Source organism: Rhodococcus sp. NPDC049939 (genome assembly GCF_040656415.1).
In the GTDB taxonomy this organism is placed as follows: Bacteria; Actinomycetota; Actinomycetes; order Mycobacteriales; family Mycobacteriaceae; genus Rhodococcus_F.
Map to the genome: position 1 here is coordinate 702,412 of NZ_JBFAMC010000001.1, position 115,343 is coordinate 817,754.

General features: G+C 63.5%; 107 protein-coding genes (2 of these 107 only partly in view). 79 read left to right on the forward strand and 28 right to left on the reverse strand.

The features are described 5' to 3' along the window. Positions 1-822 carry the 3' portion of a 4-hydroxy-3-methylbut-2-enyl diphosphate reductase gene (locus AB0I57_RS03090; protein WP_358329666.1) on the forward strand. The gene continues 189 nt to the left of window position 1, outside the view, so only the last 822 of its 1,011 coding nucleotides appear in the window; its start codon lies beyond the left edge, outside the window; it ends in the stop codon at positions 820-822. A gap of 30 nt (positions 823-852) precedes the next feature. On the opposite strand, the gene AB0I57_RS03095 is transcribed toward AB0I57_RS03090, so the two are convergent. Further along, positions 853-1,755, reverse strand: coding sequence for a DUF6542 domain-containing protein (locus AB0I57_RS03095; RefSeq protein ID WP_358329669.1), 903 nt, complete (start codon positions 1,753-1,755; stop codon positions 853-855). Positions 1,756-1,778: 23 nt separating this feature from the next. Next, complete coding sequence (locus AB0I57_RS03100; protein ID WP_358329672.1) at positions 1,779-2,942, reverse strand: DNA recombination protein RmuC; 1,164 nt, start codon at positions 2,940-2,942, stop codon at positions 1,779-1,781. A gap of 102 nt (positions 2,943-3,044) precedes the next feature. Here AB0I57_RS03100 and AB0I57_RS03105 point away from each other — a divergent pair, with 102 nt between their 5' ends. Together AB0I57_RS03105 and AB0I57_RS03110 are read left to right on the forward strand one after the other, a co-directional pair. Then, positions 3,045-4,217, forward strand: coding sequence for an exonuclease SbcCD subunit D (locus AB0I57_RS03105; protein WP_358329675.1), 1,173 nt, complete (start codon positions 3,045-3,047; stop codon positions 4,215-4,217). Further along, positions 4,214-7,195: an SMC family ATPase gene (locus tag AB0I57_RS03110; protein WP_358329678.1), complete on the forward strand. Its 2,982-nt coding sequence runs from the start codon at positions 4,214-4,216 to the stop codon at positions 7,193-7,195. Before AB0I57_RS03105 ends, AB0I57_RS03110 begins: the two co-directional genes overlap by 4 nt. Positions 7,196-7,201: 6 nt before the next feature. On the opposite strand, the gene AB0I57_RS03115 is transcribed toward AB0I57_RS03110, so the two are convergent. Both AB0I57_RS03115 and AB0I57_RS03120 read right to left on the reverse strand, forming a co-directional pair. After that, positions 7,202-8,332, reverse strand: a complete 1,131-nt coding sequence (locus AB0I57_RS03115; protein ID WP_358333087.1) for an AI-2E family transporter — start codon at positions 8,330-8,332, stop codon at positions 7,202-7,204. Between the two features lie 162 nt (positions 8,333-8,494). After that, positions 8,495-10,072, reverse strand: a complete 1,578-nt coding sequence (locus tag AB0I57_RS03120; protein WP_358329681.1) for an FMN-binding glutamate synthase family protein — start codon at positions 10,070-10,072, stop codon at positions 8,495-8,497. Positions 10,073-10,193: 121 nt separating this feature from the next. Here AB0I57_RS03120 and AB0I57_RS03125 point away from each other — a divergent pair, with 121 nt between their 5' ends. After that, a complete protein-coding gene (locus AB0I57_RS03125) occupies positions 10,194-10,598 on the forward strand; it encodes a CD225/dispanin family protein (RefSeq protein WP_358329684.1) in 405 nt (134 codons plus the stop codon). Between the two features lie 48 nt (positions 10,599-10,646). After that, positions 10,647-11,726, forward strand: coding sequence for a redox-regulated ATPase YchF (ychF, locus tag AB0I57_RS03130; RefSeq protein ID WP_358329687.1), 1,080 nt, complete (start codon positions 10,647-10,649; stop codon positions 11,724-11,726). A 17-nt stretch (positions 11,727-11,743) separates the two neighbouring features. Here the strand turns inward: ychF and AB0I57_RS03135 are convergent, their stop codons facing one another. Both AB0I57_RS03135 and AB0I57_RS03140 read right to left on the reverse strand, forming a co-directional pair. After that, on the reverse strand, positions 11,744-12,616 hold the full coding sequence (locus AB0I57_RS03135; RefSeq protein ID WP_358329690.1) for a site-specific integrase: 873 nt from the start codon (positions 12,614-12,616) through the stop codon (positions 11,744-11,746). Positions 12,617-12,677: 61 nt separating this feature from the next. Beyond that, a complete protein-coding gene (locus AB0I57_RS03140) occupies positions 12,678-13,007 on the reverse strand; it encodes a hypothetical protein (RefSeq protein WP_358329693.1) in 330 nt (109 codons plus the stop codon). A 156-nt stretch (positions 13,008-13,163) separates the two neighbouring features. Here AB0I57_RS03140 and AB0I57_RS03145 point away from each other — a divergent pair, with 156 nt between their 5' ends. The 5 genes from AB0I57_RS03145 to AB0I57_RS03165 all read left to right on the forward strand — a co-directional run bounded on the left by AB0I57_RS03145 (position 13,164) and on the right by AB0I57_RS03165 (position 16,768). Then, a complete protein-coding gene (locus tag AB0I57_RS03145; protein ID WP_358329696.1) occupies positions 13,164-13,466 on the forward strand; it encodes a hypothetical protein in 303 nt (100 codons plus the stop codon). 35 nt (positions 13,467-13,501) lie between these two features. Further along, positions 13,502-13,957: a hypothetical protein gene (locus AB0I57_RS03150; RefSeq protein ID WP_358329699.1), complete on the forward strand. Its 456-nt coding sequence runs from the start codon at positions 13,502-13,504 to the stop codon at positions 13,955-13,957. 541 nt (positions 13,958-14,498) lie between these two features. Beyond that, the gene (locus tag AB0I57_RS03155) at positions 14,499-14,759 is read left to right on the forward strand and encodes a hypothetical protein (RefSeq protein ID WP_358329702.1); all 261 of its coding nucleotides are present in this window, start codon (positions 14,499-14,501) and stop codon (positions 14,757-14,759) included. A 219-nt stretch (positions 14,760-14,978) separates the two neighbouring features. Further along, a complete protein-coding gene (locus tag AB0I57_RS03160; RefSeq protein WP_358329705.1) occupies positions 14,979-15,485 on the forward strand; it encodes a hypothetical protein in 507 nt (168 codons plus the stop codon). A 188-nt stretch (positions 15,486-15,673) separates the two neighbouring features. Then, positions 15,674-16,768: a hypothetical protein gene (locus tag AB0I57_RS03165; RefSeq protein ID WP_358329708.1), complete on the forward strand. Its 1,095-nt coding sequence runs from the start codon at positions 15,674-15,676 to the stop codon at positions 16,766-16,768. A gap of 1,025 nt (positions 16,769-17,793) precedes the next feature. On the opposite strand, the gene AB0I57_RS03170 is transcribed toward AB0I57_RS03165, so the two are convergent. Then, positions 17,794-18,261 carry a hypothetical protein gene (locus AB0I57_RS03170; protein WP_358329711.1) on the reverse strand — a complete coding sequence of 156 codons (468 nt, stop codon included), beginning with the start codon at positions 18,259-18,261 and terminating at the stop codon, positions 17,794-17,796. 479 nt (positions 18,262-18,740) lie between these two features. Here AB0I57_RS03170 and AB0I57_RS03175 point away from each other — a divergent pair, with 479 nt between their 5' ends. The 4 genes from AB0I57_RS03175 to AB0I57_RS03190 all read left to right on the forward strand — a co-directional run bounded on the left by AB0I57_RS03175 (position 18,741) and on the right by AB0I57_RS03190 (position 23,807). Continuing rightward, positions 18,741-20,333, forward strand: coding sequence for a serine hydrolase (locus AB0I57_RS03175; protein ID WP_358329714.1), 1,593 nt, complete (start codon positions 18,741-18,743; stop codon positions 20,331-20,333). A gap of 544 nt (positions 20,334-20,877) precedes the next feature. Next, positions 20,878-21,648, forward strand: a complete 771-nt coding sequence (locus AB0I57_RS03180) for an SDR family oxidoreductase (RefSeq protein ID WP_358329717.1) — start codon at positions 20,878-20,880, stop codon at positions 21,646-21,648. Positions 21,649-21,757: 109 nt separating this feature from the next. Further along, positions 21,758-22,768 carry an NAD(P)-dependent alcohol dehydrogenase gene (locus AB0I57_RS03185; RefSeq protein ID WP_358329720.1) on the forward strand — a complete coding sequence of 337 codons (1,011 nt, stop codon included), beginning with the start codon at positions 21,758-21,760 and terminating at the stop codon, positions 22,766-22,768. 304 nt (positions 22,769-23,072) lie between these two features. Beyond that, positions 23,073-23,807, forward strand: coding sequence for a CHRD domain-containing protein (locus tag AB0I57_RS03190; protein ID WP_358329723.1), 735 nt, complete (start codon positions 23,073-23,075; stop codon positions 23,805-23,807). Between the two features lie 62 nt (positions 23,808-23,869). Here the strand turns inward: AB0I57_RS03190 and AB0I57_RS03195 are convergent, their stop codons facing one another. Next, positions 23,870-24,727: a PE-PPE domain-containing protein gene (locus AB0I57_RS03195; RefSeq protein WP_358329726.1), complete on the reverse strand. Its 858-nt coding sequence runs from the start codon at positions 24,725-24,727 to the stop codon at positions 23,870-23,872. A gap of 253 nt (positions 24,728-24,980) precedes the next feature. Between AB0I57_RS03195 and AB0I57_RS03200 the strand changes: the two genes are divergently transcribed. Continuing rightward, positions 24,981-26,084: an FAD-dependent oxidoreductase gene (locus tag AB0I57_RS03200; RefSeq protein ID WP_358329729.1), complete on the forward strand. Its 1,104-nt coding sequence runs from the start codon at positions 24,981-24,983 to the stop codon at positions 26,082-26,084. Between the two features lie 19 nt (positions 26,085-26,103). Here AB0I57_RS03200 and AB0I57_RS03205 read toward each other — a convergent pair whose 3' ends face one another. Continuing rightward, positions 26,104-28,134 carry an elongation factor G gene (locus tag AB0I57_RS03205; RefSeq protein WP_358329732.1) on the reverse strand — a complete coding sequence of 677 codons (2,031 nt, stop codon included), beginning with the start codon at positions 28,132-28,134 and terminating at the stop codon, positions 26,104-26,106. A gap of 394 nt (positions 28,135-28,528) precedes the next feature. Here AB0I57_RS03205 and htpG point away from each other — a divergent pair, with 394 nt between their 5' ends. Both htpG and AB0I57_RS03215 read left to right on the forward strand, forming a co-directional pair. After that, a complete protein-coding gene (gene htpG / locus AB0I57_RS03210; protein WP_358333090.1) occupies positions 28,529-30,457 on the forward strand; it encodes a molecular chaperone HtpG in 1,929 nt (642 codons plus the stop codon). Positions 30,458-30,514: 57 nt separating this feature from the next. Continuing rightward, complete coding sequence (locus AB0I57_RS03215) at positions 30,515-31,084, forward strand: mismatch-specific DNA-glycosylase (protein WP_358329735.1); 570 nt, start codon at positions 30,515-30,517, stop codon at positions 31,082-31,084. A gap of 28 nt (positions 31,085-31,112) precedes the next feature. On the opposite strand, the gene AB0I57_RS03220 is transcribed toward AB0I57_RS03215, so the two are convergent. Next, on the reverse strand, positions 31,113-31,559 hold the full coding sequence (locus AB0I57_RS03220; protein ID WP_358329738.1) for an SRPBCC family protein: 447 nt from the start codon (positions 31,557-31,559) through the stop codon (positions 31,113-31,115). Between the two features lie 260 nt (positions 31,560-31,819). Between AB0I57_RS03220 and AB0I57_RS03225 the strand changes: the two genes are divergently transcribed. Both AB0I57_RS03225 and AB0I57_RS03230 read left to right on the forward strand, forming a co-directional pair. Further along, a complete protein-coding gene (locus AB0I57_RS03225) occupies positions 31,820-32,170 on the forward strand; it encodes a hypothetical protein (protein WP_358329741.1) in 351 nt (116 codons plus the stop codon). Positions 32,171-32,288: 118 nt separating this feature from the next. Continuing rightward, the gene (locus AB0I57_RS03230; protein WP_358329743.1) at positions 32,289-33,098 is read left to right on the forward strand and encodes a methyltransferase domain-containing protein; all 810 of its coding nucleotides are present in this window, start codon (positions 32,289-32,291) and stop codon (positions 33,096-33,098) included. Between the two features lie 38 nt (positions 33,099-33,136). On the opposite strand, the gene zapE is transcribed toward AB0I57_RS03230, so the two are convergent. Then, a complete protein-coding gene (gene zapE, locus AB0I57_RS03235; RefSeq protein WP_358329746.1) occupies positions 33,137-34,171 on the reverse strand; it encodes a cell division protein ZapE in 1,035 nt (344 codons plus the stop codon). A gap of 41 nt (positions 34,172-34,212) precedes the next feature. Between zapE and AB0I57_RS03240 the strand changes: the two genes are divergently transcribed. Further along, a complete protein-coding gene (locus AB0I57_RS03240; RefSeq protein WP_358329749.1) occupies positions 34,213-34,809 on the forward strand; it encodes a TetR family transcriptional regulator in 597 nt (198 codons plus the stop codon). A gap of 23 nt (positions 34,810-34,832) precedes the next feature. Then, positions 34,833-35,576 (forward strand): MBL fold metallo-hydrolase, encoded by a 744-nt coding sequence (locus AB0I57_RS03245; protein WP_358329752.1) that lies wholly within the window; start codon positions 34,833-34,835, stop codon positions 35,574-35,576. A gap of 36 nt (positions 35,577-35,612) precedes the next feature. Here AB0I57_RS03245 and AB0I57_RS03250 read toward each other — a convergent pair whose 3' ends face one another. After that, positions 35,613-37,310, reverse strand: a complete 1,698-nt coding sequence (locus tag AB0I57_RS03250) for a fumarate hydratase (protein ID WP_358329754.1) — start codon at positions 37,308-37,310, stop codon at positions 35,613-35,615. Between the two features lie 172 nt (positions 37,311-37,482). On the opposite strand from AB0I57_RS03250, the gene AB0I57_RS03255 reads away from it, so the two are divergent. From AB0I57_RS03255 to AB0I57_RS03360, 22 genes are all read left to right on the forward strand, one after another. After that, positions 37,483-38,253, forward strand: coding sequence for a type II CAAX endopeptidase family protein (locus AB0I57_RS03255; RefSeq protein ID WP_358329757.1), 771 nt, complete (start codon positions 37,483-37,485; stop codon positions 38,251-38,253). Positions 38,254-38,347: 94 nt separating this feature from the next. Continuing rightward, positions 38,348-38,866 carry an OmpA family protein gene (locus tag AB0I57_RS03260; RefSeq protein WP_358329759.1) on the forward strand — a complete coding sequence of 173 codons (519 nt, stop codon included), beginning with the start codon at positions 38,348-38,350 and terminating at the stop codon, positions 38,864-38,866. A 145-nt stretch (positions 38,867-39,011) separates the two neighbouring features. Then, on the forward strand, positions 39,012-40,643 hold the full coding sequence (locus AB0I57_RS03265; protein WP_358329762.1) for an amidohydrolase: 1,632 nt from the start codon (positions 39,012-39,014) through the stop codon (positions 40,641-40,643). After that, positions 40,640-42,052, forward strand: a complete 1,413-nt coding sequence (locus AB0I57_RS03270) for a chloride channel protein (RefSeq protein ID WP_358329765.1) — start codon at positions 40,640-40,642, stop codon at positions 42,050-42,052. The genes AB0I57_RS03265 and AB0I57_RS03270 overlap by 4 nt, the downstream gene beginning before the upstream one ends. A gap of 41 nt (positions 42,053-42,093) precedes the next feature. Continuing rightward, positions 42,094-42,993, forward strand: a complete 900-nt coding sequence (locus AB0I57_RS03275) for a restriction endonuclease (RefSeq protein WP_358333093.1) — start codon at positions 42,094-42,096, stop codon at positions 42,991-42,993. 165 nt (positions 42,994-43,158) lie between these two features. Further along, positions 43,159-44,367: a serine hydrolase domain-containing protein gene (locus AB0I57_RS03280; RefSeq protein ID WP_358329768.1), complete on the forward strand. Its 1,209-nt coding sequence runs from the start codon at positions 43,159-43,161 to the stop codon at positions 44,365-44,367. Positions 44,368-44,466: 99 nt separating this feature from the next. Then, a complete protein-coding gene (locus AB0I57_RS03285; RefSeq protein ID WP_358329771.1) occupies positions 44,467-44,889 on the forward strand; it encodes a hypothetical protein in 423 nt (140 codons plus the stop codon). Positions 44,890-45,131: 242 nt separating this feature from the next. Continuing rightward, positions 45,132-45,491, forward strand: coding sequence for an NADH-quinone oxidoreductase subunit A (locus AB0I57_RS03290; protein ID WP_358329774.1), 360 nt, complete (start codon positions 45,132-45,134; stop codon positions 45,489-45,491). 49 nt (positions 45,492-45,540) lie between these two features. After that, positions 45,541-46,095 carry an NADH-quinone oxidoreductase subunit B family protein gene (locus AB0I57_RS03295; protein ID WP_358329777.1) on the forward strand — a complete coding sequence of 185 codons (555 nt, stop codon included), beginning with the start codon at positions 45,541-45,543 and terminating at the stop codon, positions 46,093-46,095. A 38-nt stretch (positions 46,096-46,133) separates the two neighbouring features. Beyond that, positions 46,134-46,823: an NADH-quinone oxidoreductase subunit C gene (locus AB0I57_RS03300; RefSeq protein ID WP_358329780.1), complete on the forward strand. Its 690-nt coding sequence runs from the start codon at positions 46,134-46,136 to the stop codon at positions 46,821-46,823. Beyond that, positions 46,823-48,139 (forward strand): NADH dehydrogenase (quinone) subunit D, encoded by a 1,317-nt coding sequence (nuoD, locus tag AB0I57_RS03305; RefSeq protein WP_358329783.1) that lies wholly within the window; start codon positions 46,823-46,825, stop codon positions 48,137-48,139. The genes AB0I57_RS03300 and nuoD overlap by 1 nt, the downstream gene beginning before the upstream one ends. A 57-nt stretch (positions 48,140-48,196) precedes the next feature. Beyond that, positions 48,197-49,051 carry an NADH-quinone oxidoreductase subunit NuoE gene (gene nuoE, locus AB0I57_RS03310; RefSeq protein ID WP_358329786.1) on the forward strand — a complete coding sequence of 285 codons (855 nt, stop codon included), beginning with the start codon at positions 48,197-48,199 and terminating at the stop codon, positions 49,049-49,051. A gap of 1 nt (position 49,052) precedes the next feature. Then, the gene (nuoF, locus tag AB0I57_RS03315) at positions 49,053-50,351 is read left to right on the forward strand and encodes an NADH-quinone oxidoreductase subunit NuoF (protein ID WP_358329789.1); all 1,299 of its coding nucleotides are present in this window, start codon (positions 49,053-49,055) and stop codon (positions 50,349-50,351) included. Further along, entirely contained in the window at positions 50,348-52,777 is a 2,430-nt protein-coding gene (locus AB0I57_RS03320) for an NADH-quinone oxidoreductase subunit G (protein ID WP_358329792.1), read from the forward strand. Before nuoF ends, AB0I57_RS03320 begins: the two co-directional genes overlap by 4 nt. Then, positions 52,774-54,132 carry an NADH-quinone oxidoreductase subunit NuoH gene (gene nuoH, locus AB0I57_RS03325; RefSeq protein ID WP_358329795.1) on the forward strand — a complete coding sequence of 453 codons (1,359 nt, stop codon included), beginning with the start codon at positions 52,774-52,776 and terminating at the stop codon, positions 54,130-54,132. The genes AB0I57_RS03320 and nuoH overlap by 4 nt, the downstream gene beginning before the upstream one ends. After that, entirely contained in the window at positions 54,125-54,712 is a 588-nt protein-coding gene (nuoI, locus tag AB0I57_RS03330; RefSeq protein WP_358329798.1) for an NADH-quinone oxidoreductase subunit NuoI, read from the forward strand. Before nuoH ends, nuoI begins: the two co-directional genes overlap by 8 nt. 31 nt (positions 54,713-54,743) lie before the next feature. Further along, positions 54,744-55,547: an NADH-quinone oxidoreductase subunit J gene (locus AB0I57_RS03335; RefSeq protein ID WP_358333096.1), complete on the forward strand. Its 804-nt coding sequence runs from the start codon at positions 54,744-54,746 to the stop codon at positions 55,545-55,547. Beyond that, the gene (nuoK, locus tag AB0I57_RS03340) at positions 55,544-55,843 is read left to right on the forward strand and encodes an NADH-quinone oxidoreductase subunit NuoK (RefSeq protein WP_070377679.1); all 300 of its coding nucleotides are present in this window, start codon (positions 55,544-55,546) and stop codon (positions 55,841-55,843) included. The genes AB0I57_RS03335 and nuoK overlap by 4 nt, the downstream gene beginning before the upstream one ends. 71 nt (positions 55,844-55,914) lie before the next feature. Next, the gene (nuoL, locus tag AB0I57_RS03345) at positions 55,915-57,837 is read left to right on the forward strand and encodes an NADH-quinone oxidoreductase subunit L (protein WP_358329801.1); all 1,923 of its coding nucleotides are present in this window, start codon (positions 55,915-55,917) and stop codon (positions 57,835-57,837) included. Beyond that, positions 57,834-59,408, forward strand: coding sequence for an NADH-quinone oxidoreductase subunit M (locus AB0I57_RS03350; protein ID WP_358329804.1), 1,575 nt, complete (start codon positions 57,834-57,836; stop codon positions 59,406-59,408). The genes nuoL and AB0I57_RS03350 overlap by 4 nt, the downstream gene beginning before the upstream one ends. Continuing rightward, positions 59,405-61,027: an NADH-quinone oxidoreductase subunit NuoN gene (nuoN, locus tag AB0I57_RS03355; RefSeq protein WP_358329807.1), complete on the forward strand. Its 1,623-nt coding sequence runs from the start codon at positions 59,405-59,407 to the stop codon at positions 61,025-61,027. The genes AB0I57_RS03350 and nuoN overlap by 4 nt, the downstream gene beginning before the upstream one ends. 216 nt (positions 61,028-61,243) lie before the next feature. Further along, the gene (locus AB0I57_RS03360; RefSeq protein WP_358329810.1) at positions 61,244-61,966 is read left to right on the forward strand and encodes a DUF1906 domain-containing protein; all 723 of its coding nucleotides are present in this window, start codon (positions 61,244-61,246) and stop codon (positions 61,964-61,966) included. A 46-nt stretch (positions 61,967-62,012) separates the two neighbouring features. Here AB0I57_RS03360 and AB0I57_RS03365 read toward each other — a convergent pair whose 3' ends face one another. After that, positions 62,013-63,422, reverse strand: a complete 1,410-nt coding sequence (locus AB0I57_RS03365; RefSeq protein WP_358329813.1) for an amino acid permease — start codon at positions 63,420-63,422, stop codon at positions 62,013-62,015. A gap of 308 nt (positions 63,423-63,730) precedes the next feature. Then, positions 63,731-65,218 (reverse strand): MFS transporter, encoded by a 1,488-nt coding sequence (locus tag AB0I57_RS03370; RefSeq protein ID WP_358329816.1) that lies wholly within the window; start codon positions 65,216-65,218, stop codon positions 63,731-63,733. A 121-nt stretch (positions 65,219-65,339) separates the two neighbouring features. On the opposite strand from AB0I57_RS03370, the gene AB0I57_RS03375 reads away from it, so the two are divergent. Beyond that, positions 65,340-65,810 carry a MarR family winged helix-turn-helix transcriptional regulator gene (locus AB0I57_RS03375; RefSeq protein WP_358329819.1) on the forward strand — a complete coding sequence of 157 codons (471 nt, stop codon included), beginning with the start codon at positions 65,340-65,342 and terminating at the stop codon, positions 65,808-65,810. A gap of 22 nt (positions 65,811-65,832) precedes the next feature. On the opposite strand, the gene AB0I57_RS03380 is transcribed toward AB0I57_RS03375, so the two are convergent. Continuing rightward, positions 65,833-66,183, reverse strand: a complete 351-nt coding sequence (locus AB0I57_RS03380; RefSeq protein WP_358329821.1) for a hypothetical protein — start codon at positions 66,181-66,183, stop codon at positions 65,833-65,835. A gap of 118 nt (positions 66,184-66,301) precedes the next feature. Beyond that, on the reverse strand, positions 66,302-67,084 hold the full coding sequence (locus tag AB0I57_RS03385; protein ID WP_358329824.1) for a hypothetical protein: 783 nt from the start codon (positions 67,082-67,084) through the stop codon (positions 66,302-66,304). 309 nt (positions 67,085-67,393) lie between these two features. Between AB0I57_RS03385 and AB0I57_RS03390 the strand changes: the two genes are divergently transcribed. Continuing rightward, on the forward strand, positions 67,394-68,716 hold the full coding sequence (locus AB0I57_RS03390; protein ID WP_358329827.1) for a mannosyltransferase: 1,323 nt from the start codon (positions 67,394-67,396) through the stop codon (positions 68,714-68,716). On the opposite strand, the gene AB0I57_RS03395 is transcribed toward AB0I57_RS03390, so the two are convergent. Then, positions 68,664-68,948 carry a 4a-hydroxytetrahydrobiopterin dehydratase gene (locus AB0I57_RS03395; protein ID WP_358329829.1) on the reverse strand — a complete coding sequence of 95 codons (285 nt, stop codon included), beginning with the start codon at positions 68,946-68,948 and terminating at the stop codon, positions 68,664-68,666. The genes AB0I57_RS03390 and AB0I57_RS03395 overlap by 53 nt on opposite strands. A 16-nt stretch (positions 68,949-68,964) precedes the next feature. Here AB0I57_RS03395 and AB0I57_RS03400 point away from each other — a divergent pair, with 16 nt between their 5' ends. Next, a complete protein-coding gene (locus AB0I57_RS03400) occupies positions 68,965-69,387 on the forward strand; it encodes a (deoxy)nucleoside triphosphate pyrophosphohydrolase (RefSeq protein WP_358329832.1) in 423 nt (140 codons plus the stop codon). A 3-nt stretch (positions 69,388-69,390) separates the two neighbouring features. Here AB0I57_RS03400 and AB0I57_RS03405 read toward each other — a convergent pair whose 3' ends face one another. Beyond that, the gene (locus tag AB0I57_RS03405; protein WP_358333332.1) at positions 69,391-69,690 is read right to left on the reverse strand and encodes a hypothetical protein; all 300 of its coding nucleotides are present in this window, start codon (positions 69,688-69,690) and stop codon (positions 69,391-69,393) included. 208 nt (positions 69,691-69,898) lie between these two features. Between AB0I57_RS03405 and typA the strand changes: the two genes are divergently transcribed. From typA to AB0I57_RS03430, 5 genes are all read left to right on the forward strand, one after another. After that, positions 69,899-71,806, forward strand: a complete 1,908-nt coding sequence (typA, locus tag AB0I57_RS03410; protein ID WP_358329835.1) for a translational GTPase TypA — start codon at positions 69,899-69,901, stop codon at positions 71,804-71,806. Positions 71,807-72,041: 235 nt separating this feature from the next. Beyond that, positions 72,042-73,793 (forward strand): ABC transporter family substrate-binding protein, encoded by a 1,752-nt coding sequence (locus AB0I57_RS03415; RefSeq protein WP_358329838.1) that lies wholly within the window; start codon positions 72,042-72,044, stop codon positions 73,791-73,793. Then, complete coding sequence (gene mshB / locus AB0I57_RS03420) at positions 73,790-74,677, forward strand: N-acetyl-1-D-myo-inositol-2-amino-2-deoxy-alpha-D-glucopyranoside deacetylase (protein WP_358329841.1); 888 nt, start codon at positions 73,790-73,792, stop codon at positions 74,675-74,677. Before AB0I57_RS03415 ends, mshB begins: the two co-directional genes overlap by 4 nt. Before the next feature lie 63 nt (positions 74,678-74,740). Then, positions 74,741-75,169 (forward strand): hypothetical protein, encoded by a 429-nt coding sequence (locus tag AB0I57_RS03425; protein ID WP_358329844.1) that lies wholly within the window; start codon positions 74,741-74,743, stop codon positions 75,167-75,169. 109 nt (positions 75,170-75,278) lie between these two features. Next, the gene (locus AB0I57_RS03430) at positions 75,279-76,112 is read left to right on the forward strand and encodes a uroporphyrinogen-III synthase (protein WP_358329847.1); all 834 of its coding nucleotides are present in this window, start codon (positions 75,279-75,281) and stop codon (positions 76,110-76,112) included. A gap of 51 nt (positions 76,113-76,163) precedes the next feature. Here AB0I57_RS03430 and AB0I57_RS03435 read toward each other — a convergent pair whose 3' ends face one another. Genes AB0I57_RS03435 through AB0I57_RS03445 form a run of 3 tightly spaced genes read right to left on the reverse strand, consistent with a single transcriptional unit; the run spans position 76,164 to position 78,912 of the window. Further along, a complete protein-coding gene (locus AB0I57_RS03435) occupies positions 76,164-76,886 on the reverse strand; it encodes a uracil-DNA glycosylase (RefSeq protein WP_358329850.1) in 723 nt (240 codons plus the stop codon). Beyond that, positions 76,841-78,415 (reverse strand): PH domain-containing protein, encoded by a 1,575-nt coding sequence (locus tag AB0I57_RS03440; protein ID WP_358329853.1) that lies wholly within the window; start codon positions 78,413-78,415, stop codon positions 76,841-76,843. The genes AB0I57_RS03435 and AB0I57_RS03440 overlap by 46 nt, the downstream gene beginning before the upstream one ends. Continuing rightward, on the reverse strand, positions 78,412-78,912 hold the full coding sequence (locus AB0I57_RS03445; protein ID WP_358329856.1) for a PH domain-containing protein: 501 nt from the start codon (positions 78,910-78,912) through the stop codon (positions 78,412-78,414). Before AB0I57_RS03445 ends, AB0I57_RS03440 begins: the two co-directional genes overlap by 4 nt. Positions 78,913-78,995: 83 nt before the next feature. Here AB0I57_RS03445 and AB0I57_RS03450 point away from each other — a divergent pair, with 83 nt between their 5' ends. The 13 genes from AB0I57_RS03450 to AB0I57_RS03510 all read left to right on the forward strand — a co-directional run bounded on the left by AB0I57_RS03450 (position 78,996) and on the right by AB0I57_RS03510 (position 94,843). Beyond that, positions 78,996-79,181: a hypothetical protein gene (locus AB0I57_RS03450; RefSeq protein ID WP_358329859.1), complete on the forward strand. Its 186-nt coding sequence runs from the start codon at positions 78,996-78,998 to the stop codon at positions 79,179-79,181. A gap of 100 nt (positions 79,182-79,281) precedes the next feature. Beyond that, positions 79,282-81,855 carry a bifunctional FO biosynthesis protein CofGH gene (locus AB0I57_RS03455; protein ID WP_358333099.1) on the forward strand — a complete coding sequence of 858 codons (2,574 nt, stop codon included), beginning with the start codon at positions 79,282-79,284 and terminating at the stop codon, positions 81,853-81,855. A gap of 163 nt (positions 81,856-82,018) precedes the next feature. Continuing rightward, entirely contained in the window at positions 82,019-82,342 is a 324-nt protein-coding gene (fdxA, locus tag AB0I57_RS03460; RefSeq protein WP_358329862.1) for a ferredoxin, read from the forward strand. Positions 82,343-82,344: 2 nt separating this feature from the next. Further along, positions 82,345-83,445, forward strand: a complete 1,101-nt coding sequence (gene dapC, locus AB0I57_RS03465) for a succinyldiaminopimelate transaminase (protein WP_358329865.1) — start codon at positions 82,345-82,347, stop codon at positions 83,443-83,445. 181 nt (positions 83,446-83,626) lie between these two features. Beyond that, positions 83,627-85,267 carry an L-glutamate gamma-semialdehyde dehydrogenase gene (gene pruA / locus AB0I57_RS03470; RefSeq protein ID WP_358329868.1) on the forward strand — a complete coding sequence of 547 codons (1,641 nt, stop codon included), beginning with the start codon at positions 83,627-83,629 and terminating at the stop codon, positions 85,265-85,267. Continuing rightward, positions 85,264-86,238 (forward strand): proline dehydrogenase family protein, encoded by a 975-nt coding sequence (locus AB0I57_RS03475; protein WP_358329871.1) that lies wholly within the window; start codon positions 85,264-85,266, stop codon positions 86,236-86,238. The genes pruA and AB0I57_RS03475 overlap by 4 nt, the downstream gene beginning before the upstream one ends. 57 nt (positions 86,239-86,295) lie before the next feature. Continuing rightward, a complete protein-coding gene (locus AB0I57_RS03480) occupies positions 86,296-86,973 on the forward strand; it encodes a rhomboid family intramembrane serine protease (protein ID WP_358329873.1) in 678 nt (225 codons plus the stop codon). A 12-nt stretch (positions 86,974-86,985) separates the two neighbouring features. Next, positions 86,986-88,386 carry an acyl-CoA synthetase gene (locus AB0I57_RS03485; protein ID WP_358329876.1) on the forward strand — a complete coding sequence of 467 codons (1,401 nt, stop codon included), beginning with the start codon at positions 86,986-86,988 and terminating at the stop codon, positions 88,384-88,386. A gap of 52 nt (positions 88,387-88,438) precedes the next feature. Next, the gene (locus tag AB0I57_RS03490; RefSeq protein WP_358329879.1) at positions 88,439-89,479 is read left to right on the forward strand and encodes an NADP-dependent oxidoreductase; all 1,041 of its coding nucleotides are present in this window, start codon (positions 88,439-88,441) and stop codon (positions 89,477-89,479) included. A gap of 292 nt (positions 89,480-89,771) precedes the next feature. Continuing rightward, on the forward strand, positions 89,772-91,028 hold the full coding sequence (locus AB0I57_RS03495; protein ID WP_358329881.1) for a helix-turn-helix domain-containing protein: 1,257 nt from the start codon (positions 89,772-89,774) through the stop codon (positions 91,026-91,028). Positions 91,029-91,259: 231 nt separating this feature from the next. Continuing rightward, on the forward strand, positions 91,260-93,644 hold the full coding sequence (locus tag AB0I57_RS03500; protein ID WP_358329884.1) for an arylsulfatase: 2,385 nt from the start codon (positions 91,260-91,262) through the stop codon (positions 93,642-93,644). Positions 93,645-93,709: 65 nt separating this feature from the next. After that, positions 93,710-94,372: a hypothetical protein gene (locus AB0I57_RS03505; protein ID WP_358329886.1), complete on the forward strand. Its 663-nt coding sequence runs from the start codon at positions 93,710-93,712 to the stop codon at positions 94,370-94,372. Positions 94,373-94,429: 57 nt separating this feature from the next. Continuing rightward, on the forward strand, positions 94,430-94,843 hold the full coding sequence (locus tag AB0I57_RS03510) for a DUF1622 domain-containing protein (protein WP_358329889.1): 414 nt from the start codon (positions 94,430-94,432) through the stop codon (positions 94,841-94,843). Positions 94,844-94,883: 40 nt separating this feature from the next. Here the strand turns inward: AB0I57_RS03510 and AB0I57_RS03515 are convergent, their stop codons facing one another. Beyond that, positions 94,884-96,194, reverse strand: coding sequence for an amino acid permease (locus tag AB0I57_RS03515; RefSeq protein ID WP_358333102.1), 1,311 nt, complete (start codon positions 96,192-96,194; stop codon positions 94,884-94,886). A 100-nt stretch (positions 96,195-96,294) separates the two neighbouring features. Next, positions 96,295-97,248: a 2,3,4,5-tetrahydropyridine-2,6-dicarboxylate N-succinyltransferase gene (gene dapD / locus AB0I57_RS03520; protein ID WP_358329892.1), complete on the reverse strand. Its 954-nt coding sequence runs from the start codon at positions 97,246-97,248 to the stop codon at positions 96,295-96,297. 235 nt (positions 97,249-97,483) lie between these two features. Between dapD and dapE the strand changes: the two genes are divergently transcribed. The 10 genes from dapE to AB0I57_RS03570 all read left to right on the forward strand — a co-directional run bounded on the left by dapE (position 97,484) and on the right by AB0I57_RS03570 (position 105,920). Continuing rightward, the gene (gene dapE / locus AB0I57_RS03525; RefSeq protein WP_358329895.1) at positions 97,484-98,560 is read left to right on the forward strand and encodes a succinyl-diaminopimelate desuccinylase; all 1,077 of its coding nucleotides are present in this window, start codon (positions 97,484-97,486) and stop codon (positions 98,558-98,560) included. 26 nt (positions 98,561-98,586) lie between these two features. Next, positions 98,587-99,387, forward strand: coding sequence for a TIGR00730 family Rossman fold protein (locus AB0I57_RS03530; RefSeq protein WP_358329898.1), 801 nt, complete (start codon positions 98,587-98,589; stop codon positions 99,385-99,387). Then, positions 99,381-99,944 (forward strand): TIGR00730 family Rossman fold protein, encoded by a 564-nt coding sequence (locus AB0I57_RS03535; protein WP_358329901.1) that lies wholly within the window; start codon positions 99,381-99,383, stop codon positions 99,942-99,944. The genes AB0I57_RS03530 and AB0I57_RS03535 overlap by 7 nt, the downstream gene beginning before the upstream one ends. Before the next feature lie 83 nt (positions 99,945-100,027). Then, on the forward strand, positions 100,028-101,803 hold the full coding sequence (locus AB0I57_RS03540; RefSeq protein WP_358329904.1) for a long-chain-acyl-CoA synthetase: 1,776 nt from the start codon (positions 100,028-100,030) through the stop codon (positions 101,801-101,803). Positions 101,804-101,861: 58 nt separating this feature from the next. After that, positions 101,862-102,761 carry a dihydropteroate synthase gene (gene folP / locus AB0I57_RS03545; protein ID WP_358329907.1) on the forward strand — a complete coding sequence of 300 codons (900 nt, stop codon included), beginning with the start codon at positions 101,862-101,864 and terminating at the stop codon, positions 102,759-102,761. A gap of 29 nt (positions 102,762-102,790) precedes the next feature. After that, on the forward strand, positions 102,791-103,729 hold the full coding sequence (locus AB0I57_RS03550; RefSeq protein WP_358333104.1) for a glucosyl-3-phosphoglycerate synthase: 939 nt from the start codon (positions 102,791-102,793) through the stop codon (positions 103,727-103,729). Between the two features lie 64 nt (positions 103,730-103,793). Then, complete coding sequence (locus AB0I57_RS03555; RefSeq protein WP_358329909.1) at positions 103,794-104,105, forward strand: DivIVA domain-containing protein; 312 nt, start codon at positions 103,794-103,796, stop codon at positions 104,103-104,105. Beyond that, the gene (locus tag AB0I57_RS03560; RefSeq protein ID WP_358329912.1) at positions 104,102-104,677 is read left to right on the forward strand and encodes a DNA-3-methyladenine glycosylase I; all 576 of its coding nucleotides are present in this window, start codon (positions 104,102-104,104) and stop codon (positions 104,675-104,677) included. Before AB0I57_RS03555 ends, AB0I57_RS03560 begins: the two co-directional genes overlap by 4 nt. Positions 104,678-104,824: 147 nt before the next feature. Then, complete coding sequence (locus AB0I57_RS03565; protein ID WP_358333107.1) at positions 104,825-104,992, forward strand: DUF3117 domain-containing protein; 168 nt, start codon at positions 104,825-104,827, stop codon at positions 104,990-104,992. 85 nt (positions 104,993-105,077) lie between these two features. Beyond that, positions 105,078-105,920 (forward strand): putative RNA methyltransferase, encoded by an 843-nt coding sequence (locus AB0I57_RS03570; RefSeq protein WP_358329915.1) that lies wholly within the window; start codon positions 105,078-105,080, stop codon positions 105,918-105,920. An 18-nt stretch (positions 105,921-105,938) separates the two neighbouring features. Here AB0I57_RS03570 and glgA read toward each other — a convergent pair whose 3' ends face one another. Then, on the reverse strand, positions 105,939-107,108 hold the full coding sequence (gene glgA / locus AB0I57_RS03575) for a glycogen synthase (RefSeq protein ID WP_358329918.1): 1,170 nt from the start codon (positions 107,106-107,108) through the stop codon (positions 105,939-105,941). Positions 107,109-107,231: 123 nt separating this feature from the next. Here glgA and glgC point away from each other — a divergent pair, with 123 nt between their 5' ends. Further along, a complete protein-coding gene (gene glgC, locus AB0I57_RS03580; protein ID WP_358329921.1) occupies positions 107,232-108,446 on the forward strand; it encodes a glucose-1-phosphate adenylyltransferase in 1,215 nt (404 codons plus the stop codon). 22 nt (positions 108,447-108,468) lie between these two features. On the opposite strand, the gene AB0I57_RS03585 is transcribed toward glgC, so the two are convergent. Further along, positions 108,469-109,107, reverse strand: a complete 639-nt coding sequence (locus tag AB0I57_RS03585; protein WP_358329924.1) for an O-methyltransferase — start codon at positions 109,105-109,107, stop codon at positions 108,469-108,471. 299 nt (positions 109,108-109,406) lie between these two features. Between AB0I57_RS03585 and sigE the strand changes: the two genes are divergently transcribed. The 4 genes from sigE (at position 109,407) to tatB (ending at position 112,565) form a co-directional block, all read left to right on the forward strand. Further along, positions 109,407-110,039, forward strand: coding sequence for an RNA polymerase sigma factor SigE (sigE, locus tag AB0I57_RS03590; protein ID WP_358329927.1), 633 nt, complete (start codon positions 109,407-109,409; stop codon positions 110,037-110,039). Positions 110,040-110,055: 16 nt separating this feature from the next. Then, positions 110,056-110,418: a zf-HC2 domain-containing protein gene (locus AB0I57_RS03595; RefSeq protein ID WP_358329930.1), complete on the forward strand. Its 363-nt coding sequence runs from the start codon at positions 110,056-110,058 to the stop codon at positions 110,416-110,418. Between the two features lie 169 nt (positions 110,419-110,587). After that, on the forward strand, positions 110,588-112,063 hold the full coding sequence (locus AB0I57_RS03600; RefSeq protein WP_358333110.1) for a trypsin-like peptidase domain-containing protein: 1,476 nt from the start codon (positions 110,588-110,590) through the stop codon (positions 112,061-112,063). A 73-nt stretch (positions 112,064-112,136) separates the two neighbouring features. After that, positions 112,137-112,565, forward strand: coding sequence for a Sec-independent protein translocase protein TatB (gene tatB, locus AB0I57_RS03605; RefSeq protein ID WP_358329933.1), 429 nt, complete (start codon positions 112,137-112,139; stop codon positions 112,563-112,565). 51 nt (positions 112,566-112,616) lie between these two features. On the opposite strand, the gene AB0I57_RS03610 is transcribed toward tatB, so the two are convergent. The 3 genes from AB0I57_RS03610 to AB0I57_RS03620 all read right to left on the reverse strand — a co-directional run. Continuing rightward, a complete protein-coding gene (locus tag AB0I57_RS03610) occupies positions 112,617-113,753 on the reverse strand; it encodes an Mrp/NBP35 family ATP-binding protein (protein ID WP_358329937.1) in 1,137 nt (378 codons plus the stop codon). Between the two features lie 23 nt (positions 113,754-113,776). Then, complete coding sequence (locus tag AB0I57_RS03615; protein WP_358329940.1) at positions 113,777-114,640, reverse strand: lytic murein transglycosylase; 864 nt, start codon at positions 114,638-114,640, stop codon at positions 113,777-113,779. Positions 114,641-114,838: 198 nt separating this feature from the next. Continuing rightward, on the reverse strand, positions 114,839-115,343 hold the 3' end of the coding sequence (locus AB0I57_RS03620) for a lytic murein transglycosylase (protein ID WP_358329943.1). The gene runs 617 nt beyond the window's last position; only the last 505 of its 1,122 coding nucleotides appear in the window; its start codon lies beyond the right edge, outside the window — the gene reads right to left on this strand; the stop codon is at positions 114,839-114,841.

A 115,343-nucleotide genomic window follows, 5' to 3' on the forward strand; every position in this document is an offset into this window, starting at 1 on the left:
ATCGTGCACAACCGGCACGTTGTCGAGACACTTACCGACAAGGGCGTGATCTTCGTCGACGAAACCGATGAGGTGCCCGAGGGTGCCTTGCTCGTGTTCTCCGCGCACGGGGTGTCTCCTGCCGTGCACGAATCGGCCGCAGCGCGCAATCTCCGCACCATCGACGCCACGTGCCCGCTGGTCACCAAGGTTCATCAGGAAGCCAAGCGTTTCGCCCGCGACGACTACGACATTCTCCTCATCGGTCACGAAGGCCACGAGGAAGTGGAAGGCACCGCAGGCGAGGCCCCTGACCACGTCCAGCTGGTCGATGGTCCCGACTCGGTCGACAGCATCAGGGTTCGCGACGAATCGAAGGTCATCTGGCTGTCGCAGACCACCTTGAGCGTGGACGAGACGATGCAGACGGTCGCGCGACTGCGTGAGCGATTCCCGAATCTGCAGGATCCGCCGAGCGACGACATCTGCTATGCCACCCAGAACCGCCAAGTGGCGGTCAAGGCCATGGCGCCAGAATGCGACCTCGTGATTGTGGTCGGCTCTCGGAACTCCTCGAACTCGGTCCGCCTCGTCGAGGTCGCGCTGGGCGCCGGAGCGAAGGCGGCGCATCTCGTGGACTATGCACGCGAAATCGATCCGTCCTGGCTCGAAGGAGTCGGAACGGTCGGGATCACCTCGGGTGCCTCGGTTCCCGAGATCCTCGTGCGCGGTGTGATCGACCTGCTCGGCGAGCACGGATTCGACAACGTGCAATCGGTCACTACGGCCAACGAGACGCTGGTTTTCACCCTTCCTCGCGAGCTACGTCCAGCGCGAACCTGATATGGGGGTTTCTCGCCAACCAGCCGAGTGCTAGCGAGGATGCTTGGTCTCGAACGGCGGCTCGTCACTGCTGCGATAGCGCACTCGCGGAATCGGGTGCGCCGGCACCTCGGGATTGCCCTGAGGCCGCGGTGGAGTGCGAGGTTGGACCCGATGGGGTGAGTGTGCGGGACGGTCAGCGACCGGTGGCGGTGGAGGCGCGACACGACCGCCCGAATGTGCTGATCGGCGAGGTTGTCCCTGCCGCGGAGGTTGTCCCTGCCGCGGAGGCTGCGGCCGTCGCGGAGGTTGCTGCTGCCGTGGAGGCCGGGGTTGTCGCGAAGGCTGGGACTGAGAAGGCTGGGATTGATACGAGCGAGTTCGCTGCTGCGCTGAACTGGTGTTCCTTGCCCTGCGCGGCGGCTCCTGCCACGCTTCCTCGCGCGCGGCCCTTTGCTTGGTGGCCCGGTCCGGGCGTTCGGACCGCCGCCGCGTCGACGTGGGTGCGCGACCGGCACGGCGTTGCCTCAACAAGACGAGGCGGATTCCGCCGATCACGAGCGCCGCAATGGTGGTGCCGAGCATGATCGGGAATCGGTTGACCAGTGGATATACAACGTTGATGGCCAAATCCTTCAGCGCAGTGCTGGTCTCCTGCGTAATCAGGCTCTGACTGACCGGCACCGCGAAGAACAGAATCAGTGGCGGCTGAATGATCGCGGTGAACAGCGCGCGGTTCCCAGCGGCGAGCACGGCGAGAACGCAGCCGAGGAAATAGAACGCGGAGAACGTTCCTGTGAGCTCAGTCCCACGAGTTGCATCGACAGCGAGTCCGGCGAAGGTGACACCGACAGCCATGAGAACGACACCCCACCAGGGGAGTCCCGGGATCGTTGGGATGACCGACCGCCTATCGAGCGGCACCCCAGAGCGAGCGCGTTGCGTTGCAGACACACAACGACAGTAGCCGCAACATGTTAAATCGAGTCGTTGGCGTGACCGTTGGAGGCCGAGAGATCCTCGAGATTTGTTCGTCGCGGCCACGAGTCCACGGCCCTGACCTCGGTGATATCGCCGTCGAATACTTCGAGGTCGTGCAGCTTGCGGGCGGTGACTGTGACCCGGGACTCCATCGACGCGACGGTGAGATTGAACGAGTCGACGGCCTTGCCGAGCTGGGAGCCCAGCCGGTCGAGGTGCGAACCGACGATGCCCAATCTCGAGTACAGCTCGCGGCCGAGCTGCTGGATTTTCACGGCATCCTGTGACAACGACTCCTGGCGCCAGGTGTGCGCGATCGTCCTCAATAGCGCGACCAGGGTGGTGGGCGTGGCGAGGATCACGTTCTGTTCGAAGGCGTGTTCGAGCAGCTCCGAATCGGTTGTCAGTGCCGCGTCCAGGAACGGGTCGCCTGGAACGAACAGGACCACGAACTCCGGCGTCGGGTCGAAGGACGCCCAGTACGCCTTATCGGCCAACTGGTTGATATGGGTGCGCAGTTGCCGGGCGTGCCGGGTGAGATGGCGTGCTCGCTCATTCGGATCCTCGCTCTGCGCGGCGTCGAGGAAGGCCGCGAACGGGACCTTCGCATCGACGACGATCTGCTTCCCTCCCGCCAGGTACACGAGGAGGTCTGGGCGGACGCCCTCTTTGCTGACCTGGGTGTCGAAGTCGCAGTGCCGGACCATCCCGGCCAATTCGACTACGCGCTCGAGTTGGATCTCCCCCCATCTGCCCCTGATCTGCGGTGCCCTCAGCGCGGTGACGAGCTGGCTGGTCTGGGCGGACAGTGTCTGCGAGGCCCTATGCATGCCCTCGACCTGCTCGGTGAGCCCGGCATATGCGTGGACGCGGCTGCGCTCGACGTGATCGACCTGCTGAGCCAATGCTCCGACAGCCTCCTGCAGCGGTCCGACGAGACGGGAGATCTGATCGCCGATCGCGCCCGAATGGCGACGCGCGGAATCCTCGTTGACTGCGGTCAGCGACTGCCGCAGGAGAGCTTCGTTCTCGCGCAGGGCAGCCAGTTGGGCTTCGGCTCGCGCGGCGCGCTCACCGCTGCGCGCCGCGTGCAGCAACCACCCGAGGGCGGTGCCAGCGGCCAGTGCCAGAAGCATTCCCAGTGCGGCGAGTGCATTCATGGAAATCGATGGTGCACCACATCACCGACAAGTGAATTCGGTTCGACGGCAACTGGGCGAAGTATTCGGAGTTGTCGGCGCTGTGCTCTACCGTCTCCGGTCATGAGGATCCTGCACACGTCGGACTGGCACATCGGACGTACGTTCCACGGAGTGGACCTGCTCGCCGACCAGGCCCGTGTCCTGGACGCAATCGCTGCTCTCGTCGCCGAGTACGGCGTGGACGTCGTCGTCGTCCCTGGAGACGTCTACGACCGTTCGATCCCCAGTGCCGACGCCGTCACCGTGTGTAATCGTGGATTCGAGACGATCCGGGATGCCGGCGCCGTGATCGTAGCGACCTCCGGAAACCACGATTCGGCTGCCCGTCTCGGCGCGGGCGCCGCATTTTCCCGCTCAGGCGGACTGCATCTGATGACGACCGTCGCCGGTATCGACTCGCCCGTCGTTCTCCAGGACGAACACGGCGAAGTTGCTTTCTACGGGATTCCGTATCTCGAACCGGAGATCACTCGCGAGCAACTCGGCGTGCCGTCTGCCCGGTCCCACGCCGAGATCCTCGATGCCGCGATGGTCCGCGTACGTGCCGACCTCGATGCCCGTTCTCGAACAAGGTCAGTTCTTCTCGCCCATGCGTTCGTCGTGGGCGCTGAGTCCTCGGGATCGGAACGGTCCATCTCCGTCGGCGGCGTCGAGACGGTGTCGGCCTCGGCTTTCAACGGAGTCGACTACGTCGCGCTGGGCCATCTCCATTCGCCCCAGACTCTTGCCGAGAACATCCGGTACTCGGGGTCACCGCTGCCGTACTCGTTCGGTGAGCGCACCCACAGCAAGGCCGTGCTGCTGATCGACCTGGACGCGGACGGACTGCGGACCGTCGAGTGTGTCGAGTTGCCGGTAGTTCGCGGCTTACGGCAACTGACGGGCACCGTGCGCGAACTGCTCGAGGACGACGAGTACCAAGACGCGGAGGACTGCTACGTCTCGGCCGTTCTCACTGATGAACAGCGTCCGGTCGACGCCATGCGCGCGCTTCGGACTCGATTTCCTTTCGCTGTCCATCTCGAGTGGCAACGTCCTGAGGGCGGTGAGAATCTCCGGTACCGGGACAAGACTCGTGGGCGTAGTGATCTGCAGATCGCCCACAGCTTCCTTTGCGATGTTCGTAGCGAACCGTCGGCAGGTGAGACCAAGCTGGTGGAAGCCGCGCTTGGTTTCGCTGACCGAGCAGGTGAGGACACTGCCGAGATCGGTGCGCTGGGGCGGTCGGCATGAAACTACACCGACTCGAGGTCGAAGCCTTCGGGCCGTTCGGGGGATCGGTGGAAGTCGACTTCGACCGACTCGGCGCAGACGGTCTCTTCCTCCTGCACGGTCACACCGGCGCCGGTAAGACCACCATTCTCGACGCGGTGGCCTTCGCCCTCTACGGCACCGTGCCTGGGGCGCGGAAGGAAGGCAAACGGCACCTTTCCGACCACGCGCCCTCCGGTTCCGTTCCCACCGTGACGCTCGAGGCCACGATCGCAGGCCGTCATCTACGAATCGTGCGCAGCCCGGAGTTCGATCGCTTGAAGCGCCGAGGGGTCGGGACGGTCAGGGAGAACGCGAAGGCCACGCTCACGTGGCTCGACGGACATGGTGAGGGCCTCGCCCGGATCCCTGACATCGCCGACGAGATCGGGCGTCTGATGGGCATGAGCGCCGATCAGTTCTTCCAAGTGGTCCTCTTGCCGCAGGGTGAGTTCGCGAGGTTCCTGCGCGCCGACAACGAAGATCGCGGCCAGCTTCTCGAGAGATTGTTCGACACCACCCGCTTCGGGACCGTGGAGGAGTGGTTTCTCAACCGTAGGCGCGCCAGCGCCCAGGAGTTGGACGACCATCGCAGAGGCCTCGAAGTACTGATAGCGAAGGTCGGTACGGCAGCGGGGATCGAGGGGGGAGCCGATGCCGACCCGGTGACCTGGGCTCATAAACTCGAGGCCCAAGCCCGCGAGACTCACGAAGCCACCTTCGACGAACTGGTGAAAGCGAAGGCCGGAGCGAAGTCGGCTGGTGATGCGCTCGCCGAGGCTCGCCGAATACTCGACTTGCAGAACCGGCGGCGCCGGGCGGAAGCGGAGCTTGCTGCGCACGCAGCAGGTGCGAGCGAGCGCGCCGTTCTCGCTGCCGAGTTGGCGGATGCGCGCAGGGCCGAACCAGTCGCGGCCCTGGCGCAGGACGCCGAGTCCGCTCGCACCAAGGCGGCCGAGGCGCTACGCAACGTCGAGACGATCGCCGAGGATCTCGATTCGATAGTGGGCGGAACTGATCTTGTGTCCGAGTTACCCTGGCCACCTGCGGCTTCCGATCGAGAGAGCATCCGGAAGAGCATTCGGGAGTGGCGCGACGAGATCGTACGTCTCGACGCTGTGCTCATCGAATCAGCTGCAGCCGAACGACTCTCCGCCGAACTGGATCGACTGCGTGGCCGGAGGGCTGAACTCGCCGAGACCAGCGCGGACCTGTCTCGTGAGCGGGAACAGTTGCCGCTCGCCCGGCGGGAAGCGGAGGAGGCCCTCGCTTCGGCGGAAAAGGCTGCAGTCGGATTACCCGCGCTGGTGGACGCCCGAGACCGTGCGACGGACGCCGCCTCGGCTGCGGCGGAACTTCGACCGCGCCTGCTCGAGCGTGATCGGCTAGAGCGGTCGGTGCTCGACGCCCGGCAGGCACATCAGGACGCCCGCGGGCGTTGGCTCGACCTGCTGCAGCGTCGAATCGCCGGGATGGCGGGGGAACTGGCAGGCACCCTCGAGAACGGCGAGCCATGCATGGTGTGTGGGTCGCTCGAGCATCCACGCCCGGCCGAGTTGTCCGAGCTGTCGGTGACCAAGTCCGAAGAGGACGCGGCGCTCGCAGAGGAACAGCGTTCCGCGACAGCGCTGACTGCCACGCGCGACGAGTTGGCCGTGGTCGAACGTGCCATCGAAGTGCTGATCCAGCGTGGTGGCGACGGCAATGCGGACGAACTTGCACAGGCACGTTCCGAAGCCGACAGAAAAGTGCAGGAGGCGACCGCACTCGCCGAGAAGGTCGCGGTCTATGGAAAGTCCCTCGAGGAGCTCCGGGACCGTGAGAGTCGACTACAGGAACACCTGCGGGAACTGGGTGTAGATGCCGCCACCGTCGCTGAGAAGATCGCCGCCATCTCGGCGCAGCTCGAAGAAATTCGGATCCGAGTGAGCGCGGCAGCAGGCGAAGACCCGAGTGTGAAGGCTCGTCGCATGCGACTCGACGCGCTCGCCGAGGCGGCTTCCCATCTACTCGACGCGCGCGATGCGGGTGCGGCGGCCGAGTCGTCGGCCGGTGAACTCATCGAGAAGGCGAGAACGCGCTCTGAGAATGCCGGTTTCGAGGGCATCGACGATGCCTTGGTTGCAGTACGGAGCCCAGCCCGCCAGGCCGAGATCGAGGCAGTTCTGTCGGCCGCACGAGATGCGGAAGTCGGGGCCCGCAGTGTGCTCGACGATCCAGACGTGATAGCAGTCTCGGCTGTGGAGCCTGTGGAGTTGGAGTACGCCCAGCGCGGGTACGACACGGCGGCGGAGTCGGTGAATGTGGCAGCCGCGGCCGCATCCGATGCTCAGCGGCGGTTGCTCGACCTCGATAGGTTCGTTCGGCAGCTCGAGGCAACCGCTGAGGCGATGGCTCCGATGCAGGCCTCCCATGACGAATTGGCTGCGCTCGCCGAGGTGATCTCTGGTCGTGGTCAGAACTCGAGACGGATGTCTCTGCGGTCCTACGTGCTGGCTGCACGGTTGGAAGAGGTGGCGGTGTCAGCGTCCGCGCGTCTTGATCGGATGTCTACGGGGCGATACGAGTTCGTGCATTCGGATGATGCGGGTCCACGTGGCCGCCGGGGAGGCCTGGGGCTCGACATCCGTGACAACTACACCGGGGTGGTGCGATCGGCCAAGACGCTCTCCGGCGGGGAATCGTTCCTGGCGTCGTTGGCGCTGGCGCTCGGCCTCGCAGATGTGGTTGCGGCGGAGTCGGGAGGTGTCGTGCTCGACACCATGTTCATCGACGAGGGATTCGGAACGCTCGATTCCGACACTCTCGACTCGGTCATGGGCGTACTCGACGAGCTTCGTGCCGGTGGCCGAGTGGTCGGGATCGTGAGTCACGTCGACGAAATGCGTCAGCGAATCCCGAACCGACTACATGTGATTCGCGGGCGATCCGGCTCCACCCTGGAGGTGGTGGCCGGCTGAGGCTGCTCAGTCGGTAGTACGGGAGACAGCCGATTCGTCGACCGTGACGCCGTCCGCATCGTCCTCGTCGAGGTCTTCGTCATCTGGGGAGGTTTCATCGGCTGCAGCTTCTGAGCTGCGCAAGTCGATTTGTTCGCCGATGTAGCGAAGCATCACTGCGATAACGGCGGCTGTTGGGACCGCGAGGAAGGCACCGACGATTCCGAACACGGCACCGCCGGCCGCGACGGAGAGCAACACCACGACCGCATGCAGTTTCATGCTCTTGCTCTGCAGCACCGGTTGCAGCACGTTGCCCTCGATCTGTTGCACCGCGATGATGATGATCAGCACGATCACCGCCGTGGTCAGGCCGTTGGCTACCAGTGCAACGAGCACGGCGAGCGCGCCTGCGACAAACGCACCGACGATCGGTATGAAGCCACCGATGAATGTCAGGATCGCCAAGACCGGTGCGAGTGGCACACCGAGAATCAGTAGTCCGGCGCCGATGAACACGGCATCGATGAGGCTGACCAGGGCCTGTGTTCGGATGAACCCGCCTAGCGTGTCCCACATTCGGACAAGCACCGCTTCGAGGTGGTATCCCGCGCGTCCACCACTCACCGAGTGCAGCCACGGAATGAAGCGGGGGCCGTCCTTGATGAAGAAGAAGGACAGGACGAGCACGAGGCCGAGGGTGATGAGGAGCGACCCGGCGGTGCTGACTCCGGTGAAGACACCGGAAGCGATGGCCGTTCCGCTCTCCTGAACCTTGGTGATGATGATGTGGATGCCCTCGTTGATCTGCTCGTCTTGCAGGTTGATCGGGGGACCCCTCAACCAGTCCTGGATCGTGTTGATGCCCTCGGTGGCCCTGTTGGCCAGTTCCGGTGCCTGGTTGACGACAGATGGCACGATGCCCGCGACGATTCCGGCGACGACGGCGATGAAGAGCACGAGCGTCGTCGCGGCTGCCGCTGCCGGCGGAACGCGCCGTTTCGTCATCGCCCGGGTCGGCGGCCACAGCACGGTGCACACGACGATGGCCAGGAGTACGGGAAGGACGATGACCCACAGCTTTGCGATTACCCAACCGAGCAACACGGCGCCCAGCGCGATCGCGGCGAGAACCAGAGACCATTTGGCCAGCCACATCGCACCTACCCCGATGAAATGACCGCGGTCCGGTTTCGTGGTTCTCGACTCTGTCACAGATAGTCCTCCTCTATGTGCAGGCGGCGTCCGTCTGCTGCGCACACCGAGTCCGCACAGCTGATCGTACTGACACCAGCGTCCGTGATCGGGGATGTCGTGCGGTCAGAAGCGAGCCGAATCCGCCTCGATCCAGTCGCTCAGCCAGTCCGTGGGCGGGTCGTCGAGCAGTTCACCCGGCATCAGCCACTCGTAGAGTTCCGCATAGGTTCGGGTCGTGACGCCGTCGATACGTCGATTGAGCATCGCCGGCGTCAGTTGATCGAAGCTGTCGAGGCCCATCGATGCCACCATCTGCTGAGCGCTGGCCACCGTTGATTTCTGGAACCGGAATACACGCGCAGACTTGTCGCGGACGTTGAGCGCCCGACTCCGCGCCGGGTCTTGTGTAGTGACCCCGACTGGGCATCGGTTGGTGTGGCATATCTGCGCCTGAATACATCCGACGGCGAACATCATCGCCCGTGCGGACATCGTGAAATCGGCGCCCTGGATGATTCGTTTGACGACGTCGGCTCCGCTGGCAACTTTTCCGGACGCGCCGATCCTGATGCGATCTCGCAGCCCAGTTCCGGTCAGCGCGTTGTGCACGAGCATGAGCCCCTCGGTGAGGGGCATCCCCATGTTGTCCTCGAATTCCACTGGACCGGCCCCTGTTCCACCTTCGGACCCGTCGACGATGACGAAATCGGCGGTGACGTCACGCTCGAGCATCGCCTTGCAAATGCCGAGGAACTCGACGCGGGAACCGACGCACAGCTTGAATCCCACGGGCTTGCCGCCCGACAGCGTCCGAAGGGTGACGATGAAGTCGACCAACTCGTTCGGGTTGCTGAATGCAGTATGGGACGGCGGCGAGATCACCGTCTTTCCAACAGGTAACCCCCGTGTCTGCGCGATCTCAGCTGAGACCTTGGCGCCGGGCAGCACGCCTCCATGCCCTGGCTTGGCTCCCTGGGACAGCTTGATAGAGATGGCTTTCACCTGGTCGAGTGTGGCGCGTTCAGCGAATTTGGAGGCGTCGAAGCGACCTTCGTCGGTGCGGCACCCGAAGTAACCGGATCCGATCTCCCAGATCAAGTCTCCGCTGTGCTTGCGGTGGTAGGGGCTGATACCACCCTCGCCGGTGTCGTGGGCGAACCCGCCTCGTGCCGCTCCTGCATTTAGGGCTTCGATGGCGTTGCCTGATAGCGCTCCGAAACTCATCGCTGACACGTTGAGGAGAGCGATGTCATAGGGCCGCAGGCAGTCTCGTCCACCAAGTCGCACCGTTGGAGGTTCTGGCGGTGCCGTTTTCGCGCGTAGAGAGTGGGTCATGAACTCGTAGCCGATAGCTTGCACGTCCCGTTCGGTACCAAACGGTTCCTCGGCCAAGGTGCCTTTGGCGCGTTCGTAGACGAGGTCACGGGTATCGCGGTCGAAGGGGGTTCCGTCGGTGGATGATTCGATGAAGTACTGCTGGATTTCGGGCCGAATCTTCTCGAACATGAAGCGGGCATGTCCCAGCACCGGATAGTTCCGCAGGATACTGTGCCTGCGTTGCAGCAGATCCCACGTCCCTAGGGCAGCCATGGCGAGAAGGACGACTGCGGCGAACCACCAGGCACTCGAAAGCCCGATCGCCAAGGCGAGGGCGCAAAGTCCGAGGATCCAGGTCACAAGGACGATCAACCAGCGGGCCACTTCCTGAGCTTAGTGCTTCCAGTGAGTTTCGGTGCGTGTTGCGGCAGAGCCTCCTTTCATGGCCGCCCGGAGAGGGTGAGATAGTGAACGCGCAATTTCAGTCGTCATGGATGGGGGATCGATGTCCGAGTCAACGAGTAATCCGGAATGGCCGAGCGATCAGGGAACGCTGAAGCCCAGCGACGCGGGTTCTTACGGTCTCCAGTACCAGACCCAGCAGCAGCCGGGCCAGTTCAGCCCACCGCCGCTGCCGCGATCGAACGCAGGGTGGGCCGTGGCCGCAGTGATCTTCTTCTGGCCTCTCGCGTTCTCGGCCTTCAACCATGTTCACGACGTGTATCCCAAGTGGGCCATGGGTGACTACCAGGGCGCTCAATACGCATCGGATCGGGCGAAAGCGCTCGGCACGATCGCGCTGTGGATCTGGGTGGCCCTGATTGTCGTGTTCGTCGTCTTTTACGTGATCCTGATCGCCGTCATCATCGCAAACGCCGACGCTGCGATCTTGGATACAACGAGCTTGTGACGACCGACGGTCGGTGATTCGATCCCGACGCCGTAGAATCCAACAACCGTGAGCCTTACCCTCGGAATCGTCGGACTGCCCAACGTCGGCAAGTCCACCTTGTTCAACGCGCTGACCAACAACGACGTGTTGGCTGCGAACTACCCGTTCGCGACCATCGAACCCAACGTCGGACTGGTCGAACTGCCCGATCCGCGGCTGTCCGAGCTCGCTGAAATATTCAGCTCTCAGCGCATCCTTCCTGCAACGGTTTCGTTCGTCGACATCGCAGGGATCGTCAAGGGCGCTTCCGAGGGTGCAGGGTTGGGAAACAAATTCCTGGCCAACATTCGCGAGGCAGATGCGATCTGCCAGGTTGTTCGTGTCTTCGACGACGACGACGTCGTGCACGTGGACGGTCGCGTCGACCCGGCGTCCGATATCGAGGTGATCGAGACCGAGCTCGTGATCGCCGATATGCAGACGCTGGAGAAGGCGTTGCCGCGTTTGGAGAAGGAAGCGAAGAAGAACAAGGAGCTCAAGCCCACGCACGAGGAGGCGCTGAAGGCGCAAGATGTCCTCAACGAGGGCAAGACCCTGTTCAGCGCGAAGGACAAGCTGGATTTCGGTTTGCTCCGCGAGCTGAGTCTGCTCACAACCAAGCCGTTCCTGTACGTCTTCAACGCCGACGAGGCGGTGCTCACCGACGAGGCGAAGGTCGCCGAACTGCGTGCCTCCGTCGCCCCGGCGGATGCGGTGTTCCTCGACGCGAAGGTCGAGCAGGAGCTGTTGGAGCTCGACGAGGAGGACCGGCAGGAGATGCTCGACTCGATCGGGCAGAGTGAGCCCGGGCTGCACGCCCTCGCCCGTACCGGCTTCCACACCCTCGGGCTGCAGACCTACCTCACCGCAGGCCCCAAGGAAGCGCGGGCCTGGACCATCCACAAGGGGGACACCGCCCCGCAAGCTGCCGGCGTCATCCACACCGACTTCGAGCGCGGGTTCATCAAAGCCGAGATCGTGTCGTTCGATGACCTCGTCGAGGCGGGATCGATGGCCGCCGCCAAGGCCGCGGGCAAGGTGCGCATGGAGGGCAAGGACTACATCATGGCCGACGGCGACGTGGTGGAGTTCCGCTTCAACGTGTAGGAGCCCTGGTCAGCAGGCTATTCGAAGCCCTCGGTACGCAGTGGGTACGCAGTAGAACCCGCAGAGGCCCGAAACAAGGCGTCCGCAGCCTTGCGGGTTCTGTCGTCTGCATCGGGCCACAAATGGCTGTACGTGTTCAATGTGACTGTCGCCGAGCTGTGCCCGAGAGCACGCTGCACGGTCACCACGTCACAGCCAGCCGCGATTAGACCCGAGGCGTAGAAGTGGCGCAGGTGGTGTAGGTGTAGACCGTCGACGCCTGCCGCTGTCCTCGTCTTGCGCCAGCGGTACCCGACCGAGTTCTGGTGCCAGGGGTGCCGGCCCTCGCCGGGGAACAGCCACCGGGTCGGATCGTCACCGGGTCGCCAGTGTGCGATGTGCAGAGACACCAACTCGAGCAGACCGTCCGGCGCAGGAATCACTCGCTCTGACCCGTACTTCGGTGCCCGGATCTCGACCTCATGCCCGTTGGCACGCTGGACCTGGCGCTCGACGTGAACCTCTCGGCGTAGAAAGTCGATATCTCCGACCTGTAGGGCCGCGGCTTCCCCGAGTCGGAGTCCTGCGAACGCGCAGAGTGCTACGAACGCGTCGAAATCCTCGTCAGCTTCCCGGACCAGCGCCCCAACCTGCTCACTCGTGGGAATCACCATTGCCGCTTCCGCACGACGTCGACGGGGGAGGGCGACGGTTTCGGAGGGGTCGCTACCGAGTACCTTGTCCCGTTTCGCGGCGCGCAGCACAGACCGGACGTTGTTGAACCTGGTTTTGATTGTCCCCGGCTGTAATGGCTTGTCCTGCATCGCCTTGACCCAGGTCTCGAGGTGTGAGGGCCGCAGGTCCGCCATTGCCACATTGGAGAACGTGACGCTGTTAGCCGCAAGATTCATAGCCTGCACAGTGCCCCGGAAACCCTCGGTTCCGGGGCTTCTCTTCTTGCCGCTAAGAGCCCTAACGGCGCGACCCGAGCGACGAGTGCAGACTGGCGCGCCGGCTGTACTCCTCAAAGGACATCGCCTCAATCGAGGTGATCTCAGCAGAGATAGGCCCGGACCCCGAGAGCCGCGGCCGAACCGCGTTCAGGGCGGCAACAGCTGCCGCGTGCCAGTCCGCCTCAGGAATGTTGAGCAAGAATACGGTGCCATCGGGATCGCCGCTGCCGAGGGCCGGCAACCAGTTGGAGGGCAGACTGCCGACCAGGTGGAGGGCCTGGTCTTCGGTAATCGTCTGGAAGTCAAAGTCGATGGTCACGTTGACCTTGTAATCCTGGGTGGTGAACATGCAACTCCTTCGTTTGGGTGAGTGGTGGTTCGAATGCAGGGTAGAGGCTGGCACCGACCTCCGGGAATCGAAGAGCCAGAGCGGCAGCACAGTGGGCACCCGCGAACGGATAGAGGAACTTCACTGAACTCGTTGACGCCAGGTAGGTTCCGCGCCATGACGTTTGATGAGCTGCTCGATCGGTTATTCGAAAGGTACACAGCCTCATTGGATGAGGACGCCCGTCGGCGGGCCGAGGATCGCATCGAGCAGGATGCTGACGTCGAGATGATCGGTTTCATCGACCTGGGCCTAGATCGGGGCGACCTCACCGATGACGAGGTTGACGGCGCACTCGAGTGGGTTCGGCATGATCGCCTCCGGAAATTCAGCCAGGGCCTCGCGGAAGCACTGGAGAAGGAAAAGGCTCGCCGCGCGACCGGAGTGTCGTTCGCGCCCATGGGTGCAGAGATGGGTTAGCGTCCCGGAACATCACTGGACCGAAGGGGAACCCTGTGAAGAAATCTGTTCGCACCGCAGCATCCGCACTGCTGGCCGCCCCGCTCCTGGCCGCCGTGTTCGCGGCACCTGCCCAGGCGGCACCCGAGGACGTCACACTCTCGGCGACAACCGAGGGCAAGGACCTGATCGTCACTATCACCAACAACAGCGAGTCGAAGATCAGCTGCTTTACGTCCACAGCCCCGCCTATATCCGGCCAGTCGGGAGACCTTATGTTTCTCGACGTCAGCATGGATGTCGAACCCGGCAGCACAGATAGCGCGAGGGTTACCGCAGAGGTGCGCGGGGACCACACCCTCGATTGGTCTTGTGACGCTTCCGATGGCGGCGAGCGTTGGGGGACATTCGCGGGCACGGCCAATGCCTTCGAGATCTCCTTCGAAGATCGAACCTTCGGCAGCGTGAACTTAATCGTCAGCCAGCTGCTGGAATCGATCTTCGACAGCTGATCCGAGACCACGAAGGCCCGTGAGTATTTCGCTCTGGGGCCTCTGTAGGGGTGGGGGGGCGCAACCCGGCGCTGTTGCGAGGTGCCGATGGCGGGGCGTTCACGTATGAGGGTGTCATCCGCCGCGTGCAACTCGATTCGGTCGGGGATGGCCTTCTCCAACGCCTCGAACAGTTCGAACGCTAACGCCTGCTGTCGCTCATCTTCCTTGGACCTATCCTCGGGGTCACGGTAGTTGAGCACGATCAATACCTCCGGGTCGCCGGGTTCCCGATCAAGCATCTCGTCTATCGAGGCCGAACAGCGGGGGTAACCGAAGTGCAGGAATAGACTGCCGCTCACGCCCTCCACGATCTTGCCGCCCAGTTCGTCACGCAGGGCCTCCCGGATCTCATCGGGTGACGATTCGGTATAGACGTAAACAAGGTCGTACTTCACCTATGCCCCCACAGTCCGAACGATTTGTCGAATCCATCTCCGTGGCTTGAGCGTAGCGAGCACAGGCTCGATCAGGATGACGCGAAGAAGGTAGGGTCCGCGCCATGGCATGGGAGGAACTGCTGGATCGGTTTGACCGATACACCGCCGACCTGGACGAGGACACCCGTCGACACATCGAGATGTTCATCCAGCAAGATGCCTACGTGCTGACTGCTCTCATCAGTAAAGGCTTGGAGCGAGGCGACCTCAGCGACGAGGACATAGATGCCGCACTGGAGTTCGCTAAGCGGCATCACATGATGAGAAGTTTAGGTCTTACCGATGCGTTGGAAGAATTGAAGGCTAGCCGCGCTAGTACATAACCACACGCTCGCCCTTATCAGGAAGGCTCCGTGAGCGCTTCCGCTCCGGGCTTTTTCACGGACAAATCACGTTCGGGCACAGTTTCTGACACGCCTGGATCGTACTGACCGGAGTTCAACTCCGTTCGGAACTCCATGCGCAACAGACAAGCGAGCAGGAAGTCGTTATCGCCGCAGCTTCTCGAGCATTGCGGGACGGACCCGTGATGAACTAGTCCCATGACCACCGACGCGAGCACCGAATATCTGAGCCTGACCGAGATAGCCGAGCACCTGGACGCCAGTATCGAAGAGGTACGTCGCGCGTGTTCGTTCCGGAAATTGTCCCTGGAAGAAGACCACTCGTCGCCTGTGGTCGCCGCAAAGCACTTGGATGAGCTGGGTCGAACGATCGCCGGCCGCCGGATACTACTGGAGCGCAGGCAACGTATGGCACGTGGCGAGGGCGGGCAGGTCATCGTCACGCTCAACGGCATCGAGTACCGGTTCGGTCCTGCCGGCGCGTTCGGGCTAGGTAGGAAGCTGTACGCAGCGATGTTTCGGGCCGACTTCATCGATCGGCCCGATGCCGCGCTCTGGGACAATTGGACGCCTACGCCAATCGTCAAGAACCGCTTGCGCCCGCGCTGGGCCGTCATCGTGAAAATCGGCGATGCCAAGCATTGGCTCGACTATCACGACGCGCTCGAACTATATGCCCGGTTGCGATTGTTTGTCTATTTGTGACCTGGGCGCAGTAGCGGGTCAAGCGTTGGCCACATGCGAGCAGCCACCAACAACAGCGAGGACGAGACCGAGATCGTCGTTGTCAGTACCCAAAAGTTCTGGTGGCCAACCTCGTCAGAGGCAGGGTAGGGGGTGCGATCGCTACAGGTTCTCAAGTCGTGCAAGGCTTCCCGTGATGAACTAGTCCCATGACCAGCGACGCGAGCACCGAATATCTGAGCCTGACCGAGATAGCCGAACAGTTGGATGCCAGTCTCGGCGAGGTGCGCCGCGCGTGCTTGTTCCGGAAACTGCCCCTGCAAGGAGAGCACTCGTCGCCTGTGGTCGCCGCCGAGCATCTGGAGGAGATCGGGATAGCGATCGCCGAGAGACGCGCACGAGTGAGGCGCGCTGTACGCAAGATCGACGCGAGCACGAAATTGAGCGTGACCGAGGTCGCCGAGCATCTGGACGCCAACATCAACGAGGTGCGCCGCGCGTTTGAGATCCGGGAACTGCCCCTGGTAGAAGATGACTCATTGCCCGTGGCCGCCACTGAGCGCCTGGAGGAGATCGGGATCGCGATCGGCAAGAGACGGGCACAAGCGCGAAACAGCTGCACGGCCGGCGCGAGCACCGAATACCTGAGCGTGGACGAGGTGGCCGTGTTGCTGCACGCAGACATCAGCGAGGTGCGCCGCGTGCCTAAGGTCCTGGAACTGCACGTGGTAAAGGATGACTCATTGCCCGTGGTCGCCGCTAAGCACCTTAACGAACTCGGGAGAGCGATCGCCGAGAGACGGGAGTGCACCCAATATCTGAGCGTGACCGAGGTGGCCGAGTACCTGGACGCCAGCATCAACGAGGTGCGCCGCGCGTTTTCGATCCTAGAACTGAACCTGGTAGAAGATGACTCGTTGCCCGTCGTGGCCGCCAAGCACCTGGACGAACTCGAGATTGAGATAGCCCAAACGCGGGCACGAAAGGAACGTAGGCGGCGCGCGGCACGCGGCGAGGACGGGCAAGTCATCGTCACGATCGAAGGAGTCGAGCACCGACTCAACCGTGACGACGCGTATCGCTTCTTTATTGAACTGGTCTCGGCAATCTATCCGACCAAGTACGCAAAATTCATGCGGGAGTTCGATGGCCCGCGGAGAATGGCGCGCACCGAGGACAGTGTGCCTGCGCGCTCCACCATCATCGTGACACTCGACGGTGCCGAGTATCGGCTCGCCTATCGCGACGCGGATCTACTCGGCTCACGGTTAGCAACGGCTATCCATGAAGCGGAGCGGCGGTAGGGGGCCGCGGGTCAGCCAAACGCGAGCAGGCACTCACAGCAGTGAGGGCGTGGCCAAGGTCGTCGTTGCCGGCACCTAGTGGCCCGGGGGCTATCTTGCCGGGGGTAGGGGGTCGAAATCACTTTAGGTCGCCGGGGGCCCGGTCACTGGTTCTCTCTCCCCTAAGGCTGAGGGGGGTCGCGCGCGGACATAGGGGTATTCGGTCGAAACACGGCCCAAAACAGGCCGATTTTGGCCAAAAGACGGCGCTCATACCGTGGACACCTCGCCGAAGCCGATCGGTATTCGGCGGTATTCGGGTTAGGGCCTGCGTGGTCATCATGACCACGGTTGGAGGCATCAGCTTGCTGACGTCGACAACATGATCGACCCCGCGGATAACACCCCTCCGTCCGCAGAGCGTCCGCAGTAGAACCGCACACCGTCAATAACGGCCAACAATCACAACACTCGAACCTGCTGGTACAAAGCGCATCCCAACAACTGCTCCCACTCTTCAACATCCACAAACGCCCAGGATCGAGTTCCGCTTCAACGTGTAGAAGCACTGTTCAGCGGACTACTTCTAGCTCTCAGTTCGTAGTGCGTCCGCAGTAGAACCCGCAGAGGCTCGGAACAGCTCGTCCGCAGCGCTGCGGGTTCTGTCGTTCGCGTCCGGCCAGAGGTGTGAGTACGTGGAACTTCTTCGACTCGAACACCGGGCGCGGTCATCGTCTCAATGGAGGTGAAGGTGTGCGTGGACACGGCCCGCATCCTGCGGGTCGGTGAAATGATCGACGCACACCGGACACACTCGACACGCGAAACTGCTTGACCCGCAACGGACACCTGGTCCAGCACCGTGGCGCGTGATCTATGAGATCACGCGCCTTTGTCGTCTCACCGGCACCCCCTGTTCGGCGCCGTCGGTGAGACAATCCCGTCGGGCGCGATTGGATTCCCGATGCAACTCCCCGCCTGCTTGCCGCTGACACACCCTCAGGGAAGCGTCTACCGCGAGCGTGACACATCGGCAACAACGCGCGTCAGCCGATCACATCCACAATGCTCGCCCGCAGCAACGGAACCTCCCGATCGTCACCGCTGACCGTCTCGTACACCTGCGTACCGGCGACCGAGGCATAGATCGCAACCAGATCATCCTCCACAACCTCTACGAAAACCTCAGCATCGCCCGTGACGGCCGTGTACTGGTCGTAAAAGATCGAAGCCACCTTCTGGGCTCCAGTGTCAGCCATGAAAACCTCGGGGCCCGTGCGAGTATCGAACTGGAAGACCGTCCCGTACACCAGGATCTTGCGGCCCTCATGCGCTTCCGGGTTTCGTACGATCTTCTCGTACTCACGTTCCGACAACGTCTCGTAGGTGTCCCGGTCCAGGTGTGCTGGGCCGGAGAAGAGCCCACCTACAACAACGAGTAGGACGACGACCAGGATCAAGAGGATCGCGGCACCTCCGGCGAAGAACGGCCACTTCTTCCGCTTCTTCTTCATCGGGTCAGGCTGCGGGAACCCACCGGAGTGGATGGGCTGTTGAGGCTGCGGGAACCCACCGGAGTGGATGGGCTGTTGAGGCTGCGGGAACCCACCGGGATGGTTGGGCTGTTCAGGCTGCGGGGGATAGGTCACGTGGTTGTCTCCATCAATAGGTGTTACGTGAGCGTTCTGAACCTAATGGATCAGATCCCCTTGACATCAGCGACACTCCCAGTAAGTCGTAGCGCTGAGAGCGGAGAGATGAGCATGCCGAACATCGATCCAATCACCGCGACTACCAACATCACCGGCGACGTTCTCATCCGCGCCGTTCGGGCCGATGGGCGGCGAGAAAGACGCGCGAGTCGTGCAACCTACATTCGATGGCGGTTGCCATATGCTCGCGATGACAAACCCCGACCACGGAACCAGTCCCGAAGTCCTTGGGCGCCAGTCTCGGCGTCCGCCCACGATCCGACGACGAGAAAAGGTCCAAAATGCGCGCTCCCCGCCGACACCGATCGCTTGTAGCGGTCTTCGCTGCCGCGACCCTGACGGCCGGATGCACCTCTACCGCTACGGACACACCGCTCACGTCCCCGACAGCGAAACCGGTCAACCCCGCGCAGGTCGCCGGCGTGCCGTTGCCCGAGGGTTCGGTGGCGGACGCCATCGCCCAACTCGACGGACTGGCCGAGGACCTGATGAAATCCTCCGGAATCCCGGGTATGGCAGTCGCCGTGGTGCACGGTGGGAGGACGGTGTACGCGAAAGGATTCGGCGTCCGCGAGGCGGGATCGTCGGAGGAGGTGGACGCCGACACGGTGTTCCAGTTGGCGTCGCTATCGAAACCGATCGGGGCGACCGTCGTCGCGCATCAGGTCGGCAACGGGGTCATCGACTGGGACACCCCGGTCGCCGCGAAGGTGCCCGGATTTTCACTCGCCGACCCCTACGCGACCGAGCAAGTCACCGTCGGCGACCTGTACGCGCACCGCTCCGGACTCCCTGATCACGCAGGCGACATCCTCGAGGGTCTGGGCTACGACCGGCAACAGATCATCGAACGGTTGCACCTGCTCCCGCTCAACCCGTTTCGGAACTCGTACGCGTACACCAACTTCGGCCTCACCGCGGCTGCCGAGGCAGTGGCGAACGCGTCGGGTACCGATTGGGCGACCCTGTCGCAGCGGGCACTCTACGAGCCACTGGGCATGTCGGACACCAGCTCTCGCTACGCAGACTACGCAGCGCACGAGAACCGTGCCGTGGGCCACGTGAAGGTCGACGGAACGTACGTTGCACGGGCGGAGCGAAATCCCGATCCGCAGTCGCCCGCCGGAGGCGTCAGTTCGTCGGTGAACGACCTCACCACGTGGTTGAAGATGCTGCTCGCCAACGGAGAGACCGACGGAGGGCAACTGATCCCCGCCGAATCGCTGCTGCCAGCGATCTCGCCGCAGAACATCTCTTCGGCGCCGACATCCCTGGACGCCCGCGCGAGCTTCTACGGTTACGGGTTCAACGTCGACACCAGCGCGGCTGGGCGTGTCACGCTCAGCCACTCGGGGGCATTCGCACTCGGGGCGGCGACGAGCTTCGTCGCGATCCCGTCGGCGGATGTCGCGATCGTCGCGCTCACCAACGCCGCACCGATCGGCGTCCCGGAGACCCTCACCTCCGAGTTCGCCGACATGGTCCAGTTCGGTGAGGTTCGCCAGGACTGGGCGGAACTGTACGAGAAGGCCTTTCCGACGATGCCCGATCCGGAAGATGCGCCTACCGGACAGACTCCGCTGCCTACACCGATGCCGCCGCGGCCCCTCGCGACGTACGTCGGCGCGTACGCCAACGACTACTTCGGTGCCGCACAGGTCACCGAACGCGACGACGCGCTGATCCTTACGATGGGCCCCGAAGGGCTGGTGTTTCCCTTGACTCACCAGGACGGTGACGTGTTCACCTTCGCCCCTGCCCGTAGGGGCGGCCCGACCGGCATGATCTCCAAGGCCACCTTCACAGACGACACTCTGCTGCTCGAGTTCTTCAATGCGAGCGGGCTCGGCACGTTCACCAGGAGTGCACCGTGAACTCGACAGCAGACTCGAACAGTTCGGAACGACCAGATCTAGGCGGTGCCCGGTGTGACGACGGCAGTGCCGGTCGCGGGCACCGGCGAAGACGACGAGCCACCAGCCCCTGACTACCGACTTGTTCACCGCTTGGGCCAAGACCAAGCCCGGCGCATCCTGGCAGGTTCACGCGGTCGTCGTAACAGTCTCGAAGTGGGAGGTTGCGGCGACCGTGTTGTTTTTCGGTGGACGGTGGCCGGCTACCTACCCAAACTGTGCTGCGCCCCAGAATCTTGACACTTGGTCATATTTTTCTTGACAGTTGTCAAACAAACGATAGAGTGATGCGCGTCGCAGGTGTTGTGGTCTCTATCACTCTTCGGGAGGAAGGCGGGTAGGTGAGCGTGAATGGCCGCTCAGGCAAGAAGACGCTGTTCACAGGTGGTTCACATGGTCGAGGTGGTGCCCGCCCTCGTCATCTGCGAGCCCGCCACCAACCGTGATACCCGAGATCATCGCTGCTGGCATCCCCCTCAGTCACGCTCACTACAGGAGAAAGCACATGGTTGGACTGCTTGCTGAAAAGGTAGCCATCGTCACCGGGGCCGGTGCAGGTATCGGTGCTGCGATCGCTCGCGCTTACGGAGCGGAGGGAGCGCGCGTCGTAGTCAGCGATATCAACGGTGATGCGGCAAAGGATGTTTCGGCGTCCATCGCTGGATCCATCGCAGTCACAGCCGATGTCAGCGAGGAAAAGCAGGTACAGGAACTTGTCGAGCGGACAGTCGCCGAGTTCGGTGGTCTGCACGTGGTGGTTCCGAATGCGGGAATCGCCACGACCAAGCCGCTGGCGCAGACTTCCTTCGAGGAGTGGAGAAAGGTGATGTCGGTCGACCTCGACGGGGTCTTCTTGACCATCCGCCACTCGCTGCCCGCCATGCTCGAATCCGGTGGTGGGTCGATCGTGACCATCTCCTCGATCTCGTCGACTACCGGTTCGGCTCTCATCGGCAGCTACGCCGCCGCGAAGGCCGCAGTGCGAAATCTGACGGAGACGCTCTCGGCCGAACTCCGCTTCCAGAACATCCGTGCCAATGCGCTGCTGCCCGGGTTCATCGACACCGACCTCGTCAAGACACATCAGTCAAGCTTCGAGGAGGCGCTCGGCCTCGAGGCCGGCGGATTCGATGACCTGATCACCACCAAGCAGACACGTTACGGGCGTACCGAGGAGGTCGCTGCCGCGGCGGTGTTCTTCGCGAGCGACCAGTCGTCGTGGTGCAACGGCAGCAGCCTGATCCTCGACGGCGGCTTCAAGGCGGCTTTGCTCTGAAGCCGGAACATCAAGTCACACAACGGTAGTCGTCGGTCGCACGTTCGGGTGATATCCGTGGTGTGCCGACGACTTCACCCCTTGCCTGCACAGGCAAAAGGATGACGACATGCTATCCCCAGCGATCTACGTATTACCGCCCGGCGGTCTCGACAACCTCGTGACTCGCAATGTCGACGCGCCCGACCCGCAGCCCGGCGAAGTCATGATCGAGGTTCACGCGAACTCGCTGAACCACCACGATGTCCTTGTCGCAACCGGTGCGATCGCGACTGATGGACCGCGAATCCTTCTTTCGGACGCGGCGGGTGAAGTTGTTGCGGTCGGCGACGAAGAGTCGCAGTTCGGTCTCGGCGACCGCGTGATGACGACATATCTACCGCACTGGCAGTACGGACGGCCTACGGTCGACGGGTTTGTGAACTCACCGGGTGACGGCGTGGACGGGTATGCCCGCCGGTTTGTCACGATCCAAGCCGCAGCGCTGACCGCCATCCCACGAAACTATTCGTACGCCGAGGCTGCGACTCTGCCGACCGCGGGACTGTCCGCATGGCGAGCGCTTTTCTCCACTGTGCCGCTGAGACCGGGGCAGACCGTGCTCGTTCCAGGTTCCAGCACGGTGTCGCTGTTCGCTATTCAACTCGCCAAGGCGGTCGGCGCCCGAGTCATCGGCACGTCCTCTTCGGCAGACAAGATCGCCAAGCTTGTCGAAGTCGGCGTCGACCTCACCGTCAACTACCGAGAGAATCCCGAGTGGGGGCTAGAGGCTTTCACCCTCACAGGTCACGGGGTCGATCACGTGCTCGACATCGGAGGCCCGGCGACGTTCGATCAATCTCTCGCGGCAGCGAAGGTTGGCGGAAGGATCGCAGCGCTCGGCATCATGACGGGCGCTTCGTCGGCTGTCGATTTCACGCCGCTGCTGACCAAGCAGGTCACGATCGAAGGCCTACTGGTCGGAAGCAGGGAACATCAGCAGGAGATGGTGGCCGGGCTCGAAGGCTTGGCGATCAAGCCAGTCATCGACTCGACATACCCTTTCGATCGCCTGGCTGATGCTCTACGCCACCAACAATCCGGTCGGCATTTCGGAAAGATCGTCGCTACTTCTCAGTAGTTACCGCGTTCGAGACACGTTCGAGACAGTTGGGGATGACCAGCGATACCGGCGGCGTAGGACTGTCGGATTCGCGGGTTGACAGTGGTTCTTCAGCGGGCTTACGTTCGAACCGGCAGCCTGCCTCTTTGCCCACTTCAGGGAGATTCAGATGATACGAAGTGCCGGTATATGTTTTGCCGCTGCGAGTGTGCTCGTTCTGGGCGCCTGTTCTAGCTCCACAACGGAAGAAAGTCCTACTGCTACGACGCCCGGTACCACCGCGGCTGCGTCGGAGTCGATGCCGACAGTCACGCTCGAGGACATGCCGACCGGGACCGCCTCGCTGAGCTGGGACCCGGACACCATGCAGGTCACCGCTGCGATCGACATGCGTGGCTTCACGCCGAACAGCAGTCACGCCATGCACATCCACCCCGGTACCTGCGCAGATCAGTCTCAACCACCTTCAGTGCCATTTCCGGATATTCTCGCGGATGCCAGTGGTGTAGTTCAACAAACCGTCGTCAGTGAGGCGGTCCCAGAAGGCATCCCGACCGATTCGTACCTGAATATCCATCTCGCACCGTCGGCGGAACTCGGTTCGCCCGGGGACGTGAGTTTCACCCCGATCGCTTGTGGAGACATTCCTGCGGGCACGGCGGCGACAGGTCCGGCTGACCTGGAAATGCAGACGCCGCCGAGCGACGGGCACACCCCGCAAGGCACGGCCACTCTGACTTACAACGCCGATCAGCAGACGCTGGGCGTGGAGGTGAGTGCTTCCGGTCTACAGCCTGACAGCGCGCACGCGGTACATGTCCACTCCGGGTCGTGCGCGGCACAGGGAGACGTCGTATATCCGTTGCCGGACATGCAGGCCGACGGCTCAGGTGAGGCCACCGTCTCGACCACGATCGATAACGTCGACTCTGCACCGCCTGCCAGCGGCTGGTACGTGAATGTGCACATGGGGTCGTCGGACGAGGTCACAGACAGCGACGGCAACCCGACGATGCTGTTCGCACCGATCCTCTGCGGAGATGTCACGCAGCAGTAGGAATCGTGAACCTGGTGACCGCGTGAAGACCGGGTCCTATGCTCCGAGCCCGATTTGGAGGATTACACAGCTGGTTGCAGGGGCGGTGCGAATGTCGCCCGCACCTGCAACCACTCGGCCAGGATCTGACACCCGGTCAGCCCGCTCGAGTCCAGCGGTTCGCTGGCGTACGCGACGTGTCGACCACCTCGGGGGTTTACGACTTTCATGCCGCGCCAGCTGAGGTGTGCAGGTAGGTAGCCGAGTATTTCGAGCATCGCCGTCCGCAGACGATGCAGATCAGTGCGCCACTGCGTTGGGCTGATTCTGGTCTTGTCCGCATTCTGGAAGCTGTTGTGTCGGAGAAGTTTCCAGATCTGGGTGAGCCATACCCGATGCGTTCGAAACGACATCCACCCCGTGAGGTCCGCGATGTCGCGTACGAAGCTGTCGTCGCTGGCATTACAGATCATGTCGTTCGGGTGCGCGATCCAGAGGACAGGGACCGTGGCGGGTAGCGGTGCGCCTTCGCCTGCAACTCCGCGCCCACCGCAGCCCGGGACGGCTCCGGCGGGTTGTTCGGGATCGGAAATCAGGCCGGCGGCACGGACGTGCCTTCCAGCGAATTCGCCGGTTGCGATCTTCCCCAGCACCTCACGGATCACGGTGCAGCCCTGCGAATAGCCGATCAACATGACCGATCCCGGTGCGGCCTCGATAGCGTCCATCAACCTGCGTACACCGACCTCGGTGCTGTGCCGATAGCTCAGTCCGCCTACCGCGACCGGGCCGTACGATGCCGGATAACCGACCCAACGTGACGCGAAACGCCCGTCGAGCGCATCGGCGACAGTGCGGAGCAGCCCGGATACGTGCGTTCGATCATCATCAGGGTAGGACTCTCCGGTGCCACCAACTGCGAGAACGGTCACGTCAGGCATGCAACCGATCCTGCCGAGCGAGAATAAGTATCCATTCGGTCGAACCTGAGAACTTCCTGGCAATCGGGAACGGATATCGACTACTGGGCAGGACTCGAGTCGCTCGTGACGAACAACCTCGGACCACGGCTCAGCCGAGTCATCGACAGCCTGTAGCGCAACGTAGCGGCGGCGTGACATATTCGGGGGCACCTCGCGAATCGCAATCATCGCTCCACCACCGTGATGTGCGTCAGCACCCCGGAGGCCGACCATGATCTATGACATCGCCATTGTCGGGGGTGGCTTGACCGGCAGCCTGACCGCCCGCTCGCTCGCCGCCCGCGGCCGCTCGGTCCTGCTACTCGAAGCTCGCCCTCTCGGGCACACCGAGGGCAGCTCACATGGCACCTCGCGCATCTTCCGCCGCGCGCACCCGGTGCCGATCTATGCAGATATGGCTTCCCGCGCTCAGCATTTGTGGAGAAAACTCGAAGACGACTCCGGCGTAGCCCTGCTCACGACCACCGGCGGTCTCGACTACGGGATTGATCGGCACCCACGTGAACTCTACGAGGCGGTCCGGGCCAACGCAGTCACCTGCGAGTTGCTGAGCGCAGCCGCGGCCGAGGAACGATTCCCTGGGATGCGATTTCCCACCGATGTGCTGTTCCAACCCGACGCCGGTCACATCAACCCCAACGCCACCATCGCGGCGGCCCTGGCCGTCGCTGAGACCGACGGTGCCGATATCCGGATCGGCACCGCAGTGGAGGCAGTCGAACATCGATTCGGCAATGTCAGTGTCGCCACCTCGGATGGCACCTTTACCGCCCGTCATCTAGTTGTGGCCGCCGGCCCCTGGCTGCCCGAGATCCTGTCCAGGACTCTGCCGGATATCCCGGATCCTCATCTGACAGTGACCGAACAGAACATCTTCCACTTCACCGAGACGATGGCGCCCGGCCACTGGCCCGTTTTGATCTGCATGCACCACAGGACGTTCTACGGGCTCCCCTCCGGCGCCGACGGTGGACCCGAGCCTGCGCTGAAGGTCGGCAGGCACGATCCCGGCGTAGCGACCACACCAGCCTCACGCTCAGGACTGCCCGACCCACACACGCGGGATCTGGTGCAGTCGTTCGTCGACACCTGGCTGCCGGGGCTGGCCTCCACTCCCGTGCGGGAAGACACCTGCCTCTACACCAACACCCGTAACGAAGACTTTCTGTTGGACCGCCGTGGACCGATCACCGTCGCCTCCCCGTGCTCGGGCCAGGGCGCGAAATTCGCCCCCGTTGTCGGGGAGATGATCAGCGATATCGCCCTCGGTCTCAGCAAGACTCCGGACCGTTTCGCACTCTCCGCGCACCTGTAGGACGCCCGCTCTGCGTTTGTCAGTGGGACTCGGGTCTCTCCTGGTAGCACTTGAAGCTCAGTGCGAGACGGCCACGTCCGTGCGTCATCGATCGGAGTGCAACCGCATAGTCGGTGATCTCGCTCGTCGGGACAGATGCGATCACGGTGATCTCGCCGTCGCGGGCCGGTTCGGTGCCTTCTATCTGGCCTCGTCGACGTCCGAGATCAGCCATCACGTCACCCTGGACATCCGCAGGCACAGTGACCTCTAGACGATCGATGGGTTCGAGGACGAGGGTGCCCACCTTGTCGATTGCCGCGCTCAGCGCGAGTGCCCCGGCCATCCGGAAACTGAAATCGTCCGAATCGACCGAGTGGTGCTTTCCGTCGAGCACCGTTGCTCGCAGGTCGACCAGCGGAAACCCGTGGCGGCCCCCGCGGCTCATCGACTCGGCGATTCCCTTGCCGACGGCCGAGACGAGGGGCTTGGGAATCACCCCGCCACGAGTCTCGTCGACGAACTCATAGCCGTCGTCGCGAGGCAGTGGCTCGAAGCGGACGGTTGCCACACCGAACTGGCCGTGCCCGCCAGACTGCTTCTTGTGGCGGCCCTCCGCCTCGGTGGATCCGAGCAGAGTCTCGCGGTACGCGATCTTCACGGGTTCGGTCCGAAGGGTGATCCCATATCGCCGCTGCAGTCGCGTCAAGGCCACCTGCACGTGGATATCGCCCGCGCCCCGGATCACCGTCTGATGTGTTTCGTTGTCTCGGATCACTTCCAGTGTCGGATCGTCGTTGACGAGTTCGGCCAGGGCGGTCGACAACTTGTCCTCATCGCCTGCGCTCTCGGCGGCCACTGCGATCCCGTATACCGCCGGCGCGTGTTCGAGCGGTGCCACACTGAGCGCGGATCCGAGCGGTGCCAGTGTGTCGCCGGTGGCGACGTCGGTGAGTTTGATTGCCCCGACGATGTCGCCCGCCCGCGCGGAGTCGATCGCAGTGTGCTTGTTGCCGATTACGCGAAGCAGGTTGTGCAGCCGCTCCTTTACTCCGGTGCGTTGATTCACGAGAACGTCGTCGGCATGCACAGTGCCGGAAACGATTTTCATCAACGCCACCTGACCGACGTATTCGTCGGTCTGCGTCTTGAAGACGTACGCCAGTGGATCACCGGAGGGATCGCACGGCACTTCACGGACCTGACCGTCGTCGTGTACTTCGATGCCGGGGGCGTCCGATGGTGCAGGTGCGATGCGGCACACGAAATCGAGAAGGCGATCGACGGCAATACCGTCTACAGCCGACCCGCACAGCACCGGCCACAGGGCGCCGGTGGCGAAACCTACGCTCAGCGCGTGCTCGAGTTCGGCGACGCCGATGTCCTCCCCGTCGAGATACCTGGAGAGCAGGTCGTCCTCGATCTCGACGACGTCCTCCACCAAGTGCTCGTGCTGTTCGTGTTCGAGGTCGGCGATGTCGGCCGGGAGCTCGTCGCTCGTAGTTGGTGAACCGGCGTCGTAGAGGATGACGTGTTCGGTCAGGAGATCGGCGACGCCCGCGAACGCCGATGCCTCGCCGATCGGCAGATCGACCGCTTCGATTCCTGAGCCGAACCGGGCGCGAATTCCGCCCAGGACGGTATCGAAGGATGCCCGCTCCTTGTCCAGTTTGTTGATGAACAGGACCCGTGGGATCGACATATCGCTCGCCGCCTGCCACAGCAGTTCGTCATTCACCTGCAGACCACTGACCCCGTCGATCACGAAAATCGCGACGTCGGCGACACGAAGTGCTGTCATGGCGTCGCCTACGAAATCGGCGTAGCCGGGCGGGTCGAGGAGATTGACCTGGTGATCGCCCCACGAGAACGACGCCAGACCGAGCGTCAGGGACTGGGTGCGATCGCGTTCTTCCGGTTGGCTGTCGAGTACGGTGTTGCCGCTCTCGATTCGCCCGGGACGGGCGATGACACCGGCGCGGAAGAGCATCGCCTCCGCGAGGCTCGTTTTGCCGTTGCCCTGATGTCCCATCAGAGCAATATTGCGGATCAGATCCCTCTTGGTCGTCACGGCCACTCCCTACCACGGGACCGTCGTATGGGTCGCCCCAACGATACCGTGCGACACCTCTGTCGGGCGCACGACTTTGTATCGCGATCTCTGGGTGGGCGGCGACAGATCGTCCGGTCGTCGGTGCCCTGGTGGATCCATGCCGTCGCGAAGGTGCTTGCACAGCAACACATGCCGACGGGAGTTCGCCGCTGCAGGGGCGTGGCCGACCCAACTGCCGGTTCCGGTTAGCCGTTCACCGATCGAGGACAGGTGCGGCCGTACGACCGGAAAAGGGTAGTGCCCTCGTCCGATGACCGAAGATTCCGTTTATCGGCAGCGCGATATCATTCGAACGACGAATCTGGTGTCGAAGAACTTGGTGTTGAGGGTTCTGCTGTCGAAGGGAATCGAAGTGAGCACGAATATCGAACAACTGGAGTTCCAGGCGGAGACACGCCAAATCCTGGACCTCATGATCCACTCGGTGTACTCCAACAAGGACTCGTTCCTGCGGGAACTCATCTCCAATTCTTCGGATGCATTGGACAAGTTGCGGCTCGAAGCCTTCCGCAACAAGGATCTCGACGTCGATACGACGGATCTGCATATCGAAATAGAAGTGGACAAAGAGAACCGCACGCTCACCGTTCGCGACAACGGCATCGGTATGACACACGAGGAGGTCGTCGACCTCATCGGCACGCTGGCCAAGTCGGGCACGGCTGATCTGCGCGAAAAGCTTCGGGAAGCGAAGGACGCCGCCACGTCCGAAGAACTGATCGGACAGTTCGGCATCGGCTTCTACTCGACCTTCATGGTCGCAGACAAGGTGACCCTGCTGACACGGAAGGCCGGAGAGAGCGGAGCCACGCGCTGGGAGTCGAGCGGCGAGGCGACGTACACGATCGAAGCAGTCGACGACGCGCCGCAAGGCACCTCGGTCACGCTGCATCTCAAGCCCGAGGACGCTGAAGATCATCTGCCCGACTACACGTTGGAATGGAAGATCAGGGAACTCGTCAAGCGCTACTCCGACTTCATCGCCTGGCCCATCCGCATGGAGGTTGAGCGTACGACGCCGGCGGAGGGCGACGGCGAGGCTGAGGTCACCAAGACTTCAGAGACGATCAACTCGATGAAGGCTCTGTGGGCCCGATCGAAGGACGACGTCAGCGAGGACGAGTACAAGGAGTTCTACAAGCACGTCGCCCACGCTTGGGACGACCCACTCGAGGTCATCCCGATGAAGGCGGAAGGCACGTTCGAGTTCCAGGCGCTGCTGTTCATCCCGTCGCACGCACCGTTCGACTTGTTCATGCGCGATGGGAAGATCGGCATCCAGCTCTATGTCAAGCGCGTCTTCATCATGGACGACTGCGACCAGCTGATGCCCGAGTACCTTCGCTTCGTCAAGGGCGTGGTGGACGCGCAAGACCTCTCGCTCAATGTCTCGCGCGAGATGCTTCAGCAGGATCGGCAGATCCGGGCGATCCGCCGCAGGCTGACCAAGAAAGTTCTCACCACCATCCAGGAAATGAAGGCGGAGCGCCCGGACGAATACCGGACGTTCTGGGGTGAGTTCGGTCGTGCGCTGAAAGAAGGCCTGATGTCGGACACCGACAATCGGGACTTGTTGCTGGGCGTCTCGTTGTTCGCGTCCACACACAGCGAGGAAGAGTTGACCTCGCTGGAGGACTACGTCGCGCGAATGAAGGACGGCCAGGAACAGATCTTCTACGCGACGGGCGAATCCCGGCAGCTGCTCGAGAGTTCACCGCACATGGAAGCCTTCCGGGCGAAGGGCTACGAGGTGCTGCTGCTGACGGACCCGGTGGACGAGATGTGGGTCGGTTCGGTCCCTGAGTTCGATGGCAAGTCGCTCCAGTCGGTCGCCAAGGGCGAGGTTGATCTCGATACCGAAGAAGACAAGAAGGCTCACGAGTCCGAGCGCGAAGAGCAGGAAAAGGATTTTGCCGGTCTGCTCACCTGGATGACCGAGGTGTTGACCGAGCAGGTCAAAGAGGTGCGCCTGTCATCCCGGTTGACCACATCACCGGCCTGCATTGTCGGCGACGCCTTCAGCATGTCGCCGACGCTGGAGCGGATGTACCGGGCGTCAGGACAGCCGGTTCCCTCCTCGAAACGCATCCTCGAACTGAACCCGACTCATCCACTGGTCACCGGGTTGCGGGACGCGCAAAGCGAGCGCAGCGAAGACGCGGCGCTGGGGGAGACCGCCGAACTCCTCTACGGCATGGCATTGCTCGCAGAGGGGGGCGAACTCGCCGATCCCGCACGGTTCACCACAATGCTCGCCAACCGTCTCGCCAGGACGGTGTGACTCTGCAGTTGCTCGAGGCCGGGGCGCGAGATCGATCGTGAGTGCTTGGGGGCGGCTGTGAGTTTTACGCGCGCAGAGTTGGAGTCGTTCCGCGACGCCGAGGTCCCCGACCTCATCGGACCCGATTGCCGTCTTCTGTTCGTGGGAATCAACCCGGGGTTGTGGTCGGCCGCTACCGAGACACATTTCGCGCGGCCGGGTAACCGCTTCTACCCGGCTCTACTGACCGCCGGGATCATCGAGCGCGCGATCGATCCGGCCGACGGTATGTCGGTCGCGGATCGCAGCTACCTGGTCGAGCGCGGTGTCGGTATCACCAACCTGGTGTCGCGCGCGACGGCGAGGGCCGACGAGTTGACTGCGCCAGAGTTGGCGTCCGGCGCCGAACGGCTTCGAGTCGTGGTGCGTGACAACACTCCTCGGGTGGTCGCGATTGCGGGAGTTACGGCCTACCGCACTGCTTTTGGCAATCGGGGTGCCAAGACGGGGAAGCAACCACGTCGCTTCGAGGGTGCGGAGTTGTGGGTCGTGCCCAATCCGAGCGGACTGAACGCACACGAAAACGTAGCGACCCTGGCCGCGGTCTATCGAAAGGTGGCGATCGAGGCGGGGGTCGTGTCCGGCTGACCCGGTCGCCGGGGCAGGCACCGGGCTGTCAGGCGTCGGTGCTTCGCTCGCTCTCTTCTTGAAGGGCATCGGCCAAGCCATTGATGCCTTTGCGCAGCCGCTTACCCGTGGAGTACTTCGTCAGGTGACCCAGTACGTTCGGGGTGTAGCTGTAGTGAAGCGTCAGTTTCGTTCCGGCGTCGTGCGGCGCGATGTTGAAATCGGCTACGCCGCCAGAGATTGGCAGTTTGAACGTTTCGTACAGGTTCACCGTCATGCGCTCGTTCGGGACGTATTTGTCGATTCGTTCTTCGACGCCGCCGAGGGGTGCGAGATCGCAGTGCCGGGTAGATCCCTCACTTACCGGCCCGGCAGATGTCAGTTTGGACCGCCTGACGCCGGGGTTCCAACGGGCGATGTTCCCGAAGTCGTTGAGTACGCTCCAAACCTTTTCCACGGGAGCCTGAATCTGACGATCAATCGTGAAGTCGGGCATCACATACTCCTACTTCTTTGTTGTGGTGGGCGTTCAACCGTGTTTCGGCGAGCAGATTTCTGTGGCGCGAATCTCGAGGGCGAACGTACCTACCGTCGACTACCAGCGTATCCAAACCGGACGAACCGAACAATCGTTGCAATACGCCCTTCTACCTGCACCGAGACCGTGAACGAGTTGGCCAGCGAGACGGGATCTTTCAAGCGGTGTCGTATCGGGTGGGCTGAAGAACCGATGTACCCGGCAATTAGGCTGTCGGCATGACCGTCCTCTACAACCTTGTTTTCGTCAGCCATCTGCTCGGTATGGCCGCCCTTGTCGGTGGCTACTTTGCTGTACTCGCGGCGCCGCGAGTCTCAGAGGTGATGGTGTGGGGCGCACGAGCCCAATTCGTGACAGGACTCATTCTCGTCGGCCTCGGCGAGGGCGCACTCGACAAGGATTACAACCACATCAAGATCGGTGTGAAACTCGTACTTTCGATCGTGATTCTTGCGCTGGCCGAGATTTTCCGGAGCAGGCAGAAGAAGGGATCGGAGAACCCGAACATGGTGCATGTGATCGGCGGGCTGTCAATCGTCACTGTTCTGGTCGCCGCGCTCTGGACCTGACGGTAGTTTCCTCGGGCACGGTGCGACCGATACGGCATCCGGTCCCCGCAACTCGTGCGTGATCCCGATATGTGAGATTCCTATCCCATATTTCGGTATAGGTGGCTAACCTCGGGACATGGGCACAGGGGAGAAGGTTTACACGCACGGCCATCACGAGTCGGTGTTGCGCAACCATCGGTGGCGTACAGCGGAGAACTCCGCGGGGTACTTGTTGCCGGATCTGCGCAGTGGGATGACCTTGCTCGATGTCGGCTGCGGTCCGGGAACCATCACCGCCGACCTCGCGGGTCTGGTCGCTCCCGGAGTGGTCACGGCCGTGGAGATGAACGACGAGGCGCTCAACTTGGCACGGGCCGAATTCGCCAAACGGGGTGTCCCGAATGCCAAGACGGCAGTATCGGACATTCACGCACTCGATTTCCCCGACGCCACCTTCGACGTGGTGCACGCACACCAGGTGCTGCAGCATGTCAGCGATCCGGTGCAGGCGCTGCGTGAGATGAAGCGTGTCTGCAAGCCGGGGGGAATCGTCGCCGCCAGCGACGCCGACTACGGCACGTTCACCTGGTACCCGGAGACGCCCGAACTCGACCGGTGGTTGGCGCTGTACAAGGACATCGCTCGGGCGAACGGGGGTGAACCGGATGCGGGGCGGCGTCTTCGGGCGTGGGCACGCGAGGCCGGTCTCGTCGACTTCGAGACCACCGCACGCACGTGGTGCTTCTCTTCGGACGAGGATCGCGAGTGGTGGGGTGGTTCCTGGGCGGATCGCGTACTCCACTCGACCTACGCCGAGCGTGCGATCGAACTAGGATTGGCCACTCGAGCGGATCTGGAACAAATTGCGGCAGGCTGGCATTCGTGGGTGCGGGAGCGCGACGGTTGGTTCGCGCTTCTGCACAGCGAAATCCTCTGCCGCGTGTAGGCAGGATCGGGGACAGGGTTGGACTGCCGGGGTGCCTTCTAGAACTCGGTCTTGCCGGATTCGATCCGGCTGAGTTGACCGAGGCGGCTCCTGACTCGTTCGAAATCGACGGGGAGTTGCGCGCTGGTGGTGAGGACCTCGAGCGGCACCGTTGCGAGAAACACGGGGGTGATATCGCGGTCGTAGAGAACGTCGATGACGTTGGCGAACCTCTGTGCTGGTTCGCGACCTGCCGTGCCAAGACCAGGTACGTCGCTGATCACCCACTTCGGGAAGTCCCGGGCCAACGCGAGGTAGTCGACCGGGGCGGTGGTCCGTCCGCACAGGTCGACGAAGTCGATCCACAGCCATTCGCCGGCAGCACGGTGGACGTGCACGGGGTGTCCGGCCGGCGCCAGAGTCGTGTGTTCGTCTGGACTCGGTGGATTGAGACCGAGGTGTTCGATCTGATTCGGGGATCCAGGGCTGACCCACAATCCGGCGGCGAACCCGGCCTCGTGGCTGGAGTGGGTGCGGTAGTCGACGGGGCCGTCGACGGCGACGATAGTCAGAGTCCGTTCGATCAGCTCGATGGTGGGCGCGAAGTCGTAATGGAAGAGTGGATTGGGCAGCAAGGATTGTGGTGGGTAGTTCGAGGTCAAGATGACCCGGATCTCCCGGTCGAGCAGCGCGGGCAGCAGTCGGGCGATGAATTTGCCATCCGCAGGATCGTGAACGTGGAATTCGTCGAAGCACACAACATCCAGCGCCCCGAGGAGATCCTCCAGGGCCGCTTCGAGGTCGTTGCCGTTCCTCCGGATAGCCAGGTGTAGGTCGCGGAAGAACTCGTGGAAATGAATCCGCGTCTTCCGGACGGTCGGCAGCGCAGCAAAGTACGCAGCCATCAACCAGCTCTTACCCCGACCCGCGGGCCCCCAAAGGTACAGGTTCCGATCGGCAGTCGCGAGGGCATCTGCAGCCTGCCGTTGCGCATCATCGAGCGTGAATCCCAACTCTTCTGCTGCCGTGACGAATACGGCGGGATCCAGCCGTAAGGGGCGGCTCGATCGTGAGGCTCGACGACTCCAACGCATGGCCGAACTCTACTATCGTAGAGGATTGAGAGGATCGAGACATGTCTCACCGTCGTTCACGCCGTGACCTCATATGTGATGCCGCGTTGGATCTCGCTGCCGAGGGTGGCAATCATGCGCTCACGCACCAGGGAGTCGACGCACGCCTCGGCCTGCCGCGCGGTTCGACCTCGTACTACTACCGCACCCGCCGTGCCCTGGTGTCCGCCGCTATCGCGCACCTGACTTGCCGGTCGAGCGAGCAGTTCCGCGACGCGGCGCCATCCGTCCCACCGAAAACAACCCGGGAAGCAGCGAGCCTGATCGCGGCACAGCTCGAAGTGCTGTTGGGAGACCGCCGTAGAGACGTACTCGCCCGGTACGCACTGATGGCGGATGCAGCAGGTGATGACGAGCTGCGGGAGGGTCTGGCATCGTGCCTGTTCTCATTCCCAGCAGCGACGGCACTTATGGATTCTCTGGGTGCATCGGACCCCGCAAGTGCCGCACGTGATCTCATCACCCTGCTCGAGGGATTGGTGTTCGACTTCGCCTTCGGGGCAAGGAAGCTGGGCGCGGACTCTTCTCACGCCGATGGAACCGAGACGCTACGGACTTCCATTCGCCTCTGGATCGACGCACTCGCTGTGACCAAGTGACGCGTGCGACATAGAGTTGCATCGTGACAATCGTGGACGAAGTAGCACCCGACGTGTTCCGTGCTTCCGGGACTGACGTGAACTTAGTGATTCTGCGGGACGGTGATGCCCTGACCCTGATCGACGGCGGCTATCCCGGTGACGTCGGCGCCGTGGAAGGTGCAATCCACTCGCTCGGTCGAAGGCCGGAAGACGTGCAGGGCATGTTGCTCACCCACGCGCACATCGATCACATGGGCGCGATTGTTGCCTTCCATGAACGCTACGGAACTCCGGTGTTCACGGACCCAGCCGAAGTCGCCCATGCGCGAAGGGATTACCTCGAGCAGGCCACCGGCAAGGACTTCATCCCGATGCTGCACAAGCACGGCGTGCTGCCCTGGCTCCTGCGCATCGCCCGGGTCGGAGCAACCCGGTCGCTGTCTATCGGCGACGCCCAGCCGTTCGCGTCCAGCGGTTCTCTCGACCTGCCCGGTGCTCCGGTTCCAGTGGCTACCCACGGGCACACCTCCGGGCACAGCGCATATCACCTTCCCCAGCACGGTGTGGTCGTCACCGGCGATGCGCTGGTCACAGCGCATGCGCTGTCGAAAGTCCGTGGCCCGCAACTGCTCCCGCAGGTCTTCGACCACGGGAAGCAGGACACCGTCTCCGCTCTGGACCACCTCGCCGTTCTCGACGCCGAGACCATCGTGCCGGGCCATGGTCCCGTGGTGTCCATGCCCATCGCGGCGGCCGTCGAGCAAGCCCGTCAACGAAGCCGGTAAGTGCCGCGCAGCAGGAAGTACGAGATCGGTGAGTCGTTAGAGGCCGGGACGCTTCCCGATGGTGAGAGTTGGTGTGGAGACGCCCGCGAAGAAGTCGTTGCCCTTGTCGTCTACCACGATGAACGCGGGGAAGTCCTCGACCTCGATCTTCCAGACCGCCTCCATGCCCAGTTCCTCGTACTCGACGACCTCGACCTTCTTGATGCAGTCAAGGGCCAGACGTGCTGCGGGGCCGCCGATGGAACCGAGGTAGAAACCGCCGTACGACTTGCACGCGTCGGTGACCTGCTTCGAACGGTTGCCCTTGGCGAGCATCACCATCGACCCTCCCGCGGCCTGGAACTGCTCCACGTACGAGTCCATGCGGCCTGCCGTGGTTGGCCCGAATGAGCCGGATGCCATGCCGTCGGGTGTCTTGGCCGGACCGGCGTAGTACACCGGGTGATCCCTGAGGTACTGCGGCATCTCCTCGCCTGCGTCGAGGCGCTCCTTGATTTTCGCGTGGGCGATGTCGCGGGCGACGACCAGCGGTCCGGTCAGCGACAACCGGGTCTTCACCGGGTGCTTGGACAGTTCGGCGAGGATCTGCGGCATCGGTTTGGTGAGGTCGATCTTGACGGCCGCGCCCTTGCCCGTGCCGGAGACGCCGTCGGTCTCTGCATCGAGTTGGGCATCGGTGACCTCGGGGAGGAACCGGCCCGGGTTGAATTCGAGTTGTTCGAGGAAGACACCCTCAGGGGTGATCTTCGCCTTGGCCTGCCGGTCCGCGGAGCAGGACACGGCCAGAGCCACCGGCAGGGAAGCGCCGTGACGTGGGAGACGGATGACGCGGACGTCGTGGCAGAAGTACTTGCCGCCGAACTGGGCGCCGATTCCGATCTCGCGGGTGAGCTCGAGGACTTTCTCCTCGAGCTCGAGGTCACGGAAGCCACGGCCGGTGATCGCACCCTCGTTGGGGAGCTCGTCCAGGTAGTGAGCGGACGCGTACTTGGCCGTCTTGAGCGCGAACTCGGCGGAGGTGCCGCCGACGACGATTGCCAGGTGGTACGGGGGGCAGGCCGCGGTGCCGAGTGCGCGAATCTTCTCTTCCAGAAAGCGCATCATGCTGTCGGGGTTCAGGATCGCCTTGGTCTCTTGGAACAGGTAGGACTTGTTGGCGCTGCCCCCGCCCTTGGCCATGTACAGGAACTTGTAGGCGTTCTCGTGGCCTACCGCTGTGTCGGCGTAGAGCTCGATCTGCGCCGGGAGGTTGCTTCCGGTGTTCTTCTCGTCCCACATCGTGATGGGGGCGTTCTGGGAATAGCGCAGGTTGAGCCGGGTGTAGGCGTCGTAGACACCCCGTGCGACGGCCGTCTCGTCATTCCCTGGGGTGAGAACGTGCTGGCCGCGCTTGCCCATGACGATCGCGGTGCCGGTGTCTTGGCACATGGGCAGCACGCCTGCGGCGGCGATGTTGGCGTTCTTGAGTAGATCCAGCGCGACGAACTTGTCGTTGCTGGACGCTTCCGGATCCTCGAGGATGCTCGCGAGCTGCCTCAGGTGATCGCTGCGCAGGTAGTGCGAGATGTCGTGAAGTGCCGTCTCGGTGAGCAGGCGCAGCGCTTCGGGTTCGACGGACAAGAAGGTGCGGCCGTCCGGTCCGGAGACAGTCGATACCCCCTCGGTGGTCAGCAACCGGTACTCGGTGCGGTCCTCACCGATCGGCAGCAGGTCCTCGTACTCGAAGTCGGCCATTCTATCTCCTGGACAGCGGGTGATCTGAAGTTCGCACCCAGGCTAGCCGCGGGGCGGGGACGCCGGATGGCGAGGGTGCGTCCTTATACACATAGTGGGAAAGCTCATACGAGTCGGAGTCGGCAAATCCGTACACTCTCCGGATGCATCGCGAAGGAGACCGGCCGTACGTATGACTATCGAATCCACTTACGCGGGGGCTGTTAACGCAGAATCGACAGACGGCCGGGCCGGACGACCCGTGCTGCACGCCTATCTGGATATCGCGATCGTCATCGTCGTCCTGGCGGGCACGAACCTGATCGCACATTTCACCACCGCATGGGCCAGTATCGCGACGGTTCCCATCGCCGCTGTCGTGCTGGTCGCACTGGTTCGCCGTCGGGGGCTCGGCTGGGCCGAATTGGGGCTCTCGCCCAGGCACTGGCGCCGGGGTTCGTTGTACGCCCTCGGCGCGATGGGTCTCGTGATCTCCGTCGTCGCGATCGGAGCGGCGCTACCACTTACTCGCCCCTTCTTCATGGCCGATCGGTATGCCACTCTCTCGGGTGCGCTTGTGGCCTCGATGATCGTCATCCCACTACAGACCGTCATCCCCGAGGAACTCGCATTCCGTGGTGTGCTCCACGGCACGCTGGACCGTGTGTGCAGTGTGCGCGGGGTCTTCGCGGCGGGATCGCTCATGTTCGGCCTCTGGCACATCGCATCCTCGTTCGGCTTGACCTCGGGTAACAAGGGTTTGTCGAGCATTCTCGGTGGCGGTGTGGTCGGTCAGGTTCTCGGCATCGCGGCCGCAGTCGTCGCCACAGCCGGGGCAGGGGTCGTGTTCACCTGGCTCCGCCGCCGCAGCGGCAGTCTGATCGCGCCGATAGCGCTGCACTGGGCGTTGAATGGCGCCGGAGCACTTGCCGCCGCCATCGTGTGGCACACGACAATCAACTGAATGCGACCGTTGATTCGCCGACGCGACCGGGGGCTCAGGGCTATTCTCACGATGGGTAGGCCTTCTGGACGGTAGCGACTTCGAGGGGAATCCAATGATTCGCAGGACGATCGTCAGCGGTGTTGCAGTGGCTGCCATTGCGATTGCCGGAGTAGCCGGTTGCTCGAGCGAAGATTCGGATGTGGCGACTACCACCACGACAACCTCGGAGCCCGGCCCCCTCGATGCCGCGGCCACCAGTATCAGAGCCACTGCGTCGGCTGCGGTGGACGCAGCGTTGGAAGCCACACGAGACGCTGTCAACGCGGCGATCTCGGCGACTCCGATCCAGTTCGAACCCGACAGTTCCGAATTGAACCCCATTTCCAATGTGACCCTCACCGCGATCGCGGTTGCGTTGGAGACGAATGATGCGGACATCAAGATCGAGGCGTACGCCGACATGTCCGACGAGGACGCCGCGCAGCAGTTGGCCGACGAACGAGCCGATTCGGTTGCCAGCGCTCTCGAAGCGCAAGGGATAGACAAGGATCGGATCTCCACCGAAGGAACCGCGAACCCGGGCGGGGACGTCGACGTCGATCAGGCCGATATCACGGTCGGGGAGAACTGACCGAACGGCCAGGTCGGGGGATGTTTGGGATAGGCCTTATTCCCACAATTGATCTGCCGGGTAGCTGTAGGGTGAATCCACAGTCGACACTCGCTGCCGGCGCGTGGGGGTCGTCCTCGCCCCGGTCCGACGGGAGGGCGCACTGATGGTCGACAATGCTCCGAAGACCGCCGATCTGGTGCTTTTCGGTGATGTGATCACTATGGACGACGAACGGCCACGCGCTCAGGCTGTTGCGGTCCGTGAGGGACGGATTGCCGCCGTAGGTGACGACGACGCGGTGATTCCGCTGATCGGGCCCACAACGGTGACCGTGGACATGGGCCGAGCCTGTGTGCTACCCGGATTCGTCGAAGCGCACGGACATCCGCTCTATTCGGCGTTGCTTCTCGGCGAACCTGTCGTGGATATCAGACCGGTCACCGTCGCCGATGCGGCACAAGTGGTCGAGGCCGTACGCAAAGCCGTTGACGAGCATCCCGACGGCGCTCTGGTGAACGGTTGGGACCCCCTCTTGCAGAGGGGACTCCCGGAACCGACCCGAGAGTGGCTCAATTCCGTCGCCCCGGACACCTCACTGGTGATACTGCACAACAGTGGGCACGTTGCCTTCTTCAACGACGTGGCCGCGCGGCAGGCCGGATTGGCCCGTGATGCACCGGACCCCGAGGGCGGAAGCTTCGGCCGCGAGAAGTCCGGTGAGCTCAACGGCACGGCTTTCGAGGCACCCGCGGTGATGGCGGTGGCCGGAAAGGTACTCGACGGGGCCATGACTCGGCTCCCTGAACTTCTCTCGGCCGAGTGCGCGCGAATGAATGCGGCAGGGATCACCACCAGTAGCGAGATGGCTTTCGACCCGAAACTCCGGTCCGCGTTGACCGCCTTCTCGAGATCCGGCGAGCTCACCACTCGCCTTCGTCTCTACGAGATGTCGAACCCGCAGCGCGCCAGTGAGGTGTCGCCAGGCGTAGGCAACGACCTGGTCCGCCAGGTAGGCATCAAGATCTGGGCGGACGGTTCACCCTGGGTCGGCAATGCGGCCAACAGCTTTCCCTACATCGATTCCGAGGTCACGCGGGCCATGGGTCTCGCGGGAACTCGCGGTAAGGCCAACTACACCGAGGACGAGATTCTCGAGATCAGCAGGCCGTACTTCGAGAACGGCTGGCAGATCGCCGCTCACGCGAACGGCGACGACGCGATCACCTTGGTGCTCGACGCGTGGGAGCGGATGCTCGCAGACACGCCACGTGACGACCACCGGTTGCGGCTCGAGCACGTCGGGGCGATGACTTCGGACCAGTTCCGTCGTGCGACCGAACTCGGAGTCACGTGCAGCATGTTCGTCGATCATCTCTACTACTGGGGAGACGTCCTCGTCGACGACCTGTTCGGTTCGGAGCGTGGAGCACGGTGGGCGGCGGCTGGTTCCGCAATCGCCATGGGACAGCGGATCTCGTTCCACAACGACGCTCCCGTCACCCCCACCAACCCGTTGCGCAACATCGCCGACGCCGTGACCCGCCGCACTCGATCGGGTCGCGTGCTCGGTCCTGACGAGCGGATCGGCGTCCTGGAGGCTCTCCGCGCGGAGACGATCAACTCGGCATGGCATCTGCACAGCGACGACGTAATCGGGGCGATCAAACCCGGCATGCACGCCGATTTCGTTGTACTGTCGTCGAATCCGCTTTTCGTGGAACCAGACGAGATTGCTGATCTGCGCGTCCTCGCCACGATCATGGAGGGTCGGACGGTTTTCGGAAAACTCAGGTGATCCCGGTGGTGACAGGATCCCAGGCTGCGCGAAAGATCGAGACGTCGGCGAAGACCTGGGTCAACAACGCAACTTACTTGCGAAAGTGGATCGTTCTGGGTGCGGCTATCGGGTTGATAGCGGGTCTCGGAGCGGCCGTGTTCTACTTCGCGCTGTCGGAGGCGACTCGTCTGTTGCTCGTCGAACTCGGGGGCTATCAGCCGCCGACCGCGGCGGGTGACGGTGGTGTAGCCGAGAGCAGGGGGTTCGAACGCCCCTGGGCGATCCCACTCGTGGTGTGCCTCGGTGGTCTGGTCGCGGGGATACTCGTGTACAAGCTCGCTCCGGAAGCCGAGGGCCACGGCACCGATGCCGCGATCGACGCCGTCCACCGCGACCCCCGAATGATCCGCGTGCGTGTGGTTCTCGTGAAGCTGGTGGCATCTGCTGTGACGATCGGGTCGGGTGGGTCCGGCGGACGAGAAGGGCCGACGGCGCAGATCTCGGCGGGTTTCGGGTCGTTGCTCGCCCGTCGGCTCGACCTGTCACCTCGCGACGGCAGGATCGCGGTGGCGGTCGGAATCGGCTCGGGCATAGGTGCAATCTTCGGTGCCCCGCTCGGTGGCGCTGTGTTGTGTTGCACTATCCCGTTCAAGGAGGACTTCGACTTCGACATTCTGATCCCAGCATTTGTCACGTCGATAGTCAGTTACGCAGTGTTCGGTCGCCTGGTCGGGTTCGGGCCGCTTTTCGGGACCGCCGCCGAGGAGTACATCTTCGTCGCACCGCTCGAGCTGGTGTGGTTTGCCTTGATCGGTGCCCTCGGTGGCTTGATCGGAATTCTATACAGCGGAACCTTCTATACGACTGTAGATCTCACTCGTTGGCTTCCGGGAAGTCGGATCTTCAAACCAGCGGTCGGCGGTTTGTTGGTCGGACTTTTGGCGCTGGTGCTGCCGGAGGTACTGGGCAGTGGATACGGCTGGATTCAACAGTCGATGTCGCGCATCGACCTCGAGGCGATCCCGCTGTGGGTGGTGCTGGTGCTGCCCTTCGCGAAAATTCTGGCGACCTCGCTGTCCATTGGTTCGGGTGGCTCCGGGGGCATCTTCGGGCCGGGGTTGGTGATCGGCGCATTCACTGGTGCCGCGGTGTGGCGAGTGCTGGAACCGTGGGCCCCAGGCATCCCTGACAGTCCGGCGCCATTCGTCATCGTCGGAATGATGGCCTGTTTCGGCAGCATAGCTCGCGCACCACTGGCCGTGATGTTGATGGTGGCTGAGATGACCGGAAGCATCGGCGTGCTGGTGCCGGGGATGATTGCGGTGGGAATCGCCTACCTCATCGTGCGCCGGTCAGGAAAGACCATCTACCGGTCTCAGGTCGAGAATCGTGAAGAAGCCCGGCGGAGGCAGGGCGGGGCGGGATGAACGGATCGGGGTGGTGTGCAGCCCGCCCGGTCGATTCCGGCATGCTTGGGGTCATGACCGTTCACGTTCCTCAGTACGTTGACCTCTTGTGGCCGGCGCTTCAGGCTGCCATAGCTCTCGGTGGCTCGGCGTCGAACGAGGAACTCGACAGTGCGGTTGTTGAGCGCGAAGGTCTTTCGTCCGAAGTGCAGGGGGTGCTGCACGGTGACGGTCCCAGCACGGAGATCGAGTACCGGCTGGCGTGGGCGCGCACGTACCTCAAGGGGATGGGCCTGCTGACCAACAGTCGGCGCGGGGTGTGGAGCGTGACGGAGAAGGGGCGTGAGGTAACAGAGAGCGACATCCGCCCCTTGCACACCGAGTTCTCCGCGGAGAACCGTAAGAGAAATGCAGCCCGCAAGTCGGAGAAGGCTGCGTCGCGCAGAGGCGACGAACCTGATGCAAACATCGCGGAGGCGGACAACGACGCAGGCTGGAAGGACCTCCTGCTCGACACCATCTTGAAGATGTCGCCTGCAGCGTTCGAGCGGTTGACACAAAGGTTGCTGCGTGAAGCCGGCTTCTCGAGCGCGTCGATTACCGCTCGCAGGGGGGATGGGGACATCGAGGGTCTCGGGGTGTACCAGCTGGCACTGCTGAGTTTCCCGGTGTTCTTTCAGTGCAAGCGCGACAGCGGCAGTGTCGGCTCCGGTGCGGTGCGTGACTTCCGTGGGGCGATGGCGGGTCGTGGAGAGAAGGGCTTGCTCATCACCACGGGTACGTTCACCGGCGACGCGCGAGCGGAGTCCAAGAGGGACGGGGCGCCGCCGATCGATCTCATCGACGGCGACCGTTTGTGCGACTTGTTGAAGGAGCATTCGCTGGGGATTCAGACCACGACTCGGCTCGTCGAGGACATTGAGGTCAGGTTCGAGTACTTCACTTCTCTCGAACCGAAATGATCTACGACAGACCTAGAAACCCTGGTCAGGGTGTGCTTTTGCGTTGCGGTATGGGCACGAACCGATCACACAGGCGCTGAGCAAGGGGCAACCGCGCCCAAAAATGTGTAAACAGGAAGTTAATCGTGCATATCACGCACGTGAAAGACGGCGAGAGAAGTGGTCATGTCCACCACGACGCCCTGGCCGATAACGGGCCGCACAGTGCGGCCACCTGCGAAAATGCTGGTGGACCGCCGGTTCGGGATGCTCGTGGACCAGTTCTTCAGGCTCTTCCGCGATCCGCGTCAGGGTGGTGGCGCATTGGCCGTATATCTGCGCGGAGAACCCGTTGTGGACGTATGGGCGGGCTGGGCGAGCCGCAAGACCCGATGGCAGGAAGACACCGTCACCCTCACGTTCTCCACGGGTAAGGGCGTTGCGTCCACGGTCCTGCATCGCCTCGCATGCCGAGGCATCATCGACTACGACGTGCCGGTGGCGCAGTACTGGCCGTTGTTCGCTGTCGGGGGCAAGGAGACGATCACGGTCCGTGAACTGCTGACACATCGCGCCGGGCTCCACCGAGTTCGCGGACTCGTCCCCGGTCCGCTGAGTCTGATGGACCATACTCTGGTCAGTGCTGCCCTGGCGGCTGCCGAGCCGGATCCGCGCAGGCTGAAGGCGCCCGGATATCACGCGGTGACGTTCGGCCCGCTCATCGCCGAACTGTCATCTCGAGCCTCGGGCATTCCTTTCACCGAACTCGTGCGCACGGAGATTGCCGAACCACTCGGGGTGAAGGAATTCTGGTACGAGGTGCCTCATGGCGAGCGCGGCCGGATTGCCAAGACGTTCCCGAGAATCAACCCGTTCGGCGTTCCGTGGGGTGCCACGTCGTTCGCTATGTCGAAAGTGCCCGGATTGCGCGACGTGGCAGACGCCGGCATGCCCGCCGGATTCGACCTACTCGTCCGCAATCCCGCGATCCACGACTGTGTGATGCCGGGATGGAACGGTGTCTTCAGTGCCCGCGCACTGGCGAGGATGTACGGGGCGCTGGCGAACGCAGGCACCGTCGACGGTGTCGAGTTTCTCCGGCCGGAGGTTGTGGCGCAGTTGAGTGAGGTGCAGACGACGACGCGCGACTATGTATTGGGTATCCCGATGAATTGGCGGCTCGGATACCACGCGGGGATGGTCGCCCGGCGAAAGCAACCACGGAATACGTTTGGGCACTATGGTTTAGGTGGTTCTGGTGCGTTCGCGGACCCGGACACGGGGTTGTCGGTTGCGTTCATCACCAATCGTCTCGGCAACATGGTGACACCTCTTGCGGACCTCCGTCTGCCCCGGCTCGGTTCGACCGCGCTGGCAATTGCTGAGAGGTTGTAACCGAACATATCCGGCAGATTCGATTCGATTTCGAATACGACGTTTTCGATCACCGCGTGCCGCAGGTCTCGAGGTCGTAGTACCGGTAGCATCTACTCCGTGACCGACGTGACCGCCAACACGACCCGCCCCAATCGGTTGCGTGTCCTCGTCTACAGCGACGATGCGAATACACGTCAGAAGGTGATCCTGGCACTGGGCAAGCGGCCGCATCCGGACCTGCCGGAGCTGGAGTTCGACGAGGTGGCGACGGCGGCGATCGTGATCGCCCACATGGACGCCGGCGGCATCGATCTGGCCGTGCTGGACGGAGAAGCGGTACCGGCCGGTGGGATGGGGATCGCCAAGCAGTTGAAGGACGAGATCGACCCGTGTCCCCCGATCCTGGTCCTGACTGGCCGCCCGGACGACGCCTGGTTGGCCTCTTGGTCGCGCGCCGAGGCGGCGGTGCCTCATCCGATTGATCCGCTTCAACTGTCAGAAGCGGCCATCGTACTCTTGCGTACCCAGCTGCCCGCCTGAGTCTTTCGAGTTGTTCCCACCGCGTGCACGGGTTGGCCGACAGCCTGTGCCGCACAGGGTTTCCGTGCTCCCAGATCTGCCATAACTCGCTGGTTCAAACCGACCGGGCTTGACGACAACCCTTGTACGCTGTGCGATAACTCACAAGAGTGAGACTTCGAGTGATAACTCACAAGGGCGTAGCTTCGGAAAAGACAGGCCGAAACGAGCGGCAGCTCGTGAAGAGGGGAGTTGGAGTTGGCATGAATGTGTATGCGCCGATTCTCGTGCTCGGAGCGATCGCGGTCGCGTTCGCAGTCTTCTCCGTGATCGTCTCGAGGATCGTCGGCCCGAAGCGCCTGAATCGTGCCAAGCTCGAAGCCTACGAATGCGGCATCGAGCCCGCGCCACAGGCCGTGGGTTCCGCTCGCTTCCCGGTGAAGTACTACATGACGGCCATGCTGTTCATCATCTTCGACATCGAGATCGTGTTTCTCTACCCGTGGGCCGTGCACTTCGATGCGCTCGGGTTCTTCGGTCTGGTCGCCATGGCCCTGTTCATCTTCAACGTCTCCGTCGCCTATGCGTACGAATGGCGACGCGGCGGTCTCAGTTGGGACTGATCGATTTCGAACTTGATCCAAAAGGCAAGCTGGAAGGGAAAAGTCGGATATGGGCATCGAGGAGAGGCTGCCGAGCGGCTTCTTGTTGACTACGGTCGAAGGGCTCGCGGGCTACGTCCGCAAGGGCTCGTTATGGCCCGCGAGTTTCGGCCTCGCGTGCTGCGCGATCGAGATGATGGCTACTGCCGGTGGACGCTTCGACATCGCTCGCTTCGGCATGGAGGCGTTCCGTGCGTCGCCGAGACAGGCCGACCTCATGATCGTTGCGGGCCGGGTCAGCCAGAAGATGGCCCCGGTGGTGCGGCAGATCTACGACCAGATGGTCGAGCCGAAGTGGGTACTTGCGATGGGCGTGTGCGCGTCGTCCGGCGGCATGTTCAACAACTACGCGATCGTGCAGGGCGTCGACCACGTCGTCCCCGTTGACATCTACCTGCCGGGCTGTCCGCCACGCCCCGAGATGTTGCTGAACGCGATTCTCACCTTGCACGAGAAGATCCAGCAGATGCCTTTGGGTGTCAACCGCGAGGAGGCGGCGCGTGCAGCGGAGCAGGCCGCGCTGGCGGCCACCCCCACGATCGACATGAAGGGTCTGCTCCGTTGAGCGGCACAGGGGCCGGTGAGACGCCCCAGCAACCCGCCGTGCCGACCGATAGCGGAGCGAGCCCTCTTCCCGAGCAGATCGATGTGCGCCGTGGGCTGTTCGGCGTGCAGGGCACCGGCGATACGTCCGGGTACGGTGGCCTCGTTCGCCCGGTCCTGCTGCCGGGAAGTACGCCCCGTCCCTACGGTGGATATTTCGACGACGTTGCCGACGGCCTTCATGCAGCCTTGGCCGAGGCCGATGTGGTCTTCGAGGACGCGATCGAGAGGGTCGTCGTGTTCCGCGGCCAGATCACCTTCGAGGTGCGCCGAGAGCATCTGACGCGAGTCGCACGCAACCTTCGAGACGAACCCGATCTACGTTTCGAGATGTGCTTGGGCGTCAGCGGGGTGCACTACCCGCAGGACGCCGGCCGTGAACTACATGCGGTCTATCCACTCATGTCCATTACACACAATCGTCGGATCCTGCTCGAGGTCGCGGTGCCCGATGCCGATCCGCACATTCCTTCACTGACCGAGATCTATCCGACCAATGATTGGCACGAGCGGGAGACGTACGACTTCTTCGGCATCGTCTTCGACGGACACCCCTCGCTGACTCGTATCCAGATGCCTGACGACTGGTCCGGTCATCCGCAGCGCAAGGACTATCCGCTCGGCGGAATCCCCGTCGAGTACAAGGGCGCGGAGATTCCGCCACCCGACGAACGCCGGGGGTACAAGTGATGAGCGATGAGACCGTCTACACCGTCGCCGGACAGGACTGGGACGAGGTCGTCGATGCGGTGAAGGCTGTTTCGAGCGAACCGGGCTCGGAGTCCCGCGAGGAACGCATAGTCGTCAACATGGGTCCGCAGCATCCGTCCACGCACGGTGTCCTCCGGCTGATCCTGGAGATCGAGGGCGAGACGGTGACCGAGGCCCGGTGCGGCATCGGCTATCTGCACACCGGAATCGAGAAGAATCTCGAGTACCGAAACTGGACGCAGGGAGTCACATTCGTAACCCGCATGGACTATTTGTCTCCGTTCTTCAACGAGGTCGCCTATTGTCTCGGCGTCGAGAAACTGCTCGACATCACCGAGCAGGTTCCGGAGCGGGCCAGTGTCATCCGGGTCATGCTCATGGAACTCAATCGCATCTCCTCGCATCTGGTGGCGCTCGCTACGGGAGGCATGGAACTCGGCGCGGTGAGCGCGATGCTGTTCGGCTTCCGTGAGCGTGAACTTGTCCTCGACGTATTCGAGATGATCACCGGGCTCCGAATGAACCATGCGTACATCCGGCCCGGAGGACTGTCCCAGGATCTACCGCCCGGCGCGGTGGAGAAGGTCCGAGAGTTGCTGACGCTGATGCCCGAGCGTCTGCGCGACATGGAGAACCTTCTCAACGACAATCGAATCTGGAAGGGGCGCACACAGGGCATCGGCTACCTCGATCTGACGGGATGCATGGCTCTCGGCGTCACCGGTCCGATGCTGCGCGCCACAGGCCTGCCGCACGACCTGCGCAAGTCGCAACCGTACTGCGGATACGAGAACTACGAGTTCGAGGTCAGTACCGCCACCGGGTGCGACGCCTACGACCGCTACCTGATCCGGGTCGACGAGATGAAGGAGTCACTCAAGATCGTCGAGCAGTGCCTCGATCGGTTGCGGCCCGGCCCGGTGATGGCTGAGGACAAGAAGATCGCTTGGCCTGCGGACCTGACTCTCGGCGCCGATGGTCTGGGTAACTCACCCCGTCACGTCGCAAAGATCATGGGCTCGTCGATGGAATCGTTGATCCACCATTTCAAGCTGGTGACCGAGGGCTTCCGGGTTCCCCCAGGGCAGGTGTACGTCGCGGTCGAATCCCCCCGAGGTGAACTCGGTGTCCACATGGTCAGCGATGGCGGCACGCGCCCGTATCGGGTGCATTTCCGTGATCCCTCGTTCACCAATCTGCAGTCGGTGGCTGCCACATGTGAGGGCGGGATGATCGCCGACGTCATTGCCGCAGTCGCAAGTATCGATCCCGTCATGGGTGGTGTCGACCGATGAATCCAGGTCTTTTCGATGGAGCAGTTCGGATGGTCGGCCGGAGAGGGAGCGCAGCGGATGAGTGACGAGAATGCGGCGCACCGCCGGGCCGCGGTACCCGCGAGTGCAGCAGACCGAAGCCCCGTGTTCGTCGAGTTGGGTCGCAGGCCAGAGGAGGACGGGCAACTGGTCCGGCCGGGTGCACGCGAGGAGTATCCGCCAGATGTGCAGGTGAGGCTCGAATCGGACGCGGCATCGATTGTCGGTCGCTACCCGGATTCGCGTTCTGCTCTGCTGCCGTTGCTGCATCTGGTGCAGGCCGAGGACGGCTACATCACCCCGGCCGGGGTCGAGTTCTGCGCCACTACGCTCGGACTGACAGGTGCCGAGGTAGCCGGCGTGGCCACCTTCTATTCGATGTATCGCCGCGAGCCCACCGGCGACTACCACGTGGGCGTCTGCACCAATACGTTGTGCGCGATCATGGGCGGCGACGCAATCCTCGCAGCTCTGACCGAACACCTCGATCTCGCCCCCGGCGGTACAACCCCGGACGGCAAGATCACCCTCGAGCACATCGAGTGCAACGCCGCGTGCGACTACGCCCCGGTCGTGATGGTCAATTGGGAGTTCTTCGACAACCAGACACCGGAGTCGGCACGGGCGCTCGTCGACGACCTGCGTTCCGGTGCGGCGGTCACGCCGAGCCGGGGAGAGACGCTCTGCACGTTCCGTGAGACCGCTCGCATTCTCGCGGGGTTTCCCGACGAACGCCCCGGCGCGGTGGAGGGCGGCAGCGCGGGCGCACCCACCCTGGCCGGCCTTCGCGTCGCACGGGAGTTGGGTATGACGGCCCCGGACCCTTCGGACGTAGCAGTCGCTACGGAGTCGGAAGCGCCACCGGCCAACGACGACGGACGGAAGGGGGATTGACATGCCTTTGACCCCTGTCCTCAGCCGCTACTGGGACGATTCCTCCTCCTGGACCCTCGACACCTACCAAGGCCACGGCGGGTACGAGGGTCTGCAGATGGCGTTGCGGATGGACCCGGACGACGTCATCTCGACCGTCAAGGACGCCGGACTACGCGGCCGTGGCGGTGCCGGATTTCCGACCGGCATGAAGTGGTCATTCATCCCACAGGGCGATGACAAACCGCACTACCTGGTGGTGAACGCCGACGAGTCCGAGCCGGGCACATGCAAGGACATTCCACTGATGCTGGCCACGCCTCACACTCTCGTGGAAGGCATCATCATCGCGGCATACGCCATCCGCGCCGGGCATGCGTTCATCTACGTGCGCGGCGAGGTCGTACCGGTGCTGCGGCGGTTGCAGGCCGCGGTTGCCGAGGCCTATTCCGCCGGCTATCTCGGCAAAAACATCCTGGGCACCGGATACGACCTCGAGTTGGTGGTTCACGCCGGAGCGGGAGCCTACATTTGCGGCGAGGAGACAGCGCTGCTCGACTCACTGGAGGGGCGCCGCGGCCAGCCGCGGCTGAGGCCACCGTTCCCCGCGGTCGCCGGACTGTATGCGTCACCGACTGTCGTCAACAACGTCGAGTCGATCGCCAGCGTGCCATCGATCATCGTGAACGGCGTCGAATGGTTCCGGTCCATGGGTAGTGAAAAGTCGCCCGGCTTCACGCTTTACTCCCTGTCCGGGCACGTCACTCGCCCAGGACAATACGAGGCGCCGCTCGGGGTCACACTGCGTGAGTTGCTCGAGTACGCAGGCGGTGTCCGGGCAGGGCACCGACTGAAGTTCTGGACTCCAGGTGGCTCGTCGACCCCGATATTCACCGATGCGCATCTCGATGTCGCACTCGATTACGAAGGCGTCGCTGCGGCCGGATCGATGCTGGGCACCAAGGCATTGCAGATCTTCGACGAAACGACGTGCGTGGTCCGTGCGGTGCTGCGCTGGACCGAGTTCTACGCACACGAGTCCTGTGGCAAGTGCACGCCGTGCAGGGAAGGCACCTACTGGCTGGTGCAGATCCTGGGGCGTCTGGAGCGAGGAGAAGGCACCGAGGAGGATCTGCAGAAGCTGCTCGATATCTCGGACAACATTCTCGGCAAGGCGTTCTGTGCGCTCGGTGACGGTGCGGCCAGCCCGATCATGTCCTCCATCAAGTACTTCCGCGACGAATACCTCGCACATTTCGAGCAGGGCGGCTGCCCGTTCGATCCGCATCAGTCCACCCTCATGGCGGGGGTACACGCGTGAAAGCCGAGGCGCCCGTGAGTGAAGAAATCAATATCACCATCGATGGTATCGAGGTCAGTGTTCCCAAGGGCACGTTGGTGATTCGCGCGGCCGAGTTGATCGGAATTCAGATCCCGCGGTTCTGCGATCACCCGTTGCTCGATCCTGTCGGAGCCTGCCGGCAGTGTCTGGTCGAGGTCGAGGGCCAGCGAAAACCACTCGCTTCCTGTACCACGACCGTCACCGAGGGCATGGTCGTACACACCCAGCTCACCTCGCCTGTCGCCGACAAGGCGCAGAAGGGCGTGATGGAGCTGCTGCTGATCAACCATCCGCTGGACTGCCCCGTATGCGACAAGGGCGGCGAGTGCCCCTTGCAGAACCAGGCAATGTCCAATGGCCGGGCCGACTCGCGGTTCGGCGGGGTCAAGCGCACGTTTCCCAAGCCGATCCCGCTCTCCTCGCAGGTGCTCCTGGACCGCGAGCGGTGCGTTCTCTGCGCCCGTTGTACCCGATTCTCCGAGCAGATTGCGGGCGACCCCTTCATCGACCTTCAGGAGCGTGGAGCTCTCCAGCAGGTCGGCATCTATACCAAGGAACCGTTCGAGTCGTACTTCTCCGGCAACACCGTGCAGATCTGCCCGGTGGGTGCGCTGACGGGAACCGCATACCGATTCCGTGCACGCCCGTTCGATCTGGTCTCGAGCCCCAGCGTCTGCGAGCACTGCGCGAGTGGATGCGCTCAGCGTACCGACCACCGCCGGGGCAAGGTATTGCGCCGTCTGGCAGGTGACGACCCCCAGGTCAACGAGGAATGGAACTGCGACAAGGGGCGGTGGGCATTCGCCTACGCAACCGAGCGTGACCGCATCACCTCTCCGTTGATCCGCGGCGAAGACGGCACCTTGTCGCCCGCATCCTGGTCCGAGGCATTGGCTGCCGCCGCGCAGGGCCTGACTGCAGCCAGGGGTAGCGCTGGGGTCGTCGTCGGCGGTCGGTCGACGTGGGAGGACGCCTACGCCTATGCCAAGTTCGCGCGAATCGTACTCGGTACCAACGATATCGACTTCCGGGTCCGTTCCCATTCCGGCGAGGAGGCCGAGTTTCTTGCCTCGAGGGTGGCTGGGCAGCGACTCGCCGTCACCTACCAAGATCTCGAGAGTGCACCGATCGTCCTGCTCGCCGCGTTCGAGCCAGAGGAGGAGTCACCGATCGTCTTCCTCCGACTGCGGAAGTCCGCTCGGCGAAGGTCGCTACCGGTGTACTCGATCGCCCCCTACGCTTCCCGTGGCTTGGAGAAGATGTCGGGCAGACTGCTGAAGGCGATGCCGGGTGCAGAACCCGGGATCCTCGACGCGATCCGTATCGGCGACGCGGACCCAGGCGTCACCGAACTGTTGCGGCAACCGGGTGCGGTGATCATGGTCGGTGAGCGACTCGCCACCGTCCCAGGAGCGCTTTCCGCAGCAGTTCGATTGGCCGACGACACCGGTGCTCGGCTGGCCTGGGTACCGCGTCGGGCGGGTGAACGGGGCGCGCTCGAAGCTGGTGCCCTACCGAACCTTCTGCCCGGTGGCCGACCCGTCGACGATCCCGAGGCGAGGCGACAGGTCGCGGCAGTCTGGAACGGCGTGGACCTGCCGGACGCAGCCGGCCGGGATGTCGAGGGCATCCTGGAGGCGGCGGAGGCGCAGGCTCTCGGAGCGCTGGTGTTCGGTGGCGTCGAGCTCGACGATCTCCCCGATCCGCAGGCAGCGTTGACTGCAGTCGAGGCGGCCGGATTCGTCGTGAGTCTGGAGTTGCGGCACAGCGCTATCACCGATCGCGCGGACGTCGTCTTCCCCGTGGCACCGGTGACGGAGAAGCCGGGAACCTTCCTCGACTGGGAGGGGCGCACGCGCGAATTCGACACCGCCCTCCGCGACACCGGTGCGATGCCGGACCAGCGGGTGCTCCACGCGATCGCCGGTGAGATGGGGATGTCTCTTGGCCTTGCGGACGCCGCGAGCGCACGGCGCGAACTCGCCGAACTCGGCGCCTGGGACGGCGACTTCTCGGCTCCGCCGCGCCACCCCCAGAGGCCGCAGCGGATACCCGGCCCCGGCGAAGCGGTGCTGGCAAGTTGGCGAATGCTGCTCGACTCGGGTCGTCTCCAGGATGGGGAGCCATATCTGGCGGGTACGGCCAGGACCCCGGTGGTACGACTGCCTGCGGCGTCGGCCTCCGAGATCGGTGCCGCTGAAGGGGATCCGGTGACCGTCACCACCGACCGGGGTGCGGTCACCTTGCCGTTGGCGATCACCGATCTGCCGGATCAAGTGGTGTGGCTGCCGTTGAACTCGCCGGGCTCAGCGGTGTACCGGCAGTTGGCCACCACAGCGGGCAACGTCGTCGGCATCCGACGTGCGACAGACTCCGACGTCGTCGTTTCGGGAGGTTCCCAGTGACCGCCGACGCCGTATATCCAGACCCGACGCTGTTCGGCCACGACCCGTGGTGGCTGATACTCGGCAAGGCCGTGGCCATCTTCGCCTTTCTCATACTGACCCCTCTGGTGACGATTCTGGCCGAGCGCAAGATCATGGCCTGGATGCAGATGCGCGTCGGTCCGAATCGTGTGGGACCGCGGGGTATGCTCCAGAGTCTCGCAGACGGCATCAAGCTCGCGCTGAAGGAAGGCATCGTCCCGAAGGGCGTGGACAGGCCGATCTATCTGCTGGCCCCGATAATCGCGACGGTTCCCGCGTTCATGGCCTTCGCTGTGATCCCCTTCGGTCCGGAAGTTTCGATTTTCGGTCACCGCACCGCGCTTCAGCTAACCGACCTGCCGGTGGCCGTCCTCTACGTTCTCGCGGCAACCTCGATCGGCGTCTATGGAATCGTCCTTGCCGGCTGGGCTTCCGGTTCCACCTACCCGTTGCTGGGCGGTCTGCGCTCGACGGCGCAGGTGATCTCGTACGAAATCGCGATGGCCTTGACGTTCGCGGCGGTCTTCCTCGACGCGGGGACCATGTCTACTTCGGGCATCGTCGCGGCTCAGGAGCGCACCTGGTACGTGTTTCTGCTGCTGCCGTCGTTCCTCATATATGCCATCTCGATGGTCGGAGAGACCAACCGGGCCCCGTTCGACCTCCCCGAGGCGGAGGGCGAACTCGTCGGTGGATTCCACACCGAGTACTCCTCATTGAGCTTCGCGATGTTCATGCTCGCTGAGTACGTGAACATGGTGACGGTGTCTGCGTTGGCGACCACGCTGTTCTTCGGCGGTTGGCGTGCCCCGTTCCCGATCGACCTGTGGGCAGGAGCGAACTCGGGTTGGTGGCCGGTGTTGTGGTTCACGCTGAAGGTGTGGATTTTCCTGTTCGTGTTCGTCTGGTTGCGCGCCACCCTGCCGAGGCTGCGATACGACCAATTCATGGGGCTCGGGTGGAAGATCCTCATACCGTTCTCGCTGGCGTGGGTCATGATCGTCGCGACGGTTCGCGCGTTCCGCAACGAGGGCTACGAAGTTTCCTCGATCGCTCTCGTCGTCTCGGGTGCGATCGTCGCCCTGATAGTGCTGGCCGTGCTGTGGAGGCGTCTGCGGCCGAGGGCTCCCGAGCGCGAGGAACCTGTCGAGCCGCAGCCTCGCTCCGAAGCCTCGGCGGAAACTTTGGAGCCGTTTGATCCCATGGCCGGAGGCTTCCCGGTTCCACCGATGCCGGGTCAGACGTTGCCGGCGTTCCACCGCACGTCCGTTTCAGTTACCGCCACAGGCGGCCCGCGCTCCATCGGATCGACCCGGGAGGACGGCAATGCGTAAATTCCTCGGTCCCATAGCAGGTTTCGGTGTGACCTTCTCGACGATGTTCAAGAAGCCCAACACCGAGTTCTATCCCGAAGAGAAGACGCCGACCGCGGAGCGATATCACGGCAGGCACCAGCTCAACCGCTACGCGGACGGGTTGGAGAAGTGCATCGGGTGCGAGTTGTGCGCTTGGGCGTGCCCGGCCGATGCCATCTACGTGGAGGGCGCGGACAACACCGATGAAGAACGCTACTCACCGGGGGAGCGTTACGGCCGTGTCTACCAGATCAACTATCTGCGCTGTATCGGGTGCGGTCTGTGCATCGAGGCGTGCCCGACGCGGGCGTTGACGATGACCAACGAATACGAGATGGCCGATGACAACCGGACGGACCTGATCTACGAGAAGGACCGACTGTTGGCGCCACTCGAACCCGGCATGGTTGCTGCGCCACACCCGATGTCGCCGGGAGCCACAGCCGAGGACTACTACCGCGGCACGGTCACTGCTGGAGCGGAGCAGGCAGCGAACTCCAAAGGTGATTCGTCGCAGAACGACTCCGTAGACGAATCGACAACGGGGGACGTGCGGTGAATCCGGAAGGAGAGGCGACGTGGTGAACGCAATGACGTCCACGGTCGAGCTGGTTGCGGAGCCCTTCAGCGCGACCTCGACGGGGGAAGGGGTGCAATTCTGGATCCTCGGAACCATTGCCGTTATCGGCGCCCTCGGGGTGGTGAGCGCGACCAAGGCCGTCTACTCGGCAATCTTTCTGGCTACGACCATGATCATCATGGCGGTCTTCTACATCGCACAGGGCGCGCTCTTCCTCGGTGTCGTGCAGGTCGTGGTCTATACCGGCGCGGTCATGATGCTGTTTCTGTTCGTGCTCATGCTCATCGGAGTCGACTCCTCGGAATCGCTGGTGGAGAACCTGCGTGGTCAGCGGCTGGCGGCAATCGTGGCGGGTCTGGGATTCGGAATTCTCCTGATCGGTGGTCTCGGTAGAGCTTCGATGTCCGCGTTCGTCGGACTCGACCAAGCCAATGCAGGGGGCAACGTCGAGGGTCTGGCCGAACTCATTTTCGTCCGGTACGTCTGGGCCTTCGAACTCACTGGCGCGTTGCTGATCACGGCGACCATTGGTGCGATGGTGCTTGCGCACCGCGAACGCTTCGAGCGGCGAAAGGGTCAGCGGGAACTATCACAGGACCGGATCCGCGAGGGTGGTCGAGCCACGCCGCTGCCCAGTCCCGGCGTCTACGCACGGCACAACGCCGTCGACATACCGGCGTTGTTGCCGGACGGGTCGTTCTCCGAACTCTCGGTCAGTGGATCTCTGGAGCCGCGCGAGAGCATGCCGCCCCGGGCACTCGGTACTTCGGACACATCCGAACCCGATGCTTCCGCTGAGGAGGGGCCACGATGAACCCCGAGAACTACCTGTACCTCGCGGCATTGCTGTTCACGATCGGTGCCGCCGGGGTCCTGATGCGGCGCAACGCCATCATCGTGTTCATGTGCATCGAATTGATGCTCAACGCCTCGAATTTGGCGTTCGTGACGTTTGCCCGAATGCACGGAAACCTCGACGGGCAGGTGTTCGCCTTCTTCACCATGGTCGTGGCGGCCGCCGAGGTCGTCGTCGGCCTGGCGATCATCATGACCATCTTCCGTTCCCGCCGCTCGGCTTCCGTCGACGACGCCAACCTCCTCAAGAACTGACGGGTTCAGATGACACACATCGACGAGAAGGTGACCTTGCCTGACAACTACGCCCCGATCGGTGGTAGGGCATGAACGAGACGCTCGCGTCGACTGTATGGCTCCTACCGGCCCTTCCTCTCCTCGGCGCCGCCGTGCTGCTGTTGGCGGGACGGCGCAGTGATTCCTGGGGTCATATCCTCGGGTGCACAACCGCATTGGCCTCGTTTGTGCTCGGCGCCATCCTCTTCGTCGACATGCTCGGCCAGGATGCTGCGGAACGGGTGGTACACCAGCGACTGTTCAGTTGGGTCCCGGTCGCGGACCTGCAGGTGAACTTCGGCCTCCAACTCGACCAGCTGTCCATGTGTTTCGTGCTGTTGATCACCGGCGTGGGCTCACTGATCCACATCTACTCGGTCGGGTACATGGCGCACGATCCGGCGCGGCGGCGGTTCTTTGCCTACCTGAACCTGTTCCTCGGGGCGATGCTGCTGCTGGTGCTGGCGGACAACTTCCTCGGCCTGTACGTGGGCTGGGAGGGGGTGGGCCTCGCCTCGTACCTGCTCATCGGATTCTGGCAGTACAAGCCGTCTGCCGCGACCGCGGCGAAGAAGGCGTTCGTCGTCAACCGCGTCGGCGACATGGGCCTTGTCGTTGCCATGATGATCATGTTCTCCACGTTCGGCTCGGTCGAATTCGCCGACGTCTTCACCGGAGCAGAGGGTGCCGGGGAGACGACGCTCACCGCGATCGGCCTTGCGTTATTGCTCGCCGCCTGTGGCAAATCCGCACAGGTTCCGCTCCAGTCCTGGCTCGGCGACGCGATGGAAGGCCCCACGCCGGTGTCGGCGCTCATTCACGCCGCCACGATGGTTACGGCTGGGGTGTATCTGATCGTCCGGTCCAACCCCATTTTCGACCTGGCGCCGAATGCTCAACTCGCCGTCGTGATCGTCGGCGGTGTCACACTGCTGTTCGGTGCGATCATCGGCTGCGCCAAGGATGACATCAAGAAGGCGCTGGCAGCCTCCACGATGAGCCAGATCGGTTACATGGTGCTTGCGGCAGGCCTCGGTCCTGCCGGATACGCCTTCGCGATCATGTTGCTGCTTGCGCACGGCTTCTTCAAGGCAGGCCTGTTCCTCGGTGCAGGCTCGGTGATGCACGGTATGAACGACGAGGTGAACATGCGTCACTACGGAGGATTGCGCACCTTCATGCCGATCACTTTCGTCACTTTCGGGTTGGGATACCTTGCCATCATTGGTATTCCACCGTTTTCCGGCTTCTTCGCCAAGGACAAGATCATCGAAGCGGCGTTCGCCACCGAGGGGTTCGAGGGTGTGGTCCTCGGAACGGTGACGCTGCTCGGCGCGGGGATCACCGCGTTCTACATGACCAGGGTGATGCTGATGACCTTCTTCGGACGCCGACGTTGGACTCCTGACGCAAGCGAAGCGACGGAGGATGTGCACGTCGCAGACCCACACGAATCGCCGGGGGTGATGACGTTGCCGATGATCATTCTCGCGATCGGTTCGGTTGCCGCGGGCGGCCTGCTCAGTATCGGTTCCTCGCTGGAGAACTGGCTGGAACCGGTGGTCGGTGTCCATCACGGCGAGCCGGTACTTCCGGTGTGGGCGATCACGTCGATGACGCTGGTGGTGGTTCTCGTCGGTGTCGCGGTGGCCTATCGGCAGTATGCCGCTAGGCCGGTCCCCGTGACAGCCCCGGTGTCGGTCACTCCGCTCACCACGGCGGCCCGGAAGGATTTGTATGGTGACGCGTTCAACGAGGCGGCATTCATGCGACCGGGCCAAGAGTTGACGCGCACACTCGTCACCGTCGAGGACCGCGGCGTAGACGGCGTCGTCAACGGGTTCGCCCAACTCATCGGCCGCATATCGATGTGGTCCCGGCGCTTGCAGACCGGATTCGTCAGGTCGTACGCGCTCTTCATGTTCGCAGGCGCGGTCGTCCTGATCGCGACGATGCTGGTGGCACTGCGGTGAGCGGCTTCCCGTGGCTGACCGTCCTGTGGGTCCTGCCCCTCGTCGGTGCAGGCGTCGTTCTGGTGTTACCGGTCGACAGGCGCGCGCTCGCGAAATCGCTTGCGGTGGGCGTGTCCCTGGTAGTCCTGTGTCTGGCAGTGGTGTTGGCGGTTCGGTTCGATCCGACGGGCGAGCAGTACCAGTTCGTCGAGTCGCACGCTTGGATTCCGGCGTTCGGCACCAGATACACCCTGGGCCTCGACGGCATTGCGCTCGCCCTGGTGCTGCTTACCGCGGTGCTGGTGCCGGTGTTGCTGCTGGCGGGCTGGAAAGACGGCGAATCGACGCCCGACTACCAGCGCCGTCGCAGGGCCCACACGTATGTGGCGCTGATGCTGATGGTCGAGTCGATGGTGATCATGTCGTTCATCGCCCTCGACGTTCTGCTCTTCTACATCTTCTTCGAAGCCATGCTCATCCCGATGTACTTCCTCATCGGTGGCTTCGGCGGGGCCGGGCGGTCGTACGCCGCGGTGAAGTTCTTGCTGTACAACCTGTTCGGTGGCTTGATCATGCTGGCGGCGGTCATCGGCCTGTACGTGGTGACGGCTGACCAGGGTGGTGTGTTCGGGACTGGAACCTTCGATTTCCGGACGATTGTCGCCGAGGGGCTGGACGCGGACCCTGGCGTATTGAAGGCGCTGTTCCTCGGCTTCATGTTCGCGTTCGCGGTCAAGGCGCCACTGTGGCCGTTCCATACCTGGCTGCCGGGCGCCGCCGTGGAATCCACCCCAGCCAGCGCGGTGCTCATGATGGCCGTCGTCGACAAGGTCGGCACCTTCGGAATGCTGCGCTACGCCGTCCAGATGTTCCCGGACGCAGCAACATATTTCGCGCCGCTCATCGCGACGTTGGCAGTGATCGGGATCGTCTACGGCGCGATACTCGCGATCGGTCAAACCGACGTGATGCGCCTGATCGCCTACACATCCATCTCCCACTTCGGGTTCATCATTCTCGGCATCTTCGCGATGACGAGTCAAGGGCAAACCGGGTCGACGCTGTACATGGTCAACCACGGCATCTCGACGGCGGCACTGTTCCTGGTGGCTGGGTTCCTGGTGTCCCGGCGAGGCACCCGCTTGATCGCCGACTACGGGGGGATACAGAAGGTTGCGCCGGTAATGGCAGGCACCTTCCTCTTCGCCGGCCTCGCAACACTGTCGCTACCCGGTCTGGCGCCGTTCATAAGCGAGTTCCTCGTGCTGATCGGCACGTACTCGCGCTACTGGGTCGCCGCGCTGATCGCGACCCTCGCGCTCGTCCTCGCCGCGATCTACGTGCTGTGGCTGTACCAGCGAATGATGGGTGGCCCGGTCAAGGAGGGCAACGAACAGGTCCGCGACCTCGTCCGCCGCGAGGTGGCCGTGATGGCTCCGCTTGTCGTCCTGCTACTCGTTCTCGGCGTCTACCCCAAACCCGCGTTGGATGTCATCACCCCCGCGGTTGATCACGTTCTCGTCACCGTCGGTGAGCAGGAACCGCCACCGATCGTTGCAGAGCAAGGCCCACAGGGAGGTACACACAGATGAGTCCCTCCGATCACCTCGCAACTTTCGCTCAGGCAGGAACGTTGCGTGCGCCGGACATCGAATACAGCCAACTGTCACCCATGCTGATCGTGTTCGGTGTGGCCGTTGTCGGTGTACTCGTAGAAGCGTTCCAGCCCCGCGGAACCCGCTACGCAAGCCATCTCGTTCTCGCTCTCGGCGGTCTGGTCGCGGCGTTCATCGCTGTCATCCTGCTCGCGGGCACCCGAGACTCGGCTGTCGCGGGTTCGGTCGCCGTCGACGGCCCGACCTTGTTCCTCCAGGGAACGATCCTGCTGATCTCGATTCCCGCAATCCTGCTCATCGCCGAGCGGAGTGTCGACAGCGGGGTTGCCGCGGCGACAGCGGAGGTGGGCTCGGTGAGGGTCGCGGAAGGTGGAACCGACGCCTTCACGCCCCAGGCCTTCGCCGTCCCCGGCAGTGCTGCCGAAAGAGAGGCCACCAACTCGGCGCCGGGTCATACAGAAGTCTTCCCCCTCACCATGTTCGCTGTCGGGGGGATGCTGCTGTTCCCGGCTTCCAACGACCTTCTAACCATGTTCGTGGCACTCGAAGTTCTTTCGCTCCCTTTGTATCTGTTGTGTGGGTTGGCCCGCCGTCGCCGTCTGCTGTCCCAAGAAGCGGCGATGAAGTACTTTCTCCTCGGGGCCTTTTCCTCGGCGTTCTTCCTGTTCGGTGTCGCCTTGCTTTATGGCTCCGCGGGCACGGTGGAGTTGCCGCTGATCGGTGACGCACTTGCCCGGGGCACCGCCGACAGGAATCTGGCGGTGATCGGTACCGCGCTGTTGACGGTAGGCCTGTTGTTCAAGATCGGTGCGGTGCCGTTTCACTCTTGGATCCCTGACGTCTATCAGGGTGCGCCCACGCCGATCACTGCCTTCATGGCGGCGGCCACCAAGGTCGCGGCCGTCGGTGCGATGCTGCGCATCTTCTACGTGGCTCTACCTGATCTTCGCGCGGACTGGAGGCCCGTGCTGTGGGGCGTTGCGATTCTCACCATGCTGGTGGGTGCGGTCTTGGCGGTCACCCAGACCGACGTCAAACGCATGCTCGCGTACTCGTCGATCACGCACGCCGGATTCATCCTCACGGGCTTGATAGCGGCCGACCGTGCGGGCTTGTCATCCACGATGTTCTACCTGTTCGCGTACGGCTTCACCACGCTCGGTGCCTTCGCGGTCGTGACCCTAGTGCGAGACAGTAGGGGCGAGGCAACGAACCTGTCACGATGGGCGGGGTTGGGCAGGCGATCCCCGCTGCTGGGCTCGGTCTTCGCCCTTTTCCTGCTCGCCTTTGCGGGAATTCCCCTGACGAGTGGGTTCGTCAGTAAATTCGCGGTCTTCCAGGCTGCTCTTGCGGCGGGTGCAGCTCCGCTGGTCATCGTCGGCGTCATCAGCAGCGCGATCGCGGCATTCTTCTACGTACGCGTCATCGTGCTGATGTTCTTCTCGGAACCGCAGAGCGATGCGCCGACGGTCGTGGTCCCCAGCATGTTGACGGCAGCGGCGATCGCACTCGGAGTGGTGGTGACCGTGGTGCTCGGCATCTTGCCGCAGGCGGCGCTGGATCTGGCGGATCACGCAGCTGTGTTCTTCCAGTGAGCTGGTGTTCTTGCACTGAACTACCGCTGACCACTGCCGAAGCCGTTAGAACTCCTGCGGTGATTTGGTTCGCAAGTGTTCTGTGTGGTTGATGTAACACAAGTGTCCTGCGATATTCGTGTGAATGTGGTGAAATGCAAACCAGACAACATATCGACCAAGCGACACAAGATGTAGGAGACACGCCGAAGCACGAATGATCCGATAGGGGGCGCAGTGCAGATTTCCCGACGAGACTTGTTCCGATATGCGGCAGCTGGAACCACAGTTGCAGGCATCACGGCGCTCTCAGCTACTACGTCCTCGACCGCCGTTGCGCAGCCACGCAGCCTCGGCACTCTGATCGATTTTTCGGGCGGTGTGCCTTCCGCGGCAGCGATTCGTGCGGCCGGATACGACGGCGCTATCCGCTACGTATCGGACCGACGCCCTGGCGCCGAGTGGATGATTGGCAAGCCGATGCGTCCCGAAGAGGCGCAGGCCTTGCGCGACGCCGGGCTTTCGGTGGTGTCGTGCTATCAGTTCGGCAAGGGTGCGACGGCCGATTGGCGCGGCGGTTGCGAGGCGGGCAAACGCCACGCCGCTCGTGGACTCGAATTGCATCTTGCCGCAGGAGGCCCGGAGAACCGTCCGATCTATGCAGCGATCGACGACAATCCGACGCTCATCGAATTCGCCACGATGATCGCTCCCTACCTCCTCGGATGGCAGTCGGTGGTGGGCAAGGCCAATACCGGCATCTACGCCAACTCCGGGACGCTGGACCTGGCGATGCTCACCGGCCTCGGATCGTGGTACTGGCAACATAATTGGGGCACACCGGCGGGATATGTGCACCCGAGGGCGCATCTGCACCAGTACGAGATCGACAAGCGCAGTGTGGACGGGGTCGGCATCGACCTGAACGACATCCTCCAGCCCGACTACGGTCAATGGTGATCGTCCTCGCGTATTCACGCTCGAGTCAGCCGATTTCGTCAGTTCGTCAGGAAGCTTGGTTCGCGGGTACAGACTCGTCGGGTGTCAGCTGTGGTCGCACCCACAGCCTGTGGGCGAGAGCGAGAAGAGCCAGCCACACGACCCCGACCACCAGTGCCACGCGCGTATCGGCGTCGAAGCCGATCACCGCCATGACGAACAGCAAGAAGGCGATCACTATCAGCTGACCGTACGGCCACAACGGCACCGGGAATTTCAGCTTTGCGACCTCGGCCGGCTCCATCCGTCTCCGGGAGCGGTAGTGCGACGCCAGGATCATCAGCCAGACGAAGACCGTGGCAAACGTAGCGATCGAGGCGATGACGAGGAACACCCTGTCTGGGATGACATAGTTGAGGAGCACTCCGACCAGCAGCGCGACGATCATGATGAGCACCGTCATCCATGGCACCCCGTTGCGGGAGACTTGCTTCATCACTGCCGGCGCCTGGCCGCGCTGAGCCATTCCGAACATCATCCGTCCGGCGCCGAAGACGTCGCTATTGATCGCCGACAGCGCCGCGGTGATGACCACCACGTTCAGAACCGCTGCCGCGGGGCCGATGCCGAGGCCCTCGAACATCTGCACGAACGGGCTGCCCTCGGAGCCGATCGACTGCCACGGGTAGATCGCCATGATCACCGTGAGGGTGAGCACGTAGAACAGGAGGATCCGCACGGGCACCGAATTGATAGCGCGTGGGATCGTGCGCTCCGGGTCTTTCGCCTCGCCCGCCGTGATGCCGATGATCTCGGTACCTCCGAAGGCGAACATGACGATCGCGAAACAGCTGACGAAGCCGCCGAGCCCGGTAGCGAAGAATCCGCCTCCGGACACCAAGTTGCTCGCTCCGATGCTGGTGTCATGGATCCCGAATCCGAAGATCAGGATCGACGTGCCCGCGACGATCATCGCGATGATCGCGACGATTTTGACAAGGGACAGCCAGAACTCCACCTCGCCGAATACTTTGACTCGGAGCAGGTTGAGCGCCCCGATGAAGAACACGATCGACAGCACCCAGATCCAGCGCGGTACGTCTGGGAACCAGAACCCCATGTAGATGCCGAAGGCGGTTACATCGGCCAGGCATACCACGATCATCTCGAAGGTGTATGTCCAGCCGGTCATGAATCCGGCTCGCGGGCCCAGATGACGGCTCGCGTACTCGCCGAACGACCCCGATACCGGATTGCTGACTGTCATCTCACCGAGCGCGCGGAGCACGATGTATATCGCCGCACCACCGATGAGGTAAGCCAACAGCACTGATGGACCTGCGCGATTGATGGCCTCCGCCGATCCGTAGAACAAGCCGGTCCCGATTGCGGAGCCCAGCGCGATGAACCTGATATGGCGTGTTGTCAGACCTCGAGTGAGCGTTCCTCGAGCCGGGGTCGCAGCGGTGTCTTTCACGATCGATCTCCCTGGGCCTTGCTGGTGGATCCGGCAGGTTCGGCCATTTGCGCCGTGTGGTGAGTCGTGCGTCCGTGAGTACGTCTAGCCCTGTACATGCATACGCGCAAGAATCCAATCCGGCCACCCGCGTAGACGGATCGGGAAACTGAGATGGTGGTCCCGCCAATTCCTGGGCCACTGGCCGCAGGCGTCTCATCGACGCTGCATCGTCTGGGGATTTGCAGTCGATCAGGGGAATCTGAAACGCTCCCCGCGGTAGCTGCGATTACCTGTTGTCAGCCGCTTTACATTCGAACCCGGAGGATTCAGCCATGGACGTGTTCATCAACTTTCTCTACACGGTCGCGTCGGCTCTCTTCACTGCATTGTTCATCAACGGGTCCTGAGCCACGTCTGCGCGTGGGGATCAGCCAGGCGAGGGCGAGAGTGACGACCGAGGCGACGATCGACACCAGGAATGTCGCGCGGAACGCGTCGAGTGAGGGGATCACCGCAGTGCCCACGGTGACCGTCATGCCCGCCAGGATCACGCTGACGACGGCCGCGGACGTGGACGTACCGATGGATCGCATCAGTGAGTTCAATCCGTTCGCGGCGGCGGATTGGGTGACCGGTACCGCGCCCATGATCAACGCGGGCATCGCGGCGTAGGACAGGCCGATACCGGCGCCGACCATCATTCCCGCGAGCATCACCTGCCAGACGGCGGACACGGTGAAGTAGGCCATTGCGTAGCCGGCGCCGATCACGACAGCGCCGATCATCAGCGTGACCCGCGGACCACGCCAGGCCGAGATTCGTGCCGAGACTGGTGACAGCGCCATCATCACCAGACCACCGGGCGCGAGCACCAGGCCGGCGATGGTCATTGGCAGGCCGAAGCCGTATCCGGTGGACTCGGGAGCCATCAGCAATTGGGGGAAGGCGAGTGACGTCCCGTACATCGCGAAACCGACCGCCACCGACGCGAAGTTGGTGAACAAGACCTGCGGCCTCGCGCTCACCCTGAGATTCACGAGTGGTTCGGTGACACGGAGTTCGTAAAGACCCCATCCGAGCAGGCTCACCAGCGAGACTGCGAACAGTCCCAGAGTGAGTGAACTCGACCATCCCCAGGTCCCGCCTTTCGTGATGGGCAGCAGGAGCGTGACCAGGACGAGACTCAGCCCCATAGCGCCGACGAGATCGAAGCGCCCGCGTCGACGCACCGGCGATTCAGGGATGAGGAGCACGGTCAGGGCAATGCAAACGGTGCCGAGGACGCCTGAGACCACGAACAACATGTGCCAGTCGGCATACTGGGCGATCGCAGCGGCGATAGGCATTCCGATGGCAGCACCGACGCCAAGGGTTGCACTCATGACGGCCATCGCGCCGCCGACCTTCTTCGGCGGAAGCACGTCGCGGAGGATTGCGATGCCGAGGGGGATGGCGCCTACCGCCGCGCCCTGCAGTGCCCGCCCAACGATGATCGGCATCAGTGAGTTCGCAATCGCGCACACCACTGATCCGACAACGAGTGAAACGAGGCTGCCGATCATGACTCGGCGCTTGCCGAACATGTCGCCCAGTCGCCCGCTGATCGGTGTGATGACGGCTCCGGCGAGGAGAGTGGCTGTGACGGCCCACGAGGTGTCGGCGGGAGTGGAGTCGAGGAGGTGGGGTAGCAGCGGAATGATGGGTATGACGAGAGTCTGCATCAGCGCCACTACGACCCCGCACAGTCCGAGAACCGCAAGGATCAACCCAGGCGCCCGACGGATGTCGGCGGTCTCCGTGGGTGCAGAGGTCATGCGGCAACTCCCCGGATGTTCACGTAATCGCTTCGGGCGGGCGGTGCGGAAACAGAATGTGCACACTACACATAATGTGTATAGCGCACAATGTGTCAGGGAGTGCTGAGAACTACTGGAGGTGACAGTGTCTTATCGCGACGCCGTGACGACCGAAATCGAAAACGAGTTGACCCTCCTGTCCAGATATCACGTGCACGCGAAGCGCGGCGGTTTCCAACTCGACAGGTCTGCCTACCTGCTTCTCGGTCGGCTCGAACTCGAGCATCCACTGAGTTTGAAGCAACTCGCGGAGGCTTTCCGCCTCGACATTTCGACGATCAACCGGCAGATTGCCGCGCTGCTGCGCCTGGACCTCGTCGAGCGCGTCCTCGATCCGGAGGGAGGAATTGCGCGCAAGATCGAAGCGACCGCGCTGGGACTCGAACTGCTGCACGCGGACAGAAATCTGGGGAGGGCCGGAATCGAACGCGTGGTTGCCGAATGGAGCGATCAGGATCTGAACGAATTGTCTCGGCTGCTTGCGAAGTTCAATCGCGGGATCGAACTGCTCGAAGGCAACCCATGGCCCCGGACCACGCCGATTCGTTGACCAATGGGCTGATCAATGGGGGTCAGGACTGTACGTGCGCAGTGGCATCCCTGACGAGATCCGGTTCCTCGGCGATGACCGTGAGATGTGGACGATCTCGAGGCGAATCGTGCCATCCCCGCCACGACAACAGAGACCACCGTGAAAGGCCCGACAGTGCAGATCCGAGACTTGCAAACGACGCGGTACTCAGGGCGGAGCCGAAGGAACCGACCGACCCGATAGAGAGCACCGAGCCGATGCTGCCGATGGACAGAATCGACCCGACCGACCCGATCGAAAGTATCGACCCTTCCGAACGGATCGAGAGAATCGATCGCGGGGCGTGCTGTGATCGCAGTGAGTGGGATCGGGTGTGCTTTATCGAGGACATTCCACCGTCTACCACGCGGGAGCGCCAGGCAAACAGTGAAGCGGTGGAAAATACGAACGAGGGGCCCAGGAGATCCGGGGCCCCTCGTTTTCTTCGTTCAGAGCTTGTCAGGCGAGTCCTAAGCGACCTGGAACATCCCTACGGTCGGCAGGAAGGTGCAGCTGATCGGCGCGGCGTCCTCAGGCTGCGTGGTCAGGCCACCCTCGATGACGGCGAGGACACGGCCGGGGCCGGTGTCTGCGATCACCGACAGGGTTGCCGGTCCCTCAGGGTTGATCCTTGCCTCGTCGGTGAGGACCTGAGTGTCGCGCCGTCCGTTGTCGATGTTGATCCACGACACGGTGAGGGGTTCAGCCTGCTCGGGGGCGGGGGGAGCGGTTCCGAGTGCGGTGAATACGAAACCGGCCTGGCCGACGCCGGGGCCGGGTGGCGGCAGTTCGGCGGGGCCGGGGACCGCGAGAGCAGTGCCCACGGAATCCGAGCCCTCGCCGATGCAATTCTGGCCGACGCTCGGGTAGAGGAACTGGGCGATGACCGGCGCATTCTCCATCGGGATCTCGGGACCGCCGCCGCCGCTACCGTCCAGGAACGTGATGACACTGTCGAGAGTGGACTGGATTTCCGGAGGCAGATTGGCCGAATCAAGGATGTTGCGCGCCTGGTCGAGCAGTTCATTCTTGGGTTCAGCGGCAAGATCCTCGGGACCGGCGGCTGCGCCGATGATCGCGGGTGCAAAGGACGCGAGCATCTCCACGGGGAGGCCTTCGGGCACGGGAGGTAGCGTCGGAAGCGCAGCTGACTGCGCAGGCAGTGCCATCGCGGCTGCTGTGGCAAGTGTGAGAGCAGTGACTGCCCTTCTCATACCTTGGGTTCGAAGCACTGTGTCCCCATCCTTGGTCATAACAGCGTGGACGACAACCCATTCCACGTCTGACGGCTTGTGTGGTCGCCCTGCGTTCAGCGGCCATTTGGGTTGTACAGCTCACGACTCGTTCACCGATAGCTGCGTCACCCCGGTGGGAGTGTATTGCATGCAGGTTCCGGCGATGATCCTCCGGTGACCATAGCTTGTGTCATTTGTGGTTAGTGTGAATGTTGATGCAACTGTTACGTGCAGCGATGGACGCGGGCACACTGCCGGAGCGTCCGTCTACGCTGTTCGGGATCGGCTGAGACATATCCACAACACTTCACGGGAGAGCGCCAGACTGTGTCCGACCAAGCAGCGTCCGACCAAGCAGCGTCCGCCCCAACGCAGCGGCGCCCCCGATCTTCGGCCGCGACCGCCATGAACGCTGCGCTGCGCTACGCCCCCGTGCTTCTCGTGTTGTCTGTGCTCGCGCGTCTGGCTTGGACGTTGTTCAGCCCCAACGGGATGAATCTCGTCGACTTGCACGTCTACGTCGACGGCTCCGAATCGCTTCGTGGCGGTAGTCTCTACTCCTTCACGTATTCGGAAGTGACACCTGACTTTCCGTTGCCGTTCACCTATCCGCCGTTCGCCGCACTCGTCTTCTTTCCCCTGCACTTCCTGCCGTTCCCCGTGATCGGTGTCGGATGGCAACTACTCACCGTCCTCGCGTTGTACGCGCTGGTCCGAATGAGCCTGGAGTTGGTGCTCGGTGACGCCGCACGGCGCCCGCAGTGGCGCGCGGCTGCCGTGCTGTGGACCACGGTCGGGGTGTGGTTGGAACCCGTGCGCACCACTCTCGACTACGGACAGATCAACGTATTCCTGGCATTGCTCGTGATGACTGCGATCCGGAGTTCGCGGTGGTGGCTGTCCGGCCTGCTCGTCGGTGTGGCGGCCGGGATCAAGCTGACACCGGCCATCACGGGCCTGTACTTCCTGTTGCGGCGGCGGTGGGCCGCCGCAGCCTTTTCTGGTGTCGTTTTCGCCGGGACGGTCGGATTCAGTTACTTGTTGATCGGCGCGGAAGCACGCCACTATTTCACGTACCTATTGGGCGATGCAGACCGCATCGGCCCGGTTGGTTCGGTATGGAATCAGTCGCTGCGCGGGGCGTTGTCCCGGCTTCTGGGGCGCGATGTGGAGACCGGTGCGCTCTGGCTGGCGGCCGTGGCGGTTACGGTCGTCCTCGCATTGCTTGCCTGGCGGGCGTTGGCACGAGGTGATCGGCTCGGCACCCTGGTCATCGTCGAGTTGTTGGGGTTGCTCGTTTCACCGATCTCGTGGTCGCACCATTGGGTGTGGGTGATTCCGATGCTGATCTGGCTACTGCACGGACCCTTCGGTGCAATGCTCGGAAGTCGTATCCTTGCCGGCTATTGGCTACTCACCACGCTCATCGGTGCTCCGTGGATCCTGAGCTTCCTTCAACCTTCGATCTGGCAGATTTCCCGGCCCGGGGTGCTCTCGTGGCTTGGCACCGTGAATGTCGTAGGCGCAATTGGAGTCTATGTCTACGTTGCCTACGCGGGGCGTCGCATGAAGAGAGAGGCCGGGGCAGGCGCCGCCGTCATACCGTCAGCGCGTCGATCCGAGCGGCAAGATCCAGATCCAGTTGGGTGAGCCCTCCAGCGGAATGCGTGGACAGCGTGTAAGTGACCTTCCGCCATCGGATGTCGATGTCGGGATGGTGGTTGGCAGCCTCTGCGGCTTCCGCGACTTTTCGGACGAGTTCGATGGCGGCGGGGAAACTGGGCGACTCGATTGTGCGGGAGAGGGAATCCCCAGTCCGCTGCCAACCGGGCAGTCCTGCGAGCGCGGCATCTATACATCCGTCTGACAGCAACTCGGCCATACACCATGATGGTGCGATGCCAGTGCGACGTGCAAGGCCCGACATCGAGTCAGGCGAGGTGGTGGCTGCCGCGATCATTGTCGACGGACGGCTGTTGCTCGCACAGCGGACAAGGCCCCCGGAACTGGCGGGACTGTGGGAACTGCCCGGCGGGAAGGCCGAAGCGGGGGAGACGGCCAGGGACGCATTACGCAGGGAGTTGCGGGAGGAACTCGGAGTGGAGGTCACCGGCGGTGACCGGATCGGCGACGACGTGCCCCTGCCCGACGGCCGAGTGCTCCGTGCCTACCGGGTGGAGTTGGTGTCAGGGACGCCGGTCGCGCTCGATCACGCAGAGGTTCGGTGGGTGGACGCTCGGGAATTGAGGGATATCGAACTCGTCGGAAACGATCGCGGGTGGGTTCCGCATTTGCTGCGGCACCTCACCGGCGCGAGCTGACTCTCAGGCAGCGCGGGCCTTCTTCAATCCCTTCTTCAGTTCCTTCTTGGACGCGCCCTCCTTTTCGAGCTTCTTCATCCGCATGATCACCACAGGGCATCGGATACAACGCGTCTTCTTGCGGCAGCACTTCTTCTTAGGGGTGAGACCCGTGACCTTCGCGGCCTTCACCTTGCCCATGATCGGCTCGACCTTCCTGACGCGGCGGACTGGGCGGGTGCACTTCTCAGCCCAAGTCGGTGATGTGTTCGGCCCGACCTCGACTGCCGCGCGATACGGCCGAACCAGCGTGGCGCGTGTCACTTTACGCTGGTGAGGAAGCCCTCGCGAAGTCGGCGATTCATGAAGTAACGGTCCGGGCGGGTAGTATTCACGTGGCCGCGATGCCTGTACTGGGCGACTTTGCCATCGCCTCGACGAGGATTCGAGTCGAGATGACAAGGCGGCCGCCGCAACGCCGTGCGAGGGAATTTTCGCGTGGCCGAATCAACTCAGCCAGGAGAGCCGCCGCGTGACCATCACCAGCTTCCGCAACGTTGCCATCGTCGCGCACGTCGACCACGGCAAGACCACCCTCGTCGACGCCATGCTGCGCCAGTCGGGGGCGTTCGAGGAGCGCGCCGAACTGGTCGATCGCGTCATGGACTCCGGTGACCTCGAACGCGAGAAGGGCATCACCATCCTCGCGAAGAACACCGCTGTGCACAGGCACCACGGTGACGGCAGTGTGACGGTCATCAACGTCATCGACACACCCGGCCACGCGGACTTCGGCGGCGAGGTCGAGCGCGGACTGTCCATGGTCGACGGTGTCGTTCTTCTCGTCGACGCGTCCGAGGGCCCGCTGCCGCAAACCCGATTCGTACTGCGCAAGGCGCTCGCCGCATCATTGCCCGTCATCCTCGTAGTCAACAAGACCGACCGTCCCGACGCCCGAATCGAGGAGGTCGTCGCGGAGAGTCACGACCTGCTTCTCGACCTGGCCTCGGACCTCGATGACGAGGCTGCGGAAGCCGCCGAGCTCGCGCTGGATCTGCCTGTTCTCTACGCTTCCGGGCGCGAAGGCAAGGCATCGAGTGTTCAGCCGGAGAACGGTCAGGCGCCGGATGCCGACAATCTCGACGCCCTGTTCGACGTGCTTCTGAACTGTGTGCCTGCCCCCAAGGGCAACGCCGATGCCCCTTTGCAGGCGCACGTCACCAACCTCGACGCTTCGGCGTTCCTGGGCAGGCTCGCACTGGTCCGCATCCACAACGGCGAACTGACCAAGGGCCAGACAGTCTCCTGGTGCCGTGAGGTGGACGGTGAGCCTGTTGTCACCAAGGCGAAGATCACCGAACTGCTCGCCACCGTCGGTGTCGAGCGTCGACCTGCCGAGAAGGCGGTCGCCGGCGACATCGTCGCCGTTGCAGGTTTCTCGGACATCATGATCGGTGACACTCTCGCCGATCTGGAGAACCCGGTGCCGCTACGGCGGATCACCGTCGACCAGCCTGCCATCTCCGTGACTATCGGCACCAACACTTCACCGCTGGTCGGCCGAGTCAGTGGGCACAAGCTGACGGCCCGCATGGTGAAGTCGCGGCTGGATCAGGAGCTCGTCGGCAACGTCTCGCTCAAAGTTCTCGACATCGGTCGACCCGACGCCTGGGAGGTGCAGGGCCGTGGTGAGCTTGCACTTGCCATTCTGGTCGAGCAGATGCGCCGCGAGGGCTTCGAGCTGACCGTGGGCAAGCCGCAGGTCGTTACCCGTCAGGTCGACGGCAAGGTGCACGAGCCCTACGAGGAGCTCACCATCGACAGCCCCGAAGAGTACTTGGGTGCGATCACCCAGTTGCTGGCCAACCGCAAGGGCAAGATGGTGCAGATGACGAACCACGGTGCGGGTTGGATTCGGATGGAGTTCATAGTCCCGTCGCGTGGACTCATCGGCTTTCGCACCGACTTCCTCACGGAGACTCGGGGCACCGGCATCGCCAACGCCATGTTCCATGGCTACGCGCCGTGGGCCGGCGAAATCCGTGCCCGCCACACCGGCTCGCTCGTATCGGACCGCACCGGCTCCGTCACCCCGTTCGCGATGATCCAGCTCGCGGATCGCGGAACCTTCTTCGTCGAGCCCGGTGCCGATACCTACGAGGGCATGGTCGTCGGAATCAATCCTCGCCAAGAGGACCTCGACATCAACGTCACCCGGGAGAAGAAACTGACCAACATGCGTCAGTCATCTGCAGACGTGATGGAGACGCTCGCCAAGCCCATCAAGCTCGACCTGGAGGGTGCGATGGAGTTCTGCGCCGGGGACGAGTGCGTCGAGGTCACCCCGGAGGTCGTGCGAGTGCGAAAGGTACACCTGTCGGCCACCGACCGCGCCCGTGAGCGTTCGCGGGCGAAGGCCCGTGACAAGGCTGCCCTGTAGGCAGTGCGTCCGGCTGTGTAGCGCGACAACCGGGACAGACGAAGCTGGGCGAATCTCCCTTCGGTCGATTGGGGACCGAAGGTAGCTTGGGTCGAGGGCTTCCGGAGCCTTCCGGACTCTCCAGAGGAAAGGCGGCGCGGTGGCTGTTGGGGGTCGACTCGCAGGAGTTGGGGTAGCTCGGGGCCTGAGGCTCCGCCTCGCCCGGTACCGCTCGGTGCGCGAAAACGATCTCCCGATGACCGCGGTGCTGATGGCGTTGTCGACGATGCTACTGGTGTCCTGCACCGCCAACCCGCCCCCGCCCGTGCAGAGCACCGGCAGCCTCAGTCCGACGGTCTCACCGATAGAGAGACGACCCATAGTCGTAGCCATCGACGATGTGGGAAACGGGTTCAACCCGCACCTGCTGTCGGATCAGTCGCCTGCCAACGCTGCAGTCAGTGCGCTGGTGTTGCCGAGCCCGTTCCGTCCGGTTCCAGACCCCGCGGGTCCGGGTGGCACCAACTGGGTTCTGGACCCATCGCTTCTGATCTCCGCGGATGTGACGTCGCTGGAACCGTTCACCATCACATACCAGTTGCGAAATGAAGCGCAATGGTCGGATGGAGCCCCCATTGCAGCGGAGGACTTCCACTACCTGTGGCAACAGATGATCACTGCCCCGGGTGTGGTCGACGCCGCGGGCTACGAGTTGATCGAGGACGTCAGGTCGTTCGGTGGTGGCAAGACGGTCGAGGTTGTGATGAATTCCCCGTACCCGGCGTGGCGCGAGCTCTTCACCGACCTGCTTCCGTCGCATCTCGTCAAGGACTCGCCCGGAGGCTTCTCGACAGGATTGTCCGAAAACATCACGGTGTCCGGTGGACACTTCCGCATCAAGTCGGTCGACCGGGGCCGTGACGAGATTCTGCTCGAACGTAACGACCGCTTCTGGGACCAACCGGCGATACCGGACCAGATCCTGATGCGAAGGGACGGCTCACCGTCACAACTTGCCGCGTCGATGCGGAAGAACGACACGCAGGTTGTCCAGATTCATGGTGGTACAAATGTTTCCGCACAACTAGAGGCGATTCCAACGGTGCGCACGGGCTTGTCCTTCCAGCCTCGCGGACTGGATGTCACTTTGAATGGCCGGGTGCCGGAGCTCGCCGACGTGCGAGTCCGTCAGAGCCTCCTCCAATTGCTCGACACCGACTTGCTCGCGGTCGTAGCTGCGGGGAGTCAGGCGGCAGCAGTGCCCGCACGATCGCAGGTCTACGCTCCGTCCGATCCCGGTTACGCAGACACCGCCCCGCCGCGACCGAGTCGCGACCAGGTGCTGGCGCAACTGGCCGAGGCGGGCTATGTGGCCGAAATGCCAACGGAAACAACTGATCCGGAAGTAATAGCACCCCCTGCGCAACTGGTCAGGGACGGAGTGCCGCTGACACTCGTCATCGGAACACTCTTGGGCGACGGCACGGCGAATGCGGTTGCCAACACTGCGGCCGATCAGTTGCGCGACGCGGGAGTCGTCGCCACCGTGAATTACCTGCCCGCGGAAGAGCTGTACGGGCCTGCGTTGACGAACGGCGAAATCGGCGCGGTCGTGGGATGGTCGCGTGCCGGGTCCGACCCGGCGACCGCACTCGCGTCGCGACACAGTTGTCCTTCCGTGGAACTCGAGGCGAGGCAGCAGCACGCGGAAACAAGTGACCTCCAGCTTGATTCGTTCGCGGAGCTGGAGGCGCCGCGGAACCTGTCCGGGCTGTGCGACCCGGTCCTTCAGCCCACAATCGATGCTGCGTTACGCGGAGTTGGTGACGTGCCGGCGGCGCTCGCCGATGCCGATGCCCGGCTTTGGGACCTTGCTGCGGTGCTGCCGATCATGCAGGACCGGACCCTTGTTGCGGCAGGTCCCGGCGTCGCGGGAGTGTCCCTGGCGGGGGCAGTTCCGGTGGGGATCTTCAGCGACGCGACGACCTGGAGCATTATCAACGGATGAGCCAACGACGAATTCTCTTGGTCCACGCCCATCCTGACGACGAGTCCCTCACAACGGGGGGCACCATCGCGCACTATGCGGCTGAGGGGGCTCAGGTCCATGTTCTGACGTGCACGCTCGGCGAGGAGGGTGAGGTAATCGGCGACGAGTGGGCGCAGTTGCGCGTGAACGTCGCTGATCAACTGGGCGGGTTCCGGATCGGTGAACTGACGGCCGCGCTGTCTCACCTCGGCGCAGGTCCGCCGCGGTTCCTGTTGGGGGCCGGACACTTTCGTGACTCCGGCATGGCGGGTACGAGCGCGGCTGCCAACCCGCGAGCGTTTGTCAATGCGGACCGAGAGTCGGTGATCGCTGCAATGGTCGCGGTCATCAGGGAACTGCGTCCGCACGTCGTCGTTACCTACGATGCCCATGGCGGATACGGGCACCCAGACCACATCCAAGCCCACACGATTACCGCTCTCGCCGTGGAGGCGGCGGGAACTGCGGGCTACCCCGATTGCGGCGAGCCGTGGGAGGTCGCCAAGCTGTACTGGACGGTGACCGAGGCAAGTGCCCTCGAATCGGGACTCTGCCGGATCGGCGAGATCCCCGAAGGTTGGCGATTGCCCGAACCCGGTGAGCTGCCGAGCGTGCCCGACGCGGACGTGACGACGACGATCGACATCCGGGCTGTGCTCGATGCGAAGAGAGCCGCTCTGATGGCGCACGCTACTCAGGTGACCGTGGCTCCCAGCGGTGCCGAGTACATGCTGTCCAACCGGGTCGTGCGGCCCTTGCTGAACGAAGAGCATTTCGTGCTTGCACGCGGATCGCTCGGGGAACTGGACGAGTCCGGACGCGAACGCGACCTCTTCTCCGGCATCGGTGCGGACAGACCGTAGAGAGCGGAGTTGTTCGCCGACCCTGCTGGGCAAACGGTCCGTCGATTGATCCACTATGGAGGCATGACCTCAGTCGTCGAAGCGAAACCAGCACACCTCGATGGTCTGGGGAGGCTCACGCTGGCGTTGCTGGTGTTCGACGGCTTCCTCTGCGCGGTCCTGGCGGTTCTCTTCCTGCCGCTGTACATAGGGGCGACCCCCTTTCCGATCAGCATCCTCGCCGCCGCGGTCGTCAATCTGGCTCTGGTAGTCGCCGCACGGTCCGTTACGGGCAGGGTCGGAATGGCTGCGCTTCCGCTCGTGGGTTGGGGATTCGGGTTCCTGCTCTGCATGTTCGGAGGTCCTGGCGGCGACGCGTTGGTTCTCGTGTCGGTGTGGACGCTTCTGCTCTTGGTCGGTGCGGTGGTCCCGGCGTTGGCTTACCTGTGGAAAATCAGCGTGAACGTGGCTGTCAGGTCGGGCTCGCCCACGGTGGATGCGGGTAGACCCTGACCGGCGGCAGCCAAGCTGCATGCCATGCTCCCCGACGTTCGCCGGGGAGCTTCGGCGATTGGCCAGGACTTGGTACGGTCCCGCGCGGATTATCCGTCACACTGGGGGAATGTCGAATGACGAACTGTCAGGAATGACCATTGCCGTCACCGCTGAACGCCGGGCCGCCGACTTCATCACTCTGCTCGAGCGGCACGGTGCCCGCGTCATCCACACGCAGGCCATCCATGTGCTGCCGCTGATCGACGATTCCGAGCTGCAATCGCGCACGTCGGACATCATCGCGACGCCACCCGACATTCTGATTGTCAGCACAGCCGTCGGGTTCAGGGGTTGGCTGGATGCGGCTCGATCCTGGGGCCAGGAGGATGCTCTGCTTGCCGCGATGAAGTCGTCCCGCATCATCACGCGCGGTCCCAAGGCGAAGGGCGCCGTCCGCGGCGCCGGTCTGCGGGAGGAATGGTCTCCGGAGACCGAGTCGTCCGAGGGGGTGTACGAGCACTTGGTCGCTGAAGGGGTTCGCGGCTTGCGAGTGGCGGTCCAATTGCACGGAACCATCACCGAGTGGGAAACGACCACCGACCTCAGCGTCAGCCTCGCCGAGGCTGGGGCTGAAACGACGGCGGTGTCGGTATACCGGTGGATCAGGCCGGAGGATCAGGGTCCGATGCGCGAGTTGGTCGACCTCATCACGAAGGGGGAGGTGGACATGGTCACCTTCACCAGTGCGCCCGCCGTGGCCTCGCTGCTGGGAACGGCGAAGGACGCCGACCTCGTCGAAGAGCTTCTGGATTCGTTCCGCGGTCCGGTCGCACCCGTCTGCGTAGGGCCGGTCACCGCCTCGCCACTCGTCACCCTCGGTGTCGACACTCTGCAACCTGCCCGTTCGCGACTCGGCAGCATGGCCAAGTACATCATCGACGACCTACCGAAGCAGCGGTGACCAGCGCGCCCCTTCGAACGGTACTTCGGGGCGACTGGAGAGCGGGCGAGTTCAGAGCCGGCCCGGTCCGAGCCCGGCCGCACGTGCGGCCGCGGACAGAACGGACTCGAGCATGTCGGTGGTGAGTCGGCCGGTGAAGGTGTTCTGCTGACTGACGTGATAGCACCCGAACAGGTGGATCGAATGTTCTGGGCCGGGGAGTTCGATGTGCGAGCCGTGCGCGAAGCCGGGTCGAGGCCTTGGTACCGACCACCCGGCGTTGTCCAGGGTGGGAAGCAGAGCCTTCCAACCGAATCCACCGAGAACGATCACAGATCGAAGGCTCGGGCGAAGGATCCTCAGTTCGGACTCCAACCAATGCCGACACTCCTCGCGTTCGGTCGGGGTGGGCTTGTTCGCGGGTGGCGCGCAATGAACCGGTGAGGTGATCCGGACCCCGAAGAGCTCGAGGCCGTCGCCGCGGTGTGTCGCCGTCGGCTGGTTTGCCAGGCCTACAGCGTGGAGGGCGGCGTAGAGAAAGTCGCCGCTGCGGTCGCCCGTGAACATGCGCCCAGTCCGATTGGCGCCGTGCGCGGCCGGCGCCAAACCGACGATCAACATTCGTGCATCCGCCGGGCCGAACCCTGGAACCGGACGGCCCCAGTAGGTTTCGTCTCGGAACGAGGCGCGCTTGTCCCGAGCGACCCTCTCGCGATACTCGACGAGGCGGGGGCACGCTCGGCATTCGATCAGATCCTCGTCGAGAATTGCGATGTCGGTCCGCGGTGTGCCCACACGTCACCTCCGCCCGGCGTCACCGATTCGACGAGTGACCAAGCCTGGTCGGCGGGAAGATCGATTACCTCGTACTTGCCGGTACCCGCCGGTGTCGCGGCGATGACGGTCGCGACCCCAGCCCGGCGTTGGAAGAAGGTCTGGCGGACGGTCCACCCGATGATGCCGTCGGACTCGAGGCTGTGTCTGGCTCTGGCAAGGGAACCGCTGCGGGTGATCAACCAGCCGGGCAGCACCGCATGACCGAGTCCGCGGTACCGGTCCCATGCGAGTGCAATCCCGCCGACGGCGAGCACGACGATTGCCGCCCACGCGGGCCAATACACCGGTTGTCCGAGGACGACGACTCCAACGGCGGCTACGAGGGCGATCTCGGCGGGAACCAGCCCACGGAAGTAGCGGCGACGTTGCGCGGCAGGGCCGTGGAGGGTCAGAGGGACCGCGCTTTGGCGGTCGTCGCCGATGACGGTGGCCATGACTCGTTCGGCCTCTTCACGCGGCGCCTGGGGGAGCAGAAGGGAGGATTCGCGCTTCTGGGCGCTCACACCGGTCATGATGGCATCGAGACGGGCGCCGCCGGCGAGTCGGAGCAGGAGCGGTTCAACGAGCGTCGTGCCGCGCAGGCGCTGACGGTCCAGGGTGGTCTGACGGGTCTCGAGCAGACCGCGACTGACATGGAGGGTGCGGCCGTTATCCGTGAGCTTCATGTTGCCGTAGTTGACGAGGTAGCGAACGCAGGCCAGTGTGCTCGCCGCGATCACCAGGAGGACGATGCCGACGGAGACCGCCAGGGCGATCCCAGCGCGTTCGGCCGATTCGATTCCTTCGGCGATAGTTGGCGAACGTGCGATGTTGCCTGCGATCCCGTATTGGAATGCCAGGCCGACGATTGCCACAACCGTCACTACTCCGGTCACCGAAAACGGGGCGTAGCGGACCCAGCTCGGTTTCCAGTGCCCGATTTCTTTTACCACGGGTTCGCGAATCACCTCGGGTTCTTCCGCAGTGGCGGAGACCGATTGGCGAGCCAGTAGCGCGGCGCGAAGGTCCGGAACCAGGCTCGTGGAGAGAGCGTTGAGTTCGAACGTCGCTGAATCGGAACTCGATCCCACCCGCTGGCCGGTACCGATGCGGACGATCGACAGCCCGAGCATCCGGTGCAGGACCCCGGCTTTCACATCGACGGATCGGATCCTGTTGCGCGGAATCGACAGAAGCCGCCTTCGAAAAAGGCCCTCGCGCAGTTGCACGTGGACAGGGCCGATGCGGTAGCTCGTCATGACCCAACGCGAGACGCCATACACGAACAACACCGCGACCGTGGCCGGGACCCACGCGTAATTTCCGCTTTGGCTGCCGATCACCACCGACAGCAGCAACACGGGCAAGAGCCTGACGATCTCGGTGACGGGGTGCACCAACAGCATTCGCTTGTCCAAGCGAAGCCACGGCTGCTCCTGCTCGGCTGCGATGGCCGCTTCGCCCTGGGCGATCGGGGGAGCGACGCCCGGTTGCGGTGTCGCGCTCATGTGGCGTCACCTGCATTCGTTCCCGCGATCTCGGTGAGTCTTGCGACGGTGCGATCCGCTGTGTCTTGATCGAGGGCCGAGATCGTGACGGCGCCTGCGGAGGACGCAGTGGTCACAGTGACGGTAGCGAGCCCGAGCAGCCGGTCGATGGGTCCGCGTTCGGTGTCGACGGTCTGCACGCGGGAGATGGGCGCGATACGTCGCTCCTGAGTGAACCAACCGGTGCGGGTGTACACGGCCGTGTCGCTGATCTCCCACCGGTGCACGTGGTAACGCCAGAAGGGGACGACGGTGACGTGAACAGCCGCTGCCACGACGGTCAGCGCGAGAACGGTGACCTGCACCCAGGTGGGCCACCAGCGGAAGATGAGTGCCAGCGCTTGCACGAGAAACAGCGGCAGCCACATCAGAGCGGCGTTGATCGCCCACAGTTGCTTGGCTCTGGGACTGGGCTGCCACGCCGGCTCCGCCATGGTGACGACGCTGGGCTCGCTCATATTCTTATGCTTGTCGTGCGCAGGCATTCTGTCGAGAACCGTCCTATCGTGGGGAGTGCCCCTGTAGTAGAAGGAGCCCAGCAATGACGTCATTCGATGCGGCCGACTCACCGGAGGTGCCCGAGGCGGACCGTCTGGAACAGAGTCTCACTATCGACGACGACGCTTCCGATCAGGTGGAAGACAAGTCGTCGTTGGAGGTGAACGAGGCCGACGCGGCGGAGCAGAGTCGGGTGGTTCCAGACGACGAAGAGTACCCGCGTGGGTAGGTCGAGCCGACGCGCGCGGCACCGCGGGTGGCAGCTCCGATCAGTTATGGCGCATGATCGCTGAGTGACCAATTCAGGTGAAGAATCCGGACGACGCACCATGCTCCCGACTCCGGGCGTTCCAGCGGTAGCGGCACCCAGCGCATCGGTGCAGGAAGTGGCACCTTCGGCCTCGGCTATGCGGAGGGCGTTGCGGCGTGCTCGCGACGGTGTGACGTTGAACGTGGACGAGGCGACGGTTCTGCTGCAGGCTCGGGGCGACGACCTGAAAGAGTTGTGTTCGGCGGCAGGCAAGGTTCGCGATGCCGGACTCCTCGCGGCAGGTCGCCCCAAGACGGTCACCTATTCGCGCAAGGTGTTCATCCCCTTGACCAGGCTGTGCCGGGACAAGTGCCACTACTGCACCTTCGTGTCTGTGCCGGGCAAGTTGAGAGCAGAGGGCCACGGAGCGTATCTCGAACCGGACGAGGTGCTCGAGATTGCCCGTCGAGGCGCCGAACTGGGCTGCAAGGAAGCCCTCTTCACCCTGGGGGACCGACCTGAGGATCGGTGGCCCGAGGCGAAGCAGTGGCTCGAGGAGCGAGGCTACGACTCCACCCTGGACTACGTGCGGGCCATGGCCATCCGCGTTCTCGAGGAGACTGGTCTGCTCCCGCATCTGAACCCCGGTGTGATGAGTTGGGAGGAGATCTCCAGACTCAAACCGGTGGCACCGTCGATGGGGTTGATGCTGGAGACCACGTCCGAGCGACTGTTTACCGACAAGGGTGGGTGCCACTACGGCTCCCCCGACAAGGATCCGTCGGTACGATTGCGTGTCATCACCGACGCGGGCCGATTGAGTGTGCCGTTCACGACGGGCATCCTGGTGGGGATCGGGGAGACCGTGCGCGATCGTGCGGAATCGCTCATGGCGATTCGCAAGCTACACAAGGCATTCGGACACGTTCAGGAAGTGCTTGTTCAGAACTTCCTGGCCAAGCCCGATACCGCGATGCGGAATTCGCCGGATGCCGGACTCGAGGAGTTCCGAGCGACCATAGCTGTGTCACGGCTGCTGTTCGGTCCGAGCATGCGGATCCAATCGCCGCCGAACCTGGTGTCGAACGCCGAATGCCGGGCACTGCTGGAGGCCGGCGTCGACGACTGGGGTGGCGTGTCGCCATTGACCCCGGACCACGTCAACCCGGAGCGGCCGTGGCCGAATCTGGACACCCTGGCCGAGATCACTGCGGAGGGCGGGTTCGTGCTCACCGAGCGCTCCGCCGCGCAGCCGCAGTTCGTTTTGGCAGGCTCGCCTTGGATCGACCCGCGCATCACCGGGCATGTGCAGGCGCTCACCGACCCGGACACCGGCCTGGCGAAAGTGGGGGCCTTGCCGGTTGGGCTGCCGTGGCAGGAACCGGACGAGTCCTGGGAGTCGGTGGGCCGGGTGGATCTGAACACCGAGATCGACACCGAGGGTCGCAACACTGTGACGCGCAGCGACCTCGGCAGCGCGTTCGGCGACTGGGAAACCGTCCGGGAGCAGGTGCTCGAGATCAGTGGCCCGGTGAGGGTGGACACCGACGTGCTCGCAGCGCTACGGAGCGCCGAGCGTGATCCGGCGGGTTGCACCGACGACGAATACCTGGCCCTGGCCACGGCGGACGGTCCGGGGCTGGAGGCGGTGGTCGCGCTCGCCGATCAGCTCCGCAGGGATGCAGTTGGCGACGATGTCACCTATGTGGTCAACCGGAACATCAACTTCACCAATGTCTGTTACACCGGTTGCCGGTTCTGCGCATTCGCTCAACGCAAAGGCGACGCGGACGCCTACACGCTGTCTATGCAGGAGGTGGCGGACCGGGCGTGGGAGGCGCATGTCGCGGGTGCGACCGAGGTGTGCATGCAGGGCGGCATCGACCCGGAACTTCCGGTCACCGGGTATGCGGATCTGGTGCGAGCGGTCAAGGACCGGGTGCCATCGATGCACGTCCACTCGTTCAGCCCGATGGAGATCGTCAACGGCGCCGCGCGTAGTGGCCAGAGCATCCGAGACTGGTTGACGGAGTTGCGTGAAGCCGGTCTGGATACGATTCCCGGGACGGCGGCGGAGATCCTCGACGACGAGGTCCGGTGGGTGCTGACCAAGGGCAAACTGCCGACCGCCACCTGGGTCGAGGTTGTGACCACCGCGCACGAAGTTGGACTGCGGTCGAGTTCGACCATGATGTACGGCCACGTCGACAACCCCAAACACTGGGTCGGGCACTTTCGCGTTCTGCGTGAAATCCAGGACGACACGGGCGGATTCACCGAGTTCGTTCCGCTGCCGTTCGTGCATCAGAATTCGCCGTTGTACCTGGCGGGCGCCGCGCGTCCCGGCCCGACGAACCGGGACAACCGAGCTGTTCACGCCTTGGCTCGGATCATGCTGCACGGCAGAATCCCGAACATCCAGACAAGTTGGGTCAAGCTCGGCATCGCAGGTACTCAGGCGATGTTGCAAGGCGGAGCCAACGATGTCGGCGGCACTCTGATGGAAGAGACCATCTCCCGTATGGCCGGCTCCGAGTATGGATCGGAAAAGACTGTCGCGGAACTGCGGGCCATCGCCGAGGGAATCGGGCGCCCCGCGCGCGAAAGAACCACGACCTATGCGCGCCCGGCGGAAAGGACACCGATTACCTGACTGTGGCGGCGATCAACGGATCGGCGGTGGCGGTTCGCGGCGATCGGATCCCGCGACCCCCCCACCGCCGAAAGGACGGCCGGGCAGGGAATAGTAGTGTCTCTCGCGCGGACCAGTGCCCGCACCTCGTATCTCTTGGCTCAGAAAGGCAGGGAGGCCGGCAGTGCCCTACACGATTGCTGAACCGTGCGTGGATGTCTTGGACAAGGCGTGCATCGAGGAGTGCCCTGTCGACTGCATCTACGAGGGCGGGCGGATGCTCTACATCCACCCCGACGAATGCGTGGATTGCGGCGCCTGTGAACCTGTTTGCCCGGTCGAAGCCATTTTCTACGAGGACGATGTCCCCGATGAATGGAACGCCTATATCGCCGCGAACGTCGACTTCTTCGATGACCTGGGTTCTCCCGGTGGCGCGGCCAAGCTGGGCAAGGTCGACTACGACCCACCGTTCATCAAGGCTTTGCCTCCCATGGCTGAGGACTAGATGTGTCCCGTATTCCGGTAGCCAGGTCTCTACCCGATTTTCCCTGGGATTCCCTCGAGTCGGCGAAGGCGAAAGCCCTTGCCCACCCGGACGGAATCGTCAATCTGTCGGTGGGGACCCCGGTCGATCCGGTCGCGCCGATCATCCGAGACGCGCTGACCGAGGTCGCCGCTGTTCCTGGCTATCCGACCACGCACGGGACGGACGGATTACGACGCGCGGCGGTCGGGGGGCTGCGCCGACGGTACGGGATCGCCGGTATCGATCCGGTGGCGGTGCTACCGGTGATCGGCACCAAGGAATTGATCGCCTGGCTGCCTCGCCTCCTCGGGCTCGGCAGCAATGATCTCGTAGTCATTCCGGAGTTGGCTTATCCCACCTACGAGGTCGGTGCACTACTCGCCGGTGCCAGAGTGCTCCGTGCCGACGGACTCAATCGTCTCGGACCCGAGGGTGCTTCGCTGATCTTCGTGAATTCGCCCTCCAACCCCACCGGCAGGGTGCTCGGCCTCGAGCACCTTCGCAAGGTGGTCGATTGGGCGCGCAGTCGTGGTGCGATCGTGGCAGCCGATGAGTGCTATCTGGGGTTGACCTGGGAGGGCGAGGCGCTGTCGATCCTCGACGAACGGGTGAACGACGGCGACCTGACAGGACTGCTCGCAGTGCACTCGTTGTCGAAGACATCGAGTCTTGCGAGTTATCGTGCAGGATTCGTCACCGGTGACCCGGCGCTCGTGGCTGAGCTTCTCGAGGTTCGCAAGCATGCGGGCATGATGGTGCCGCTACCGATCCAATCGGCGATGACTGCCGCCCTGAGCGACGACGTACACGAAAACGAGCAGCGCGAGCGCTATCGCCGCCGCCGGGAGATTCTTCTCGCGGCTGTTCAGGGTGCCGGCTTCACCGTCGACAACTCCGAGGCCGGGTTGTATCTGTGGGCGACCAGGGGTGAAGCCTGCCGGGACACTGTCGAATGGTTCGCCGAGCGCGGGATCCTCGTGGCCCCGGGCGAGTTCTACGGGTCGTCCGGTAGCTCTCACGTCCGTATCGCCCTCACCGCCACCGACGAACGGATTGCGGCCGCGGCCGAACGGTTGGGCTGATCGAACCTCGTCGGCCTGGGCCAGGCTCTGCGAAGGCAGACGCGTCCGGCGCGTCGAAACCGGGTCGGTGCCGGTGTTCAGCGCTAACCTGAGCACAGGGTTCCGCTCAGTGAGGTGTTCCCCGTCGGTGCGTGGTTCCCGGTTGCAGTTCCTCACCATCTGAGGGCAGGAGGCAGGCAGCATGGACGCCATCACCCAGGTTCCGGTTCCCACCAACGAACCGGTCCACACCTACGCGCCGGGGAGTCCCGAGCGTTCCCGGGTACGGTCCGCACTGATCGACATCGCTACCAATCCCGTAGACATTCCGCACGTGATCGGCGGAAAACACCGCCACGGTGATGGCGACCGTGCCGATGTCGTGCAACCGCACCGGCATTCTGCGGTGCTCGGCACGTTGCGCAACGCCACGCACGAAGATGCTTCGGCTGCGGTCGAGGCGGCTATGGAGGCGGCACCGCATTGGCGGGCGCTTTCGTTCGACGACCGGGCTGCAGTGATCCTGCGCGCTGCTGATCTGCTGTCCGGGCCGTGGCGCGAGACTCTGGCCGCCGCGACGATGCTGGGGCAGTCCAAGTCGATCCAGCAAGCCGAGATCGACGCGCCCTGTGAGCTGATCGACTTTTGGCGCTTCAACGTTCATTTCGCGCGGCAGATCCTCGCCGATCAGCCGATCTCTTCACCCGGTGTGTGGAACAGGCTCGAGTATCGGCCACTCGAAGGCTTCGTCTATGCGATCACGCCGTTCAATTTCAGTGCGATCGCCGGCAATCTCCCGACCGCCCCGGCACTGATGGGCAACACGGTGATCTGGAAACCGTCGCCTACCCAGACGGTCGCCGCGTACTGGACCATGAAGTTGCTCGAGGCAGCTGGAATGCCGCCCGGGGTGATCAACCTCCTCACTGGGGACGGACAAGCTGTGTCGGACGTTCTGCTGAGAGACCCGCGCCTCGCAGGCATCCACTTCACGGGTTCGACCCGGACGTTTCAGCACCTGTGGAGTGAGGTGGGTGCGAACATCGGCAAGTATCACGGATATCCCCGGCTGGTGGGGGAGACCGGCGGCAAGGACTTCGTGGTTGCGCACTCCTCGGCGGACGAGTCAGTGTTGCGGACGGCGCTGATCCGGGGTGCCTTCGAGTATCAGGGCCAAAAGTGCTCGGCCGCCTCGCGTGCGTACATCCCCAGGTCGCTGTGGCAGAGGATGCGCGACACGTTTGCGGCGGAGGTCGATGCCCTCGCGTACGGGGACGTGACGGATTTCGGGAATTTCGGTGGAGCGCTCATCGACCGGCGGGCCTACGACAAGAACGTCGCGGCCATCGAACGTGCCCGTGGTAGGGCAGGTGTCGAAGTTGCGGTAGGCGGCAAATACGACGACGGCGTCGGCTGGTTCGTCCGTCCTACCGTGCTGCTGGCCGACGACCCCGCGGAAGAGGCGATGACCACCGAGTACTTCGGGCCGATCCTCACGGTGCACGTCTACGACGATTCGGTGCCGAACGCGTTCGCGGACGTGCTCTCCGCAGTCGACTCCGCGGCTCCGTATGCCCTGACCGGTGCGGTCGTAGCCGACGATCGTGACGCCGTCGACCAAGCCACGTCGGAGCTCCGGTTCACGGCCGGAAACTTCTACGTCAATGACAAGCCCACCGGTGCTGTTGTGGGGCAGCAACCGTTCGGTGGCGCCCGCGCGTCCGGGACCAACGACAAGGCCGGGTCCAAGCTGAACCTCCTCAGGTGGGTATCTGCACGCACCATCAAGGAGACGTTCGTTCCTGCGACGGATCATCGCTATCCGCACATGGGATCCGAATGAAAGCACCGGCGGCCCTGACGAATCCGCTCCGTCCGGCGATTCTCGCTGCGGCCCGGTCGAGCACCGTCAAACGGGCCGTCACCCGTGTTCCCGTCACGCGGAAGCTCGTAGATCGGTTCGTAGCAGGTGAGAGCAGGGAGGCGGCAGTCGAGTGTGTCCGCGAAATCCTCGCATCGGGTCGGTCGGTGTCGATCGATTTCCTCGGTGAGGACACCCGTGATGCGGCCGGAGCGCAGGCAATGTTGGACGAATATCTGAAGCTTGTAGCCGATCTCGGGAGTTTGCCGGAAGCGGCGGCGGGGCCTGGTGTTCGCCGACTCGAAGTGTCCCTGAAGCTGTCGGCGCTCGGGCAGGCGCTCGCCGACGACGGCCCCAGGGTCGCCACAGAAAACGCCAGAGCGATCTGTACCGCAGCAGAGGCTGCGGGCGTCTGGGTGACCGTGGACGCGGAGGACCACACCACCACTGATTCGACGCTGGCGATCGTTCGAGCACTCCGCACGGACTTTCCATGGCTGGGGGCGGTCGTGCAGTCGTATCTGCGACGCACAGAAGACGACTGCCGCGATCTCGCCGGGCCGGGATCCCGGATAAGGCTCTGCAAAGGTGCTTACAGCGAGCCCGAGTCCGTGGCATTCAAGAGCCGGGCCGACGTGAACGCCTCGTACCTGCGGTGCCTCGAGATATTGATGGCCGGTTCCGGCTACCCCATGGTGGCCTCACACGATCCCGCGGTCATCGAGGCGGTAGCTCCTCTGGTTGCCGGTACGGGTCGCAACGCCGACGGGTACGAGCACCAGATGCTGTTCGGGATCCGGGAGGCCGAGCAGCGTCGTCTCGCCGACGAGGACAAGCAGGTTCGGGTGTACGTGCCTTACGGCCATCAGTGGTATCCCTACTTCATGCGGCGGTTGGCAGAGCGCCCCTCGAACCTGCGGTTTTTCCTCCGCTCGGTGGCTACTCGGAACTGACGGACCAGCGTCGGCGCGACAAGATTGGCAAGGTTCGCGCCGTTGTAGAGTTTCTCGGTGACCACTTCTGGTGAGGGATGGACCAGCGCGGTCCTCTTCGCGGTGGTCATCCTGCTCTCCTCGTTGCTGGGTTGGACGAGACTCGGGCAGTCGCAGTTGACTCGGCCGCCCCGTACTGCCGTTGTGCTGTGGTTGTTCATCGCGGTGCCTTCACTGGTGCAGTTGATTTTTCCCGCGGTCCTCGACGCCCTGGAGCGCGATCCCAACCTGATCCGGGACCATCAGTGGTGGCGAATCCTGACGTCGGTGGCGGTACAGGATGGCGGACCGGTCGGATTTGTCGTGAATCTCGCGGTTCTCGCCTGGGTTGCGCCGCTCTGTGTCCGGGTCTGGGGTGGTTCGAGGGCGGTGCTGCTGTTCGTAGCGAGCCAGATCATCTTCGGGTTGTTCACTGCGTTTCTGTTCCCCTCGCCCGGTGCGGGGAATTCGGCTGCCACGCTCGCCCTCGCAGCCTCCCTCGCAGGTCTGTCGGTGATGCAGTCGAAGCAAGTGCCTGCGCTCGCCGCGAGCGCCGGGATAGTCGTGGCCGGAGTTCTCCTGATCGCGGTCAGCGACGCCCACGGACTGGCGGTGCTGACGGGGACGCTGCTCGGCGCGGCGCTGGCCACCGTAAGCCCACCACCGGGCGATCCCGCCCTTCGGCGCGGACCCCTGTTGGAGCACGGACCTCTGTGAGAAGCTGTCGATGTGCTGCTTCGATCCCTGAATCCGCTGGCGGTCGCGCAGGGCGACGACATTCCCGACGCCATCCGGATAGGCGACACCAACTTGTCACGTGGTGACGTTCTGGGTGCGGCCACCTCGGTGGCCGAACGCGTCTCTCATGCCGATCGTGTCGCGATCCTCGCAACACCCAGCGTTACCACCGTTCTCGCCGTCGTCGGCTGTCTCATCGCAGGTGTGACCGCGGTCCCGGTCCCCCCCGATTCCGGTCCCGCCGAACTGGGACACATTCTGCGGGACTCCGGTGCGCAGGCGTGGCTCGGCGAGGCACCCGACGACCCGGCGGGCCTGCCTGTCGTCCCGGTTCGTGTTCATGCCCGGTCGTGGCACAGCTATCCGGAACCGCCCGATTCGGCGACCGCGTTCGTTCTCTACACCTCTGGGACAACGGGTCCGCCCAAGGGGGTACTGCTCAGCAGGAGGGCCATCGCCATCGATCTCGACGCGCTCGCTGAGGCATGGCAGTGGACCGGCGACGACAAACTGGTACACGGACTTCCGCTGTTCCACCTTCACGGACTCGTACTGGGTGTGCTGGGTCCCCTACGATTCGGCAGCCGTCTGGTTCACACCGTCAAACCGACCCCGGCCGCTTATGCTTCCGCTCGCGGGACGATGTACTTCGGTGTTCCGACGGTGTGGAGCCGGATCGCCGACGACCCCGAATCCGCCCGCGCGCTCTCAACCGCGCGACTGCTCGTTTCGGGTAGTGCGCCTCTGCCCGTGCCGGTGTTCGAGAAGATACGGGAGTTGACGGGGCTCGCACCGGTAGATCGATACGGCATGAGTGAAACGATGCTGACGCTCAGTACCAGGGCGGACGGTGAGCGCCGTCCAGGGTCGGTCGGTGTGCCGGTTCGCGGCGTCGAGACCCGGCTACGTGACGAGCACGGCGGCGACGTTCCCCACGACGGTGAATCGATCGGCGAACTGCAGGTGCGGGGGCCGATGTTCTTCGACGGGTACCTCGGGCGCCCCGAGGCGACCGCCGAGTTGTTCACGGAAGACGGCTACGTCAAAACCGGGGACGTCGCCGTCATCGACCCCGACGGGTTCCACCGCATCGTGGGACGCGCTTCGACAGATCTCATCAAGTCGGGCGGATTCCGGATCGGCGCCGGCGAGGTGGAGGCGTCCCTACTCGGCCATCCCAGTGTGCGGGAGGTCGCTGTGGTCGGCGCACCCGATCCGGATCTCGGCCAGCGAATAGTCGCCTTCGTAGTGGGTGAGAACGTCTCGGAACCGGATCTGATCGAGCATGTGGCGGCCGAACTGTCAGTGCACAAACGGCCTCGCGAGATTCGGGTGGTCGAGTCGCTTCCCCACAACGCATTGGGCAAGGTGCAAAAAAAGCGGCTCCTCTGAAATCGGTAGTCTGGCGTGCGATATCGGCTCAACACGGATTGGCAGGCGCACTGTGAGCATCGAGAGCATTGTTCAGAGCACCCGGATCGTCCTGGCATCACGTCCTGACGGCGCCCCCACGACGGAGAACTTCCGGCTCGAGGCCGTGAACTTGCCTGAGCTGACCGAAGGCCAGGTGCTGATCCGCATCATCTATCTGTCGCTCGATCCGTATATGCGGGGACGGATGAGCGCCGCCGAATCGTATGCCGAACCGGTCGAGATCGGTGAAGTCATGGTTGGAGGCACGGTCGGACAGGTGGTCGAGTCTCGGCACCCGGGCTTCGAATCCGGTGACTACGTTCTCGCCTACGCGGGATGGCAGTCGCATGCGGTGGTCGTCGGCGATCAACTTCAGAAACTCGACCCGGCCGCGGCCCCGTTGTCAACTGCCCTCGGTGTCCTCGGCATGCCTGGCTTCACCGCGTACTCAGGTTTGTTGAAGATAGGACAGCCGAAGGAAGGAGAGACCGTCGTCGTCGCGGCCGCCAGTGGTCCGGTCGGCTCGGCTGTGGGGCAGATCGCGAAGCTGAAGGGTGCCCGCGCGGTCGGGATTGCGGGCGGTCCGGAGAAGTGCGCCTACCTGCTCGATGAACTCGGCTTCGATGCGGCGATCGATCACAGGGCCCCCGACTTCGGCGAACAACTGCGCGCCGCGGTCCCCGACGGCATCGACGTCTACTTCGAGAACGTCGGCGGTGCGGTGGCTGCAGCGGTGCTGCCGCTCCTGAACGAATACGCCCGGGTTCCCGTGTGTGGCCTGATTGCCCATTACAACGACGCCACCGCTCCCGAGGGGCCGGATCGGTTGCCTGAATTTCTCAGTCGAGTGCTGGTCAAGAGTCTCACGATTCGAGGATTCATCATGGCCGAGTTCGTGGGCGAGATGTACACGGATTTTCTGCGAGACGTATCGGGGTGGATCCGCGACGGTCGATTCGCCTATCGAGAGGACTTCGTCGACGGAATCGAGAACGCGCCGACTGCTTTCATCGGCCTGCTCGAGGGCAGGAACTTCGGCAAGATGTTGGTGCGTGTCGCCGAGGAGAGCTGACAAGCCGTCAACTGTGAACGTGGCGCACCTGGTGCGCTCGAGTAATTTGCCGACCTGAGGGCGGCCGGTCCGGACGCTGACTTCCTTCCCGAATACCCGGTACCGCTGTATCTTGGTGATCCTGCAATCTTTGTGGTCGCACGAACCGGCGGGTGTCTCGCCGCCGGGATTCGCGGCGGGGTGTGAATCGTGAGCGCGTTTTGCATGTCTGAGTTCCTCGCGCGCAGTAGCCTTCGACCGCGCGAGCCTGCGCGGGGACTGTTAGTTGCCGTACGGCGAAAGGGGATCGTCTGTGGTCAATCAGAATTTGGGGTCCGGGCTGGGAATCAAGGTAGCCGGCCAACCGGCGTCTCAGCCGCTGCGGGACTTTCGCTCCCTTGCGCGGCACCTTGTCTCCTTGTATGCAACCGAGGTTGCGCCGACGGGGTCGGTGCCGATATCCCTGCCGGGTAAGCAGTTCGAGAGCGACGTAACCGAGGTTACGGCTCACTGCCTACGCCTGGGCATCCAGACGCTGGACACTCGTACGACCCCGAGTGAGGAGGAAGTGGACCCACTGCGCACCATTGCGGCGCAATGGGCTCGAGAAGGTGTGCCGCTCAAATCGGTGCTGCGCGTCTACCACGAGGGAATACGCCGTGGATGGGATATGGTCGTGTCGAAGGCGCGCGCGGAGGACTTGGCCGATGTAGTGGCGGGGTCGATCCTTCTGCTGGGTCTGGTCGAGAGCGTAACCGTGGCCGCCACATCCAGTTACGTGACCGAAGTCGAGTCGCTGACCAGTGAACGAAACTCCGCCGCGCAGACGATGGTTACGACGCTGCTCAACGGTCGGAATCCGGTCTCGCTGGCGCGTCAGTCCGGAATCGAGCTTGTCGAGAACTATGTGGTCATGGGGCTGTCGGTGCCTCCCTACCGGGAGGAGACATCCGCTCAGATGCCCGAGTCGGTGGCGGTGCGCCGCCGGATACGGCGCATGCAGGCCGCTGCCTCGGACGCATGCGGCGGCGCACCCCTGGCACTACTGGGTGCGGATGGGGGAACTGTTCTGCTCGGCGGGAGGCGAACCGAGGACGAACTGAGCACCATCGTTCGCAGAATCAGCGAAGCCGCCGAGGCAAGTGTGACAGCGGCGGTGGCGACCGCGCGGATCGATCGCATTCCGTCGGCAGCGGACGAGGTGCAGGAACTCCTCAGCTTGGTCCGGCATTTGGGCAAGCCTGCCGGCCTGTACCGGATGGAAGATCTCGCGCTCGAATTCCAGATCACCCGGGCTGGTTCGGGAAGAACGCATTTGGCGAGCCTGCTCGCGCCCCTCGACGGGTTGCCCGAACTTATCGAGACCCTGGAAGTTCATATCGGAAACGACTTGAACCGCCAGCGCACGGCCAGGCAGTTGCACGTCCATGCGAACACAGTCGACTACCGCCTGAAACGGGTGGCGCAACTGACCGGTTTCGATCCGATGCGGCCATCCGGGCTCCGGCAGATTCAGGCTGCGTTGACCGCGCGGCGACTCGAGAGGGCGCGGCACCGTCACCAGCGGTAGATCCGAGCAACATCTTGTACTTCGAGACGTTTTTCTTCTCGTAAGCCGTACGAAATTTATTCCGGCACAGTAAGAAACGTTGGTGCGTTATCGAAATGTGGCCTTCTCGACGCCCAACCGGGATGGCGTCGCGTGTCCCTGCCTCGTCGGTTCTCCCGCATTTTCCAGCGGATCATCGGGCGTTCGTGCTTTGGTGGAAAGCGAGGTGGAACCCGTCGGAGGAGCGAGGTTATGTCCATGCCATTCAGGGGAGTTGCCAATCTCGACATTCGTGACTCGATCCCGGACTGGGGTCCGTACGAACAGCCGAAAGCCGAACCGGGTTCGCCGAACATTCTCTACATCGTGCTCGATGACGTGGGTTTCGGCGCACTCGGCTGCTACGGCGGACCGATCGAGACCCCCAACATCGATCGGATCGCTGCGAACGGACTGCGCTACGGGCAGTGGCACACCACGGCGCTGTGCTCACCGACCCGTGCCTGCCTGCTCACCGGTCGGAACCACACCACCAATGGCATGGGCTGTATCAGTGAGGCCTCCACTGGTTTCCCCGGCTCGAACGGGCACGTCCCACCCGAGTGCGCCACACTGGCCGAGATCCTGGTCGATCACGGATACAGCACGGCGATGGTCGGCAAGTGGCATCTGTGTGCCCAGGACGAAATGAATCTGGCTTCCAGCAAGCGCAATTGGCCGGTCGGCCGCGGTTTCGAGCGTTTCTACGGTTTCCTCGGTGGGGAGACCAACCAGTGGTATCCCGACCTGGTGCACGACAATCATCCCGTGGAGCAGCCGTCCACCCCTGAGGAGGGCTATCACTTCGGCGTCGACATCACCGACAAGGCTCTCGAATACATCGGCGACGTGAAAGCGATTGCCCCGGACCGGCCGGTGTTCCTGTACTACTCCCCGGGATGCGCGCACGCTCCGCACCAGGTGCCCCGCGAATGGTCAGACCGATACCGGGGCAAGTTCGATGAGGGCTATGAGGTCATGCGTGAGCAGATCCTGGCCCGGCAGAAGGAAATGGGCCTCGTCCCCCAGAACACCGAGCTACCCCCGCTCAACCCGATCGGAACATTCGATACCCGCAGCGGTCCGGACGGCCAGCCGTTCCCGCCCCTGGACTTCACTCGACCCTGGGACACCCTCTCCGCCGACGAGAAGCGCCTATTCGCGCGCATGGCCGAGGTGTATGCAGGTTTCCTCTCACACTGCGACGACCAGATCGGCCGCCTTCTGTCCTACCTCGAAGACATCGAGCAACTCGACAACACCATCATCGTTGTCGTAGCCGACAACGGCGCCAGCGGCGAGGGCGGACCGAACGGGTCGGTCAACGAGAACAAGATGTTCAACGGGGTTCCCGACGACCTGGAGGAAAACCTTTCGCAGTTGGACGAACTGGGCAGTACCACAACGTACAACCACTATGCGAATGGGTGGGCGATGGCCTTCTGCACCCCCTTCAAGTTGTGGAAGCGGTACACATTCAACGGCGGCACCTGTGATCCGTGTGTCATCTCGTGGCCAGCCGGAATCGAGGCCCGAGGTGAGACCCGCGACCAGTACCACCACGCTGTAGACCTGGTTCCGACACTTCTCGAGTGCCTCGACATCGAACTTCCGGCGACCGTCAAGGGGTACACCCAGCACCCGATTCAGGGTGTGAGCATGCGTTACAGCTTCGACGCAGCCACGATCCCGACGGCCAAACGCACGCAGTTCTACTCGATGCTCGGCAGTCGGGGTATCTGGCACGAAGGCTGGAAGGCCGTCACCACCCACCCCACGCTCAGTGGGTGGGGCCACTTCGCCGACGACGAGTGGGAGCTCTACAACACGGATGTGGACCGCGCCGAATTGCACAACCTCGCCGCCGAGGAACCTGGCAAGCTGGCCGAGCTCGTCGGACTGTGGTTCCACGAGGCCGGCGCCAACCAGGCCTTCCCGCTCGACGACCGCTCACCTGTAGAGATCCTCACCGCCCCCCGCCCCCAGCAGGTGGCCCCGCGGAACCGCTATGTCTACCGCCCCGGGGGCGCGCCGGTGCCGGAATCTGTAGCGGTCAGCGTTCGCAACCGCTCGTACTCGATCGGTGCGCTCGTCGACGTTCCCGACCGCAGTACGCTCGCTCACCTTCTGGACGAAGGTCCGTCCGGGGTTCTGTTCGCACAGGGCGGACGATTCGGGGGGCACACGCTCTATGTCAAGGATGGCCGGCTGCACTACATTTACAACTTCCTGGGCATCGAGCAGCAGACAATAAGTGCGGACGAGGATCTGCCGACCGGGGAGAACGTCATACTGGCCGCGTCTTTCGAGAAGAAAGGTGAAGATCCGCCGGGTACTTCACGCGGGGTCCTTTCTCTCTACTACGGCGACCACAAGGTCGGCGAGGGCATGATCAGGACCCAGCCGGGCCCGTTCGGTCTCGCCGGCGCAGGACTCACAGTGGGCCGTGGCGGCGCCGATGCCGTTACCGACGACTACTCCGGCGATGCGCCGTGGACGTTCACCGGAGGCAAGCTGAAACGAGTGGTGATCGACGTCAGCGGAGAGCCCTACGTCGACCTCGAACGCGAAGCCGTCGCCATGCTCTCGCGTGAATAGCAACCCCGTATCGAGGCTCCGCCATGATTGCGTCGGGCGGACGGCGTCAGCGAGGGGAGTGAGCGATGGTCGGTGACGCGGGAGAGAGGCAGTTTCGCCAGTTGACGACCCCTCGGTCCGCAGCGGTCGCGGGCATTCTCTTCGCTTTACTGTTCGCGACCAGCCTGGTTTTGCTGCGCACTGCTCTACCCGCAGACCCCCTTGTGGAGCCGACTTGGGTGGGACGCAGCGAGTCGAGAATCAGCGCCGCACTGGTGGTGGCTCCCTTCGCGGGTATAGCGTTCCTGTGGTTCATCGGTGTTGTTCGCGATCGGTTCGGGGAGCTAGAGGACCGATTCTTCTCGACAGTGTTCCTCGGCAGCGGACTGCTGTTCCTGGCCTGCGTTTTCGTCTCGATGGCAGTCGCAGGCGGCGTCTTGGCCGTCGGACGGCACTCGAGCATTCCTCAGGACGGCATCGTGCACTTCGGACGTGAGGTGATGCTGCAGATCAACAATGTCTACGCGGTACGCATGGCCGGGGTCTTCATGATCTCGTTGGGAACGATCTGGCTCCGTACAGGTCTGATGCCCCGGTGGCTCGCGGTGACGACGTATGTGCTCGCATTGACGTTGCTGCTGGTCGTGAGTCTCAGCCTGTGGGTCACCCTGGTGTTTCCAGCGTGGGTGTTGGTGATCAGCGTCTACATCCTGGTCGTCCGTCGTCAGGAATTGCACCAATCAGGCTGACACCTCACGGGCGAGGTGATCCGTACTCCAGAATTGTCCCCGACACGAACTCTCATCATGGATACACACAAATTCTTCGAGGTGGCGACACAGTCCTTCGAAGTGCTCGGTGTTCTGGCGATGGTTCTCGGGTTCGTGTTCGCGTTCTTCCTGGCTGGGCGCGCCTGGAGGCGCACAAATGATGGTGGTCGGGCATTCAAGACTTTGCGTGAGTCTCTCGGGGGAGCGATCCTGCTCGGCCTGGAACTACTCGTGGCGGCCGACATCGTCAAGACGGTCACGTCGACACCGTCTCTGACGGATGCGGCTGTACTGGGTTTGATCGTGCTGATCCGCACCGTGCTGAGCCTGTCGATCCAAATCGAGATCGAGGGCGTTGCACCGTGGAAGAAGGCATTGGTCACCGGACCGCAGGTGCTTGCTCGCGCGGCCCGCAAACCACTCCCGCCGGAAGCGGACCCGGGTCGGTGAGAATCCGGTACCGCCGAGAGTCCGAGCTCGCCCGAGAAGGTCACACCGTTGCGGGGGAGCGGCGGAACCGCCTGTTCAGGAAACCCAATGCGCAAATGATGAGGAATAGGACCGTCGTGGAGAACAGCTGCGCTCGGGCATCGGAGTCGGTGAGCATGAGCACGACGAAACCGCCGAGCATGGCGAGCGTCAAGTAGCTGAGCCAAGGGAACAGCCACATTCGCAAGTACAGTTTCCCCTCGCGCTCGAGGCGAGGACGAAGCCGCAGGTGCGAGACGATGATGAACACCCAAATGAACAGAAGTGCGGAGCCGACGGCGTTCAGAAGGATCGTGAGAAGCTGATCGGGCAGCCACCAATTGAGAAACACGCTGACCAAACCGAAGAATACCGACAGCAGCACGGCGTAGAGCGGTACCCCGGCCTTCGAGATATAGGTCATGAATGCCGGGCCGTCGCCCCGGCGCGACAGCGAGTACGCCATCCGGGACGTGCCGTAGACCTGCGCGTTGAACGCCGACAGCAGAGCGATCACGACGACCAGCTCCATGAACCCGGCCACGTACGGCAGGTGTGCCTGGTTGAGGACGGCGACGAACGGCCCACTCGCCAGGTCCGCGGAGTTCCAGGGGAGGACGAGGACCATGATCAAGATCGAGCCGATGTAGAACACGCTGATACGCCACACGACGCTGCGCACAGCAATTCCGATAGAGCGCTCGGGATCCTTGGACTCCGCGGCCGCGATGGTCACGATCTCGATGCCGCCGAATGCGAACGCCACCACAAGCAGTCCAGCGGCGATGCCGGCGAATCCTTCCGGAATGAACCCACCGTTGCCGAGAAGATTCGTCGTGCCGACGGGCTCGGTATCCGGGAGCAGCCCGAACACCAGCAGGATGCCGATCACCAGGAACCCGACGATGACGGCGACCTTGATTGCGGCGAACCAGAATTCGAACTCACCGAAATTGCTGACCTTCGCCAGGTTGATCACGGCGAAGAAGACCACGAAGACGAGCGCGACGGTCCACTGCGGTACGTCGGGTAGCCACCCGGTCACGATGGCCGAGGCGCCGGTGATCTCGGCGCCGAGCACCATGATCAGCAAGAACCAGTACAGCCAGCCCATGACGAAGCCGGCCCAGTCTCCGATGCCGATGCGGGCATAGTGCGAGAAGGATCCACTGGCCGGAACGGCTGCCCCCATCTCGCCGAGCATTCGCATCACGAAGACGACGATGATGCCTGCCATGACATAGGAGATGAGGATTGCAGGACCCGCGGTCGCGATACCGACACCCGATCCGAGGAACAGCCCTGCACCGATAGCGGACCCGAGGCCCATCATCGTGAGATGCCGGACCTTCAGTCCGCTACCCAGTCTGTCGGACGACTTGGTAGTGATCTCTGACTCTTGTGCAGCGCGATCAGGTGCGGTGTCCATACGATCAGTCGTTCGCGTGTAGGACTGCGTTGAGTTTCACTCCGGTGCCCTTCGTTGGAACGACTTCGACTGTGCCCGATACGGAGTTGCGGCGCAAGAGCAAATTCGACTGTCCATTGAGTTCTTTGGCTTTGACGACGGTGCCGTCCGGCCCGGTGACTTTGGTTCCCGCTGTCACGTATAGACCGGCTTCGAGAACGCAGTCGTCGCCCAGCGAGATGCCCAGGCCGGAATTGGCGCCGAGGAGGCAACGCTTGCCTATGGAGATCGTCTCCTTACCGCCGCCGGAAAGTGTGCCCATGATGGAGGCGCCGCCGCCTACGTCGGATCCGTCGTCTACGACAACGCCCGCGGAGATCCGGCCCTCGACCATGGACTTGCCGAGCGTGCCCGCGTTGAAGTTGACGAAGCCCTCGTGCATCACCGTGGTGCCGCTCGCCAGGTGGGCGCCGAGGCGCACACGGTCTGCGTCGGCGATACGAACGCCGGACGGCACGACGTAGTCGACCATCCGGGGGAACTTGTCGACGCTGAGCACCGTAACCGCCCCGCGAATACGGAGTCGGGAACGTACTCTTTCGAAGTCTTCGACCGCGCACGGCCCGAAGTTGGTCCACACCACGTTGGGCAATAGTCCGAAAAGTCCGTCGAGGTTGATGGAGTGCGGTTTCACGAGTCGGTGCGAAAGCAGATGTAGACGCAGGTAGGCGTCATGGACATCGACCGGAGGCTCGGACAGGTCGGCGATGGTGGTGCGAACGGCGACCTGGTCCACCTCACGAGCCTCATCGGGGCCGGCGAGCAGTGCCAGATCCGAGGGGATGTCACCACCCTCGATCCGGACGGTGCCGGCGACGTCGAAGCTGCCCAACTCCGGCGCCGGGAACCAACTGTCGAGGACCGTGCCACCGACGGTCACATTGGCGATGCCTACTGCGGATGCTCCCTGTGTACTCACGGCAACACAGGCTACTGTGTCCAGGTAACAGCCGTTTTCCGGCGGTCGTCGTCGATGCGCGAATCGATTCGAGGCCCGGGTGGATGAGGCAGAGTGTGATGGTAGGGGTCGGCACTTCAGACACGCTGGGAAAGGGTTGTGCGGATGGGAATTCCACAGTTCGGTCGATCAGTTCTCGTAGGTCGGATGCCAGGGGTGGCTGACAGCAACCTTCTGGTCGGATCGGATCACGCCGGTGAGTGACCTCGACCTGCGGGCCGACCCCGTGGACCTCACAGCCGCACTGGTGGACATCCCGAGCGTCTCACGCGACGAATCGAGTATCGCCGACGCCGTCGAGTCGGCGTTGCGGGAGCAGACCACCGGATTCGAGATCATCCGCAACGGCAACGCCGTGCTCGCCCGTACCAACCGGGGAATGCCGGGCCGGGTAATGCTGGCCGGGCACCTCGACACCGTACCGATCGCCGACAACGTGCCCTCCCGCCGCGAGGGTGACCTACTCCACGGGTGCGGGACCGTCGACATGAAATCGGGCGATGCGGTGTTCCTGCATCTCGCGGCTACCGTCGAGAACCCTTCGCGCGACCTGACACTGGTGTTCTACGACTGTGAGGAGATCGAAGCCGCTCACAACGGGCTCGGAAGAATAGAACGCGAGATTCCCGAGTGGCTCGAGGCGGATGTCGCGATCCTGGGGGAGCCGACAGGCGGCTTCATCGAGGCCGGATGTCAGGGAACCTTACGTGTCACCTTGACCGCTCGAGGCACACGCGCGCATTCCGCGAGGTCCTGGCTGGGCGACAACGCCATCCATCGATTCGCTCCGGTCCTGCAGCGACTGTCGGAGTACACCGCGCGCTCGGTTGACATAGACGGCTGCGTGTACCGGGAAGGGTTGTCTGCCGTCCGGGTCGCCGGTGGTGTCGCGGGAAACGTCGTTCCGGATGCGGCTCAGATGGATGTCAATTTCCGGTTTGCTCCCGACCGCACTGCTGAGCAGGCAGTCGATCACGTCAAGGGGGTCTTCGCCGGACTCGAATTGGGTTTCGAGGTGACGGACATTTCGCCGGGTGCAATGCCCGGATTGAGTGATCCCGCTGCCGCCGCACTGATCGAAGCAGCGGGCGGACAGTTCCGGGCAAAGTACGGGTGGACGGATGTCTCGCGGTTCTCGGCTCTGGGGATCGCGGCCGTCAACTACGGCCCCGGTGACCCGAATCTGGCTCACAAGCGCGACGAGCACGTCCCCGTCCAGCAAATTACCGACGTGACGACGGTTCTGCGCTCCTACCTGACTGTTCCTACCTGACCGCGCGCACCCGATAGCCTGGGGGCGTGGCACCCGAGAAGTACCCTGGCGTCGGGAAGCCGTCAGCCGTCAAGCACCGGGGACCGGTGCAATTGAGGCGTGCCCGCAAAGACGAGGGAACCACCACCGACCGGCGGTTGCTCAACGAGCGTGATTCGGCCGACTGGGTGCACACCGACCCGTGGCGTGTCTTGCGGATCCAGAGCGAGTTCATCGAGGGTTTCGGTACGCTCGCCGAGGTCCCGCGAGCGGTTGCAGTTTTCGGTTCGGCCCGCACGCAGTTCGACCACCCGGACTATGAAACCGGCAGAGCGCTGGGTGCGAGGCTTGTCGAGGCCGGGTATGCCGTCATCACCGGGGGCGGCGCAGGTGTCATGGAGGCCGCCAACCGCGGTGCCAGCGAATCTGGGGGGTACTCCATCGGCCTGGGCATCGAATTGCCATTCGAGGAGGGGCTCAACGAGTGGGTTGATCTAGGCATCAACTTTCGATACTTCTTCGCTCGCAAGACAATGTTCGTGAAGTACTCACAGGCCTTCATATGTCTGCCAGGCGGGTTCGGGACCCTCGACGAGTTGTTCGAGGCCTTGTGTCTGGTGCAGACGCGTAAGGTCACCCGGTTTCCGATCATCCTGATTGGTGCGGAATTCTGGTCCCCGCTCGTCGACTGGATTCGTGGCACTCTCGAGCGCAGCGGCAAGATCTCGCGGGAGGATGTCGATCTACTGCACGTCACGGACGACGTAGAGGAAGCTGTGCAAATCGTCGTCAAATCCCAGCAAGGTGTCGACGAAGCAATACTGATGGGTACGGAGGACAAGTGGTGAATCCGGAAAATGTATCGCAGCAACCATTTTCGGTGTGTGTCTTCTGTGCGTCCGGGCCGGTCGACGAGTGGTTCCTGGAACTCGCCGGCCAGGTGGGCGCCGAAATAGGCAAGCGCGGTTGGCAACTGGTCTCCGGGGGCGGGAACATCTCGATGATGGGTGCAGTGGCCCGGGCCGGTCGCGCGGCGGGTGCACGGACTATCGGCGTCATCCCGAAGGTTCTGGTGCACTTGGAACTCGCCGACGTCGAAGCCGACGAGCTGGTGGTCACGGACACCCTGCGCGAGCGTGAGCAGATCATGGACGACAGGAGCGACGCCTTCGTCGCGCTTCCCGGCGGCCTCGGCACCCTCGAAGAAATCTTCGAGACGTGGACCGCGGGGTATCTCGGGATACACGAAAAGCCCGTCGTCCTCCTCGATCCACGGGGGCACTACAACGGTCTGCTGAACTGGCTCGACGAACTCCGGGAGCAGCGGTTCGTGTCGCAGCGAGCACTCGACAGGTTGCTCGTCCGGACAGACGTGGGGTCCGCACTCGACGCCTGCGCGCTCTGAGACTTGGGGCATGGTTCGGGACAGACGAAAACAAACATGCAGTACCGTGAGCTGACCCACACAACGGTCCTGAGGGGGATGATATGCGTTCCGAATCCCGTTCGACGGTCAGCCTGATCGATCTCGCCACGCGTTTGCCCGCCGTGATCCCGGAGTTGCCGAGCATGGCGAAAGGGGTCCGAGGATTGATCCGGACTCCCGAAGCGAAGGAGTCGATCGGGCTGGTATTCCAGAAGGCTGCTGCCGCGCATCCGCGACGTACGTTCTTGAGGTTCGAGGGCAAGTCGCTGAGTTACAGGGCAGCGAACATTCGTGTAAATCGCTATGCCCACGTCCTCGCGGAGCGCGGAGTGACGCGGGGGGACGTCGTCGGGGTTCTGGGCAAGAACTCACCGGAGACTCTGCTCATCGCGTTGGCCGTGGTCAAACTCGGCGCCACCGCAGGCATGCTGAATCACAACCAGCGCGGTGCCGTACTCGCACACAGCATTTCGTTGCTCAACGGTAAGATGCTCGTGGTGTCCGAGGAGTGCGGTGAGGCGATGGACTCGCTCGGTGCTCCGCCCGACACGTCCTCGGTGATGTACTACGGCGACCTCGATGGACTCGCCGAGACGGCCCGGATCGACAACCCCGAGGTGTGCGAGCAGATCCAGGCGCGCGAGAGTGCGTTCTACATCTTCACTTCCGGTACCACAGGACTACCCAAGGCCAGCCGGATGAGTCACTACCGGTGGCTCAAGAGTATGTCCGGGATCGGCGGGATGGGCGTCCGGCTGCGGTCCCGCGACGCCCTCTACTGCTGCCTGCCGCTCTATCACAACAACGCACTGACGGTGTCGCTGTCAGCGGTGCTGGGGGCCGGTGCGACGTTCGCGCTGGGCAGGCAGTTCTCGGCGTCCAAGTTCTGGGCGGACGTGGAACTGAACCAGGCGACGGCATTCACCTACATCGGTGAATTGTGCCGCTACCTGCTGAACCAGCCGGAGAGCCCCGACGACCGTCGGAATTCGGTCCGGCTGATGGTCGGCAATGGGCTCCGTCCGGAGATCTGGTCGGAGTTTTCCAGCCGATTCGGGATCTCGCGGGTGGTCGAGTTCTATGGTGCCAGCGAGTGCAACATCGCATTCGTCAATGCCCTCAACGTGGACAAGACAGCGGGGCTCTGCCCGTTGCCACACGCCGTTGTCGAGTACGACGAGGAGGAGGGGGCTCCCAGGCGGCACTCCGATGGCAGGCTTCGGAAGGTGGGGACCGGCGAGGTCGGGTTGCTGCTGGCGAAGGTCACCGACCGGGCTCCGTTCGACGGATACACCGACGCAAATGCTACCGACAAGAAGCTCGTTCACGACGCCTTCGAGGACGGCGACTGCTGGTTCGACACCGGAGATCTGGTTCGCCGCCAGGGATTCATGCATGTCGCGTTCGTCGACAGGCTCGGTGACACTTTCCGTTGGAAGGGGGAGAACGTCGCGACGACAGAGGTCGAGGGTGCCCTTCTCGAACATCCCGCGATCGAGGATGCCGTCGTCTACGGAGTCGAGATTCCAGGGGCCGACGGTCGCGCTGGGATGGCCGCAGTGGTGCTGGACGAGAACGAGACGTTCGACGGCGCCGACGTGGCGGCGCTCCTGTCTCGCCGGCTGCCGTCGTACGCGGTTCCGCTGTTCGTCCGCATCGTCGCCGCGTTGGAACGCACGTCGACATTCAAGAGTCGCAAAGTGGAACTGCGCAGGGAAGGGTACGACATCGCGGACAGCGAGACGTTGTATGTGTTGTCAGGAGGTAGTGAAGGCTACCGGCAGTCTTACGAAGGCTATGTCGACGAGGTAGTGACGGGGTCGCTCCCCAGGGGGTGAAGCGGGGCCGGGCGGTGGCCGAGGAATCGGGGGACCGGCTGCGTGCCAATATTGGGGCATGGCCGAGAGACATGCACCGCCCGGACTCGACTGCCCGTCGTCCACGCTCTGCGGGCGACCTGTGGCGGTCGATCGGGCACTCGTCATGGCCATCGTGAATCGCACACCCGATTCGTTCTACGACCGCGGTGCCACGTTCACCGACTCCGCCGCGATGGCGGCGGTCGAGCAAGCGGTGGATGAAGGGGCGGATCTAGTCGACATCGGGGGTGTGAAGGCAGGACCCGGTGACATCGTCGATTCGGCCGAAGAGACCCGGCGGGTCGTGCCGTTCGTGGCCGCGATTCGTGACCGGTACCCGGAGATGCTCATCAGCGTCGATACGTGGCGCAGCGACGTGGCCCGGCTGGCGCGAGCCGAGGGCGCTGACTTGATCAACGACACGTGGGCGGGTGCCGACCCGGCGCTGGTAGAGGTGGCCGCCGAAACGGGTGCGGGCATCGTTTGCTCGCACACCGGGGGAGCGGCCCCACGGACTCGTCCGTTTCGGGTGAACTACCCCGACGTCGTGGCGGCAGTGGTGCGGGACGTAGTGTCAGCGGCCGAGAATGCGGCCCGCTTGGGAGTGCCCGTCGACTCGATCCTGATCGATCCGACCCATGACTTCGGGAAGAACACTTATCACGGGCTCGAATTGTTGCGTCGAGTGGAAGATCTTGTGAATACGGGATGGCCGGTGCTCATGGCACTGAGTAACAAAGATTTCGTCGGGGAGACTCTGGGTGTAGAACTCGCCGAGCGGTTGGAGGGCACATTGGCAGCGACGGCTATGGCTGCCGCCGGAGGCGCTCGCATCTTCCGGGTGCACGAGGTCGGCCCTACGCGCCGGGTTGTCGACATGGTGGCCGCGATTCAGGGCCGACGACCCCCGGTGCGTACCGTGCGGGGCCTGGCATGACCGGTACGCAAGCGCAAGCGGGTCACACGATGTTGGCTGACGAGCGAACTCCTCTCACCTGGGCGACGGTGAACAGCTGGGATCAGCCTTCCTGGAGCATCGCCGAGCTCGAGCGTGCGAAGGCAGGTCGGACGGTGTCGGTTGTTCTTCCCGCACTCGACGAGGAGGACACAGTCGCGGGGGTGGTAGCCACCATTCATCCCTTACTCGGGGGCCTGGTCGACGAGTTGATCGTGCTCGACTCAGGTTCGACGGATCTGACGGCTGAACGCGCGCGAGCGGCCGGTGCGACCGTGATCAGCAGGGAACAGGCGGTGCCCACGTTCCCGCCGGTAGTGGGCAAAGGAGAGGTGTTGTGGCGATCCGTCGCCGCGTGTACCGGCGATCTGATCGTCTTCGTCGATGCGGATTTGATCAACCCTGATCCGGGGTTCGTCCCCAAGCTTCTCGGACCGCTGCTGACCGCCGACGGTATCCACCTCGTGAAGGGCTACTACCGCCGTCCGCTCCGATTGGGCAGCACCGAGGACGCAAACGGTGGTGGACGTGTCACCGAGCTGGTGGCACGCCCGATGCTGGCATCTTTGCGACCAGAGTTGACCAGCGTGCTGCAGCCTCTGGGCGGCGAGTACGCGGGTACGCGGGAGTTGTTGTCATCGATCCCCTTCGCTCCCGGCTACGGCGTCGAGATCGGACTGCTGCTCGACACGTACCACCGATTGGGGCTCGGCGCGATCGCCCAGGTCAACCTCGGGGTGCGAAAGCACCGCAACCGTCCGCTGTCCGAACTCGGGGTGATGAGCAGGCAGATCATCGGCACGATGATGCGCCGCTGTGGCGTACCGGACTCCGGCGCGGGTCTGACGCAGTTCTCGGTGGACGGCGACTCCTTCGTGCCGATGACGACCGAAGTTGTCTTGGCCGACCGCCCCCCGATGAATACGGTGCTGGACACGGTGCGCCGTTGACCACGATCGGAGTGTGAGCGCCGTGCGCCGACGCCGTGTCGGATGCTCGTGACAGGATCGGGGAATGGTGACAGTTCTTCTCTATCTGTTCGTCATGGCGTTGGTCGGTGCGATGCTGTTTCTCGTCGCCAGTGCGGTGTTCGGTCGATCCGAGGAGCTCGAGCCGCTCCCGCCGGGCACCACGATCACGGTTCTGCCTGCCGAGGGCGTCACCGGTGCCGACGTCGAGGCATTGCGATTCCAGCAGACTTTGCGGGGATACAAGGCAAGCGAGGTCGACTGGGCGTTGTCGCGGCTTGGCCACGAAATCGATTCGCTGCGTGAGCAGTTGGCGGCAATTGCCGACCGTTCCGACGGTCCGGACAGCGCGCCGTGACTGGGCTCGAGGGTCGCGTGCGGTGCGGGTGGGCCGTAGACACCGACGGCTCCAGCCTGTACCGCGACTACCACGACGACGAGTGGGGTCGCCCCCTGCACGGTCGTGACGAGTTGTACGAACGCCTGTGCCTCGAGGCGTTCCAGTCCGGGCTGTCGTGGATCACGATCCTGCGCAAGCGCGCCGCGTTCCGTGCCGCGTTCGCCGGTTTCGACCCGCAGATCGTCGCGAGGTACACGGATGCGGACGTGGAGCGACTGCTCGAAGACACGTCGATCGTGCGGAACCGGGCGAAGATCGAGGCCACGGTGAGTAACGCGCGGGCGGTTCTCGAGTTGTCGGATACCGACCTCGACACCCTTCTGTGGTCGTTTGCTCCGCCGCCGCGCACGCGCAGGCTCGAGACCATTGACGATGTGCCTGCCGTGACCGAGGAGTCCGTCGCGATGGCGAAGGAGTTGAAGCGACGGGGCTTCAAGTTCGTTGGGCCGACCACTGCTTACGCGCTCATGCAGGCGACCGGGATGGTCGACGACCATGTGGCCGACTGCTGGGTGCCGACCTTTCGCTGAATCGCCGTGGACCTGGCTATTCGTGACTCAGGTTACCGGTAGTCCGGTTCATAGGGAAGAATGGACATCACAAGCCTCGCTGCTTTCGGCGGGGTGTCAACATTTGTCGAGGCGCAACTAGCAGCGCAGATCTGGAGGGAGCAGAGGATGGCGGCCATGAAGCCCCGGACCGGGGACGGTCCCCTCGAAGCAACCAAAGAGGGACGAGGAATCGTCATGCGGGTTCCCCTCGAGGGTGGTGGACGTCTGGTTGTCGAACTCACCCCAGAGGAAGCTGCTGCACTCGGTGAAGAGCTCAAGGGTGTCACCGGTTAGTCACGTACTGAAACCTCGTGGGACAGGCCCCGCGCCGACAGCGGCGACGGGGCCTGTCTCTTGTTCAGCCGAGAGGTGAACGTTCGTGCTGTGCGACGTGGTCGACCTGCTGGCGTGCCCTCACTGTCAGGCCAGTCTGGAACTGGACGAGGGTGCGGTCATTTGCGATGCCGGACACAGCTTCGATGTCGCGCGCCAGGGATACGTGAGTTTGATGACCGGGGCAGGCGGCAAGTTCGCCGGCGACAGCCCCCAAATGATCGCGGCACGTGCGGACTTCCTCGGCGGCGGCAGCTTCGACCCCTTGATGGACGCTGTGGCAGACGCCGTGTTGTCGAACACGGGGCCGTTCGAAGATCCTCGGATCATGGAGATCGGTGCGGGCACGGGCCACTACCTGGCGAGGGTGCTCGATGCCGTACCGGCAGGTCGTGGAATCGGTCTCGACGTGTCGAAGTACGCGGCTCGTCGCGTTGCCCGGGCCCATCCTCGTGTGGGAGCGGTGGTGGCGGATGCGTGGCAGCGTCTGCCGGTACGTGACCGGGTACTCAGCCATGTTGTGTGTATATTCGCGCCGCGCAACGCAGACGAGGCGCATCGCATGCTGTCCGAGGATGGCACTTTGGTGGTGCTCACCCCTACGGATCGACACCTGGGTGAGTTGGTGGAACTGCTCGGCATGATCCGCGTAGACGACCGGAAGGTCGAGCGGCTCGGGGCAGCGATGTCCGGTCGATTCGACCGCACCGGCCATGCAACGGTGGAGTATCCGATGTCGTTGTCGCACTCGGACGTGGAGCACCTGGTTGGGATGGGGCCATCCGCGCGGCATCTGAGCCCGGACCGTCTAGCCGAGTCGATCTCGGCGTTGCCGCAACGGTACCCGGTAACGGCTTCGGTTACCGTGTCCACCTACACCCGGCTGTAGTCGGCTCGGAGAGCGCCCTCACCGCCGAGACAGCGCGGCCTGGTAGACGTCGATGGTTTGCTGCGCGATTGCCGGCCAGGAGAAGTCTGTGACCGCCCGCCCGCGCCCGGCTTCGCCCATGGTTGTGGCACCCGCGGCGTCGGAGGTGATTTCGTTGACCGCCTCGGCGAGGGCGAGTTCGAATGCCTCGGGTTCGTAGGGGTCGTAGTGCACCAGACGGCCCGTGACGCCATCCTGTACCACCTCGGGGATGCCGCCTACGTCCGACGCCACGACTGCGGTTTCGCAAGCCATGGCTTCGAGGTTTACGATACCAAGCGGTTCGTATACCGACGGGCAAACGAAAACGGTTGCAGCGGAAAGGAGTTCTCGGACTTGCTCGGTAGGTAGCATTTCTCGGACCCAGAAGACGTTGCCGCGATGTGTGGCGAGAGCGGCGACCGCACTCTCGGTCTCGGCGGCGATCTCGGGAGTATCGGGGGCGCCCGCGCACAGGACCAACTGGATGTCGGTCGAGAAGTGGTGTGCGGCGGCTATCAGGTGGCCGACGCCCTTTTGCCGGGTAATGCGCCCGACGAACGCAACGACCGGTCTGTCTGGATCGACGCCGATCCTCGCCAGGGCGGACTGCTCCGAGGTGGCGGCCCCAGGGTGCCAGACAGATGTGTCGATTCCGTTGTGCACCACGTGAACTCTGCACGGATCGATGAACGGATACGCATCGAGGACATCGAGTCGCATTCCCTCGCTCACTGCGATCACAGCGTCGGCGTGTTCCATCGCGTTGCGTTCCGACCATGACGAGATGCGGTAGCCGCCCCCGAGTTGTTCGGCTTTCCAGGGTCTGCGCGGTTCGAGGGAATGTGCGGTGAGTACGTGGGGCACGTCGTAGAGCGCGGCAGCCAGGTGACCGGCCAAGCCGGAGTACCAGGTGTGGGAGTGCACCACGTCGGCGCCGACTGCTGCGTCGGCCATGCGTAATTCGGCGGAAAGCGTCGTCAGTGCTGGATTGGCACTTGCAAGCGCGGGATCCGGTTCGTGTACCGCCGCATCGGTGCGCGGAACACCCATGCAGTGCACGTCCACTTCGCAGAGTTGCTTCAACTGCGCAACCAGTTCGGTGACGTGCACACCCGCACCACCGTAGATTTCCGGTGGATACTCCTTGGTCATCATTGCCACCCGCACTCGCCCAACGTTACCGCTAGGGCTGTTTCACGGCACCGTTCGCGAAACCGCGTGGGGCTGCGGATTGGCACCGACTCGGTGCGCACTGTGGCGAGGGGAGTGGTCGCCGGATAAGTTGACACTGTGAGGAGCCAGCCACATGTGCTCGGAATCGTGCTCGCCGGAGGCGAGGGCAAACGGCTCTATCCGCTGACGGCGGACAGAGCGAAGCCCGCGGTGCCCTTCGGAGGCGCTTACCGGTTGATCGATTTCGTGCTCAGCAATTTGGTCAATGCGGGGTATCTCCGCCTGTGCGTTCTGACCCAGTACAAGTCGCACTCGTTGGACCGCCACATTTCTCAGACTTGGCGCCTGTCGGGGTTCGCCGGGGAGTACATCACCCCCGTCCCTGCGCAGCAACGACTCGGACCGCGCTGGTACACCGGCAGCGCGGACGCGATCCTTCAGTCGCTGAATCTCGTCTATGACGAGGATCCCGAGTACATCGTCGTGTTCGGTGCCGACCACGTGTACCGGATGGACCCTGAGCAAATGGTTCAGCACCACATCGATTCGGGTGCCGGAGTGACGGTGGCGGGCATTCGCGTACCGCGCAGCGAGGCGTTCGCGTTCGGGTGCATCGACGCCGACGAGTCGGGCCGTATCGTCCAGTTCCTCGAGAAGCCGGCCCATCCGCCGGGCACCCCGGATGACCCGAATGCGACGTTTGCGTCAATGGGTAACTACGTGTTCACCACCAAGGTGCTCGTCGATGCGATCAGGGCCGACTCCGAGAACTCGGACTCCGACCACGATATGGGCGGCGACATAATTCCTGCGCTCGTCGAGGCGGGGGTCGCGTCGGTATACGACTTCAAGGACAACGTGGTCCCCGGTGCCACCGATCGCGACCGTGGGTACTGGCGCGATGTTGGAACGATCGACGCGTTCTACGATGCCCACATGGACCTCGTCTCGGTCCACCCGGTCTTCAACCTGTACAACCGTCGTTGGCCGATCCGCGGTGCAACCGAGAACCTGGCGCCCGCCAAGTTCGTGAAGGGCGGACTCGCTCAGGAATCGGTGGTCGGTTCGGGGTGCATCCTTTCCGCGGCGACCGTCCGCAACTCGGTGCTCAGTTCCAATGTCATGGTCGACGATGGCGCGACCGTCGAGGGCAGCGTCCTCATGCCGGGCGTTCGGATTGGCAAGGGCGCGGTGGTGCGCCGCGCAATTCTCGACAAGAACGTGGTCGTCGGCGACGGTGAGATCATCGGCGTCGATCTGGAGCGTGACAAGCAACGCTTCGCCATCAGCACCGGTGGTGTGGTCGCCATCGGCAAGGGTGTGTGGATCTAGTTCTCCGAACGTCGTCGCCCGCTCAGAGCTTGGACGCGCAGAGCAAACCGTCGCCGATCGGCAGGAATACACGAATCAGCTGTTCGTTCCCAGCTAGAGCCTTGGCGGCCTCTCGGACTGCGACTGTCGTGGCATCCCGCATGCTCGGATCCACCACGCGACCGCCGTGCAGCGCGTTGTGGAGGACGATGACGCCACCAGGGCGCAGCAGTCTCACTCCTTCGCGCACGTAGTGCGGGTGGTCGGCGGGCATGCCGTCGGCGAAGACGAGGTCGTACGCTTCGTCGGCGAGCCGAGGCAAGACATCGAGCGCCCGGCCGTTGATGAGCCGAGTTCGGGCCGGGGCGATGTCGTTGATCCGGAACGATTGTTTCGCCGTCCGATGATGCTCTGGTTCGCTGTCGATGGTGGTGAGGACGCCGTCCTCGCGCATACCGCGCAGCAGCCACAAGCTGCTCACGCCGGCGCCGGTCCCGATCTCGACCACGGTCCTGGCGTCGAGCATGCGGGCGAACAAGGCGAGAGCAGCTCCGACCGCGGGAGGTACCGGCGCGGCGCCGAGCTCGTCCGCCCGCTCCCTGGCCGCACCGAGGGCCTTGTCTTCACCGACAGCACCTTCGGCGTGGGTGAGTATCCGTTCGGCGTTAGTCTGCACGCTCATGAGGCTATCGGGTCTCGTGATCACGTTCGCGAGGCGCGCTGGACGATAATCGCGCTCGACGATAATGCGGTTTCCACTTTGCCGGAATTCTCAGGAGTATCTCAGCTTGCTCACACGGCACGCATATCGGAATGGGACAGAGTGGGTCCACGCCAGATCAGCAGACCGCCTGGCGGGGAGACAGCGGTGACGGACACGGTTTTCCCTGACTCGGGGAACAAATCCGGGTTCCCGTGCGTTGACGGACACACAAAGTCCTGTGATTTGCGGTCCTGAGTAGAAGGATCCTTCTGATTCGTATGAACAACCACACGATGGTTTCAGCCGAGAACAACACCGATCAGCTCGTGTCGAACACCGAGCTGACGGGTACCGCGATATTCGATGCTACCGGCGAAGAGTCGGCGATGCCGTCGTGGGACGAACTTGTTCGCGAACACGGTGACCGTGTCTATCGGCTGGCCTATCGATTGTCCGGAGATGCTCAGGATGCCGAGGATCTCACCCAGGACACGTTCATCCGGGTCTTTCGCTCCCTGTCCGACTACCAACCGGGGACGTTCGAGGGCTGGTTGCATCGCATTACCACCAATCTGTTCCTCGACATGGTCCGACGGCGCAACCGCATTCGCATGGAAGCGTTGCCCGAGGACTACGATCGGGTTCCGTCCGACGGCCCGAATCCCGAGGAGATCTACCACGACGCCCGCCTCGACGCGGATCTGCAGGCAGCACTGGACTCGTTGGCCCCGGAGTTTCGCGCCGCAGTCGTACTGTGTGACATCGAAGGTCTGTCGTATGAGGAGATCGGTGCCACACTGGGTGTGAAACTAGGAACCGTACGCAGCCGGATCCACCGCGGCAGGCAGGCTCTGCGCGATCATCTGGCGGCGAACGGACGGGTTGACTCCGATCAGGTCGGGGTCGGGTAGCTATCAGGAGGGACGGATGACGCAGGGGCACGCATCTCGCAAGTTTGGCTCCACCGAGCACTTGGCGAGCGAGGCGATTGCCGCCTACGTCGATGGTGAACTCGGCATGGCCGCGTATCTTCGCGCATCCCATCACCTGTCGATCTGCCCAGAGTGTGCGTTCGAGGTGGATGCCCAGCAGCAGGCACGTCGTGCATTGCGCGGCGGCGGCGACGTCGCCATGCCCTCAGGCCTCCTGGGACTGCTGAGCCAAATTCCCGACTGCAACTCGGGTGATTCCGACGAGAGGTCCCCGTTCGGCGGCAACACTGTCGAAGCGCCGGTCACGAGCCAGTATTCGTTCACGAGCCGGCTCTGGTCTTTCCGTCGGCGTCGTTGAGCGCGATCCGGACGAGGGCGGCGGTATTCGCTCTCACCGACTCATCGGTGATACTGAGGCGTGTGACCGACGCACTCGAGGGGGACACGACAGCGTGACTGCGAATGACAAGACTTCGGGTCCCGGGACGGCTGATTCCGACACTCCTGCGGCAGAGACCTCAGGCGCTCTGCCTACGGACGGCGTTCCCCGGCTCGACCCTCGACCCGTATACCGGCCGCAGGTAGAGGAAACCTCGAGTCGTGTATTCGGCCGCCCGAGCGGAGTCACCGGTTCGTTCTCACCGCCGGATGAGCGACGTACGCAGGAACCTTCGGTCCTGATCGCGCCGCCCGATCCCGTGCTCGCCGAGGCATTCGGCCGCCCCGAGGGCGAAACCGACACGATTCAGCGTGATCCGCGCGGCGGCGGTGCCGCCCACTCCAATGGCGGCGGTGCCGCCCACTCCAATGGCGGAGAGCCGGCACCGCCGGCCGATCCCTGGCGTGACCCGGAAGCCGGCGTGGAACTCGGCTCTCCCGCACTGCATGCGGAGAAGCCGCGGCCTGCCGCTGCAGCCCTCAGTGCGCGTGAAGTTCTGTTCGGAGGAAAAGTCGCGCCGAAGGCACTCGTCGTGTTGGGCGCATTCGCATTGGCCATCGGTCTTGTCGGCGGGCTTCTCGCCGCGGTGATCACTGCCGATCGCAGTTCGCTCACCAGTCGGAGTGTCACCCTCGTTCAAGGCGGAGACGAGGACCTCGGGGAGTCCGCCGTCGCGCAGGTGGCAGATGCCGTTCTGCCGTCCGTGGTGTCCATCCAGGTGGCGATCGGTGATCAAGGGAGTACCGGTTCGGGTGTGGTCATCGACGGTGCCGGCTACATCGTCACGAACAATCACGTCATCTCGGCTGCGGCCAATGCGCCTGACGGTGGCAAGATTCAGGTGATTTTCTCCGACGGGACAAAGGTCGACGCACAAATCGTCGGCCGCGACCCCAAGACGGACCTGGCCGTACTCAAGGTTTCCGCCAACAACCTGACGGTTGCGCAACTCGGCAAATCCAGCGACGTGCAGGTCGGCGAGGATGTCGTTGCCGTCGGATCACCTCTAGGACTCAGTAAGACGGTCACCCGTGGCATCGTCAGTGCCCTGAACCGGCCGCTTCGCCTGTCCGGCGAGGGTTCCGACACGAACGCCGTGATCGACGCCGTTCAGACGGACGCCGCCATCAACCACGGCAACTCCGGCGGCGCGCTCGTCGACGATTCGGGGCGTGTGATCGGCATCAATACGGCCATGCTCAGCGAATCGGGAGGATCAGTTGGTCTCGGGTTCGCGATCCCCATCGACGATGTCACGACCGTCGCTCAGAGCCTGATCCGGGATGGGCGGATGCATCATCCGGAAATCGGGGTCAATGCTCGAACTGTGGTCAACGACACCACCAGCGGCGCTCAGGTGGCCAACGTGCACGCGGACAGCCCGGCCGCTCGGGCAGGCATCGTGGAGAACGACGTGATCGTCAAGGTCGGTGACCGCGTGGTCACCAGTGCCGACGAACTCATCGTCGCCGTCAACCTGCAGAAGATCGGTGAGCCCGTCACCGTTCAACTGATTCGAGAAGGCAGAACCGTCGACGTTGTCGTCACCCCGGTCTCGGACTGACAAAGCAATGTTGTGAGAGGCAAATCGCACATTCTCCTGGGCACAACCCCTCCCGGCAAAGTAGGCTGACCACGTGTTCGGCAATATTGGTTGGGGCGAGTTCATGGTCCTCTTCGTCGCAGCTCTCGTCATCTTGGGACCGGAGCGTCTTCCGGGTGCGGTCACTTGGGTGACGAAGTCACTGAGGCAGGTCCGCGAGTATGCGACTGGCGCAAGCCAGCAACTCAAGGACGAACTCGGCCCGGAATTCGACGATCTCCGCAAGCCGCTGGCAGACCTCAACCAGCTACGCGGAATGTCGCCACGCTCCGTGATCACGAAGCATCTTCTCGACGGAGACGATTCGATTCTGACCGGCAACTTCGACAAGCCGACGCCCGGCACGGCCGCGAATACCGCCGGAACCAAGGCCGTGAGCGCAAAATCTCCCAACCCCACCGCCCCGCAGAACAAGACGCTGACGCCAGGTGCGCGTCCCCCGATCGACCTAGACGCCACATAGGTCCGAGGCTGCGGGTGCCCCCGGTGACCCGCGGTGGCTCACGCCACGCGGTCAGAGGTGGCGGGTGGTGTCGATCCCCAATGACATTCCGGCCAGTCCGCGCTTACGCACGGCCAGTTTGTCCGCGACCTCGCGGAGTGCTGTAGCGGCAGGGGAATCCGGATGGCCGAGGACGATGGGAAGTCCGTCGTCGCCGCCCTCACGGACCGCCTTCTCCAGCGGGATCTGGCCGAGCAGTGGGACCTCGGCGCCGACTGCCCGGGTGAGGCGGTCGGCTACGTCCTGCCCGCCACCCGAACCGAAGACATCCATCCGGGTGCCGTCAGGCAGATCCATCCACGACATGTTCTCCACGACGCCGACGATGCGCTGACGGGTCTGAAGGGCGATGGCACCTGCGCGCTCGGCCACCTCGGCCGCTGCTTGCTGCGGGGTGGTGACGACGAGGATCTCGGCGCCGGGGATCAGTTGCGCGACAGAGATCGCGACATCGCCGGTGCCCGGCGGCAGGTCGAGCAGAAGGATGTCGAGGTCGCCCCAGAAGACATCGGCAAGGAACTGTTGCAGTGCTCGGTGCAGCATCGGTCCGCGCCAGACCACCGGCGTGTTGCCCTGCGTGAACTGCGCGATGGAAATCAACCTCACATCGTGTCCCACGGGAGGCATGATCATTCGCTCCACCTGAGTGGGCTTGGCGTCGGTGCCGAGCATGCGGGGAACGGAGTGGCCGTATATGTCGGCATCGAGCACGCCGACCGACAGTCCACGGGCGGCCAATGCGGCGGCGACGTTGACGGTGACGCTTGACTTGCCCACACCACCCTTGCCGGAAGCGACTGCGTATACGCGGGTCAACGAGCCCGGTTGCGCGAAGGGAATCACGGGTTCTGTCGAGTCGCCGCGCAGCGACTTCCGAAGCTCAGTGCGCTGTTCGTCGCTCATCACGTCGAGCTCGACGCGAATGGTGCCTGCGCCGGGAACATCCGCCACGGCCTTGGTGACGCGGTCGGTGATCTCGGTCCGCAGCGGACAGCCCGCGGTCGTCAGGTAAATAGCGATGTCGACGCTGTCGTCGTCGGCGATGTCGACGCTCTTGACCATCCCGAGTTCGGTGATCGGTTTCCGGATTTCGGGATCCTGAACGCGCGCGAGGGCGCTACGTACAGCGGATTCGCTCAGAACTGCCATACCTCAATGGTAGGGATGCGCACTCAATGGATCCTCGGCAGGTCCGAGGCTGTGGGGATGATCCCGCTTGCGTACCCGGTGGACCAGGCGAGCACGTTTGTTACATATGCCGACGAGTTGTTGTAGCGGTACACGGCCTTGGCTGCTTGACGCGGATCGCGAACGTCCAACCCGCCATCGCACAGGTAATTACCTGTGGTGACAGCGGAGTCGAACAGGTTCTGCGGATCCGCGACGCCGTCACCATTGCCGTCGGCAGCGTAGTGAGCCCACGTCGAGGGCAGGAATTGCGTCGGTCCGACCGCTCGGTCGTAGTTGGCATCGCCGTCGAGTGCGCCACCGTCGGTGTCGCTGATGACGCTGCTGCCGGCGATGGAACCGTCCAGGACCGGGCCCAGGACGGGAACGAGCATGTCGCCGTTTTCGTCGGTCTTGCCGTCGTACGCGTGTGTGGACTCGACGCGCCCGATTCCGGCGATGAGTGTCCAATACATGTTGCAGCCGGGTTGCTGGACCGCGAGCATGCGCTCGGCGTTCTGGTAGGCCGAGACGTTGACAGCCGGAATGCCGAGCGCACCCTGGGCGACGCTGGGCGGCAGTGGCGGAGTGGCCTGAACGGGCGCCGGAGCCATCGGAGTCGGCACATTCTCGGGCGCGGAAACGGATTCGGCGGTTGTGCCGCCGACAGTGCTTCGGGTGTCACCTTCTGAGAGGTGGGAGATGGCTTGTGGGGACCCGGACACGGGACTCTTGGTGATTGACGGGAACTCGGCTGCGGCGCCAGTCGCGGTGGCGGCGGTGACCAGCCCGATGGGGAGTAGACCGGCGAGTGAGATGACCGAATCACGACGGATCCGGGGATTTGGCTTCTTGCTGTGCCGACCCATTCGATTGCCTCCTACAACCCCCTCTCGGGGCGTGCCGTCTACCTGATCGGCCCGAGGCTACCTGAGTCGATATCTATTTGTTATTTAACTGTGATCAAAATTATCTTGCGCATGATGAGGGTGACGTGGTGGAGGTGGGTGGAAGCGGGGGCCGTTCCCACCGCGGCGGGACGGCCCGAAGTAGCTGGTTGCGAGGAACTACCGCGGTGGTGGGAGGGGGGCGGGGGCTTGCACGCCGAGTTCGGGATAGCCGGGCGCCAGTTCAGCCGGAGGGCAAAAGATCAGGCAGGGCAACTGCGGTAATCCGGGAATCCATGGCAGCCCGGGAACGGCGGGCGCACGAAAGGGCATCGCGGGGAGGGGCGGCTCGAGCGTGGGTGTCATAGTCGCGAGATCGCCGACGGGATCCGACTCCTCCACGACGGTGTCGGGGAGCTGACCGGGCGGCCTGGGGGTCGGGCCGGCGAGTTGACCCGGTGTGGGGATTTCGCCCCTTTGGTAGGCGTTCGACCAGGTGATGACATCCGAGACGTAGGCAGCCGAGTTGTTGTAGCGGAGCACCGCAGTCGCCACCTGTTGCGGATCGCGAAGGTCGAGTCCTCCCGAGCACAGGTACCGGCCCGCCGCCAGCGAAGAGTCGAACACGTTGTTGGGATCTGCCACGCCATCGGCATTGCCGTCCGCTGCGTACCTGGACCACGTG

Coding starts and splice junctions, on each gene's coding strand:
- AB0I57_RS03100 (WP_358329672.1), bottom strand. CDS start 2,942: ATGAATGCACTCGCCGCACTGGGAATGCTTCTGGCACTGGCCGCTGGC.
- AB0I57_RS03105 (WP_358329675.1), top strand. CDS start 3,045: ATGAGGATCCTGCACACGTCGGACTGGCACATCGGACGTACGTTCCAC.
- AB0I57_RS03110 (WP_358329678.1), top strand. CDS start 4,214: ATGAAACTACACCGACTCGAGGTCGAAGCCTTCGGGCCGTTCGGGGGA.
- AB0I57_RS03115 (WP_358333087.1), bottom strand. CDS start 8,332: ATGTGGCTGGCCAAATGGTCTCTGGTTCTCGCCGCGATCGCGCTGGGC.
- AB0I57_RS03125 (WP_358329684.1), top strand. CDS start 10,194: ATGTCCGAGTCAACGAGTAATCCGGAATGGCCGAGCGATCAGGGAACG.
- AB0I57_RS03135 (WP_358329690.1), bottom strand. CDS start 12,616: ATGAATCTTGCGGCTAACAGCGTCACGTTCTCCAATGTGGCAATGGCG.
- AB0I57_RS03140 (WP_358329693.1), bottom strand. CDS start 13,007: ATGTTCACCACCCAGGATTACAAGGTCAACGTGACCATCGACTTTGAC.
- AB0I57_RS03145 (WP_358329696.1), top strand. CDS start 13,164: ATGACGTTTGATGAGCTGCTCGATCGGTTATTCGAAAGGTACACAGCC.
- AB0I57_RS03155 (WP_358329702.1), top strand. CDS start 14,499: ATGGCATGGGAGGAACTGCTGGATCGGTTTGACCGATACACCGCCGAC.
- AB0I57_RS03160 (WP_358329705.1), top strand. CDS start 14,979: ATGACCACCGACGCGAGCACCGAATATCTGAGCCTGACCGAGATAGCC.
- AB0I57_RS03165 (WP_358329708.1), top strand. CDS start 15,674: ATGACCAGCGACGCGAGCACCGAATATCTGAGCCTGACCGAGATAGCC.
- AB0I57_RS03170 (WP_358329711.1), bottom strand. CDS start 18,261: ATGAAGAAGAAGCGGAAGAAGTGGCCGTTCTTCGCCGGAGGTGCCGCG.
- AB0I57_RS03175 (WP_358329714.1), top strand. CDS start 18,741: ATGCGCGCTCCCCGCCGACACCGATCGCTTGTAGCGGTCTTCGCTGCC.
- AB0I57_RS03180 (WP_358329717.1), top strand. CDS start 20,878: ATGGTTGGACTGCTTGCTGAAAAGGTAGCCATCGTCACCGGGGCCGGT.
- AB0I57_RS03185 (WP_358329720.1), top strand. CDS start 21,758: ATGCTATCCCCAGCGATCTACGTATTACCGCCCGGCGGTCTCGACAAC.
- AB0I57_RS03190 (WP_358329723.1), top strand. CDS start 23,073: ATGCCGACCGGGACCGCCTCGCTGAGCTGGGACCCGGACACCATGCAG.
- AB0I57_RS03195 (WP_358329726.1), bottom strand. CDS start 24,727: ATGCCTGACGTGACCGTTCTCGCAGTTGGTGGCACCGGAGAGTCCTAC.
- AB0I57_RS03200 (WP_358329729.1), top strand. CDS start 24,981: ATGATCTATGACATCGCCATTGTCGGGGGTGGCTTGACCGGCAGCCTG.
- AB0I57_RS03220 (WP_358329738.1), bottom strand. CDS start 31,559: ATGCCCGACTTCACGATTGATCGTCAGATTCAGGCTCCCGTGGAAAAG.
- AB0I57_RS03225 (WP_358329741.1), top strand. CDS start 31,820: ATGACCGTCCTCTACAACCTTGTTTTCGTCAGCCATCTGCTCGGTATG.
- AB0I57_RS03230 (WP_358329743.1), top strand. CDS start 32,289: ATGGGCACAGGGGAGAAGGTTTACACGCACGGCCATCACGAGTCGGTG.
- zapE (WP_358329746.1), bottom strand. CDS start 34,171: ATGCGTTGGAGTCGTCGAGCCTCACGATCGAGCCGCCCCTTACGGCTG.
- AB0I57_RS03240 (WP_358329749.1), top strand. CDS start 34,213: ATGTCTCACCGTCGTTCACGCCGTGACCTCATATGTGATGCCGCGTTG.
- AB0I57_RS03250 (WP_358329754.1), bottom strand. CDS start 37,310: ATGGCCGACTTCGAGTACGAGGACCTGCTGCCGATCGGTGAGGACCGC.
- AB0I57_RS03255 (WP_358329757.1), top strand. CDS start 37,483: ATGACTATCGAATCCACTTACGCGGGGGCTGTTAACGCAGAATCGACA.
- AB0I57_RS03260 (WP_358329759.1), top strand. CDS start 38,348: ATGATTCGCAGGACGATCGTCAGCGGTGTTGCAGTGGCTGCCATTGCG.
- AB0I57_RS03265 (WP_358329762.1), top strand. CDS start 39,012: ATGGTCGACAATGCTCCGAAGACCGCCGATCTGGTGCTTTTCGGTGAT.
- AB0I57_RS03275 (WP_358333093.1), top strand. CDS start 42,094: ATGCTTGGGGTCATGACCGTTCACGTTCCTCAGTACGTTGACCTCTTG.
- AB0I57_RS03280 (WP_358329768.1), top strand. CDS start 43,159: ATGTCCACCACGACGCCCTGGCCGATAACGGGCCGCACAGTGCGGCCA.
- AB0I57_RS03290 (WP_358329774.1), top strand. CDS start 45,132: ATGAATGTGTATGCGCCGATTCTCGTGCTCGGAGCGATCGCGGTCGCG.
- AB0I57_RS03295 (WP_358329777.1), top strand. CDS start 45,541: ATGGGCATCGAGGAGAGGCTGCCGAGCGGCTTCTTGTTGACTACGGTC.
- nuoD (WP_358329783.1), top strand. CDS start 46,823: ATGAGCGATGAGACCGTCTACACCGTCGCCGGACAGGACTGGGACGAG.
- nuoE (WP_358329786.1), top strand. CDS start 48,197: ATGAGTGACGAGAATGCGGCGCACCGCCGGGCCGCGGTACCCGCGAGT.
- nuoF (WP_358329789.1), top strand. CDS start 49,053: ATGCCTTTGACCCCTGTCCTCAGCCGCTACTGGGACGATTCCTCCTCC.
- nuoI (WP_358329798.1), top strand. CDS start 54,125: ATGCGTAAATTCCTCGGTCCCATAGCAGGTTTCGGTGTGACCTTCTCG.
- AB0I57_RS03335 (WP_358333096.1), top strand. CDS start 54,744: ATGACGTCCACGGTCGAGCTGGTTGCGGAGCCCTTCAGCGCGACCTCG.
- nuoK (WP_070377679.1), top strand. CDS start 55,544: ATGAACCCCGAGAACTACCTGTACCTCGCGGCATTGCTGTTCACGATC.
- nuoL (WP_358329801.1), top strand. CDS start 55,915: ATGAACGAGACGCTCGCGTCGACTGTATGGCTCCTACCGGCCCTTCCT.
- nuoN (WP_358329807.1), top strand. CDS start 59,405: ATGAGTCCCTCCGATCACCTCGCAACTTTCGCTCAGGCAGGAACGTTG.
- AB0I57_RS03370 (WP_358329816.1), bottom strand. CDS start 65,218: ATGACCTCTGCACCCACGGAGACCGCCGACATCCGTCGGGCGCCTGGG.
- AB0I57_RS03380 (WP_358329821.1), bottom strand. CDS start 66,183: ATGTCCTCGATAAAGCACACCCGATCCCACTCACTGCGATCACAGCAC.
- AB0I57_RS03385 (WP_358329824.1), bottom strand. CDS start 67,084: ATGACCAAGGATGGGGACACAGTGCTTCGAACCCAAGGTATGAGAAGG.
- AB0I57_RS03395 (WP_358329829.1), bottom strand. CDS start 68,948: ATGGCCGAGTTGCTGTCAGACGGATGTATAGATGCCGCGCTCGCAGGA.
- AB0I57_RS03400 (WP_358329832.1), top strand. CDS start 68,965: ATGCCAGTGCGACGTGCAAGGCCCGACATCGAGTCAGGCGAGGTGGTG.
- AB0I57_RS03415 (WP_358329838.1), top strand. CDS start 72,042: ATGACCGCGGTGCTGATGGCGTTGTCGACGATGCTACTGGTGTCCTGC.
- mshB (WP_358329841.1), top strand. CDS start 73,790: ATGAGCCAACGACGAATTCTCTTGGTCCACGCCCATCCTGACGACGAG.
- AB0I57_RS03425 (WP_358329844.1), top strand. CDS start 74,741: ATGACCTCAGTCGTCGAAGCGAAACCAGCACACCTCGATGGTCTGGGG.
- AB0I57_RS03430 (WP_358329847.1), top strand. CDS start 75,279: ATGTCGAATGACGAACTGTCAGGAATGACCATTGCCGTCACCGCTGAA.
- AB0I57_RS03440 (WP_358329853.1), bottom strand. CDS start 78,415: ATGAGCGCGACACCGCAACCGGGCGTCGCTCCCCCGATCGCCCAGGGC.
- AB0I57_RS03445 (WP_358329856.1), bottom strand. CDS start 78,912: ATGAGCGAGCCCAGCGTCGTCACCATGGCGGAGCCGGCGTGGCAGCCC.
- AB0I57_RS03450 (WP_358329859.1), top strand. CDS start 78,996: ATGACGTCATTCGATGCGGCCGACTCACCGGAGGTGCCCGAGGCGGAC.
- AB0I57_RS03455 (WP_358333099.1), top strand. CDS start 79,282: ATGCTCCCGACTCCGGGCGTTCCAGCGGTAGCGGCACCCAGCGCATCG.
- pruA (WP_358329868.1), top strand. CDS start 83,627: ATGGACGCCATCACCCAGGTTCCGGTTCCCACCAACGAACCGGTCCAC.
- AB0I57_RS03475 (WP_358329871.1), top strand. CDS start 85,264: ATGAAAGCACCGGCGGCCCTGACGAATCCGCTCCGTCCGGCGATTCTC.
- AB0I57_RS03500 (WP_358329884.1), top strand. CDS start 91,260: ATGTCCATGCCATTCAGGGGAGTTGCCAATCTCGACATTCGTGACTCG.
- AB0I57_RS03505 (WP_358329886.1), top strand. CDS start 93,710: ATGGTCGGTGACGCGGGAGAGAGGCAGTTTCGCCAGTTGACGACCCCT.
- AB0I57_RS03510 (WP_358329889.1), top strand. CDS start 94,430: ATGGATACACACAAATTCTTCGAGGTGGCGACACAGTCCTTCGAAGTG.
- AB0I57_RS03515 (WP_358333102.1), bottom strand. CDS start 96,194: ATGATGGGCCTCGGGTCCGCTATCGGTGCAGGGCTGTTCCTCGGATCG.
- AB0I57_RS03540 (WP_358329904.1), top strand. CDS start 100,028: ATGCGTTCCGAATCCCGTTCGACGGTCAGCCTGATCGATCTCGCCACG.
- folP (WP_358329907.1), top strand. CDS start 101,862: ATGGCCGAGAGACATGCACCGCCCGGACTCGACTGCCCGTCGTCCACG.
- AB0I57_RS03550 (WP_358333104.1), top strand. CDS start 102,791: ATGTTGGCTGACGAGCGAACTCCTCTCACCTGGGCGACGGTGAACAGC.
- AB0I57_RS03555 (WP_358329909.1), top strand. CDS start 103,794: ATGGTGACAGTTCTTCTCTATCTGTTCGTCATGGCGTTGGTCGGTGCG.
- AB0I57_RS03565 (WP_358333107.1), top strand. CDS start 104,825: ATGGCGGCCATGAAGCCCCGGACCGGGGACGGTCCCCTCGAAGCAACC.
- AB0I57_RS03585 (WP_358329924.1), bottom strand. CDS start 109,107: ATGAGCGTGCAGACTAACGCCGAACGGATACTCACCCACGCCGAAGGT.
- sigE (WP_358329927.1), top strand. CDS start 109,407: ATGAACAACCACACGATGGTTTCAGCCGAGAACAACACCGATCAGCTC.
- AB0I57_RS03595 (WP_358329930.1), top strand. CDS start 110,056: ATGACGCAGGGGCACGCATCTCGCAAGTTTGGCTCCACCGAGCACTTG.
- AB0I57_RS03610 (WP_358329937.1), bottom strand. CDS start 113,753: ATGGCAGTTCTGAGCGAATCCGCTGTACGTAGCGCCCTCGCGCGCGTT.
- AB0I57_RS03615 (WP_358329940.1), bottom strand. CDS start 114,640: ATGGGTCGGCACAGCAAGAAGCCAAATCCCCGGATCCGTCGTGATTCG.